The sequence below is a fragment of the Candidatus Accumulibacter similis genome, assembly GCA_013347225.1.
In the GTDB taxonomy this organism is placed as follows: Bacteria; Pseudomonadota; Gammaproteobacteria; order Burkholderiales; family Rhodocyclaceae; genus Accumulibacter; species Accumulibacter similis.
This window is the reverse complement of sequence record CP054595.1, coordinates 575,972-691,314: the sequence shown is the minus strand read 5'-3', so window position 1 is coordinate 691,314 and position 115,343 is coordinate 575,972. Positions and strand designations below refer to the sequence as shown.

Below are 115,343 nucleotides of genomic sequence, written 5' to 3'. Positions count from 1 at the left end.
CTTTCTCCGACCACGAAGCGGCTGAGATCAGTGTCGGGGTATAGATACTCATTCGTGAAATCCGCCGGGCTCCCGTGTACAAACAGCAGGTCCGTTCCGCCATGGGAGTGCCGACAGTGAGTCGGCCAGGACTGAATGAATGCTCTCTGTTCTCTGGTCAAGAGATCCCGGATGCGCTGATGCTGGTATGCCGGTTCGCGCTGCAGATCCGTGTCGCCGTTCAGCAGCATGCTCTCGTGGTTGCCGAGAAGGCATGTGACCGTTTTCCCCATTTCCTGCAGTTCGCTGATCACCCCGACGGTGGGAAGATATCCAATGGCGTCGCCAAGGAAGTAGAAGACTTGCGCGCCAAGGTCTCTGAGATGGCCGATGGCTGTACGAAAGGCAGCCGTGTTACCATGCGCGTCCGAAAGGATCCCGATCACAGGTAGGCCTTCATCCATGCTTCGACGTTGAGTAGCGACCAGATCAACAAACGCTGATTTTCCTCGCCCCGCATGTGCTGTTCGACCAGCGGCAGCAATGCCTTGCGATTGAGGACCTCGTAAATGCGGGCGTTCCTGTCCAGCAGGCTGCGTTTGACGAACTCGATGCTTTCGCCCTTGAACCAACTGGCGTCCGGGCCGGAGAAACCCTGTTTCAGGCCGCCGGTGATGGAGTGAGGAATGTGCCTGGCCATCACGTCCCTGAGAATCTGCTTGCCATCGCGGGTGCGTTCGAAATACTTCGAAGACTTGGCTCCAGGCTCGTTTTCGTTCATGCGCACGACTTCAGAGAGGTTGTTGAGCTTCAGTGAAACGGGACAGCGCATGGCAAAGTCCACCAGCTCGTTGTCGAGAAACGGTACGCGACTCTCAAGGCCGTGCGCCATGCTGAGTTTGTCTTCCACGACCAGCAACCCGTGCAGGAAGGTCTTGGCTTCGAAATACAGCGAGTGGTTGATGTAATCCGCGGGAGAATAGAGGCGGTCGGAATGATGCTTGAAGACGTCGCGAAAGATATCACGTGTCCAGACGTGTCTCACCTCGCCCCAGATCGGCGAGAAGACCTCGCGAAGCCTCTGATTCGGCATCAACCGCTGCCAGAACTGATAGTACTTGTCGATGTATCGGTCGAAATCATCATTGACCACGGCGCGGTAGTAACGCCAGGGATAACCACCAAAGAGCTCGTCGCCACCCGCCCCCGAGAGGACGACCCTGACGAACTTGGACGCCAACTGGGCAGCATAGTAGTTCGGGTAGCTCTGCCCGACACGCGGCTCTTCAAGATGCCAAGCGAGCTTGGGCAACACACGCTCCATGTCGCCGGCCTTCAATACCATTTCGTAGTGCTCGGTCTTGAAGCAATACGACATGTACTCGGCCTTGCTGCGCTCGTCGAACCCGAGTTCGAGACCGGACGCCGAATTGAGGTCGAACCCGCAGGTGAAAGTCTTCATGTACGGGTAGGACTGGGCTGCAACTGCAGTGATTGATCCCGAGTCCATGCCGCCGCTCAGGTAACTGCCGAGTTCCACATCCGTCACCAGTTGGCGATTGACCGCCTGCCGGAAGAGGCGATCCAGTTCGGCCTCGTAAGCCACCTTGTCCACCTTGCCCGATGGTTCGCGGAAATCGAAGTCCCAGTACTGAATGAAGTTCAGTTCGGGAGCCGGGCTGCCCAAGTCCAGCAATGCGTAGTGTCCTCCCGGACACAAGCTGACGTCCTGCAGCAAGGTCTTGTTGGTGAAGATGTTCTGGAAGGTGAAGTACTCGAACAAGGCCTCCTTGTCGAGTTGCCGGGAAAACCCGGGCTGGGCGATGATGGCCTTCTGCTCAGATGCGAACGCCAGGGTGTTTCCGACCAGCGCATAGTACAGAGGCTTCACCCCATAGCGGTCGCGTGCCAGCATGAGCCTTCGTTCATGCCGGTCCCACAACGCGAAAGCGAACATGCCGTTGAGGCTGGCGAAGGCCCTTGGTCCCCAAGCGGCCAGCGCATTCAGGAGGACCTCGGTATCCGACTGCGAACGAAAGCGAAAACCCTCCGCCTCGAGCTCGGCGCGCAGTTCCCGGTAGTTGTATATCTCGCCGTTGTAGGCAATGACGTAACGATGGTCCGCGGAGAGCATTGGCTGATGTGCCGCGGCCGAAAGATCGATGATTGCCAGCCGACGGTGTCCGAATCCGACGCAACCTTCGGCCCATTGCCCTTCGCCGTCAGGCCCTCGATGCACGATGGCATCGGTCATGCGTTTCAGGATGGCAGGGGAGACCGGGCGACCGTCCAGGTTAACGAGGCCGGCGATGCCGCACATTGCTCAGGCGATCCGATGCAGCGACTCGACGACATGCGCGTAATCTGCTTCCGTCATGCGGTTGTGGAGGGGAATCGCCATCGTCTGGTCGTTGCAGTCGCGAGCTGCCGGGAAGTCTTCGGGGCTCAGACCATAGCGGCTGGCGTAGTAGCCGAGCATATGCACGGCGTGCGTACCGGGTCGCGTGGAGATTCCAAGCGCCTGCAAGCGCTCCATGATCTCGTTGCGCGGTGCCGGTGCTCTGTCGGGATCGACGTAAAGAACGTAAGCCTGCCAGGCATGCTGACCGTCCGCCGGTATCGCTGGCGGCAGCAACCACTCGAGATCGGCGAGCGAACGGCTGTAGTAGGCGGCCCAAACGGCCCGCTCAGCGATGAAACGATCGAGTTTTGCCAACTGCACCAGTCCCACCGCCCCCTGCAGGTCGGTCATCCGGTAGTTGTAGCCGAGCAGGTTGAACTCGGGCAGAAGATAGGGGCGCGGACCCATGTGGCGCTGTTCTTCGGAGATGCTCGCGCCGTGGTTTCGCAGCATGTTGGCGGTCGCCGCCAGCGACGCATCGTTGGTGGTCACCATCCCACCCTCGCCGGTAGTGATCGACTTCCGCGGATGAAAGGAGAATGCCGCGGCCAGCCCGAGTGAGCCTGCGGGCTGGCCCTTGTAACTGGCACCGGCCGCACAGGCTGCATCTTCGATGATCGGGACATGCGCGGGTAATGCGGCGCGCAGGCGATCGATGTCGGCACACAGCCCGAAGAGGTGAACCGCAATCACCGCCTTTGTTCGCGGGGTGACCCGTTGCACGACATCGCCGACATCGAGGTTGTTGGTCCGGCGATCCACATCGGCGAATACCGGCGTTGCCCCACAGTGAACAACCACGTTGGCGGTCGCCACCCAGGTAAACGCCGGGACAATCACTTCATCGCCGGGCCCGATGCCAATGGCCGCCAGGATGAGATGGAGCCCGGTAGTGCAACTGGTGGTCGCCAGACCGTGTGCAACCGCGTGCCGCGCGGCAAACGCCCGTTCGAAAGCAGCGACCTTCGGCCCCTGCGTCAGCCAGCCGGTCAGCAGAGGCTCACGTGTCGCTTCCCACTCCTCGTCACCGGTACAAGGAAGGGAAATTGCGATCGATCGCGCAACCATCAGTAACTGCCCTTGTTGGCTTCCCGCCAGGCGATGAGCTTTTCGAGTCCTTCACGCAACCCGTAGCGGTACCTGAAGCCGAGATCGGCCTCGGCTTTCGCCGGACAACCGATGCGATTCTGCACCAACCGGCGCGCGTCATCGGCAGTGTAGGGTTTGTAGGTGACCTGCAGACTGGAGCGCTTCAGTTCCAGGATGAGGTCGCACAGTTCCTTGATGCTGGTCTGCACGCCGGAGCCCACATTGTAGAACTGGTCGTTGACCTCGGCTTGCAGGGCCAGCACGTTGCACCGGGCCACATCCTCGACGTCGATGAAATCGTAGGCCTGCGAGCCATCACCGTTGATCACCGGCGCTTCATTGGCGTCGATCTTGTTCAGCATGATCGGGATGACGCCGGTGTAGGCAGCCGTCTGATCCTGGTGGGGTCCATAAACGTTCATGTAGCGCAGCCCGACATAGGAAAGCCCGTAGCGATCGTGGAAGGCCCGACACATGGCCTCGCCTGCAATCTTGGAAGCGCCATAGAAATTCCGGTTCAGGAACGGATGAGCCTCCGTCATTGGCACCTCCACCGCATCTCCGTATACGGATGCGGACGACGAGTAGACCAAGCGCTTCACCCCATTTCTGACGCATGCCTCGAGGACGTTGAAGGTGCCCTCGATGTTGACGTGGAAGGCGGTGCGTGGAAAGTCCTTGCAGTGCAGGAGCCACATCGCCGCCAAATGAATGACGTAGTCACAACCACGCATGGCGTCGTCAAGCAGATCGACCTCGCGGATGTCCGCCCCGTTCTGGTAGAGACGACACCTCGGATCCGGAAGATGAGGCGCGAGATAGTTTCGCTTGCCGCGCGCGAAGTTGTCGTAGATCAGTACTTCGCCGACATCTGTCTTGAGCAGTTCTCCAACGACATGACTGCCGATGAAGCCGGCGCCGCCAATCAGCAACACTCTCGCATTGTCCAACGCGTTCATCTTTCGGTTTCCAGTTCTTCTAGCCCAACGGCGCGCAACAGGTCATGGACCTTCTCTCGTCAGGTCCTGTCGTCGGGAAATGTACGACCAATCCACAGCGCGTCCAGCCTGCTCGGTTGCCTGCTCGCGCGTGCCTGCCTCGCCACAGGGGTCCTGCTGTTCGGTCCGGCAGAACGGGGGGTCGCGCAGGATGTCATGCGCCCGCCTGCGTCATCAACTTGTCGTGCTTGGCAACGCTGCGCTCGATCACTTCGCGATTGGCCTTGGTCCATTCGACTGTGCGACGCAGCCCATCGCGGATGTCGACCTGCGCGCTGAAGCCCAACTCGCGGGCCGCCTTTTCGGTGGAGGCGAATCGCTTCCCGGAGCGATCCCAGTCGCGTGCAGGGCGCAGGTCGAGCGGCGTCGTGTTGCCGGTGTACTCGTTGATGATCGTTGCCAGATCCAGGATGCTCGTCTCGCAGCCGGTGGCAAGGTTATAGACACCGCCTGCGCATCCATGCTGCGCACAGGCCATCAGGCCACGCGCCATATCCTCGACGAAAATGAAATCGCGACTGGCGTTGCCGCCGTTGTCGAGCGGCAGCGCTTCCCCGTGCAGGGCGCGCCAGATGAACGTCGGCGTGACATTGCGCCAGACGGTGTGCACCGTACCACGCCACTGCCCGGCTCCGAGAATCTCGCGCGGCCCGTAGACGTTCGAGAAGCGGGCCTTGACCAAGGGCAGCCCGTAACGCTGGAAGTAGTAGTTGCCGTACAGTTCGCCGATGATCTTCGAGATCGAGTAGGGGCTGTCGTGGTAAAGGGTGACCGGCTGATCCTCGGTCGTTGCCGTCGGGGCGTCGTAGGTCTTCTCCGCGACAGCACAGGCCGCCGCCGCGTAAACGACCGTCTGCAGTCCCTTGATGTCCTTGAGGCGGTCGAAGAGCTTGAGCGAGGTATAGGTGTTGTTGTCGTGGTCAGCAAACGGGTCGGCAATCGAAGACTGGTTGCCGTGATAACAGGCGAGGTGGAAAACGTAGTCCAGATCCTCATCGAGCCCGGCCAGAATGCGGTCTTCGGTGATCGAACCGAAGACGAAGCGCACGCGCGCATCGGCCGGGATGTTGGCAACGTCCGCCGACAGGAGGTTGTCGACGACGATGATCTCGGCGGGGTCCTGGTCCAGGATCTGATGCACGAGGTTGCTGCCGACAAAACCGGCGCCGCCGACGACCAGCACCCGGGAACCTCTGAAGCCTTCACTACTCGTCATGATGAACCTCTTTCACTGGCCCTGTCCGGTGGCCTTGAGATGCGAAAAGACGTCGCTGACGCCGTACCGGTCGTACCACACCAACTGGCGCCGGATCGTCTCGGCGAAACCGACCTTTGCCCGCCACCCGAACGCCTCGATCGCCGCGCTGGGATCGAGTGAAACGACCGGCACATCGTCTCCTGCCGGCGGCACCACGGGCACCTCGATGACGCCGAGGCCAAGGTGTTCGGCGACCAGATCGAAAATCTCCTTGATCGAGTGCGCTTCGCCAGTGGACAGGTTGAAGACGCCGGTTGGCGCATCCCCTGCGATTGCCAGGTCCATGAAGGCAAGAAAGTCGGCCATGTCGAGAAAGTCGCGTGCGGTCGCAGAGCAGAAGCAGCTTTGGCCGGCGTGCAGACGCTTGTAAAAAGTCGGTATCGGCCCGATGGCGAGCCGCGGCCCCGTGACATTGGCGATGCGCAGCGACAGGGTGGGCACGCCGGAAAGCAGGAGGAACTGTTCACCTGCCGTCTTGGTGATCCCGTAACTGGTGAACGGCGCCGTCGGGTGACTCACCGGGATCGGTAGCTGTTGCGGTTGGCCGTAGCAGAGGGCCGTCTGGAAATTGACGAGGCGCCTGACCTTGCAGGTCTGCGCTGCCCTGGCGACGACGATGCTGCCGATGACGTTGGTGGTCGAGTCCTCGAGCCAGTCATCGGGATCCTTGTAGGCAGCCGCAGCGTGGATGACGACCTCGGGCCGGAAGAGGGAGAAGCATTCATCGACGAGGGACGCATCGGCAATGCTGCCCTCCCTGACGGTCAGTCCGGGAACCGCGGGGACGACTTCACGCTTGCCGGTGGCAAAGTTGTCGATGACGAGAATCTCGTGGCCCTTCGGCAACCAATGTTCGATGAGATTGGATCCGAGGCAGCCAGCGCCGCCCGTAATCAGGATACGCATGCCAGGCCTCTTCTAGTGCTTCTCTTGCAGGCGCAGGTGGGTGTACTCACCCAGAGTGCCGTGCTGACGATAGTAGTCCATGGCCGCGCCGACCGTTTCCTGCAGCGGCGTGAAGGCGATCTCGCCAAAATCCTGAAAGGTGCGGCTGGGGTCGAGGAGGATCGAGAAGACGTCGTCCGGCCCGAGTTCCTTGACCTCGGCCTGCGGTCTGCCCGGAACATCGAGGGCAGTGACTACCGCATCATAGAGTTCCTGGATGGCCACGTCTTTGCCCGACGAGAAATGGTAGGCACCGTGTCCCGTTCCGTCGACGGCCTTGAGGACGACGCGCGCGAGATCCTTGACGAAGACGAAATCCCGACGCGCCCTGGTGACGAAGCACTGCTTGCCATCCTTGAGGCGCTGGTAGAAGATCGGCAGCGGACCGGCAACGTTGCGCGGACCGACGACATTTGCCAGACGAAAGGTCACGTAATCGACACCCGAAAGCTCGAGGTAGTACTCATTGGTCGTCTTCGAGATGGCGTAGCTGCTGCCAACCGGGTTGCGCGGATGGTCGAGGCGAATCGGTTGCTGCAGCGGTCTGAGACCATAGCAGAGTGCCGTCTGAAAATAGATGAAGCGACTGACGCCGAACTTCCTCGCTGCGTCAACCATGTTCGAACCACCGACGCAGTTGGTGAGGGTGTCGTTGTACCAGTCATCCGGGTCCTTGTACGAGGCCGCGGTATGAACGATGGCGTCCGGCCTGAAATCACCGATCAACTGCTCCATCAGTGCCTTGTTGGCGACCGAGTCGATGACGATCGTCAGTGCCGGATGGTCGACGAGGTGCTCTCTGCGCCCGGTCGCGAGGTTGTCGACGGTGACCACCTGGTCGCCCCGGGCGAGCAGCATCTCGATGATGTGCGAGCCGATCTGTCCAAGCCCTCCGCTGACAAAGACCTTCATCATGCTTTCCTTGTAAAGAGTGAAATGTTGACACCGATGGGTGGACTGACCGCCATTCAGAGAAGACGGGAGACAATCGCTCTCGCCGCCGTGCCGTCGCCGTACGGGTTGCCCTGCGCAACCCCGATCCGACCGGCAAGCACCTCGCTGACGGCGGCGACGATCGCCGGAGAGGAGGCGCCCACCAGCCGATTCCAGCCAGTCTCGACGGTCTCGACCCACTCGGTCTCGTCGCGCATGGTGACGCAGGGAACACGGTAGAAGAAAGCCTCCTTCTGCACTCCGCCCGAATCGGTCAGGATCAGCCGTGCCGCCTGTTCGAGTGCGACCATGTCGAGAAAGGGCAAAGGTTCGGTGAGGGTGAGCGAATCCAGATGATGCAGCAGATCATGTTCCTCGACAAGCTTGCGTGTCCGCGGGTGGAGCGGCAGGACCACCGGCAACCCCTCCGCGACCCGAGCCAGCGCCGACAGGATGCCTCCGAGTCGTTGCGGATCGTCGGTGTTCTCGGCACGGTGGCAGGTGGCGAGGGCGAAATTCCCTGGCTTCAGCCGCAGTCGCTGCAACACCTCGCTGTGCTGCCGGGCCCGGTCACGATAGAACAGGGCAACGTCGTACATCACGTCGCCGACGTTCACGACGCCCTTCGCGATGCCTTCTGCCTGCAGGTTCTTGACCGCCGTTTCCGTTGGGCAGAAGAGCAGGCTGGAGACGCGGTCGGCAAGAATGCGGTTGATCTCTTCCGGCATGCGCATGTTGAACGAGCGCAGGCCTGCCTCGACGTGGGCCACCGGCACGTGCAGCTTGGCGGCGGCGAGCGCGCCCGCGAGCGTCGAGTTCGTGTCGCCGTAGATCAGTACCCAGTCGGGCTTCTCCCGCAATAGCACCGCTTCGATCGCCTCAAGCATGCGACCCGTCATGGCACCGTGCTGGCCACCGGAAATCTCGAGGTTGTAACGGGGCTGCGGGATGTCCAGTTCGTCGAAGAAGACGCGGGACATGTTCTCGTCGAAGTGCTGGCCCGTGTGAACGAGGATCTCGTCGATGTCCGCGGAAAAGTCATCGCGTATCGCTCGCGAGACCGCTGCAGCCTTGATGAACTGGGGCCGCGCGCCGACGACGGTCAGCAGCTTCATGCCGTTGCCTGCGCCAGCGCGGCAACGATCTGTTCCTGGGTCTGCCGCTCGAGGTAGGGATGCATCGGCAGACTGACAACGCGCGCCGCCACCGCATCGGCATGTTCCAGGCTCCCGGCGATGCGGCAGGACGCAGCGTATGCGGGCTGCCGGTGCAAGGGCACCGGGTAATGGACGGCGGTCGGAATGCCTGCCGCGGCAAGCTGTTGGAGAACGTGCTCGCGCCTGTCCACCTGCACGGTGAACTGGCCCCAGACGCAGGTCCGATCCGGACGAACGCTCAGCCGCTGCACGTTGGGCAGATCCCCCAGCATTTCCAGATAGCGCGCTCCGACCGCCAGGCGTTGTTCGATCTCCCGATCGAACTGCTCCAGCTTGGCGAGGACGATGGCGCACTGCAGCGTGTCCATGCGGCCGCCAACGCCAACCCGCGTGTGGAAATAGCGGCGTTCCTGACCGTGCACGCGAATCTCGCGCATCGCCTTGGCGAGACCATCGTCACTGGTGAATATCGCGCCGCCATCACCATAACAACCGAGTGGCTTGCTGGGAAAGAAACTCGTACAACCGATCGTCGACAGGTTGCAGCTCCTCGCTCCGCGGTAGGTGGCACCGAAGCTCTGCGCCGCATCCTCGATGACCGGGATGTCGCCGTGGCGGCGGGCGATCGACTGGATCTCCTCCATGTCGGCAACTTGGCCGTAGAGCGACACCGGCATGATCGCCCGGGTTCTTCCCGTGATCGCCGCGACAAGGCGGCTGGCGTCCATATTGCAGGTGTCCGGCTCGACATCGACAAAGACGGGAGTCGCACCTGCCAGGGCGATCACTTCCGCCGTCGCGACGAAGGTGAACGGCGTCGTGATCACTTCATCTCCTGGTCCGACACCAAGCGCCATCAACGAGATGAGCAGGGCCTCGGTTCCCGAGGCGGCGGTGATGCAGTGCGAACTGCCCGTGTAGCCCTCCAGCCGCTGTTCCAGTTCCCTGACTTCCGGGCCCATGATGTACTGGCCGTGATCGAGTACCCGCTGCATGCGCTCATGGATCGGGTCGCGGAGGGAGGCGTATTGCGCCTTGAGGTCGATGAATTGAATGCTCATGAGTATCCTGCTGACTTGCGGTTGAAGCGGGCGCCTGCCGCCGATCGCCCGCAGGCGGTCGCTTGCGGCATGCATCAATGGCCGGGCTGGCGGGCTTCTGACGCCCCTTCCGGGTCGCCATGGTCGTCTCGCACGCTAAGGACCTGCCCATCCCTGAGCAGGTAGCGGACCGCCGTCGCCGGGCAACGCGCCTCGCCTTCGCCACTGAGAGGCAGATCGAGGCGTTCGCCGTGCTGGCTGATCCAGCCGATCTGTCTCGCGGGAACGCCCGCCATCAACGCGTAGCCGGGTACGTCCCGGTTGACCACCGCGCCGGCGGCGACAAACGCATACTCGCCGATCGTGACGCCGCAGACGATGGTGCAGTTGGCGCCCAGAGTGGCGCCCCGTCTCACCAGCGTGTCGCGGTACTCATGCTTGCGCGAGACATGGCTGCGTGGGTTGTAGACGTTGGTGAAAACCATGCTCGGCCCGCAGAAGACATCGTCCTCGAGCGTCACGTTGTCATAGACCGAAACGTTGTTCTGGATCTTGACGTTGTTGCCGATGACCACCCTGTTGCCTATGAAGACGTTCTGACCCAGTGAGCAATCGCTGCCGATGCGTGCCTGAGCACAGACATGTACCCATTGCCAAATGCGGGTATTGTCTCCCACTACCGCACCGCTGTCGATGATCGCCGTCGAATCTGCCGTAAAACCGTTCATGATCCTCCCTGATTCAGTGAATGTGGTCGGAAACCTTTCTCGCGAGCGCCTGAGCGGTTGTCCACTTGCCGCCGAAAACGCTGATCAGTGCGCCGTCACGGTGCAAGGCGTACTCACGTGTCGCCTGCGCCGGATTGCTGGCCGAGTGGAGCAGCGGACGGACACCGGCAAAGGCCTCGAGCACCCGGCCGGGACCGCTCGCCGACGGGAAATAATGGCCGATGACCGTCAGCAGGTAATCCTGCTCGCTCGGATCGCAGACTGCCGGGGCGTCAAGCGCCTGCCGAACTTCCGTCGTGCCGACCAGCGTTCGTCCCTGCCAGGGAAGGACGAAAACGATTCTCGGCTCGCAAGGAACCTCGAGCACGTAGGCCTGCGGACAGGGAAGATCGAGGACCAGGTGACTGCCCCGCACGAGATCGAGGCGGTACGGGGAAGCGATTCCGCTCTGCTCGAGCAGGCGCTCGGCCCAGGGCCCACAGACGTTGATCAGGCGCTCATGGCGAGCCGACGTACCGTCGGCGAACTCGAGCCGGCCGCTGCGATCCACCCGTCGTACCTCGCAATGCTCGCGCAGCACGGCACCCGCTGCCTGCGCCTGCTCGGCGACCCACAAGCCCAGTGCCCGATCGTCCATCTGGCCATCGGAGAAGCTGTAGCCGCCGAGCAGTCCGTCGCGACGCAGTCGCGGATCGGCCTGCAGGATCTGTCCGGCCGTGCGCCAGCTCGCGGCCGGCAGTTCGCTTCTGCCCGCCAGCGCGTCGTAGAGGAACAGCCCGGCGCGAATCAGCCAGCGTGAACGACGACCGCCGCGGTAGATCGGCATCAGCAGCCGCAGCGGCCGGGTCAGGCCGGGCACCCGTGCGAGCCAACCGTCGCGCTCGCGCAATGCCTCGCGCACCAGCCGGAATTCGAGATTCTCGAGATAGCGCAGCCCGCCGTGCAGCAGTTTGGATGAGCGTGAACTCGTCTCCGCCATCAGTCGGTTGCGCTCGTACAGGCGCACTGCGTGACCGCGCTGCTGCAGCTGCCAGGCACAACACAGACCGTTGATGCCACCACCAACGATGCCGATGTCCATCAACCGGTCAGTATTCGAGTGGCAAGGCGATCTCGCGCCCGTCGCGGGCCGACAGGTAGGCCGCGATCAGAACTTCAAGCGACTTGAGGCCTTCACGCCCATCGACCTCGGGTTCGGCGTCGCCGCGCAGGACGTCGACGACGTTGCGGTAGTACAGCGGGTGACCGAAACCGTAAACCGACGTGGTCTCATAGTTGGCAGCCTTGATGTCGGCATCGTAGTCACGCTGATCTGCGAAGTCCCAGACCTGAATGTCGTTGACCGCGACGCCACCGATACGGACGGTTCCCTTTTCCCCGAGAATGGTGATCGAGCCTTCGAGGTTCCTCGGGTAGGTCAGCATGGTGACGCTCATCGAGCCGAGGGCCCCGCTGCGCCAGCGGATATTGAGAACGCCGGTGTCCTCGACCTGGATGTCCCGTGCCAGCGTGGCCGTCATCGCCGTGACGCTGGCGACCGGGCCAACCAGCCAGTCGACGAGGTCGACATAGTGGCTGGCCTGGTTCATGAAGGCGCCGCCGTCAAGTTCCCAGGTGCCGCGCCACTTGGCGGAATCGTAGTATTCCTGCGGTCGTGACCAGAACACGTTGATGCTGACCATATAGACCTTGCCGAAGCGCTTCTCGTCGAACGCACGTTTGAGCATCTGCAGGGTCGAGTTGCGACGGTTCTGCTTGACCACCAGTAGCCGCACGTTGGCTTGGTCGCAGGCGCGGACCATGCGCACGCCGTCCTGCCAGCGAGTCGCCATGGGCTTCTCGGTAACGACGTTTACGCCGTGGGTGGCAGCCAGGACGGCCTGGTCGGGATGCAGGCCGCTCGGCGTGCACAGCGCGACAACGTCAAGCGCTTCATGGCGCAACATCTCGTCCATGCGCGCGTAGCCCCTGACGGAGTACTTCTCGACGTGGGTTGCAAGAACGGCGCGGTCGTTGTCGCAGACGGCAGCCAGCTCGAGGTCATTGGCATGCGTCTCGATGGAACCGAAGTGATTTCTCGAGATGCGACCACATCCGACCACACCGACGCGGATGCGGCGCCCCTGAATCCTCTTGAACATCGACTGGCTTCCTTCATGGCGGGTATTTCGGAGTGCTGTAGCCCTGTCCGCAGGCCAAACGGTCCGTTTTGCGGAAAGTCTCGCATGATACCTTCAGCGGGTGACCGCTTCAAGGACGCCGCCAACAGGACGCCGTCGACAGGACGCTGTCGACGGACAGGGCTTCCAGCGGCTCCTGCCCACGGTGACGAACGACATGCCACGCCCTTCGCCGGTCATCGTTTGCCAGCCGCTGACGTCGTGGAACATCTCCAGCTCAGACCGCAACGCCCCGCCGCGTCAACGACGCGCGGTCGGCGAGCGCCGCCGCCGGACACTGGCAGGCAGCGTCAGAGCGGCCTTTCCCGCAGCAGGGCAAGCAAGTACTCACCGTAGCCGCTCTTGGTCAGCGGCTGCGCAAGCGCCTCGAGCTGATCGGCGGTGATCCAGTCATGGCGAAAAGCGATCTCCTCGGGGCAGGCCACCTTCAGCCCCTGCCGGTGCTCGATGGTGGCGATGAACTGCCCCGCCCCAAGCAGGCTTTCGTGCGTCCCGGTGTCCAGCCAGGCATAACCCCGCCCCATCAGCTCGACCTGAAGCTGCCCCTGCGCCAGGTAGAGGCGAGTCAGATCGATGATCTCCAGCTCGCCGCGAGCTGATGGCTTGAGTCCGCTCGCCAGTTCGGTCACCTGATTGTCGTAGAAATACAGACCGGTGACCGCGTAGTTGGACTTGGGTACCTGGGGTTTCTCCTCCAGGCTCAGCACCCTGCCTCCGCTGTCGAACTCCGCCACGCCGTAGCGCTGGGGGTCATGCACGTGGTACGCGAAGATCGTGCTGCCGACCTGGCGCTCGTTTGCCCGGGAAAGCAATTGCTGAAAACTATGGCCATAAAAGATGTTGTCGCCAAGAACCAGCGCCGATGGATCCTGCCCGAGAAAGTCGGCACCGATGATGAAGGCCTGCGGCAGGCCATCCGGGCTGTGTTGCACCGCATAGCTGAGATCGAGTCCCCAGCGTGAGCCATCGCCCAGCAGCTGTGCGAAGCGGGGCGTATCCTGGGGCGTCGAGATGATCAGAATCTCGCGGATTCCCGCCAGCATCAGCGTGCTCAGCGGATAGTAGATCATCGGCTTGTCGAAGACCGGCAGCAACTGCTTGCTGATGGCCAGCGTGGCGGGGTGAAGGCGAGTGCCGGAACCACCGGCCAGAATGATCCCTTTGCGCATCGTGAACAACCCTCGTGGTGACAGAAAGGGTGAGTTTAAGGCCTTTTCCGGCCGGGTCGCTCGCTGGAAAGATCAGGAAGCGTGCGCCCCCGGTCGCCATCAGCGCTGACCAGCCCCGCGCAAGGTGGAGTAACATCCCGCTCTGTTCGCATTCGGCGCCGGTGGTCGGCGAAGGTGATGGGCTGGCAGATGAGCTGGAATCCCGGGCAGTACCTCAGGTTCGCCGATGCCCGGTTGCGGCCGGCGCTCGATCTTCTCGCCAGGCTGGGCGAGGCGGAGGCGCGGCGCATCGTCGATCTCGGCTGCGGTGCCGGCAACGTCACCCGCTTGCTTGCCGAGCGCTGGCCGGCGGCGGCGATCATCGGCATCGACAGCGATGCGGCGATGCTCGCGCGCGCCGCCAGTACGCCGTCGGACATCGATTGGCAGCGGGCCGACGTCGCCACTTGGCGGGCCGGCTTCAGTCCCGACCTGCTGTTCTCGAATGCGGTTCTGCACTGGCTGCCGGATCACCACGGACTGCTGCCCACGCTTGTCGGGCAACTCTGCCCGGGCGGGATCCTGGCGGTTCAGATGCCGGCCAACTTTGGCGAACCGGCGCACCAGATCCTGCGCCAGCTCGCTGGCGAGCCGCACTGGAACGATGCGCTTGGCAGCGTGCGCATGGGCAGCATCCTGCCGCCCACAGACTACGAGCGCCTGCTGCGGCCACTCTGCCGTCAGATGGAGCTTTGGGAAACGACCTATTGGCACGTGCTGAGCGGCGAGGACCCGATCGTTGAATGGATGAAGGGGACGACGCTGCTGCCTTTCATGGAACGGCTCGATGGCGCCGCCGCCGAGCGTTTCCTCGCCGCCTATCGCGAGCGGCTGGCTGTCGTCTATCGCCGCAGCCCGGACGGAACGACGCTGTTTCCCTTCAAGCGCCTGTTCTTCGTCGCCCAGCGCTGAACAACGATGTACGGACTCGACCCGGTGCTGCTGGGCGGTCTGGCAGTGGCAGCCCTGCTTGCCGGCTTCATCGATGCCGTTGTCGGTGGCGGCGGCCTGATCCAGATCCCCGCGCTGTTCCAGGCGCTGCCGCGCGAGTTGCCGGCGACCCTGTTCGGGACAAACAAGTTTTCCAGCATCTTCGGCACGACCAGTGCCGCTTGGCGCTATGCCCGCCGCGTCGAGATGCCCTGGCGGACGACGCTGCCGGCAGCCGCGGCCGCGTTCGCCTGCTCCTACCTCGGTGCCATGGCGGTGGCCTGGCTGCCGCCGGCCGTGCTGCGGCCGCTGATCCTGCTGATGTTGATCGGTGCCGCCGGGTACACCTTCGCGCGCCCCGATTTCGGTGGCATTCACCGACCGCAACACACGGGGCGGCACGAGTTTGCCTACGCCCTCCTGCTGGGCGGAGCCATCGGCTTCTATGATGGCTTCTTTGGCCCGGGGACCGGCAGCTTCCTGATCTTCCTCTTCATCCGTTTCTTCGGTTTCGATTTCCTGCACGCGTCGGCGGCAGCGAAAGTGGTCAACGTGGCCACCAACCTGGCGGCGCTGGGCTTCTTCGTCCCGCACGGCCACCTGCTCCCCTTGCTGGCGATGATGATGGCGGCCTGCAACGTCGTCGGCTCGTTCGTCGGTAGTCAGCTCGCGCTGCGGCACGGCAGCGCCTTTGTCAGGAGGGCCTTCCTCTGCGTCGTCAGCGTCTTCATCCTCAAGTTTGCCCATGATACCTTCCGTTAGACTTGTCTCCCGCTGCCCGCGGCCGCACAATGGTCGCTTGCCGGCGCACGCTCGCTGGCGGCAGGGGATGCGGGCAACCACACGGGAGGAACCATGAGAATCAAGCTGCTGCAGGCCAGTCTGCTGGCGTTCCTGGGAATCGTTTGCGCTGCCGGCACACGGGCCGAAATCAACGTCGGCGTGACGCTGTCGGCGACCGGGCCTGCTGCTTCGCTCGGGATTCCGGAAAAGAATACCGTCGCACTGCTGCCGACGACCATCGCCGGCCAGAAGCTCAACTACATCGTTCTCGATGACGCTTCCGACACCACGACGGCGGTAAAGAATACGCGCAAGCTGCTCGCCGAAAACAGGGTTGATCTGGTGATCGGTTCCACGACCACCCCCAACTCGCTGGCGATGATCGACGTCGTTGCCGAGGGTGAAACGCCGATGATCTCGATGGCGGCCGGGGCGCGGATCATCGATCCGATGGACGGCAAGCGCGCCTGGGTCTTCAAGACACCGCAGAATGACGCCCAGATGGCCACTGCGATCGTCCAGCACATGCTCGACAACAAGGTCAGGACGGTCGCCTACATCGGCTTCGCCGACGCCTACGGCGAGGGCTGGTGGAACGAGTTCTCGAAGATTGCCGAGGCGCGCAAGATCCAGATCGTCGGCAACGAGCGTTTCAATCGCGCCGATACGTCGGTGACGGGGCAGGTACTGAAGATCCTTGCCGCCAGGCCGGATGCGGTCCTGGTGGGTGGCGCCGGGACACCGGCGGCCCTGCCGCAGAAGTCGCTCAAGGAAAAGGGCTACAAGGGTCTGATGTATCAGACGCACGGGGTCGCCAATGCAGACTTTCTGCGCGTCTGCGGCAAGGACTGCGAAGGCACCTTCCTGCCTGCCGGACCCGTTCTGGTGGCAGCCCAGCTGCCCGACAGCAACCCGATCAAGAAGGTGGCGCTCGACTATGTGACGAAGTACGAGGCCATGCACGGCAAGGGAACGGCCTCGACTTTCGGCGCGCATGCGTGGGATGCCAGCCTGCTGCTGGCCAATGCCGTGCCGGAAGCACTGAAGAAGGCGCAGCCGGGAACCCCCGGGTTTCGCCAGGCGCTGCGTCACGCGCTGGAGAAGACGACGAATCTCACGGGCGCGCACGGAGTGTTCAACATGAGCCCGCAGGACCATCTCGGTTTCGATCAGCGGGCACGGGTGATGGTCCGGATCGACAACGGTACCTGGAAGCTGGTGCAATAGCGCTGGCGATCACCGCGAGTTGCTCCACGGCAGTTGCTGGCGCTTCTCGGGTGTGCGACCGCCAGTCGGCGCGCACCCGGCGTGATGCCTTGCCGCCTGCGTGCGTGTAGCGCACGGCTGTCGTCAGCGGCAGACGCCGTGACTGGATGGTGTTGATGGATTTGCAGATTGCATTGCTGCTGGGCCAGGATGGCGTCACCAACGGCGCCATATACGCCCTGCTGGCGCTGGCGCTGGTTCTCGTTTTCGCGGTGACGCGGGTGATCTTCATCCCGCAGGGCGAGTTCGTCGCCTTCGGCGCACTGACGCTGGCCAGCCTGCAGGCGGGAAGACTGCCGGGAACGGTGTGGCTGCTGCTCGCGATGGGGACCGCGATTGCCCTCGTCGAAGGCGCGACGGCAGTCCGTGCGCACCGCTTCCGCCGCTTGCCGCTGATCCTGCTGCTCAATTGTGGCGCGCCGCTGCTCCTGGCCGCCAGCCTGGTGGCGGTCTCGCCGGCTGGGCTACCGTTGCTGGTGCAGGTGCTGCTGACCTTGATGCTGGTGGTCCCGCTCGCACCGATGCTGTACCGCCTGGCTTACCAGCCGATCGCCGAGGCATCGGTGCTGGCATTGCTGATCGTTTCGGTTGCGGTGCATGTAACCCTGACCGGCCTGGGGCTCGTGTTCTTCGGCGCCGAGGGCTCGCGGACCCCGCCCTTCACCGATGTCAGTTTCGAAGTCGGCGATGCCGTGCTGCATGGCCAGACGGTTCTCGTCATCGTTGCCAGCATCCTGCTGATCGCCGCGCTCTATTTCTTCTTTGAACGGACGCTGTACGGCAAGGCCCTGCGGGCGACGGCGATGAACCGGACGGGTGCCCGCCTGATGGGCATCTCGGGGGATCTCGCGGGACTGCTTTCGTTCACCCTCGCCGGAGCCATCGGCGCCTTCTCCGGCGTGCTGATTTCTCCGATCACCACGATCTACTACGATTCGGGTTTCCTGATCGGCCTCAAGGGCTTCGTCGGCGCGATCATCGGCGGGCTTGCGAGTTACCCGTTGGCGGCGGCGGGCGCGGTCCTGGTCGGCTTCCTCGAAGCATACTCATCATTCTGGGCGAGCGCGTTCAAGGAGGTGATCGTCTTCACGCTGATCATCCCCGTGCTGCTCTGGCGGTCACTCAAGACGCGCCATGTGGAGGAGGCATGAAACGCAGCCTGCACTCGACGATCCTCCTCCTCATTTTCGTCCTCGCCCTGCTGGCGGCACCTGCCCTGTTGCCCGAGTTCCATGTCACGCTGCTGAACTACATCGGCCTTTACGCCATCGTCACCCTCGGGCTGGTGATGCTGACCGGCGTCGGCGGCCTCACGTCCTTCGGACAGGCGGCCTTTGCCGGCCTCGGCGCCTATACATCCGCCTACCTGACGACGGCGCACGGTGTTTCGCCCTGGCTGACGCTGCCTGCCGGCCTGCTGGTGACGGCGATCGTCGCCCTGTCTCTGGGACTCGTGACCCTGCGACTGTCCGGCCACTTCCTGCCCCTGGGCACCATCGCCTGGGGCATCAGCCTGTACTACCTGTTCGGCAACCTGGAGGCGCTCGGCGGTCACACCGGCATTTCCGGCGTGCCGCCGCTGCACATTCTCGACGTCGAACTCAGGTCCGGCCGCGACTTCTTCTACCTGATCTGGGCCATCCTGCTCGGGCTGATCCTGGCCACGCGCAACCTGCTCGACTCACGCGAGGGCAGGGCAATACGTGCACTCAAGGGCGGCTCGGTGATGGCCGAGGCCATGGGCGTCAACACACCCCGTTCAAAGATCGTCGTCTTCGCTGTCGCCGCCCTCTATGCCTCCATCTCGGGATGGCTGTATGCCCACCTGCAGCGCTTCGTGAACCCCACCCCTTTTTCTCTCACGCAGGGGATCGAGTACCTGTTCATGGCCGTCGTTGGCGGCGTCTCGCACGTCTGGGGAGCGATTCTCGGCGCCGGTCTGATCACCGTCCTCAAGCAATGGCTGCAGGACTGGCTGCCCCGCCTGCTGGGCGAAAGCGGCAACTTCGAGATGATCGTTTTCGGTCTGCTGATGATCGTCGTCCTGCACCGGGCGCGCGACGGTGTGTGGCCGATGCTGCAACGCTTCTGGCCGCAGGAGGTGCGGCGCGCGCGCGCTGAAGGCGTGCCGCACCTGGCGAAACGGCCGCTTCCCGAGCCTGGCTCCGTACTCCTCGAGGTCACCGATGCGAGCAAGTGCTTTGGCGGCCTGGTGGCCAATGACCGCGTGAGTTTCCGGGTTCGCGCCGGTGAGATCATGGCCCTTATCGGTCCCAACGGCGCCGGCAAGAGCACGATGTTCAACGGCATCTCCGGCGTCGACCCGCTGAGCTCGGGTCGCGTCAGCTTTCGTGGCCAGCGTGTCGAGTCGCTGCCGGCACGCCGGATTGCCCGCCTGGGAATGAGCCGCACCTTTCAGCATGTGCGTCTGCTGCCCGCGATGAGCGTCATCGAGAATGTCGCCATCGGGGCCCATCTGCGTGGGCGCAAGGGTTTCGTTGCCGCAGCCTGCCGTACCGACCGCGACGAGGATGCGCGTCTGCTGCACGAGGCGGCAATGCAGATCGAGCGCTGTGGTCTGCGCGACCAGATGTACGAGCCTGCCGGAAACCTGCCTCTCGGCCGGCAGCGGCTGGTCGAGATTGCCCGGGCGCTGGCTGCCGACCCTTGTCTGTTGCTTCTCGACGAACCGGCGGCCGGTCTGCGCTACACCGAGAAACAGGCTCTTGCTGAATTGCTGCGACGACTGCGCGCGGAAGGGATGGGCATCCTGCTGGTCGAGCACGACATGGAATTCGTCATGGGTCTGGCCGACCGGGTGGTGGTCATGGAGTTCGGCCGCAAGCTGGCAGCAGGCTTGCCGGAAGAGATCCAGCGCAACCCGGCGGTGGTCGAAGCCTACCTCGGGGGGGTCGAATGAGTGTACCTCCGGCGACCGAAGAACGCAGCGTCGTGCTCGAGGTGCGCGACCTGTCCGTCCGCTATGGCAAGGTCGAAGCGTTGCACGGCCTGTCGCTGCGGGTGCATCGGGGCGAGATCGTGACCGTCATCGGCCCCAACGGCGCCGGCAAGACCACACTGCTGTCGGCGCTGATCGGTCTGCTGCCGCTACGTGGTGATCTGGTCTACCTTGGCGAAGTGCAGAGTGCCGGGCGCAGTGTCGAACAACTGGTGCGGCAGGGAATGACCCTGGTGCCGGAAAAGCGCGAACTGTTCGCGGAAATGAGCGTCGCTGACAACCTCCTGCTGGGGGCGTTCGATCGCTACCGTGCCGGCCATCGCGATGAACTGGAAACGATCGACCACGTCTTCGATATCTTCCCGCGACTGATGGAACGGCGCGAACAGGTGGCAGGCACCCTCTCGGGCGGCGAGCGGCAGATGCTCGCGATGGGCCGCGCGCTGATGGCCAAACCGCGGCTGCTGTTGCTCGACGAACCAAGCCTCGGCCTGGCACCGATCGTCACCAGGGAGATCTTTCGCACCATCGCCCATCTCAAGAGCATCGGGGTCGCCATGCTGCTGGTCGAGCAGAACGCCCGCGCCGCGTTGCAGGTGGCTGATTACGCATATGTTCTGGAAACCGGCACGATCTCCCTGGAAGGGCCCAGCGGATCACTGGCCAGCGATCCGCGGGTCATCGAGAGCTATCTCGGGCTGGGCGGCAGGCATTGAGCGCTCGCTGCCGCTCGGCAGACTCGTCGCGCACATGGCCGACGGTTCGTCACGACTTCAGGACAGCCAGGTCTGATCGATCTGCAACCGCGGTGACGACTGCTGCGCGGGACGCACCTGCGTTCGGGCCACGCGCTGCAGTTCCAGACCCCAGAGACTCATCGCTTCGGAGATGACGATTGCCTCGGCGCCGGTAAGACAGCCGTCGGCGTTGGTGATATCGACGATCGCGCCCAGAGCCTGCTGCTGCAGGTCCGGCGAACGGATGTCGTCGAGCAGTTGGTCGACCAGATCACGGTCGAGCTCGATCTGGCCGACGTTCGGCGCGCGCGCGCACTGCAGCAGGTCGTTGCAGAACTCGTGGATCACCCGATCGAGGGTGTCCGGGGAGATGCACAGCCGGTCACAGATTCCATGCCTGGCAAGCGACTCGATCTCCCGGTTGTCAAGCGCACCATCGGCGAGCAGGGCGAGGGCAACGACTCGTGACATGGCTTCAGCGCTGTCGGTGGTGTAATGACGCATTTGCTTCTCCTTGATTGGCAGGTTCGACGTCCATCCGCAGCAAGGCCGCGGACAGGGCAACTATGGGTTCTGGGATCCATAAAGTCCAATAAGATATAATTGGCAAGGTCATTTGTCTTGACTTATACATGTCGCGACGCCGGATCACTTTTCGCCAACTCGAGAGCTTTGTCGCCGTCGCACGCCAGCGGAGCTTTTCGAAGGCCGCCGAAGAACTCCATCTGACGCAGCCGGCGGTATCACTGCAGGTGAGACAGATCGCCGAGACCCTCGGTCTGCCGCTGTTCGAGCAGGTGGGTCGCACGCTCGTACTGACCGAGGCCGGCGAGGAAACGCTGCAGATGGCGCGCGCGCTGGATGACCTCTGGACGAACTTCGAGGCAACCATTGCCGATCTGAAGGGCCTCAAGCGTGGCCGCCTGCGAGTCGCACTGGTGACGACCGCAAAGTACTTCCTGCCGCGGCTGGTGGGTGACTTCTGTCGTCGCCATCCGGACGTGCATGTCGCGCTCGAGGTCGCCGATCGCGAGCACATCGTCGCCCGCATGCGGGCCGATCAGGATGACCTCTATGTCCTTCTCTATCCGCCGGAAGACCTGCAGGTGGAAAGCCATCCCCTGATCGACAACGAACTCGTGGTCATCGCGCCGCTCGGGCATTGGGCGGTGCAGCGACGCGTCGATCTGGCCGAACTTCGTGGGGAGCGCTTCATCCTCCGCGAAACGGGCTCGGGTTCGCGACGGACAATCGACAACCACCTGGCAAAGACCGGAATCCAGCTGGACATCAAACTGACCGTCAGCAGCAACGAGGCCATTCGCGAGCTGGTAGCCAGTGGCGCCGGGCTGGCGGTCCTTTCGCGACAGGCGTTGAGCGCGGATCCGGGGCAACAGGAAGTGTGCATCCTGGACGTCGGCGGATTTCCGTTGCGCCAGCCATGGCTGATCATGCACCGGCGTTCGAAGCTCCTGTCGTTGCCGGCGCGCGCCTTTCTCGACGAACTGCTGCGACGACCGCAAGCGCCTTGCTGACGGTCGGCGGCAGTGTACTTCGCCTACCGCACTGGTCGCCCTCCGGCAGCGGAAGCACCGGCTGTGGGCACCAGCGCTACGCCGTACTTGCGCGCCACACGCTGGTAAAGTTCGCGTGCCGAAATCACCCGCACGTTGCGCATGTCCTTCGCTTGCGCCAGTTGCAGGTAACGCAGGCCACGCCGCGCAAGATCGGCGTCCCAGCCCTTCTGGTCGAGAAGGGTGAATATCGCCTTCGTCGCGTTGACCAGGAACTGCAGATTGGGTACCCGTTCCGCAGCCTCGATCAGCAATTTCACCGAACCTTCGACGTCGCCATTGCGCGCGGCCAGAACGCCGCGATTGTTCAGTTCGACGATCGCCTTGCCGACTTCAGCCAGCAGCGCCTGCCCGTCCCCTTCCTTGCCCGCCTTGGTGTAGATGCTCTGCACCTTGGCGATCATGCTGCGGTCTTCATGATTTTCGGCAGCCACTTGGCGGAAGATCTCCCGCGCCTCCTCGTCCTTGCCGGTGGCAAGGCATGCCTGTGCCAAGTCGAGAGTCAGCGCCTGCGACAGCAGCGAGCCTTTGCCAGCCTCCTGCAGCGACTTGCCCAATTGGAGGGCCTGCTCAACGATCTCGCGGGCCTTGACCGCGTTGCCTTCCTGGCTGGCGCAGAGAGTCTCCATGACCAGTGCCGCCAGTTCGCCCTGCTTGCTGCCCCGCCAATCGCGCCGCAGTTGTGCGGTGATCTTGTGCGCACCGTCGGTCTGGCCCCTGTCGAGCAGAACCCGCGAGAGGTTCGTATAGTCGTCGACATTGCTCAGGGTAGAACCACGCCGACGATCCAGCACCTTGCCGTAGGCTTTCTCCGCCGTCTGCAAGTCATTGTTGCGCACCGCCAGGTCACCCACCAGCCGCTGTCGCGCCGCGTTGTTCGGCGACTTCGCTGCAGCCTGCAGCAACACCGACTGGGCTTCCGCCAGCTTGCCCATTTCTTCGCGGACCTCGGCGAGGAAATCATAGGCGGCGGTGAACTCCGGGAAATCCTCGACCAGCGAATGTCCCAGACTCTCGGCCTCGGCAAACTGCTGCTGATTGCGACAGGCGACGGCCAGGCCCATTCTCGCCCAAGGCAGCACGCGTTGCGCAAGCACCTGCTGGTATACCGCCTGCGCTTCGGCAGAACGTCCGAGCACGTTCAGAATCTCTCCCTTGCAACGCAGCAGGTCCATGAGGTAACCGCTGTCCTGTCCCAGGAGACGATCACAGGCCAACAGGGCCTGCGCGTAGGCCCCGTTGTCCAGATGATCGAAAACGGCGGCAAGAAACTGTTTCTTGTCGACGGCGCGCAGCAACCGTCCGCGTAGGTCGTCAGCCGTAAAAGGCTTGATCAGGTAATCGTCAGGAGCGAGTTCAGCCACCGAAACGACGTTGTGGTAGGTGCGCTCGCTGGTGACGATGATGAAGACGGTGGCCAGACGCACCAGGTGCTGTTGCCGCAACTCGTCCAGCAGCTGTTGACCGTCACGTCCGTCTTCGAGCTGGTAGTCGGAGAGAATGATGTCGAAACTGTTGGCCCTGACCTGCCGCAGGACCTCCGCTGAGGTGCCCGCGGCATGCACGGTCGTGACGCCGATCGTCGACAGCATCGTCCGCAGCGTGTTGCGCGCATTCGGGTAACGATCGATCAGCAGCGCGCGTTTGCGCACCAGATCCTTGCCCAGCTTGTGCAGGAGGTCAGCGGTGGTATCCGATGGGTTCATGACCGCACCTTACCCGACAGTCAGAAGCGTATCAAGCGTTCCCTGGACTCGTCGCTGAAGGCCATTGGCTGCGCCCTGCCAGTGGATGGGGAACACCGCCGACGAGCCGCGCGGCTGCCGCCAGTGGTAAGATATTGCGTTGCACAAGGAGCGGTGCACCGACGGTGGCGCGCCCGCTCCAGGATCGACGCTTTGACAGGAAGGCAATGGCCGAACAGCAGGCAGACAAGGGTTCAATCCAGGTCATCGAGCGGATGATGTCGCTGCTCGAAGTACTGGCGAGCCTGCCGGAACCAGCGAGCCTGAAGGCACTGGCGCAGACCACCGGCCTCCATCCCTCGACGGCGCATCGCATCCTGGCAGCAATGACCGGTTCGGCCCTCGTCGAGCGACACGAGAGTGGCACCTACACGCTCGGAATCCGGTTCCTCGAGCTAGGCAACATCGTCAAGTCGCGCATCAGCATCCGACAGGTGGCGCTGCCCTACATGCAGCAACTGCACGAGTCGATCGGCGAGGCTGTCAATCTCGGTGTCCGGCACGAGGACGAGATCATCTATGTCGAGAGGACATCGAGCGGTCGCTCGTTGTTGCGCGTGGTCTATCTCGTCGGCGGACGGGCGCCACTGCACCTGACTTCGGTCGGCAAACTGTTCCTCGCTGCCGACAGTCCGGCCGATGTGCGCGCGTATGCCCGGCGCACCGGCCTGCCCGGAAAGACGCCGCATTCACTGACCCGCCTTGATGCTCTGGAAAAGGAACTCGACTGGATACGCCGGCACGGCTTCGCCTCGGACGATGAGGAGGCGGAGATCGGCCTGCGCTGCATCGCGGCTCCGATCCGCAACGACGAGGGGCAGCTTGCCGCAGGGCTTTCGGTCTCGGCACCGAGCGAGCGCCATGATCCGGACTGGGTGGGGCCGATCAAGGCCACCGCGAGCAGGATCGAACAGGCCCTCGGCTATCGCCAACCGCTGCCGACGTGAGTTCCCCCTCCGGGCTGGGCAGCGGCGACAACCGTCTACCGCCAGCCAGAGCACACCGGCACGCGGGATGCTGACGAACTGCCTCGAGCCTGCCATGGCAGGGGATCGTTGCCATCAACCGCTGCTGCGCCACGGCGAATCGCCGCGCGTGCCCGGCAGCCGCCGCGCAGATGCTCTCACCGGACTGCGTCGCCACCCCGCGGTGGCGATGCTTGCTACACTCCTGCCGAGTTGCCACCAGGCCATGCCATGCGCCCCCCATCCTCGATGCTGCCATTCCTTTTCGTCTTCCTCTGGAGCACCGGTTTCATCGGCGCCAAGTTCGGCCTGCCCTACGCCGAACCGTTGACCTTCCTCCTCGTCCGCTATCTGCTCGTGCTCGCGCTGATGACCGCGCTCGCTCTGGCGACGGGCGCGCCGTGGCCAAGCGACGGACGCCAGGTTCTGCACATCGGCGTGTCCGGCCTCCTGGTACACGCGCTCTACCTCGGCGGCGTGTTCATGGCGATCAAGCACGGTCTGCCGGCTGGTGTCACGGCACTGGTCGTTGGCATGCAGCCGCTGTTGACGGCGGCCGGCGCCGGCTTTCTGCTCGGCGAACGGGTGTCGCCGCGGCAGTGGCTGGGGCTGGTTCTAGGTCTGGCCGGGGTGGCTCTGGTCGTCGCGAACAAACTCGGCGACCGGCCGCTGACCGGCATGCTGTTGCCAGCCATCACGGCGTTGCTCGGGATCACTCTCGGCACCCTGTACCAGAAACGTTTCTGCCCCCACTTCGACCTGCGCAGCGGATCGGTCATCCAGTTTCTGCCAACCGCCATCTGTACGGCGCTCGTCGCCTGGTCGACCGAAAGCATGCACATCGAGTGGACGACGGAGTTTGTTTTCGCCCTGCTCTGGCTGGTGCTGGTGCTTTCGTTTGGTGCCATCAGCCTGCTCAATCTGCTGATTCGCAGCGGCAGCGCCGTAAACGTCGCCAGTCTGTTCTACCTGACGCCGCCAAGTACGGCCCTGATCGCCTGGCTGGTTTTCGGCGAAACCCTTGGCGGCCTGGCTGTCGGCGGCATGGTGCTGGCCGTCGCCGGGGTCCATCTGGCACGCGTGCCGGCGCGATGAGGGGCGCTGCGTCACCAGCGCTGCGGATCCTGGGCGTTGACCCCGGTTTGCGCGTCACCGGCTTCGGTGTCATCGAGAAGGTCGGCAACCGGCTGCGCTACCTTGCCAGCGGCTGCATCCGGACGACGGTCGGAGATTCGCTGCCGGCCCGCCTGGGAACGATTCACGCCGGACTGTGCGAACTGGTGGCGACGCATCGACCGGATGAGGCGGCAACCGAGATCGTCTTCGTCAATGTCAACCCGCAATCCACCCTGCTGCTCGGGCAGGCGCGCGGTGCAGCGATCACCGCACTCGTCGCAAGCGGGCTGGATGTCGCCGAGTACACCGCGTTGCAGGTAAAGCAGGCGGTGGTCGGCAACGGTCACGCGGACAAGGTACAGGTGCAACACATGGTGCGCCACCTGTTATCCTTGCCGGCAAACCCTGGTGCCGATGCTGCCGATGCATTGGCGTGTGCGATCGCGCACGCACACGGCGGACACGGACTGGGAAGCCTGGGGACCGATGGCCTGCAGGTACGCGGCGGCCGCCTGATCCTCAGGAAGGCCGTCGGCAAATGAGGGGGAACACGCGATGATCGGCCGGCTGACCGGCGTCTTGCTGGAAAAGAATCCGCCGCAGGTGCTGCTCGACGTGCAGGGCGTCGGCTACGAACTCGACGTGCCGATGAGCACGTTCTACAACCTTCCGGCGAACGGCGACAGCCTGAGCCTGCTGACCCACTTCGTCGTGCGCGAGGACGGGCACTTTCTTTACGGTTTTGCCAGCGAAGGCGAGCGCTTTGCGTTTCGCCAGTTGCTCAAGATCTCGGGCGTCGGAGCGCGCCTCGCGCTGTCGGTGCTCTCGGGCCTCTCGGTGGGCGAACTCGCGGCGGTGGTGGCGCAGCAACAGGTCGACCGCCTCACGAAGATCCCCGGCATCGGCACCAAGACCGCCGAGCGTCTCCTGCTCGAACTGAAAGGGAAGCTCGCCGACGCGCTGCCAGGCAACACTGCCACTGTGGTCGACGCGCACAACGACATCCTCAATGCGCTGCTGGCGCTGGGCTACAATGAGCGCGAAGCGGCGACGGCGCTGAGGCAGTTGCCGCCCGGCATCACGACCTCGGATGGCATCCGGCAGGCGCTGAAGATGCTGTCGAGGGTCTGAATCGACGATGAATCCGAGCCACAAGCAACTTCTGCAGATCGCCCTCGTCGCCCTGCTGCTGACAGGCTGCATCGCCGTCCTGCTGCCCTTCACCGGCACCCTGCTTTTCGCCATCGTCATCTGCGTCGTCACGCGGCCGGTTCGCAACCGCTTGCTGACCCTCTGTCGCGGACGCAGCAACCTGGCGGCGCTGCTCGTCTCCATCCTGCTCCTGTTGCTCCTCGTCGCACCGGTAGCGCTGCTCTCCGGTTCGATTGCCGACGGCATCGAGCTCGCCATCCGCTATCTCAAGCCGCTGCTGGAAGATGGTCTGCCGGCGGAGCCGCCCGGCTGGCTCGCCAGGCTGCCCCTGGTCGGGCGCGATGCCGCCGACTACTGGCAGAAGCTCGTCGCCAGCCGTGAGGAAATGAACAACCTCCTGCACCAGTTCGTCGAGCCAACCCGCAACCTTGCCCTGGCGACCGCGGCCCTGCTGGCGCAGGGCCTGCTGCAACTGCTGCTGGTCATCTTCTTCGTCTTCTTTATCTTTCGCGATGCGCACCTCTACGCCGACGCGCTGCATGTCGGCAGCCGGACGCTCGCCGGCGACCTCGGCGAACGCATGCTGGCCCTGGTCGAGGGGACCGTCACCGGCGTCATGGTCGGCATAGTCGGCACCGCCGCGGCGCAGTCCGTGGTGGCGATGATCGGTTTCCTAATCGCCGGCGTTCCCGGCGTGCTCATCCTGACGGTCGCCATGTTCTTCCTGTCGATGGTGCCGGTGATCGGCGGCACCCTGATCTGGATGGGTGCCGCCATCTGGCTCTACAGTGAGGGGCAGACTGGCTGGGCAGTGTTCATGGTATTGTGGGGAATGTTCGGGATCAGCGGTGTCGACAACTTCATCAAACCCATCCTCATATCGCGCAGCTCGAGCCTGCCGTTGCTGCTGATCGTCGTCGGTGTCTTTGGTGGCGTGCTGGTCTTTGGCTTCATTGGACTGTTCCTCGGTCCGACCCTGCTGGCGCTTGGCCAGGTCCTGATTCGTGAATGGCTGGCGCACGCCGATGCGCGCTCGGGCGCGGCGGATGAGGGATTGCCGCCATGATCGAGACCGACGACTTCCCAGCGGCGCCGCTGTCCCGGGTGGTGTCGGCAGCCTCGACCTCGCCCCAGGAAGACGCCATCGAGCGGGCGCTGCGACCGAGACGCCTCGCCGACTACGTCGGCCAGGCGAAGATTCGCGAACAGCTGACGATCTTCATCGAAGCCGCGAGGAAGCGCAGCGACACGCTCGATCACGTCCTCCTCTTCGGCCCGCCGGGCCTCGGCAAAACGACGCTGGCACACATCATCGCCGCCGAGATGGGTGTCAACCTGCGCTCGACCTCCGGCCCGGTGCTTGAACGTGCCGGTGACTTGGCGGCCATCCTGACCAACCTCGAACCGCGCGACGTACTCTTCATCGACGAGATTCACCGCCTGTCGCCGGTTGTCGAGGAGATCCTCTATCCGGCACTGGAAGACTTCCAGATCGACATCATGATCGGCGAGGGCCCGGCGGCGCGCTCCGTCAAGCTCGACCTGCCGCCATTCACGCTGGTCGGCGCGACCACCCGCGCCGGCATGCTGACCAACCCGCTGCGCGACCGTTTCGGCATCGTCGCCAGGCTGGAGTTCTATACCCCCGACGAACTGAAGCTGATCGTCACCCGCTCGTCGCAACTGCTGAAGGTACCCGCCGACCCGGCCGGCGCGCTGGAAATCGCCCGGCGCTCACGCGGCACGCCACGGATCGCCAACCGTTTGTTGCGGCGGGTACGCGACTTCGCCGAGGTCCGGGCGGCGGGACACATCACGCACACGGTGGCGGACGCGGCGCTGCTGATGCTCGAAGTGGACCACGGCGGCCTCGACGTCATGGACCGCAAGCTGTTGTCAGCGGTCATCGACAAGTTCGCCGGCGGCCCGGTGGGGGTCGACAACCTGGCGGCGGCAATCGGCGAAGCGCGTGACACGATCGAGGATGTACTCGAACCCTTCCTGATCCAGCAGGGCTTCCTGCAACGGACGCCGCGCGGCCGCGTCGCCACGCCGGCAGTCTACCGACATCTCGGCCTGACGAGTCCTGGCGGGCAGCAACCCCAGGGCGAACTCTGGCAGGCACCCTGAGCGGGCCCGCATGCGGTCACAATCACTTACATTTGCCCACAGGGTGCTGCCTTAGAATCCGTGCCGGCCATGAACCACGAGCAGAAACCAACAACATTCGCCTGTCGCGTACGCATCTACTACGAAGATACCGATGCCGGCGGGGTCGTCTACTACGCGAGTTATCTCAAATTCCTGGAGCGCTGCCGAACCGAATGGCTGCGCTCGATCGGCTACCGCCAGACCGATCTGCTGCGTGATCCCGGCATCGCCTTCGTCGTCCGCGAGCTTACGATCGAGTATCTCAAGCCGGCACGACTGGACGACGAGCTGATCGTCGGCCTCGAAGTGGAACGTATCAGCCGCGCCCAGATCTTCTTTCGGCAGCACATCGGGTGCGCCAGAGAAGGCAGCGACGAGTCACGGCAGGAGTTGATCCGTGCCGCCGTGCACATCGTCTGCGTCAATGCGGCGCAGATGAAGGCCGTGTCGATCCCCGCAATCCTGCGCAACAAACTGGAAGCACTCCAATGAATGTCTCGCAAGACCTGTCGATCCTGCACCTGATCCTCAACGCCAGTGCCGTCGTGCAGGCCGTGATGCTGCTGCTCGCTGGCGTCTCGTTCATGTCCTGGTACTACATCTTCCGCAAATGGTTCACGGTCAAGGCGGCGCGGGCACAGACGGAGCAGTTCGAGCGCGATTTCTGGAGCGGCGGCGATCTCAACAGTCTCTACCAGAGCGCGATCAACGATCGCCACAGCACCGGCAGCATGGAGCGCATCTTCGAATCCGGTTTTCGTGAGTTCACCAAGTTGCGCAGCCAGAAGAACCTTGATCCGAAGGATGTGATCGACGGTTCGCGACGGGCGATGCGCGCCACCTACCAGCGCGAGATGGACAGCATCGACTCGCACCTCGCCTTTCTCGCCTCGGTCGGCTCGGTCAGTCCGTATGTCGGGCTGTTCGGTACCGTCTGGGGAATCATGCACTCCTTCCGCGGACTGTCGAACGTCGGCCAGGCGACGCTGGCGGCGGTCGCGCCGGGAATTGCCGAAGCGCTGGTGGCGACGGCCATCGGCCTGTTCGCCGCGATTCCGGCGGTCGTCGCCTACAACCGCTTTGCGCACGAGATCGACCGCCTGTCGTCGCGCTTCGAGTCGTTCATGGAGGAGTTCTCGAATATCCTGCAGCGGCAGATGAGGTAGAGCCATGCGTGCGCGTCGCCTGAAGAACGAGATCAACGTCGTCCCCTACATCGACGTCATGCTGGTGCTGCTGGTCATCTTCATGGTGACCGCGCCGATGATCACCACGGGCAGCATCGATGTGCCGTCGGTCGGCAAGGCTGCGCAGCCACCGGCCGAAGCGCTGCAGGTGATCGTCCGGGCCGACCGAACGCTGGCCTTGATGACTCCGGGAAGGAGTGAACCGCGTCCGCTGAGCCGCAGCGAAATGGTGCAGGAGATTGCCAGCGCGCAGCGCCGAAACCCCGAACAGGCGGTCCTCATCGCCGGCGACAAGAAGGTCAGGTACGAGGCCGTCCTTGAAGTGATGGACGATCTGCAGCGACAGCAGGTCAAGCGCATCGGCCTCCTCGTGCAGCCCTCCGACAAGTGAGTCGCTGAGCGGTGGAAGCGGTCCAGACCTTGCCGCCAACGCCGCCGGATGAGCCGGCGAAATGGCCATCGCTCGCCCTTTCAGCGACCGTGCACCTGTTGCTCCTCGGCGCGCTGTTTCTTGGCGTGCAGTGGAAGAGCAAACCGCCGGTGGCGGTCGAGATCGAGGTCTGGCGTGCCGCACCGGCGCCGCCGGTCGCCGCTCAGCCCGAACCGAAAACGGAACCCAGGCCCGCGGCGCCGAAGGTGGAACCCAGACCCGAACCCAGGCCGGAACCAAAACCGGAGCCCAAGACGGTAGCCAAACCGGAACCCAAACCGCAGGTGAGGCCTGAGCCAGCGCCGCAGCCGATCACCAAGCCCGAACCGAAAGCCGAGGCAAAGCCGCAAGTCAAGCCGGACATCGCAACGAAGAAGGAGGAGAAGAAGCCACCCAGGGAGCCGGTCAAGGAAGCGCCGCGGAAGGACGAAGCGAAGACCAAGGAAGTACCGCGCAAGGAGGAGCCGAAGACCCGCGAGCCGGCGCGCAAGGAGGAAGCGAAACCGAAGGAGCCGCCACGAAAGGAAGAGACAAAGCCGAAGGAGGAGCCAAGACCGAAGGAACCCGAACGCCGCCCGAGCTTCGATGAGGAACTGAAGCGGGAACAGAGGCAGCTGCAGCAGCAGAAGGCAGCGCAGGAACAACGGGCGCGGGCCGACGCCGAGGCGCGGCAACTCAGGCAGTTGCAGGCGGAGCAGGCGGCAGCCGAAACCAAGCGCGGACAGGCGGAGTACATCGAGAAGATCCGCGGCAAGATACGCGGCAACATCACGCTGCCACCCGGAATCCAGGGCAACCCACAGGCCGAGTTCGAGGTGACCCAGTTGCCGAGCGGTGAAGTGCTCGAGGTCAAGTTGCGCCGTTCGAGCGGCAATCCGGCCCTCGACGCCGCCGTCGAGAGGGCGATCCACAAGTCGTCGCCGCTGCCGAAACCTGCCAAGCCCGAATTGTTCGAGCGTGTTCTGAAGATCCCGTACAAGCCGCGCGACGACTGAAGAGGGGGCCGTGTCGGGCGTGCACCGGGCAGCCAGGAGCCGAAGTGACTAGTCATCAGCTGGACCTCTTTCTCGATTCACGCGAGGTGACGTTGGCCAACGATGTCGTTGCTGCCTTTCGGACGGGCGACTGCGGGCGCGTGCAGGACTCGCTCGCAGCCCTGCGCGCCGAGGCTCCGGCGCGGGCCGACCTGGCGGCTTTCGGCGTCCTGCTGGCCTTCCTCGAGAGGGATCGGGAGAGCGATTGCGCAAGCCTCGACAGCGACCGCCTCGAGCAGCTGGTCGGCGTGTTCGATACCGATGTGGCTCCTGCCTCCCGGGCTCTCGGCGGCGAGGCGCAGGGATTCCTCAACCGGACCTGCCGAAAGCTGGCAGCCGCCGCTGCCCGCCAGCCGTTCGACCGCGCGCGACCGCAGACCCACGCCGCCGCGTTGTACCTGCGGGCACAAGCTCATGCCGAAGCCGAGGCCGCGGCTGCGGCTGCGGCGAGCAGCTTCGCCGACGGCTGGCGTGACCCCGTGATCCTGCGCTGGCGCGCACTGGCCCGTTACCGCGTCGGTGGCCTGCAGGCAGCCCGCTGGCAGATCCTGTCGCTTGCCTGGTTCGCCGCCGACTCCTTCCCGGAGCTGCTGCGGGAACTCGCTGCGCCGCAGCTCGAGAGCGACTGGCGCCGCTTTCAAGCGGAGACCGAGATGCCGGACGCGACCTGGTTTCCGGCCTGGTGTCTGCTCACTCAACCCGAGCTGGCCGCTGCGCTCGCCGGCGAGATCTCGCCGCCGCTCAGGCAGGCTGCCGCGGGCATTCGGGGCTTGCTGGCCTTCGTTGTGCTGACGGGAATTCTCGCCATCGAGCCAGGCGGCTACAGCAAGGCGCTGATCGAGGAAAGAGCCAGGCTGCAGGCCATCGACGCCGGCTTCTTTGCCGCCTACATGCGCTCGCGGGCCGTCGGGCATCGCCAGCACGGCGAGCGCCGGCCCTGAAGCCGCTTGCCGGATCGGCTGCAGGATAACGTATCGTTACAAATCAGAAGCATCCATAGACGATATAATCGCGCCTTCTGTGATGGACATGCGCCATGTCTCGTTCTGCAATCAAGCTGCGTCTTCTGTACCTGCTGGCTCTCGCTGCCTTCGCGCTCCTGCTGACACCGGCGCACGGCCAACTGACAGTCGAGATCACCGGCGCCGGCGCCAACCGGATCCCGGTGGCGATCGCCGAATTTGGTGGCGACGCGGCTTCGTCGCGCATCGTCACTTCGGTCATTCGCGCCGATCTGGAACGAAGCGGTTTGTTCAGGATGGTCGACAGCAGCGGCGTCGCCATGACCGAGGCATCGAGTCCGGTCTTCGGCGACTGGAAGAGCCGCGGCGCCGATGCCCTGGCTGCCGGCAGCATCGGCGCGAGCGACAACGGCCGCCAGGAAGCACGCTTTCGCCTCTACGACGTCAACAAGCAGACGGCGCTCGGTGGCTCGGCCTTCGTGACATCGAAGACGATGTTGCGGGCAGCCGGGCATCGCATCGCCGACATCATCTACGAAAAACTGACCGGCGAGCCGGGCGTCTTCTCCACCCGCGTCGCCTACGTCGTCCGCGCCGGCGCGGCGCGCTACGAGCTGCACATCGCCGATGCCGATGGCCAGAATGCGCAGGTGGCGCTGATCTCACGCGAGCCGATCATCTCGCCTTCATGGTCGCCCGACGGCGGCCGTCTGGCGTACGTCTCCTTCGAGAACAAGAAGCCGGTGGTCTACGTTCACTCACTGGCTTCGGGCAAGCGGGTCGTCGTCGCGAACTTCAAGGGCTCGAATTCGGCGCCCGCCTGGTCCCCTGACGGTCGCCGGCTGGCGGTGGTTCTGAGCAAGGACGGCGGCTCGCAGATCTTCCTCGTCAATGCCGACGGCTCCGGCGCACAGCGACTGACGACCGACACGGCGATCAATACCGAGCCGAACTTCTCGCCCGACGGCCAGAATCTATATTTCACTTCCGATCGCGGGGGCAGCCCGCAAATCTACCGTATGAACATCGGCGGCGGCGACGTCCAGCGAGTCAGCTTCGAGGGCACCTATAACGTCAGCCCGCGCATTTCGCCCGATGGCAAGTCGATGGCTTTCATCAGCCGGCGCGATGGAGGCTTCCGGTTGTCGGTGATGGATCTGGCGAGTCGCCAGGTGCAGGTGCTCACCGACTCGAACAAGGATGAATCGCCGACTTTCTCGCCGAATGGCCGGATGGTCCTGATCGCCACCGAGATGGGTGGCCGCGGGGTGCTCTCGGCGGTTTCCCTTGATGGTCGCATCAAGCAGCGCCTGTCCATTTCCGCGGGCGACGTTCGCGAACCGGCATGGGGCCCTTTCAACCGCTGACAACGCACTCCGATGTCGAAAATAGCGCAGGAGAAACAATTCATGAAACGACTCGTCATCCCGGCCGCCCTGGCCCTTCTGATCGCCGCCTGCAGCTCGACGCCGGAGGGAGGCGATCAGTCTGGCGCGCCGGTCGAATCGCGCGCCGGCGGACCCTCGGTCGCCACCGTGACCACGGGGGGCGTCGATGGCGGCAGGTTGCCGGCGGTCCTCACCGATCCGAAAAGCATTCTCTCCAAACGCAGCGTCTATTTCGATTACGACAGCTATGAAGTGAAGGCGGAGTACAAGGATCTGGTGACCGCGCATGCCAAGTTCCTGACCGAGAACCGGCAGTTCAGGATGCTGATCCAGGGAAACACCGACGAGCGCGGCAGTCGCGAATACAACCTGGCCCTCGGCCAGAAGCGCGCCGACGCGATCAAGAAGATGATGGCCCTGCTCGGCGCCCGCGAAGACCAGCTCGAGGCGGTGAGCCTCGGCGAAGAGAAGCCGAAGAATGAAGGCCACGGAGAGGCCGCCTGGGCCGAGAACCGTCGTGGTGACATGCTGTACAGCGGCGAGTTCTAGAGTGTCGGCAGAGTTGCGACGTTCCCCTGCCGGGTGGGGAATGGCCGGTCTCCTGACGCGCATTGGCTTGTGCGCCGCCGTGCTCGCTGCCCAGCCGGCGCAGGCGGGCCTCTTCGACGATGACGAGGCGCGGCGACAGATCAAGGATCTGGCGATCAAGACCAACGAGCGCCTCGATACGGTCGCCAAGGGTCAGATCGAACTGGCCAATCAGATCCAGGCCCTGCGCGACGAGAATTCCCGCCTGCGTGGCCAGGTCGAGACATTGACTTACGAACTCGATGCGGCCCGCAAGCGGCAACAGGATTTCTACGTCGATCTCGACGGACGTCTGCGCAAGCTCGAACCGCTGTCCGCGGCAGGCAGCGATCCGAAACCGGCAGCGGACGACGGCAAGGCACCGGTCGACACGCCGAAAAAGACGGCCAGCGACCCGGCGACCGAAGCGCGTGAGTATGAGGCGGCGTTGAACCTCTTTCGCGCCAACAAGCTGAAGGAGGCGGCAACGGCCTTCGAGGCCTTTGCACGCGCGCACCCCGAGAGCAGCCTGACCCCCAACGCCTACTACTGGCTGGGCAATGCCCAGTACTCACAGCGCGACTGCAAGAAGGCGATCGACGCCCACCGCGTCGTCGCCAGCAAGTGGCCAGCCAATTCCCGGGCACCAGAAGCCTTGCTCAACATCGCCACGTGCCAGCAGGAGTTGGCGGACGCCAAGGGGGCGAAAGCGACGCTCGAGGCAATCGTGGCGAAGTATCCGGACAGCGCCGCCGCCACCACCGCCAAGCAGCGCCTGAAGAAGTAGGCAGGTGACGTCCTCGGCCGGACGGACTGCGTTGAAGGTCAGCGAGATCTTCCTCTCGCTGCAGGGCGAAAGCTCGCGCGTCGGCCTGCCAACCGTCTTCGTCCGCCTGACAGGATGCCCGCTGCGCTGCACCTGGTGTGACACGGCGTACGCCTTCCAGGGAGGGAGGAGCATGGCGCTGCCGGAAGTGCTGGCCGTGGTCGCGAGCTACGGCGTCAGCCGCGTCTGCGTCACGGGCGGCGAACCGTTGGCGCAGAGCGGCTGCCTGAGCCTGTTGCGCGAACTCGGCGACGCGGGTCATTCGGTCTCGCTCGAAACATCGGGTGCGCTCGATATCGCTGGCGTCGACCGGCGCGTGTCACGCATCGTCGACCTCAAGGCTCCCGGTTCGGGCGAATGTGCGCGCAACCGATGGCAGAATCTGGAGCACCTGACGCCAGCCGACGAAGTCAAGTTCGTCGTGCGTGACCGCGTCGATTATGATTGGGCTTGTCGCCAGATTTCCGAGCGCCGGCTTGCAGCGATCTGCCCGTTGCTTCTGTCTCCCGTGGCCGGAGACTTGGCGCCCACAACGCTCGCGGGGTGGATCGTCGAGGATCGCCTGCCGGTCCGATTCCAGCTGCAGCTGCACAAAGTGCTGTGGGGTGACGCGCGCAGCCGTTGAGCGACGATGAATCCCTGGTGGCCGGACAGCAGCTCCCAAGAGCAGGAAAGGCCGCCGGGTGTCAGGCTCGTCGGCATGAGCACGGGCGCGCTCCGTTCAGCGAGGCGCCAGCGCGTTCGCTGCCGCACTCGCCCCGCTGGCATGTGCGTCCGCACCGCGCAGCCATTGCTGCCAGGACTCATCCGGCGTGAATGCCAGGACCCGGCCGTCGTGCCGGTCAGCCACCAGCATGTCGCCGATGGAGAAGAGGGCGGTATCGGCAGTGGCGACGGCCACTGCGCAGGGTCGGTGCAGACCCGCACAACGTACCATTCCAATGGTTCGTCCGGCGCTGGAAACGAGGCGCAACGCGCCCGCCTGCAGGCCCGCGGTGCCACCGGATTCCGCGACGACAAAGCCCTGCGGGACGGCATCGAAATGGGCGAAAAGCCGCAGCCGCGCGATTTCGATGATCTCGGACGTACTGGCACTGCCATCGGGCTTGACCGGCACGCGGCCGAGTACGGCCGAACTGACGCCGTTTCCCGTGTAACAGAGCCCCTGCTCGAGCAGCTTCAGGCCATTTGGTTTGCAACCCGGTGGGCGGTGCCAAAGCGTGCAACGGTGGCTGTCGGCCGCGACGTCGGTCGCGATGCGGTAGATGGCGGAAGCGAGACCGGGAGCGCTGTTGGCGACATAGAGGACGGAGGTACACGGATCGACGGCAATGCCGTTGGCCAGAAAGTTGGTCGCGAGTCCGCCAGACTGGGAATCTGGCGGCAACAACGCCAGTTGCTCGGTGAACGCGAGCGGTGTCCGCCGCAGGTCGCAGCGCAGGACCCATGAGTCGACGCGAAAGGTGAACGCCACCATGTAGAGCTGCAGCAGGCCCTTGGCTACCTGCTCGACGTCGTTGAGGTCGTTGAGTATCGTTCTTACGAGCGGATTGTGGTTCTCGCGGACATGCGCGCAGGCGAGGTACAGGTAATTGCCATCGGTCGCGATCCCATTCTTCATGCAGTTGGCGGGCACGCCGTCCACAGCGATCGGGATGAGCTCCGTCCGGCAACGCCCATCAGCGTCCGCGAGCAGTTCGAATACACCATCGCGCCCGCTGGCGAACAGTCGCTGGTCGGGCGTCAAGACAAGGCTGTCGATGCCCGCGATCGGGCCGCAAAGGGTTCTGAGGGAACCATCCACGGTCGCGGGCTGCGAAACGAGGGATGCGTAAAAGGGAATCATTGGGAACCTCGCAAGCCGAACGCTGCCACCCTGGGCAGCCAATCCGGAACAGCCGCGAGGGGATTGACAGCCATCAGCATCGCGTCGCTTCGGGCGAAAGCGCGCACCGGTCAGCCGATTGTGCCCGTGCGGCAAGGTCGCCGCCAATAGTTTCTGTTTATCTGACTGTGGGGTTTTGCCGGTTGCAAGGCTGCGGTGACCACGGGTCGGGAGCGCGAGTCATCCAGGGCGAACACCCCTCCTGCCCCCGCCGCAGTGTCGCGGCGACGTCGGTACGGCGGCCGGAACGACAACGGGCGCGCCGCCAGCGGCGCGCCCGCAGATTGGTGGCAAGGCGACCAGCGCCTTGCGGACTAGCCTGGAAGGCGCCGACGCAGCGCGAGACCCGCAAGACCGAAGCCGAGCAGGGCCAGCGAGCCCGGTTCGGGTACGTCGCTGGTGTTGACGCTGATCAACAGCCTGTCGAGGCCGAAGGACTCGTCGGCTCCGCCTTGCCAGCCGGCGCCGCTGGCAAAAAACCGGATGTCGACGGAGGCAGCCGTGTGCGGGATGTTCAGCAGCGCGTTGCTGCCGGTGAAGTCGTAGGCGGAATCGTTCCACGAACTGAACCCGAGGTTCGATCCAAAGCTCAACAGGTTCGCCGTCGACGCGCTCTGGTCGTTCAGGTCGAAGTTGTCGAAGGTGCGCGCGAAGACCGACACGCCGTCGACCGTGATGTTGAAGATGTCGGGCGGGTTGCTGCCGCCGCGGCTGGTATCGCCATCCCAGCTGTCGATGACCGCGAGCAGGAAGCTGATGTTCAGGCTGGTGTGCGCCGGCAGGCCATTCGCCGATGCGGCCACGGCTCCGGCGGGATTGCCCGTGGCGTCGTTGAAGATCATTCCCGGCCGGAAGCCGACTCCCTGATAACCTGCCGGGGTCGCCGCGGTCAGGTCGCTGTTGCCGCTGAACGGCACGCCGATGGAACAACCGGACAGGCACGGACTGAACCCGGCGGGGTTCGACGTCCAGCCGAGGACGTCGATGGTCGCGGCGCCGACGGGAGCGGCGGCGCACAGAGTGGCTGCCAGGATGGCAGCGGTGATCGTTGCTGGCTTGCCGTTCATGGCGTTCTCCTAGCCTGAGTTATCATGAGGATTCAAAAGCAAAAACGATGCCAAAGATCCAAGCCAATGCTTTAATGCTTTTTGTTTTGACTCCATGTGTGTCGCTGTAAGATTCTTCGACACTTCGGGGCGAACTCGTGCAGACGGGCTGAGCGACGATGAGCCAGTCGGCATCCGGCAATGTCCGTGATCCTGGCGGCAACAGGTGCCGCAGCAGGCGGCCTGTAGTACGATGTGCGACCGGCACAGTCGTGAGCAGCCGAAGGAGGGACTTGGCCAGGCATCCGACCGGGGTCGCGGCATCCTGCGGGTGCGTCGTGCCAATGGCGCCTGCCGCCGGTGCTCCTTTCCGTGTGGAGTCTCATGTTTGCTGCGCGGCCGCTGATCCATCGGCGACCGGCACCCGGGCAACCGGCTGTCGGCGCTTGTTGGCGTGCATTCCTGGCGCCGACGGCGAGCGCGTCGGATGCCGCTCGGCATGATCCGCTCCGTCATGCCCGCTCAGGGTTCGAGGATGATCCCGCGCCCCGGCTGCGCAGCCGAAATCCTGTCCCAGGGAAGGAGCGGTCTCGCTCGACGCGCCGGCCACCGATGGGCGCGTGCACAGTGACTCCTCCTTCCAGTTTCCTGTCGCGGGGGCGTGCAGGCGATGCCTAAGCTGTTGCCGGAACGCCTGTCGAACGCCCTGATCGACCTGCCGCGCCGCAACAAGCAGGCACTGATGCTTGCCGGTGATGCCGTGCTGCTGATCGCTTCGCTATGGGCAGCCTATGCCCTTCGCTTCGGTGAATGGTTCCAGCCGAATCGCTCGCAGCTGCTGCTGATGGCCATCGCGCCCGTCCTGGCGATGCCCGTCTTCCTGAAGATGGGCCTGTATCGCTCGGTGATCCGGTACCTTGGCGAGCAGGCTCTGTGGTCGGTGGTCAAGGCGATGTCGCTGGCAGCCCTGCTCTGGGCGGCGCTGGCATTCATGACGCAGATGACGGGCGGCCAGGGGGTGCCACGCGCGGTGCCGCTGCTTTACTGGCTCATCGGCACGGTTCTCGTCGCCGGCTCGCGCTTCTCGGCCCGCTGGCTGCTGTGGTTTCCGGTTCGCAGCCGCTTCGCCGGGCGCCAGGTGCTCATCTACGGTGCCGGCGAGGCCGGGCGGCAGCTTGCCGCTTCGCTGCGTCGCGGCCGGCAGCTCTTTCCGGCCGGCTTTCTCGACGACGATGGCACATTGCAGGGCAAGGACATCGCCGGCTTGCGCGTCTATGCGCCCGAACAGCTCGAATCGCTGATCAACCGCTTCGACATCCACGATGTCATCGTCACCCTGCCTTCGGCGTCGAATGCCCGCCGCCGTGAGGTCGTGTCCGAACTGGAGCGGCATCCGGTGCGGGTACGCATCCTGCCCTCGCTGACGGACATCGCCAGCGGCAGGCATCTGGTCAACATGGTGCGCGAAGTCGACATCGGTGACCTGCTCGGGCGCGACCCGGTGGCGGCCGATCCCGCCCTGCTCGGCCGCTGCGTGCGCGACAAGGTGGTCCTCGTCCGGTGCCGGCGGTTCGATCGGCTCTGAACTGTGTCGGCAGATTGCGGCTCTGGCACCGGCGCGCCTCGTCCTGCTCGAAGCCAGCGAACATGCTTTGTACCAGATTGACCGCCTGCTGCGGTCAATCGGCGAGCAGGAGGTGGTGCCCACCCTCGGCTCGGTTGGCGATGCCGACCTGGTGGCACGACTGCTCGCCACGCACCGGGTCGATACCATCTATCACGCTGCCGCCCACAAGCACGTGCCGCTGGTCGAGGCCAACGTCCTGGAAGGAGCGCGCAACAATGTCCTTGGCACGCTGACCGTTGCCCAGGCCGCGTTCGACGCGGCAGTCGCGACCTTCGTCCTCATCTCGACCGACAAGGCGGTGCGCCCGACGAACGTCATGGGTGCGAGCAAGCGCCTCGCCGAACTGCTGGTGCAGGACTTTGCCCGTCGCGCCAGTGCTGGCGGAACAGGCCAGCGCTTCTGTGCCGTGCGCTTCGGCAACGTTCTCGGGTCGAGCGGTTCGGTCATTCCGTTGTTCAAGGAGCAGATCGCCCAAGGCGGGCCGGTGACCGTCACCCATCCGGAGGTGACACGCTACTTCATGTCGATCCATGAGGCGGTCGAACTGGTGATCCAGGCTGGCAGCCTGGCAGGTGGTGGCGAGATCTTCCTCCTGGACATGGGCGAGCCGGTACGGATCGTCGATCTGGCCCGCAACATGATCCGCCTGGCGGGGCAATCGGTGCGCGATGAGGCCAATCCCGACGGCGACATCGAGATCGTCATGAGCGGCCTGCGCCCAGGCGAGAAGCTCTATGAAGAACTGCTGATCGGCAGCAGCAACGCCGAGGGAACCTCGCACCCGAAGATCATGAAGGCAACCGAACCCGGGCTCGAAGCCGAGGCTCTGGCCGAACGGATCGATGCCCTGCGGGCGGCGATGGCGATCGGCGACAAAGCAGCAGTGCGGACCATGCTGATGCGGGTCGCCGACGATCGTCGCTGAGTGCCAGCGGCAGCTGCGCCCGCCAGTCATCCGGGCGCTGGACGGCGGGGCCGCTCACCGGAGTGACCGAACCGCCCTGCTCGCCCGATGCTGAGCCGAGGCGGGTTTTTCATCGTTTTGGTTGACTTGCGTCAGCACTACGGCCCCCGGGACCGGTAAGCTTGCGCAATGGATCGCGATTCGCGATGGTTGCCGGAGATGGTGGTGGCCGACGAGTGCTTCGATGCGACAGGTGTGGCAGCGCTGCTGCAACCCATCGTCGACCGTCATCGTCGCGAACCGGAGCGCTTGTTGCAGATTCTGCGCGAGGCGCAGGATGTTTTCGGCTACCTGCCGCGGATCGCACTGACTGCCATCGCCGACGCCGTCGAGTTGCCACGGGCGCGTGTCGAGGGAGTTGCCGGCTTCTACTCGTTTCTCCATCTGCAGCCAGTCGGACGCTATCGAATCCTCTTCTCCGACAACGTGACCGACCGCATGCTCGGCAGCATCGAACTGATGGATCGGCTCTGCAACCGGCTCTGGATCGAGCGTGGCAAGGTTTCGGAGGACGGACTGGTCAGCGTCGATACCACATCGTGCACCGGCATGTGCGATCAGGGGCCGGCGCTGCTGGTCAATGGACAACCGCTGACGGGCATCTCGGCCGAGCGCATCGACCGCATCAGCGAACTCGTCCGGTCACAGGTGGCGATGACCGACTGGCCGCGCGACTGGTTTCTCGTCGCCGACAACATCCGGCGCCGGGATGTTCTGCTCGCAACCCGCTGGTCGGCCGGCGAGGCGATGCGGGCAGCAGTTGCACGCGGACGCGAGCAACTGCTCGATGAGATCAGGCTGTCCAATCTGCGCGGGCGCGGCGGCGCCGGTTTCACGACGCACACCAAGTGGGAATCGGCACGCCGCGCGCCGTGCCGTGACCCACAAGGCAGCCGCTACGTCATCTGCAATGCCGACGAGGGAGAGCCCGGCACCTTCAAGGATCGCGTGTTGCTGGCCAGCCATGCCGATCTCGTCTTCGATGGCATGAGTGTGGCCGCCTTCGCCATCGGCGCCGAGAAGGGCCTGCTCTACCTGCGCGGCGAGTATGCCTGGCTGCTGCCGGCGCTGCACGGAAAGCTGGCGCAGCGGCGGCAGAACGGCCTGCTTGGCGTCGGCGTTTGCGGCCAGCGCGACTGGAACTTCGACATCGACATCCACCTCGGCGCTGGCGCCTACGTCTGCGGCGAGGAGACGGCGTTGCTCGAGTCGCTCGAAGGCCGCCGTGGCATACCCCGGATTCGCCCGCCCTATCCGGCGCAGCAGGGCTACCGCGGCCAGCCGACGGCGGTGAACAACGTCGAGACCCTGTGCAAGGCAGCGATGATCGCGCTCAGGGGTGGCGCCTGGTTTGCCGGTCTCGGCAGCAAGCAGTCGACCGGCACCAAGTTGCTGTCGATCGCCGGCGACGTCGAATCGCCCGGGGTCTATGAATACCCCTTTGGCGTCTCCGTCAACCAGGTGCTCGACGACTGTGGTGCCGGCAATGCGCAGGCGGTGCAGGTCGGCGGTCCATCGGGTACCTGCCTGGCGAGGCACGAATTCACTCGCCGCATCGCTTTCGAGGATGTGCCGACGGCGGGCGCGTTCACGGTTTTCGGCGCACACCGCGACATGTTCGAGGTCGCCCGCAACTTCGCCCATTTCTTCGCCCACGAGAGCTGCGGCTTCTGTACGCCCTGCCGGGTCGGTACGACGCTGGTCGCCAACTGCATGGACAAGATCGCCAATGGCAACGGCTCACAGTACGACATCAGCGAGATCTTCCGCATCCATCGCCTGCTGCATGCCACCAGCCACTGCGGACTCGGCCAGGCGGCGTGCAATCCGCTTTTCGACACTCTCAACAAGTTTCGCCCGGCCTACGAGCGGCGGCTGCGCTCGCTCGACTTCGCCCCGGCCTGCGATCTCGACGATGCGTTGTCGGTCGCCCGCCAGATGACCGGACGCGACGATCCAGCGGCGCATTTCAGCGTCGCCGCCGGGTTCCAGCGAGTCGACCGATGAACGCACCGAGCCTGTTGCTCGATGGCCTGCCGGTTCCCTTCAGCAGCGGGCAGACCATCATGGAAGCGGCAACCGTCGCCGGGATCTTCATCCCCCACCTCTGCCATCACCCCGAATTCAAGCCACAGGGGAGTTGCAAGTTGTGCACGGTCAAGGCCAATGGCCGCTACGTTTCGGCCTGCACGATGCCGGCGAAGGACGGGATGGAGGTCGAGAACAACTCGCCCGACCTCAACGACAAGCGGCGTACGCTGCTGCAGATGCTTTTCGTCGAGGGCAACCATTTCTGCCCGTCTTGCGAGAAGAGCGGCAATTGCCTGCTGCAGGCGCTTGCCTACGAACTCGAGATGCTGACACCACATTTCCCGCAGTTCTATCCCGACCGGCCGGTCGATGCCTCGCACCCCGACGTCCTGCTCGACTTCAACCGCTGCATCCTCTGCGAGCTGTGCGTTCGCGCCAGCCGCGATGTCGATCGCAAGAACGTCTTCGCGCTCTCCGGGCGCGGCATCGGCAAGCACCTGATCGTCAACGCCGAATCCGGCCGTCTGGCAGATACCGGCTTTTCGCTCGCCGACAAGGCAGCGCATGTCTGCCCGGTTGGCGTCATTCTCGAGAAGCGGCAGGGTTTCCTGCAGCCAATCGGCTGCCGGCGTTACGACCTGCAGCCAATCGGCATGCAGAGCGGGCGTCCGTCCGCCAGCGGCGGCAGCGAGCAGGTGATCTGAGATGAACCCGCCCACCGGGCCACGCAAGCGGCGCCTCGCCACGACTTCACTGGCCGGCTGCTTCGGCTGCCACATGTCGCTGCTCGACATCGACGAGCGCCTGTTCGAACTGCTCGACCGCGTCGATCTCGACCGCTCGCCGCTGACCGACACCAAGCACTGCGGCCCCTGCGACATCGGCCTCATCGAGGGCGGCATCTGCAACGCAGAGAACGTCCATGTCCTGCGCGAGTTCCGCCAGCAGTGCAAGGTGCTGATCGCCCTCGGCGCCTGCGCCGTCAACGGTGGCCTGCCGGCGCAGCGCAACCATCTCGACCTCGGGCAGTGCCTGCAGGAGGTGTACCGGACCGGACCGGGAATCGTTGGCGGTCAGGTGCCGAACGATCCCGAACTGCCGCTGCCACTCAACCAGGTGCATCCGGTTCACGAAGTCGTCCGTATCGACTATTTCATCCCCGGTTGCCCGCCGTCCGGCGATGCCATCTGGAAGTTCCTGACCGACCTGCTCGATGGCCGCACGCCGCGCCTCGGGCATCCCCTGCTGCATTTCGATTGAACGCGCACATGGCGACGACGGCTTTCCCCCTGGAAACCGCGCCCACCGACGGCGGCAGCCTGCGGCGGGTTGCCCTCGACCCGCTGTCGCGCGTCGAAGGGCACGGCAAGGTCACTCTGCTGCTCGACGACGCCGGCCAAGTGCAGCAGGCGCGGTTGCACATCGTCGAGTTCCGCGGCTTCGAGAAGTTCATCCAGGGGCGCCCCTACTGGGAGGTGCCGGTGATGGTGCAGCGCCTGTGTGGCATCTGCCCGGTGTCGCATCACCTGGCGGCGGCGAAGGCGCTTGACCACGTCGTCGGCGCCGACGATCTGCCGCCGACCGCCGAGAAGCTGCGTCGGCTGATGCACGCCGGACAGATCCTGCAGTCGCATGCGCTGCATTTCTTCCACCTCTCGTCGCCCGATCTGCTCTTCGGCTTCGCCAGCGACGCCGGTCGGCGCAACATCGTCGGCATCGCCGCCGCACATCCAGAAATCGCCCGCCAAGGGGTCCTGCTGCGCCGCTTCGGCCAGGAAGTCATCCGCCTCACCGCCGGCAAGCGCGTGCACGGTACCGGTGCCGTTCCCGGCGGCGTCAACCGCGCGCTGAGCCGCGCCGAGCGTACCGAGCTGCTGGGCGAGATCTACCAGATCATCGCTTGGAGCCGGCAGGCCGTGCAACTCGTCAAGCGGCTGCATGCCGCCGATCCGGGGCTCTACGACGAGTTCGGAACCTGTCGCTCGAATCTGCTCTCCATCGTCGGCGCCGGTGGTGTGCTCGATTTCTACGAGGGCCGCCTGCGGGCCCGTGACGCCGATGGTCGGCTGCTCGCCGACGCCGTCCACAGCCGCAGCTATGCCGAGCTGATCGGCGAGGAAGTGAAACCCTGGAGCTACATGAAGTTCCCGTTTCTCACCGCCATCGGACCGCAGGAAGGCTGGTACAAGGTCGGCCCGCTGGCCCGCATCCAGAACTGCGACGTGATCGCGACGCCACTGGCGGAAGCCGAGCGGCGCGAGTTCATCGCCCACGGCGGCGGCCGGATTGTCCACGCGCCGCTGGCCTACCACTGGGCGCGGATGATCGAGATGCTGCACGCCGCCGAAGCGATCAAGGATCTGCTGCACGATGACGACCTCTCGGGCGGCGAGCTGCGGAGCAGCGGGACACGTCACCACGAAGGTGTCGGCGTCATCGAGGCGCCGCGTGGCACGCTGATTCACCATTACCGGGTCGACGACGACGATCTGGTGACGATGTGCAACCTGATCGTTTCGACGACGCACAACAACCAGCCGATGAACGAGGCCGTGCGTCGGGTCGCGCAGCGCTACCTGAACGGCCACGAACTGACCGAAAGCCTGCTCAACCACATCGAGGTGGCGATCCGCTGTTTCGATCCCTGCCTGTCGTGCGCCACGCACGCGCTGGGCAGGATGCCTCTGCAGGTCGAGCTGCAGGATGCGTCCGGACGGGTGATCGGGCGACAGGCCGCTGCGCCGACCTGCCTGTCGTCCGCCGCCGGCGCTGCCTGAAGCGGAACCGCAGCGATGGTGACGCGCGCCCCGGTCGTCGTCCTCGCCTGCGGCAACCCGAGCCGTGGCGACGACGCGCTCGGGCCGCTGCTGCTCGAACGACTGCACGCCTGGCTGCTGGCGACCGGTCTGGACGGGCGCCATGAACTGATCGGCGATTTCCAGTGGCAGATCGAACACGCGCTCGATCTTGCCGGCCGCGAACTGGCCCTGTTCATCGACGCGGGCGCCATGACGCCGGCACCGTTCGTCTTCGAACCGGTGCAGGCGAACGGCCATGTCGGACCGGGCTCGCATGCGCTGTCGCCAGCGGCGCTGCTTTCGGTCCTCGCCCGCATCAGCAGCGATCCGCCACCCGCCGCCTTCGTTCTCGCCGTCCGCGGTGAGCGTTTCGAGCTGGGCGCGGCTCCGTGCTGCCGCGCGCTCGCGCACGCCGAGGCGGCCTTCGCGTTGCTGCAGAACCTGTGCGGCGCTGCCAGCGCCGCGCACTGGCAGACGCTCGTCCAACGCCACGCGCCGCAGTCGGCGGGCGCCGCCCGCTAAGCACGTCGCTGGATGGCGAGTGCCAGCAGCTCGAGTACGAGCCCGCAGTCACCGTCGATGTTGAGTGCGAGGAGGTGGTCGGCCCGCGTCACTCCGCGATTGATCGCCAGAACCGGCCTGCCCTGCCGATGCGCGTAGTCGGCGAGGCGGAACCCCGAGTAGACCATCAGCGATGAACCGACGACCAGCAATGCCTGCGCCGCGTCGATCGCCTGCGTCGCCGCGGCGAGTCGATCGCGAGGAACGCTGTCGCCAAAGAAGACGACGTCCGGCTTCAGTATGCCGCCGCAGTCCGGGCAGGCGGGCACCCGGAACGTTCTGACGAGGGGATCGGTCACCTGGGCGTCGCCGTGCGGCGCGGAGCGGTCGGCGGCGGATGCCGCCTCCGGGTTCGCCTCCTGAAGCCACTGCTGTACCGCGGCGCGCGCAAAATGCTGTCCGCAGGCGAGACACAGCACCCTGTCGATGCCGCCATGCAACTCGATCACCCGCCGGCTACCGGCCTTCTGATGCAGGCCATCGACATTCTGCGTGATGACCGAGGAGACGATCCCCCGCTGCTCCATCCCGCTCAGGACCCGATGCCCCACCGCCGGACTGGCCAGCCCGATGCGTGGCCAGCCGACGAAGCTGCGTGCCCAGTACCGCTGGCGCACCGACGCTGCCGTCAGGAAGTCCCGATGCTGGATCGGCGTGGGCTGCTGCCACTGCCCATGGCGGTCGCGATACGCCGGGATGCCACTGGCCGTGCTCAGGCCGGCGCCGGACAGCACGACGACCGGTACGCCTCGCACCTGCCCGGCGAGCCGGCCGATGGCCTGCCCGCCGGACTCCCAGCCGATGTCGGCGAAGCCATCCGGGACGCTGGTCGCTGGCGCTGCCGGCGCGCGCATCCGCCGAGCGGTGTCGACGCGCAGGTCAGCGCCCGACCCGACGTCGGCAACCGCTCCGCCAGGCAGCGTACTGCGCGGAATCGACGCCCGATCGCTGCCGACAAGCGGCCGCACGGCCGTGCTCTGGTCGTCGGTGGCGGCAGCGCCCGCACTGTTCATGAGCATGCTCCTGCAAGGTGCGCGCCCACTGCTGGCAGCGGACAACGATCGTCCGGCCGACAGCAGCGCACGGAGGGAGCCGGCTGTCCGGCGCCCCCTTTGCTGCCAGCGAAGCTGGCAGCAGCAGTTTCCCGCAAGCATTGTGCGACTTTTGTAACGGACTGTCAGCGGCAGTCGCCCAAAATGGCATCGTGAGCGTTGTTTGTCTCACCGGCAGATGTCCAGCCGGTGTACACGGAAGGAAGAGCCATGCTTCATCAACCGCACAATCGGCAGCGCTGCGGTCGCTCGCTGCTCCGCCCGCTTCTGTCGCTGCGGACCGTATGGCCGGCCGCCGCCGACCCCGTCGCACGGGTGGGCCGGATCGCCCGGACCGCCGGCCCGGTTTCCCTGTCGCGTGCCGCGGGCCGCGGGGCCGAGCCTGCGATCGGCAACTGGCCACTGCAGGGCGGCGATCTCCTGTCAACCGGCGCCGGCGGTAGCGCCGAGGTCGAGATTGGCTCCACCCTTCTGCAACTCGATGCCGACAGCGTTCTCGCGTTTGTCCGGCTCGACGACCAACAGATCGTCCTGCGCCTGCGGACGGGCAGCCTGATCGCCCGCTGCAGGTCGCTGGAGATGGCGAGACAGTTTGCGATCGAATGTGGCGGGCTGCGTGTCGGATTGTGCGAGGCCGGCAGCTACCGGTTCACTGTCGGCTGCGACAGCATCGCGGCAACCGCCAGCGAGGGAGTGCTGCGCTGTACCGCCGGCGACCGCTCGTGGTTCATTGCCGCCGGGAAGACGCTTTGCCTGCATGGCGATGGCGACGCCGAACACCAGAGCGTGGCGGCGATCAGTGACGAGTTCGCGCGCGGGAGTCTCGCTTGCGAAAGCTCGTCCCGGGCAACCGATGCGTTCCGCCATGTGTCGCCGCAACTGACCGGGGCAGGCGACCTCGCCAGGCACGGCGACTGGTACGAGACCCAGGCGTACGGCGCCGTGTGGTTCCCGCGCAACCTGCCCGCCGACTGGGCGCCTTACCGCTCCGGCAGCTGGGCATGGCTGGATCCGTGGGGCTGGACCTGGATCGGCCGTGAACCCTGGGCCTTCGCCCCCTTCCATTACGGGCGCTGGGCCTGCTTTCGCGGTGCCTGGGGCTGGCTGCCCGGGCACCCCGTGCAGCGGCCGGTCTACGCGCCGGCGCTGGTTGCCTGGAGCGACCCGGTCGAAGCTGGCAGGCCGCCGTGCAGCAGCCAGCCCGCTGCCGATTGGCGACCGCTGGAGCCCCACGAGGCGTATGCCCCGACCTACCGCTGCAGCGGCCGCTACCTGCGCCAGCTCAACGCGCCGCAAGCAAGCAGCAGCGAACAGCTGGGCAACGTCGGACGGGAGCTGCTGGCGATGGTGCGCACGCTGGCTCGTCAGCCGGTACGGTTGCGGGAGAACACCGTCGGGGGTTGACGCGCCGGACGCTGCCGCCAGCTACGCGTTTGCCATCGCCGAATCGGTCGCCGCCTAGCGTTGGCTCGTGCGCGCGGCGAAACCGGCGATCTTTGGGGCCGACGCCGAGAGGGAGTTCAGCCTGCTGGCTGGCACTGGCGCTTCAACCTTACCGGCGCCGACCAGCCAAACGGCGGACGGCAATTTCCGAACTGCAGCAGCTGCCGCCGGGATACGATCCGACGGCGCGGCGACGGTACGAGGATGCAACCAGCGCCGGTGAGGCGCGCGTCATCGTCACCAAGCCCTGCCAGGACGCGGCGTCGACACCGCTCGTGACCTTCGTCGCTTCGCTGGTGAGTGACGGCGGACAACCGCTCGGAGTCGTCGCCGACATCGAGCTGGAGCGCATCCGTCGTCAAGGGAATCCCGGCCATCCGCATCGACGGCAATGGCTTCGTGTTCCCGCTGCACCAGGATGGTACGATCCCTGTCCATCCGCTTCAGGTGCGCATCGGAGCCTGACGAAACGGTGGGCTGCTGCCAGGGCGTCACAATGGCGATGACGTCGGGCCGAGCAGCAGGGTGCGCACCGCGAGGCGACCGAGTCTTTGCTCCGTAGTGCGGGACACGGCGCCAGAGCTACTCCCAGTCCATCTTGCCCTCGACGACCGAAACGAACCCATCGGGATTGCACCCTGCCGGGTACAGACTTGCGCGCACGTGCCGATCAACGCGCGTGGTCTCGGCGGGCGGTTGCCCGAAGATCAGCCCTTCGGGATCGTTCAGCAGACTCCGGTCGTCGCGCAGCGCCACGATCATCCCCTCCAGCGACACCTTGAGGAAACCGTTGAAGCGCTCGTGATCTGACTCGATGGATGTATCCGCGATCCCTCCATGGCGCAGGCACGCAGGGGGTCCTGATCGAAACCCAGCGCCGTGCGGAGTTCGGCGTCCCTTCCCAGCAGCACTTTCGAGGCGTTTACCGTTCGCCCAAGCTGTAGACCCACCTTGCGCAGCGTCGTGGTCGTGCAACCGGCCCTCGTGTGTTGACCGCCTGACATAGGCCGACTTGACCTCGAAGACGAGCAGGTGGCCGTCGAGGCCTGCGATGACGTCGACTTCGCCGGCATCGCGTCGTGCATCCGGCGGCTGCCAGTTCAGCAGCAAGCTGAAGCCCCGGCTGTGCAGAAGCTTTGCAAGCTGGCTCGCGATCCGTCTCGTTTCTGAACGGAGCTTGGAACATGTTTGCCGACGCGCCGGTTGCGGTCGTCAGCACGTCACCCACACCGTAAACCTGGCGCAACCGAAACCGAGTGGCCAGGGCGCGGATGTACGCCCGCGTGTTCGCGCTTTCGTTCTCCGGCCTCCGATGCGGACACAGGCCAGATCGGACGCGGCGACCTTGTAGAGCGCCCGATGGAGCCAGTAACCCGGGCCGTCGTTGCAGCTTCTTCCCGTCCCGGAACCACTTCGCGCTGGCCGCGGTATCGATCTCCGACTGATGCTTGGAAGGCGCCAGTCGTCGCCGGTCGTGGATGACCCCGATCGCGGTTCACCGTCGCTGCCGAGCACCCCGAGTGCAACGTCACCACCCTCCTCGCCGTCTGCCACGGCAACCAAGTCGATTACCCGATCCGTCTCGTCTGCCAAGCCGGCCGCCCGTCGGCCAAGGACACGCCGGCAATTACGGCCACCACCACCACGACTTCTGGCACGAACAGCACCACCACGGCATCGCGCGGCCAGTCCGGCATGGCGGCGAACCCGGCAGGCAAACGCCGGGAATCGAAAACCCGGGCCAGCCTTCGCGGCTTGCCGCTGGTGCGGCTGACGCCGTCGCGCGTCGTCCAGTTGGCCAGCGCGGGCACGCGGGGCGGGTGCTGACCGTGAGCATCATGGTCGGCCTCGCCGTCGTCGCCTGCATGTGGGTGCCGATCATCGGGTGGCCACTGCATGCGCCGGAGAAGACTCGCGGCGCGTAGCCACCTCAGGGGACCAGCGGGGTACTGGCCGCGAGGGCATCGGCCCGTCACGTTGCCGTGCTCGACCCGGGAAGCATGGAGACGGTGCTGGCACCTCTGGACAAGCCGACCGACGCCCCCGGAACGGCGTCCGCGCCTTTCCAGGAAACGGCCAGGAAGAACGCTGCCGATTCGCTGGCGCAGGCGACGCCCGGATTCGCATGCGATCGGCGGATCCCGTGCGAGTCTGCCACTGCGCCAGTCGCGCGACGCTGGCGTTGCTCAGGCATCTGCGCTTACCCCGAGGCAGCGGTACGCTACCGGTAAGGAAGTGACCGCTCGTGCCGCGCCGAGTGCTGGATCTGGGCCAGTTGCAGCTGACCATTCCTGCCCGAAGACGGCATCGGCGAGAATAGTCGCGCCATGATCGCGGCCCGGTACAGACCGGCCTCAGCGGGCTGAGCGTGACGAACATCAGACCGACGATGAAGGCGATGAGACCAAGGCCGACGATGCCGGCGGCGGCGAACCAGCGGTCGGCGAAGCGATCGACGACCGCCCGCTCAGGCCGCAGCGGGTCATGACGGACGTCTACCCGCGTGCCTGTCGCCAGCGGTCGCGCCTAGCGGCCGGTATCTGACTCGCAGCGATGCTTGCGGCCGTCGTCGGCGTGCACTCGACCACCGGGAAAGCGTACGGGTTGCCGGGCGTCGGCGCGCGCACGGCCTGATCGACCACCGTACCCAGTGCCGTCCGCCAGCCCCGGTGGCGCCGCCAATGCCCCCAGGCGAGCACGCAGCCGGTCACCAGAAGAAGCAGCCCGGCCAGTTCGAGCCCCCAGCCGAGCATGCGGAATGCTGCATTGGACATGATCCTGCGCTCCTCGGGTTGCACCTGCCACCGCTCGCGACGCGCCCGCCTCCTCGTGCAGGGGCCGATCGTCGGTGCCTCCGGCTCGCTGCCCGGCGCGCAGCGCGCGGCTGATCGAATGGGTCGCTGGCAGCAGCGAAAGCGGCACGAGAGCAGGAGGCTTGGACTGCCGGCACGGCCATGCGATGATACGGCACCCGAGGAAATCGGCAAGGGTTCGATGCAATGATCACAGTCTTTGGCATCCGGAATTGCGACACCATGAAGAAGGCCTTCGCCTGGCTCGACGCCAATGGCGTCGCCTACGAGTTCTGCGATTACCGGCAGCCGGGGGTGGTGGCAGCAGGGCTGCCGGAGTGGAACCGCTGTGTCGGCTGGCAGGAATTGCTCAACACGCGCGGACTGACCTGGCGACGTCTGTCGCAGGACGAGCGCGCCGGGATCGACGAGGCGCGGGCACTGCAGCTGATGGTGGCGCATCCGACGCTGGTCCGCCGCCCGCTCGTCGCCGTGGACGGCCAGCTCCTGCTGGGATTCAGCCCCGAATGCTTCGCCCGGCTGCTCGACTGAAGGACCGCTGGCCAGGGGGTGCGCGGGCTGACGGTAGAGCAGCCGGCAGACGCTGACCCTGAGCGATGAAGGGGCGCTGGCGTCGTTGCCGACGGGTCGGCGGCGACGGCACCAACAAGGCCTGCGGACCGAGGGCAACCGCTGCGGCAGGACGGCACGCGCCGCCGCGGCCGGAAGAAGGGAAAAGCTCATGATCACCGTCGGTGTGGCGGCGGCGGGCAGCATCGGTGCCGGCCTCCCTCTGCACACCTCGCCGCCTGCCCGCAACCTGCGACTGAAGACCGTCCTCGTGAGTGACGCAGCCAAGCCGCGACCGGAGCTCCCCGCTGCAGTCCCGCTGACTGTCTGTCCGGCCGCGCTGACCGACGATCCGCAGAGCGATGTCGTCGTCGAGTTGCTGGGTGGCGTCGAGGAGCCGCTGCGCATCGTCAGCCGCGCGCTGGCGCAGGGGAAGGCTGTGGTCACGGCGAAAAAGAACCTCCTCGCCGAGCGCGGCCCGGAAATCTTTTCCCTGGCGGCGGAGCGCCGGTTGCCGGTGGGTTTCGAAGCCAGCGTCTGCACCGGCATGCCGATCATCCGGACGCTGCAGGAAGCCCTGCACGGCGACCGGATCACGGCCCTCGAAGGAATCGTCAATGGGACGAGCAACTACCTGCTGATGCGGATGAGCGAGGAGCGGGCAGCGTACGAGCAATGCCTGGCCGACGCGCAGCGGCCCGGTCTTGCCGAACCCGACCCCGGATACGACGTCTCGGGCCAGGATGCGGCCTGCGAGGCCGGCATCCTGGCGACCCTTGCCTTTGGCGCCTACGTCGACTTTCGCCGGCTGCCGACTTCGGGCATCGCCAGCCTGGCCCTCGAGGACGTCCGCCAGGCAGAGGCCATGGGCTACCGCATCAAGCTGGTCGCTGCCGTCCACCGCCCGGCCGATGGCTACGTCGATGGCGAGGTGGCAGCGGTTCTGCTGCCGTTGAATCATCCTCTGGCCTCGATCCGCATGGAGCGCAATGCGGTCCGTAGCGAAAGCAAAGGCCTCGGGGAGAAGCTTCTCGCCGGCAAGGGCGCCGGTCCGGAGCCGACGTCAGTGAGCCTGCTGGCCGACTTGCTGGACATCGGCGAGGGGCGGGCGCGGATTCCGACTTCGGGGCATCCCTTCCTCGCCGGGGTCGCCGAGTTCGCGGACCACCAGGCGGCCGCTTCCCGCTACTATCTGCGGCTGGCCGTTGCCGACCGGCCGGGCACCCTGGCGCAGGTGGCCGGTTGCTTCGCCAGCCAGGGCATCAGCATCGCGTCGGTGCTGCAGCCGGAAGTCCCGGATTTCGCCGGCGGCTCGCTCGTGCCGCTGATGCTGACTACCCACAGCACCGACCGCCGACGCCTCGACTTGGTGCTGGCGGCCCTTGCCGCTGCCGGCTGGGGGCGCAGCGGGGTCCTGCGCATCCGCGAGCACTGAGCTGCCGACAGTGTGCGCCCCGTTCAACGCTGCGGCCGAGCCCCGCCGGGTATGGCGGCACAGCGGGCGAAGATGAACGTCGCCCCGTTCGACGCGCTCGCCTGTCCCCTGGACGGCTCCCCGCTGCGACGCGAGGGCTCGACCTGGCGTTGTCCCGTCGGACACAGTCACGATATTGCGCGACAGGGCCATGTTCATCTGCTGCCGGTGCAGCAGAAGCGCTCGCGTGACCCCGGCGACAGCCGGGAGATGGTCGCTGCCCGGCGGCGTTTCCTGAATTCCGGCGCTTACGGCCCGATCGCGGCCGCCGTGAGCCGGGCAGCTCTGGCTGACGTGCCGGCAGCGACAGCCGTCAGTTGCCTCGATGCCGGTTGTGGTGAGGGCTACTACCTGCGGCGGCTGGCGGCCGCCGGCAGCGATGGACCGGGTCTGGCGCTCATCGGCATCGACATCTCGCGCTGGGCCGTGGCAGCGGCGGCAACACAGGACCGGCGGCCCAGATGGGTGGTGGCCAGCAACGCCAATCTGCCCGTGCAGTCGGGCACCCTCGACTGCGTCCTCTGTCTCTTCGGTTTTCCGGTCCATGCCGAGTTTGCGCGCGTCCTCAAGCCGGGCGGCCTGCTGCTGCAGGCCGATGCCGGCGACGACCATCTGCGCGAGTTGCGCGAGATCATCTACCCCAGCCTCAAACCGCGACGAGGCGCCGTCGCGGGAGCAGTCGAAGGCTTTGTCGCGCTGCCCGGCGAAACCGTCCGCTACTCTCTGGATCTGCGCGACAGCCAATCGATTGCCGATCTGCTGGCGATGACGCCGCATCTGTACCGGGCCAGCGCCACGCGCCGGGCGCAGGTCGGCCAGCTGGCGATGCTGTCGGTGACCGTTGATGTGCATCTGGCGCAACTGCGGCGGGAGACCTCTGGATGAGGGCGACAGCCATTTCCTGACCTGCCGGCGACGCTGTCGTGGCGATCGCGCCGACCGCGGGTGGCAATCGGCACGCAACGTGAAGTAGTTCCTGGTGCTTCTGCGGCCCGCCAACAGAGACTTTCGGCGTGGGCAATGGGATGCGCGCTGCCGTTCCGCGGCAGCCCTGTGGAACTGGTTCGGGCAGGGGGTGCGAAAACGATGATGCGGGTTCGGGGAAAGGAGATGGTCGCCGGCTTGGCACTGTTTCTGATCATGGCAATTGCCCGTACCGGGGCAGTGGCGCAGGCCGAAAGCTACGTCGAGGCGCCACGCGTGACGGCGGCACTGCAGCAGGGACACGCTGCCGAGTTCGGCATCGGCATCAGGCGCAACCCCTTGTTGGCAGTGGCCCTCTATTGTGAAGCGGGTACGATGGGCAGCCCGGAAGGCTTCTTCCGTGTCGGCCGCGTACTCGCCAGCGCGCCCCGCCCGCTGCGCAACCCGGCGATGGCCAACGCCTACCTGGCACTGGCTGCCCGCCTCGGACACCACCAGGCACTCCGGCTCTACGACTCACGGGTAGCCAGCGCGATCATCGGGGACGAGTGCGGCGTCTACGGAAGCAGCGCCGACGGTAGCCGCTTCGACCTCGATGGCTATCTGGCCGGACAGTCCCCGGCGAAGCAGCGGCTCGCCCTCCTCATCCGCAACGCGGCACGCCAGTACCAGGTCGATCCGCGCCTGGCGCTGGCAATCGCCATCGCCGAATCGAATCTCGATCCCGCTGCCGTGTCGCCACGCAATGCGCAAGGCGTGATGCAACTGATCCCGGCGACGCAGGAGAGGTTTGGCGTGACCCGTCCGTTCGACCCCGAGCACAACGTCAGGGGCGCACTCGCCTATCTGCGCTGGCTGGACAAGCGCTTCGCGGGCAACTGGCGGCTGATTGTCGCCGCCTACAACGCGGGTGAGGGAGCGGTCGATCGTTACAGCGGCGTGCCGCCCTTTGCCGAGACGCAACAGTACGTCCGCCGCGTCCTGCATTTCTCGGGTTTCGCGGCGAAGGAAAGGGGCTGAGGGTCCCCCGGCAGACACCGTTTCGTCGCCATGCGAACCACATGGAATTCAGTCCCGGGGGCGTGCAGGCGATGCAGCCCGCGTCGCTGCCGGGAGCGGTCCATGACGCGAGGCGGCGGGCGAGCGCATCCATCCGGCGCCTGCGCGTTGTTCTCCCGAGCCGAAAGTGGTCACGGCAGCGCCCGGGCGCGCCCGCCGTCGGCACAAAGCATATTTCTTGCGCTCCATGGCCTCTGTTTGTTGTACTCTTTGCGCCGTCTTCGCCCACCTGTCCATTATCGATGGACATGCGCGCCGCGAGGACGGTGCCGCATCGCCAGGGTCCGATCTTCATCAACAGGAGGTAACATGCGATTCATAGTCAGGTTGTTGAGTGCCGTCATTCCTCTCTCGCTGCTGCTTTGCGGTCCGGCGGTGGCGCGTGACTGGGATGCGATCAAACAGTCGGGAACCATCATCGTCGCCACCGAAGGGGGTTTCCAGCCGTTCAACTACTATGATGGGCCGAAGCTCACCGGTTTCGAGGTGGAGCTTGCCGAAGCGATCGCGAAGAAGCTCGGGCTCAAGCTCGAATGGCGTGTGGTTCCGTTCGACGGACAGATTGCCGCACTGAAGCAGGATCGTTTCGACTTTGCCATCGCTTCGCATGGCTATACGGCGGAGCGAGCGAAGTCGGTCGATTTCGCCAATCCGCACTACTGCACCGGCGGCCAGATCGCCGCGCACAAGGACGGCCCGCTGACCGTTGCGGCGCTGGACGGCAAGACCGTCGGCGTCCAGCTCGCCACCAGCTATGCCGACGCGGCGAAGAAGGTCAAGGGCATCAAGACGATCAAGACCTACAAGGGCGACCCCGAAGCCTTTGCGGCGCTGCGTGCGAAGAAGGTCGATGCCTGGATCTCGGACAAGTTCACCGTCAAGGCGACGCTCGACAAGAACGCCGATGCCGGTATCACCCCCGGCGAACTGGTGTTCGTCGAGCGCGTTTCGATGATCCTGCGCAAGAACAACAAGGCGCTTGCGGAGCAGCTCAATCAAGGGCTGGCCGAGGTGATGAAGGATGGCACCTACAAGGCCCTGTCGGAAAAGTACTTCAAGGAAGATATTTCCTGCCGTACCTGAGCCTGAGCTGAGTCGCGCGCGATGAACTGGACCAGGGAGCACCCGGGGTGGGCGATGTTCGCCGCCATGATCGGGCTGCTCCTCTTCCTCTGGGGGATGGCGCTGCCGCTCGCGGCAGCGCCGGCGCCCATCGGGCCGGCGGCCGAGCAGTTTGCCGACGGGGCGAGGATCACCGTCGGACTGACCTTGATCGCCGGCAGCGCCGGTGTCCTGATCGGCATCCTCGCCGGACTCGGCAAGCTGTCGCGCTTCTGGCCACTGCGCTGGCTCTGCGACAGCTACGTCTGGCTGATTCGTGGCACGCCCCTGTTGCTGCAGATTCTGTTCGTCTGGCTGGCCTTGCCGACGATCATGCCCGAAGGCGTGGAACTGTCCGATTTCGCCTGCGCGGCGATCGCCCTGTCCCTCAACATCGGTGCCTACAACACCGAGTGCGTGCGGGCGGGGATCCTTGCCGTTCCACACGGTCAGGTCGAGGCCGCGCGTGCCCTCGGACTGACGCCGCTGCAGACGTTCATGGACGTGATCCTGCCGCAGAGCATGCGCGTGGCGCTGCCGGCACTGGCCAACAACCTGGCCTCCCTGGTCAAGGATTCCTCTCTGGCCTACGCCATCAGCGTCGTTGAACTGACCATGGTCGGTTACCGGGTACAGGCCGAGAGCTATCAGCCCATCCCGGTGTTCGTGACCATTGCCGCCATCTACCTGATCCTGACCACGGCCTTCACGACCTTGACGGCCGCGCTCGAGGCGCAACTCGATGTTGGTCAGAAGCGCTAGCGGGAGTTGCCATGATCTCTGACGCCGTCCCTCGACCGATCATCGAGGCGCGCGCGATCGGCAAGCGCTTCGGTGCCTTCCACGCGCTCAGGGACGTCTCGGCGACGTTCCACGAGGGGCAGGTCACCGCCATCGTCGGGCCTTCGGGGTCCGGCAAGTCCACCTTCCTGCGCACCCTGAACCGCCTCGAAGCGCATGACTCGGGCGAGATCGTCATCGACGGCATCGTCCTCAGCGACGACATCAAGAACCTGAACGCCATCCGCCGCGAGGTCGGGATGGTCTTCCAGAGCTTCAACCTGTTCTCGCATCTCACGATCCTGCGCAATCTGACGCTGGCACCAATGCGTGTGCGCAGGATGGCGAGGGCGGCCGCCGAAGAGAAGGCCATGAACCTGCTCGAGCGGGTGGGCCTGAAAACGCAGGCCGGCAAGTATCCCGTACAACTGTCCGGCGGCCAGCAGCAGCGGGTGGCGATCGCTCGCGCCTTGGCAATGGACCCGAAGGTGCTGCTGTTTGACGAGCCCACCTCGGCGCTCGACCCGGAAATGGTCAACGAGGTGCTGGCGGTGATGCGCGAACTGGCCTACAGCGGCATCACCATGCTGGTGGTGACGCATGAGATGGGTTTCGCGCGCGAGGTGGCCGATCGCATCATATTCTTCGACGAAGGGGTCATTCTTGAAGACACGACTCCGGAGACCTTCTTTTCCAATCCCGGGCATGAGCGGGCCAGGGCCTTCCTGTCACAGGTCCGGCACGGCTTCTGAGCAGTCGCCGCGGCCCGTAGCCGGCAGAACCCAACCCGTAGTGACCGGCCCCCGCCTCGCCGCCAGCGGCCCGCAACGCGCCGAACCCAGGACGCGTTGTTCAGTCGGCGGCGGCGCTGGCTGAAGGCCCGATCCTCGAAGCCGGGTCCTGCCGGTAGAAGCGCGCCAGGTTGGCGTAGAGATCCGGAAACTCCGCACGCAGCCGCAGCGGCATCTCGAAGAACGCTTCGCTCATGACGGCAAAGAACTCGCCGGGGTTCTCGGCGGCGTAGGGGTCGAAGGCGGTTTCCTCACCACCGCCGTCGGCTCTGTCTACGGCGGCACAGAAGGCATCGTAGCTGGCAAGAAGAACCTGCTGCCATTCGGCGGCCGGCATGCCCGGCGGTAGTGGCGGCATGCCATCGGCTTCGCCGTTGCGCATGTCGAGCTTGTGCGCGAACTCGTGGATGACGACGTTGTAACCGTCACCCGCCATCTGCGCGTCGCGCCAGGAAATCAGCAGCGGACCGCCATCCCAGGCCTCGCCCGATGCCAGCTCCCGGTATTCGTGTACGACGCCGAACTCGTCCTCGATGCAGCGCGGGATGATGAACTGGTCGGCATAGATGATGATGCCGACCCAATCGCGATAGTGGCCGAGGCCGAGGTTGAGGATCGGCAAGCAGCCCTGGACGGCGATCGAGACGCAGATGGCGTCGTTCAGTTCGAGGCCGGCGACGGCGGTGAACTCCTTCTCGGTGAGGAACTCCTCGGCCAGCCGCCGCAGTCGCAGTCGCTCGTCGCTGTCGAGACAGGAGATGAAAGGCAGTTGCGAGCTGACGTCGAGCCACAGCGCCTCGGGGATGCGGGCAGGCTCGCGGCGGTTCCTCAGCCAGCCGAGCAGCTTGCCGATCATCTCGCTCGCGTCGCGCCGCTTGCGGCAGTGGTCATGTAGATGCCGGCGAAGATCAGCGCGATACCCAGGTAATGATGGGGTTGCGGAATCTCGGCGAGGAAGATGGCCGAGAGGATGGTGGCGAAGACCGGCATCAGGTGCAGAAAGAGGCTGGCCTTGCTGGCGCCGACCTCGCCGACGGCGCGATTGTAGAAGACGTAGCCGAGGAAACCGGGAAAGATGCCCGTGTAGGCGATTCCCGCCAGCGCGCCTGGCGAGACGCTGATCGTCCGCCCCTGCGAAAGCTCCCAGGCGTAGGCCGGCGCCAGCGCCAGCAGGCCAACGAACGTGAACGCGGCGAGCAACAGCATCGGGTCGACAGCAGCCGGTCGCCATTGCAGTCCGACGGTGTATAGCGCCCAGGTGAAGACTGCGACCAGCATCCACAGGTCGCCGACGTTGAAGCTCAGTTGTCCGAGGCTGGCGGGATCGCCACGACTGATGATGATGCTGACGCCGCTGAAGGAGATGAGCACGCCGAGCCAGTCGATAGTCCGCAGATGCTTGCCGAGGAAGGCCCAGGAGAGGGTGATGGTGGCGATCGGAATGAAGGAATTGAGCAGCGCGGCGTTGGTGGCCGGGGTGTATTGCAGTCCGATGTAGGCCAGCGTGTTGTAGCCGCCCACGCCCAGCAGGCCGAGCACGCTCACCGCTTTCCAACTCGCGCGCAACCGCGGCCATTGCGCCCGCAGCGGCGGCAGCGCCAGCGGCAGAACGAGCAGGAAGGCGATTGCCCAGCGCCAGAAGGCGAGCGACAGCGGCGGCACCTGCTCGCGCAGCGCGCGGCCGATGACCATGTTGCCGGACCAGAAGAGAACGGTCAGGACGAGCAGCAGGTAGGGGTTGTGCAGGCGATCGAGCATCGCTGGCGGGGAAGGGCAAAGAGCGCATTATGCATCAATGGCCGACAGCGCCCTTATAATGGACCCATGGTGTCCGTCGTTCACTCGCTCGCCGCGCACGGCGATCCCGCCCAGTCGCTGCAGGCGCTCGCCGACGGCCTCCCGGCGGTCGCCGCTGAGCGCCTCGGGCGGGCAGTCGAGAGCGCCCGCGCGCTCTATGCCGAGCGGCTGCTCGGCAGCGGTGAGGAGGTCTGGGGACACGCGTTGGGAACCGCACTGATCGTCGCCGGACTCAAGCTCGACGCCGATTCGCGGCTGGCGGCGCTGCTCTTTGCCGTGCCGGCGCTGCAGGAACGCGGCTTGGCACGGATCGAGGCGGACTTCGGCGGCGGCGTGGCACACCTGGTCGAGGGCATTTCGCGTCTCAACCGCATGCGACCAATCACGCGCAGTTTCGGCGCCCATTCGGCGGCGAGTGGCGAGAGCAAGCCACAGGAGATGAAGGCGCAGGTCGAGATCCTGCGCAAGATGCTCCTGGCGACGGTCGAGGACATTCGCGTCGTCCTCCTGCGCCTCGCTTCGCGGACGCAGACCTTGCGTCACTACGCCACGGAGCCGGACGGGTTGCGCTTGCCGGTGGCACGCGAAACACTCGATCTGTACGCACCACTGGCCAATCGCCTCGGCGTTTGGGAGCTGAAGTGGGAACTCGAAGACCTTTCGTTCCGCTTCCTGCACCCGGAAATCTACAAGGATATCGCGCGTCACCTCGACGAGAAGCGCGGCGAGCGCGAGCAGTTCATCGCCGCCGCGATCGTTCGCCTGAAAGACGAACTGCAGGCCGCCGGTGTCGGCAGCGCCGAGGTCTACGGTCGCCCGAAGCACATCTACAGCATCTGGAACAAGATGCGCAAGAAGGGGGTCGGCTTTTCCGAAGTCTACGACGTGCGCGCGCTGCGCGTCATCGTCGACGAGGTGCGTGACTGCTACACGGCGCTCGGCATCGTGCACCACATCTGGTCGCCGATCGCCAAGGAGTTCGACGACTACATCGCGCATCCGAAGGGCAACGACTATCGCTCGCTGCATACCGCGGTGCACTGCACCGATGGCCGCGCCCTCGAGGTGCAGATACGTACCCGCGACATGCACCGGCATGCCGAACTCGGCGTCGCCGCTCACTGGCGCTACAAGGAGGGCAGCAGGGCGACGCCCGAGGACCGCTACGACGAGAAGATCGCCTGGTTGCGCCAGTTGCTGACCTGGCGCGACGAGGTATCCGACTCATCGGACTGGGTCAGGCATTACAAGCAGGCGGCCTTCGACGAGACGGTGTATGTCCTGACGCCGCAGGGGCGCGTCGTCGACCTGCCGCGGGGTGCGACGCCGGTCGATTTCGCCTATCGCGTACATACCGACCTCGGGCATCGCTGCCGCGGCGCCAAGGTCAACGGCGCACTGGTGCCGTTGAATAGCCAACTGGCGACGGGGCAGCGCGTCGAGATCGTTCTTGCCAAGCATGGCGGACCGTCGCGCGACTGGCTCAATCCGGCGCTCGGCTATCTGTTCACCCATCGCTCGCGGGCCAAGGTCAGGCAGTGGTTCGCCGGCCTGGCACTCGAGGATACTCTGGCCGAGGGGCGGGCTCTGGTGCAGCGCGAACTGCAGCGGCTTGGACAACCGGGGCTGAACCTCAATCCTCGAAAGTTAGCCTATTGTCATTGTTACTTGTAAGCGTGGGAGAGGTGCGGTTTCGGCTGCGGTTTTCGAGGTTGGGAGCGATTGGGGACGAACTTCTGGAGGTTCAACGCGATCTCCTGGAGGATGGGCTTGAGGCGGCGAGTGGTGGCGGTTGCAGCCAGGAGCCAACGGCCGATCTGTCGTTTGATCTTGTCGAGTTCCAAGGTGCGGTTGATCTTGTAGGACGAACCGGGATCGAGGAGGGCATCGGTGGCGACATAGGCGGCCAGTGCATTGAGGTTGTCGAAGACCGCCTTGGCGCCGAAATCCTGGCGCGCCGCATGCCAAGACAAGCCGGAAGTATGCTCCAGTTGCAGCCGGTGCTTGATCCGTTTGAACGCCTCTTCGATTCGCCAACGGCCGTGGTACAGCTCGGCAAACGCGGCGGCCGGAAAGGTCACGGGATCGAGGAGCGATGTCATCACCACATGCACCCGTCCGTTCGGTGTCGCTACCCGCACCAAGCGAACCGTGGTCGGCGTGGCCGGGCATTCATAGTCCTTGGCATCACGGGCATTGGGCGCGCGCAAGACGACGACCTGCTCGCTTCGACCGGACTGCAGGAACTCGCGTACCACCTTGAATCCTCGCGACAAATCGCAGCGGATGCAGAAGGGGATGTGACGTGCCGTCAGCGCCGACACCAGCCAACGACAGGGAAAGCCGCGGTCCATCACGAGCACATCGTCGGAGCGCAGACAATCGATCGCCTCGAAGAACATCTGACGCTCATCGGACAAAGGCTCATGCAGGCGGAAGTTCAGAAACAGCTCGATGCCCGGCAGGTAGAGGCCGAAAGCCACGCCCGTGACGATCGACCGGACGTTGTCCTTCATCATCGTCAGGCGAACCGCGCTGCCATCCGCCGCGACCACCCGTAAACCTCTCCAGCGCGGGAGCGGCAAGTGTTCCTCCACCAGTTCCATGAGGTGCTGATTGACCTCGCCGAACACCAGCGCGTTGATCTTGTAACGTGCCTGGTAGAAGGCTTGAGCGGTGACCTCGCGAACCGAGTCGGCGCGATTGCGCAGGTTGGCGAAGAACTGATCGAGTTCCGACTGGACGGCGGCGTGAACGCTGGAGAGCAGAAAACTGAGGACCGTTGGCAGGGTGAGGGTTCGGCAGCGGGTGAAGTGTTTGGCGTCGAGGCGAGCCACTTGCAGTAACTCTTGTGAAAACAGATACTTGGAGAGTCTGCCAAGTATATTGGCATATTCAGGCCGTCATGCGATTCTCCTTTATAAACAATTGGTTACAGAGCTATTTTGCCGCAGGACTACGGCCGACACAAGGCTTCGCGCGAAATATGCGGATATGCTAACTTGTGAGGATTGGGCTGAACCTGGACGACCTCGCCGTCCGGCTCGGCCTGGCGCGCAGCGAGGACCTCTTCATCGCCATGGCGCGCGCGACGCTGAACCTGCGGCAGTTGCAGGCGGCGGTGCGTGCCAGCGAGGAGCAGGCCGAGGAACGCGTCGTCGACGAGTTGACGGTTCGCCGGCAGCGCGACAGCGACGTCGCGGAGAAGGGCATCCTGATCGTCGGCGTCGGCCGCCTGCTGACACAGCTCGCGGGCTGCTGCAAGCCGGCGCCACCCGACCCGATCGTCGGTTTCGTCACGCGTGGTCGCGGCGTTTCGGTACATCGCGCCGATTGCAGCAACTTCGTGCACCTGCGGGCGACGCACCCGGAGCGGGTGATCGAAACGACATGGGGCGGCAGCAGCGACGGCGTCTTCGCCGTGGACATCGTCATCGATGCCCATGACCGGCAGGGTCTGCTGCGCGATGTTTCGGACGTGCTTGCGCGCGAGAGGATCAATGTCATCGCGGTCAACACGCAGTCGCGCCAGGGCAACGCACACATGAGCTTTACCGCCGAGGTCGCCAGTGTGCCGCAACTCGAACGGACGCTCGCCCTGCTGCACGCCGTGCAGGGCGTCGTCGGCGCGCGCCGCGCCTGAGTGGCGCCGGCGCACGTGCAGCGACGGCGCCGGCCCCTACTAGGCCTTGAGCAGTTCGATCAGTTCGGCCTGCGACGCATGCGGGCTGGTGCGTGAGCTGCGCTTCTGGTGGTAGCTGCCATCCGGCCCGAGTTCCCAGGCCAGAGTGTTGTCGCCGAGATAGATCTGCAGTCCTTCGCTCATCACCCGCCGTTTCAGCTTGCGATCGAGGACGGGAAACGCCAGTTCGATGCGCCGAAAGAAGTTGCGTTCCATCCAGTCCGCGCTCGACAGATAGACCTTCTCCTCGCCGCCGGCGTAAAAGTAGAAGACGCGATGATGTTCGAGCTGGCGACCAATGATCGAGCGGACGCTGATGTTCTCCGACAGACCCTTTACTCCCGCCCGCAGCCCGCAGACACCGCGGACGATCAGGTCGATCTTGACGCCCGCCTGCGACGCCTCATAGAGGGTGGCGATCGTTTCCGGTTCGAGCAGCGAGTTCATCTTGGCGATGATCCGTGAACGCTTGCCGGCACGCGCCGCTTCCGCCTCGGCACGGATTCCCGCGATGACGTTGGGTTGCAAGGTGAAGGGCGCCTGCCACAGGTGTGTCAGCGTCTGTGCGCGGCCGAGGCCGGTGAGCTGCTTGAAGACCTCGTTGGTGTCGGAGCCGATTTCCTCGTTGCAGGTGAGCAGGCCGAAGTCGGAGTACAAGCGGGCGGTCTTCGGATGGTAATTGCCCGTTCCGAGGTGCACATAGCGGCGCAGGATGCTGCCGCCGCCGTTGCTTTCCTCACGACGGACGACCATCAGCATCTTGGCATGGACCTTGTAACCGAAGACGCCATAGACGACATGGGCGCCGACTTCTTCGAGCTTGGTCGCCCAGCCTATGTTCGCCTCCTCGTCGAAACGCGCCATCAGTTCAACGACGACGGTGACCTCCTTGCCGTTCTGCGCTGCCCGCAGCAATGACTGCATCAGGACCGAATCGGTACCCGTGCGGTATACCGTCATTTTGATCGCCACCACCTGCGGGTCGACCGCCGACTGTTCGAGCAGTTCGATCACCGGATTGAAGCTCTGGTAGGGGTGGTGCAGCAAGATGTCACCGCTGCGGATGCCGTCGAAGACGCTCTGGCTCTTCTGCAGGGCCTTCGGCAGGCCCGGGGTGAAGGGCTGGAACTTGAGATCGTGGCGCAGCACCCAGTCCGGAACCTGCATCAGGCGAACCAGGTTGACCGGACCGGCGACGCGATAGAGGTCGGTCTCGGTCAGATTGAACTGGCCGAGCAGGAACTGGGTCATCGCCTCCGAGCAACTGTTCGCTACTTCCAGGCGAACGGCGTCGCCGAAATGACGCTGTGGCAGTTCACCCTGGATCTTGGCGCGCAGGTTCTTGACCTCTTCCTCGTCGACGAAGAGATCGCTGTTGCGCGTGACACGGAACTGGTAACAGCCAAGCACCTTCATGCCGGCGAACAGTTCATGCACGAACTCGTGCAGGATCGACGACAGGAAGACGAACGAATACTCGCTTTCGCCGAGTTCGCGCGGCAGGCGGATGACTCGTGGCAGGACGCGCGGCGCCTGCACGATCGCCGCGCCGGAGCTGCGCCCGAAGGCATCGCGCCCTTCGAGCTCGACGGCGAAATTCAGACTCTTGTTGAGCACGCGCGGAAAGGGGTGCGATGGGTCGAGACCGATCGGCGTGATGACCGGCATTACCTCGCGGAAGAAGAAGTCCCTGATCCATTCACGCTGTTCGGCGTTCCAGTCTGCGCGCTTGAGGAAGCGGATGCCTTCGGCGGCAAGTTGCGGCAAGATTTCGTCGTTCAACAGGCCATACTGCTCCTTGACGATGGCATGAACCTCGTCGCTCACCAGCTGGTAGACTTCGCGCGCCGTCTTGCCGTCGGTGGTGATCGCCACCGAGTTCAGCTTGAGTTGTTCCTTGATGCCCGCCTCACGGATCTCGAAGAACTCGTCAAGGTTGCTGCTGACGATGCAGAGAAACCGCAGCCGCTCTAGCAAGGGTGTGCGCGGGTTCTTCGCCTGCCACAGGACCCGCCGATTGAACGCCAGCAAGCTCATCTCGCGATTCTGGAAGTACTCCGGGGGGAAGCCGGTGGGTGCCTGAAGGGGAGGAGTTTCGCTGGTCGTGGCAACTATGTTCATCGATTCGTTCCGTCAAGAAAGTGGCTCGGACAAGGGTTCATTTGCAGGCGGACATATTACAGCCATAGGCAGCGTGTGGGTCTGCATGGCTGCCATTTTCTTCCCTGGCCGCGATCCGTCGGCGAGCCGTCGCCTCTGCAAGCCGATTGCCAGGGGCGACAGCGGTGGCGCCGGGGGATGCTAGAATGCCCGGTCCAGGCAGATCGCCCTGCACGCAGGCGAACAAGAAAGGCCATGAGTTACGAACTGATTGCCGGGGTGGACCTCGGCTCCAACAGCTTCCGCGTCCAGGTCGGGCGGATCGTAGGCGACCAGATTCACCCGCTGGATACCCTGCGCGAGACGGTCCGGCTGGGTTCCGGTCTCACCCGCGAGAAGTTGCTCGATCATGCGTCGCAGCAGCGCGCGATCACGGCGCTGCGCCGTTTTGGCGAGCGCCTGCGCGGCTTTGCGCCGGACGCCGTGCGGGCGGTGACGACCGATGCCATGCGCGTCGCGCGGAATGCGCCGCTGGTGCTGTTGCAGGCTGAGGCAGCGCTTGGCTTTCCAATCGAGATCATTGGCGGTCGTGAGGAAGCACGGCTGATCTTCATCGGTGCCGCGAATGCGCTACCGGCAGCCAGCCATCGCCGGCTGGTGGTCGATATCGGTGGCGGTTCGACCGAGTTCATCATTGGCGAGGGCACCGTGCCGGTGTTGATGGAATCGTTGTTCATGGGCGGCATCAGCTATCGGCAACGCTTCTTTCCCGACGGCAAGGTGGACAAGAAGCGTCTCTACGCGGCCGAGGTGTCGGCGGCGCGCGAGGTCGAGGCCATCGTCGTCGACTACCAGCGTTGTGGCTGGGGCGAGGCGGTCGGCTCCTCAGGGTCGGCGCAGGAAATCGCGACCTTGCTCGAGATGAACGATCTCAACCCGCAGGGGGTCAGCGGCATCAGCCGGGAGGGACTGGCCAGACTGCGCCAGTTGCTGATTCGCGCCGGTTCGGCGGAAGCGCTGGACCTGAAGGGCATGCGTGCGGATCGCTGCCTGATCCTGCCCGGCGCCATCGCCATCATGTCAGCGGTGTTCGCCGAGCTTGGACTCGAGCGCATGACCTATTCCGACGGTGCGCTGCCGCTGGGTGTGCTCTACGATCTGCTCGGGCGCTTTGCTCATCACGATACGCGTGACGCGACGGTCATCCAGTTCATGCAGCGCTATCAGGTGGACGAGACCCAGGTCAGGCGGGTCGAGCGCACGGCCCTGCTCCTCCTTGGCCAGATGATCAAGCTCGACGCCGTCGCGCACGAGAACGACGTCCACTTCCTGCGCTGGGCCGTTTCGCTGCACGAGATCGGTGTCTCGGTGGCGCACAGCGCGTTCCACAAGCATGGCGCGTACATCCTCGGACACGCCGACATGTCGGGGTTCTCGAAACGTGATCAGGCACGGCTTGCCCTGTTGGTTCTCGGCCAGCGCGGCAAGCTGCAGAAGCTCGCGGCAATGCCGGCTGGCGATCCCAACTGGCGCCTCCTCTTCTGTCTGCGGCTGGCGGCGCTGTTGCACCGTGCGCGTGACGATCAGCCATTGCCCGAGATGTCGGTCAGGGAAGCGGCCGACGGCTTCGAACTCGATCTGCCGGCGCGCTGGCAGACGGGCAATCCGATCACCGCCACGGCGCTGGCGGATGAAGCACTCTTCTGGCGTCGCATCGGCATCACGCTGAAGATCGGCACGGTGCCTCGCGACAGGGTGCTGCAGTTGGAACTGTTGCAGAAATCATAGCAGGTGCGCGGGCGAAACTGGCTGCCCGCAGCAGACCTGGGAATCCCTCTCCCGAGCAAGGAGCGAGCGAGTGAACAGCACGTCGGCTCAGGCCGGCAGCACAGCCGTGGCCGGCGACTGATTCCTGCAATGGCTGCGGCAACGATAGATGTTGTCGAGAATGCGGGCGTCCGGAGGCTGGTGCTCGCCGGTGACTGGCGCCTGGCGACGATGCCGCAGCCGATCGCGGACTTTGAGTTGCAGCTGCAACGACTGGCGGCCGGCAGCCCCGCTTGGGAATTGCACTCGATCGCGCGTCTCGACAGCGCCGGAGCAACCGTGCTCTGGCGAGCCTGGGGCAGACAGTGGCCAGCCGCGCTGGCGCTGTCCGCAGAGCACAGGGCCCTGCTCGAACGGGTGGCGGCGACCTCCCGCGAGCCAGAGGTTGTGGCAGCGCGTGATCCACTGGCGTGGCTCGCAGCGCTCGGTCAGCTTTCGCTGGCGGCCCTGCGCCACTTGGCCGAGATCGTCTCCCTCATCGGGCAACTGGTCCTCGATCTGGGCTATCTCTGCCGGCATCCGCGAGAGATGCCCTGGCGGGAGTTCTCGGCCAACCTCTACAAGAGCGGCGCAATGGCCCTGCCGGTGATTGCACTGATCGGCTTCCTGATCGGCATCGTCCTTTCGTATCTGTCAGCACTGCAGTTGAAGACTTTCGGCGCCGACGTCTTCATCGTCAATCTGCTGGGCATCAGCATCGTTCGCGAACTCGGTCCGATGCTGGTCGCAGTGCTCGTCGCCGGACGCTCCGGTTCGGCGATGACCGCCCAGATCGGCGTCATGCGCGTCACGGAGGAGATCGATGCCCTGGCGACGATGGGGGTTTCGCGCAGTCAGCGCCTGCTGCTGCCGAAGGTTCTGGCGCTGGCCGTCGCGATGCCGCTGCTGGTGATCTGGTGTTCGGCCGCCGGCATCGTCGGCGGCATGATCGCCGCCAAGCTGCAGATGGGCCTCTCCTACGGTTTCTTCGTCGACACGCTGCCCCGCGTCGTGCCGGTGGCGAACGTCTGGATCGGCCTCTGCAAGGGGCTGGTATTCGGTGTGCTGATCGCGCTGATCGCCTGCCATTTTGGACTCCGGGTAAAGCCCAACACCGAGAGCCTGTCGGCGCTGACGACCAGTTCGGTGGTATGCTCGATCACCGTGGCGATACTCGTCGACGCCGTCTTCGCAGTCGCGACGCGCGGTCTGGGACTGCCGTAGTGAGCGCACCCCCCGCAGCCGGCCAGGCCCTGCCACCGGTGATCGAGATTCGCGGGCTGTACACGCAGTTCGGTGACCTCGTCGTTCACCGCGATATCGATCTCGACATCGAAGCGGGGCAAATGCTTGGCTTGGTCGGTGGCTCGGGCAGTGGCAAGACGACCCTGTTGCGCGAGATTGTCGGGCTGTTGGCACCAAGCAGAGGAACCGTGCGCCTGTTCGGCCAGTCGGTGCTCGATGCCGAGCCGCAGCGGCGGCGCGCACTGCGCCGGCGCTTCGGCATGCTCTTCCAGCAGGGAGCGCTGTTCTCGGCGCTGTCGGTCTTCGACAACATTGCTTTTCCCCTGCGGGAGTTGCACACTCTCGACGAAGGAATGGTGGCTGATCTGGTCTTTCTCAAGCTTGCCATGGTCGAACTGGAAGCGCGGCATGCGCGGCTGATGCCCGCCGAGTTGTCGGGTGGCATGGTCAAGCGCGTGGCGCTGGCGCGCGCCTTGTCGCTCGAACCCGAACTGCTGGTTCTCGACGAACCGACGGCCGGCCTCGATCCTGATCGCAGCGAGAGTTTCGTCAAGCTGTTGCGGATGTTGCAGAGGGAACTGGGTTTCACGGTGGTGATGGTGACGCACGACCCCGAGACGCTGGCCGGGCTGGCAACCCGCCTGGCGGTTCTCGCCGATCAGCGGATTGTCGCCTGTGGCACGGCAGCGGAGGTGGCGGCGGTCGAGCATCCCTTCGTGCGCAACTTCTTCGGTTCCGGTCGTGCGGCGGCGGCGATCCGGCAGCGGCAGGGCTGAACATGGAGAACCGAGCACATGCGCTGGTGGCGGGGCTGTTCACCCTGTTGCTTGGTCTGGCAGTGGTGCTGGCTGTCTGGTGGTTCGGCGGCAAGCACGAAGCGACGACGGACTATACGGTGGTCAGCCGGCACAATGTCACCGGCCTCAACCTGCAGGGGCAGGTGCGTTATCGAGGCATCCGGGTGGGCAAGGTGGAAGCGATCGAGCTCGACCCTGCAGAGGTACGCAACATCCTGATCCGGATCAGTGTCGACCGCAACGTTCCGGTCACCCGCAGCACCACCGCGCGCCTTGGTTATCAGGGGGTCACGGGTATCGCCCACATCCTGCTCGAGGACAACGGGAAAGACCAGACGCCGCTCGTCAGCGACGACGGCGGTCTGCCGCGCATCACGATGCAGTCCTCGCTGATCGAGGAACTGTCGGACGTCGGCGGCGCGACGCTGCGGCAGGCGCGGGACTTCCTCGAGCGGGCGAACCTCGTCCTCGACGACGACAACCGGCGGCACCTGGCGGGGATTCTCGGCAATCTCGAGGCGACGACGGGCACTGCCAACGAGGTGGCGCTGCAGTTGCGCAGGTTGCTGGCGGACGAGAACCTGCGCCTGCTGCACAGCACGCTGACGCGCGCCGATCAGGCCGCCGCCGAGGCGGCGCCACTGCTGCTCGAGTCGCGTCGCCTGGTCGGCAGCCTGCAGCCGGTTAGCGAACGACTGGGGCGGCTGATCGGCGAACCTTCGACCGGCGGGATCGCTGCCCTGGTGGCGCGCCTGGACGAGGTCAGCAGCGACCTGTCGGCGAACTCGCGGCAGCTCAACCGGGTGTTGCAGATGCTCGAGGAGTCGCCCCAGAGCATCGTCTTCGGCCCACCGCAGCATGCGCCCGGCCCCGGCGAGGCCGGTTTTGTCGCGCCGACGATGGCCGGGGAGAGTCGATGAACAGCTTTGCGAGCCTTCTTGCCGCGAGCCTGCTGGTGGCCTGCGGCGGCCTGCGCAGTACGCAGCCGACGGATTCCTACGATTTCGGACCACCGCCGGCACGGCTGGCCGACGGAAGCCGCTGGTCCGGAATTGCACTCGAGATCAGGATGCCGTACTGGTTCGATGCGCTGACGATCGAGTATCGCCTGCTCTACGACAACCCGCTCAAGTTGCGCAGCTACGCCGCGAGTCGTTGGGCCGCCGCGCCGGGCCAACTGCTCGCGCAGCGGCTACGGCAGCAGCTCGGCCTCAGCGGTGCCCGCGACCGGAACGCAGAGACCTGTCTGCTGCGCATCGAGCTGCAGGAGTTGTCGCAGCTCTTCGCCACACCGCAGCAGAGCAGCGCGCTGCTGCAGGGGCAGGCGACACTGCTCGACACCAGGCGGCGGACCATCGCCGGCAAAGCGCTCGCAATCGAACAACCGGCGGCCAGTGCCGACGCTCGCGGTGGCGTCAACGCGATGGCAGCAGCGAGCGCGGAACTCGGCAAGGAACTGCTGGCCTGGTTGAATGATGTCGAGAAACGTGGCAGGCTGAACGACTGCCGTGCCACGGCTGGGCAACATCAATAACACTCATTGTCAGAGAGGAGAAGCTGGGGATGTCGAATATCTACCGGGTGGGGCTTGACAAGAATCCTGCCAACTACACGCCACTGACGCCGCTGACCTTCCTCGCGCGCAGCGCCTATGTCTATCCCGAACGTGTCGCGGTGATTCATGGGCAACGGCGGCAGAGCTGGCTGCAGACCTTCACTCGCTGCCGGCAGCTCGCCTCCGCGCTCGTCGCGCACGGCGTCGGCGAAGGCGATACGGTGGCGGCGATGCTCAACAACACGCCGGAAATGATCGAGTGCCACTTCGGTGTTCCGGTCACCGGGGCTGTGCTCAACACGCTCAATACCCGGCTCGACGCCGAAACGATCGCCTTCATGCTCGAGCACGGCGAGGCCAAGGTGCTGCTCACCGACCGTGAGTATTCGTCGACCGTACGCAAGGCGCTGGCCGCATGCCGGCGCGAGATCCTGGTGATCGATGTCGACGATCCCGAGTACGGCGGCCCCGGCGACCGGCTGGGAACGCGCGAGTACGAAGAGTTCATCGCCGGTGGCAGCCCCGACTTCCCCTGGAATGGTCCGGCTGATGAGTGGGACGCGATTTCGCTCAATTACACATCCGGTACCACCGGCAACCCGAAGGGCGTGGTGTACCACCATCGCGGGGCTTACCTCAATTCGATGAGCAACATCGTCAGCTGGGGCATGCCGCCGCACGCGGTTTACCTGTGGACGCTGCCGATGTTTCACTGCAACGGCTGGTGCTTCGTGTGGACCATGGCTGCCAACGCGGGTACCAATGTCTGCCTGCGCCGCGTGGACCCGAAACTGATCTTCGATGCCATGCGTGAGCACGGGGTGACCCACTACTGCGGAGCGCCGATCGTGCATAGCCTGATGGCCAATTCTCCGCCCGAGCTGCGTACCGGAATCAGCCAGAAGGTCTGCGGACTGATTGCGGCCGCACCGCCCCCGGCGGCCGTGATCGAGGCGATGGCCAACATCGGTATCGACCTGACGCACGTCTACGGGCTCACCGAAACCTACGGACCGGCAGCCGTCTGCGCCAAGCACAGCGACTGGAGCAGCCGTCCGCTGGCCGAACAGGTCGAACTCAATGGCCGGCAGGGGGTGCGCTACCATGCGCAGGAAGCGATCACGGTTCTCGACCCGGTCAGCATGGCGGCCGTGCCGTGGGACCGCGAAACGATGGGCGAGATCATGTTCCGCGGCAACCTGGTGATGAAAGGCTACCTGAAGAATCCGAAGGCGACCGACGAGTCGTTTGCCGGCGGCTGGTACCACACGGGCGACTTGGCCGTCATGCACCAGGATGGCTACGTCAAGATCAAGGATCGCTCCAAGGACGTGATCATCTCGGGCGGCGAGAACATCTCGTCGATCGAGGTCGAGGACGTGCTCTACAAGCACCCGGCCGTTATCGCCGCGGCGGTCGTCGCAACCCCCGACCCGACTTGGGGAGAGGTGCCCTGCGCGTTCCTCGAGTTGCGTGAGGGCTGCACGGTCAGCGAGCAGGAAGTGATCGAGTTCTGTCGGCAGCACATGGCGCGCTTCAAGGTACCGAAGCGGGTTGTCATCTGCACGCTGCCGAAGACCTCGACCGGCAAGATCCAGAAGTACGTCCTGCGCGAGCAGGCGAAATCCTCTGCCGCCATCGAGTGAGCAGCTGCCGTTTGCCGGCCAGCGGCTGCCTGCAGCTGCCGGCCGGCGGTTTCGCTTCCCCGCACCGGCGCGGCAGCGATCAATGATGAGGAGAGAAGGATGAACGCATCGACCCCGGCTGAGCCCTACGTCCTGCGCGTCGATGCGCGGGGCGTCAGCACGCTGACGCTGAACCGCGGCAACCAGTTCAATGCCCTGTCGAGGGCGATGATCGGAGCCTTGCAAACGGAGCTGGACGCGATCGCGGCGGACCCTGCCCTGCGCGTCGTGGTCATTGCCGGAGCCGGCAAGGCCTTCTGTGCCGGTCACGATCTGAAGGAAATGCGGGCGAATCATGACCAGGCCTTCATGCAGGATCTGTTCCGCAGCTGCGGCCGAATGATGATGAGCCTCACGCAGATGCCGCAGCCGGTGATCGCGCGCGTCCACGGCATTGCCACGGCGGCCGGCTGCCAGCTCGTTTCGATGTGCGACCTGGCAGTTGCCGCCGAGAGTGCGCGCTTCGCCACGTCGGGGATCAACGTCGGCCTTTTCTGTGCCACGCCGGCCGTTGGCTTGTCGCGCAACCTGGGCCGCAAGCAGGCTCTCGAGATGCTCCTCACCGGCGATTTCATCGATGCCCCGACTGCGCTGCAGCAAGGGCTGGTCAACCGCGTCGTCGCCAGCGACGCTCTCGATGCCGAAGTCGGACTTCTCGCGCAGGCGATCCTGGCGAAGTCTTCGGTAGCCATCGGCATGGGCAAGAAGATGTTCTACCGGCAGCTTGAGATGGGGCTCGAGGCAGCCTATCAGTACGCGTCGGAAGTGATGGCCTGCAACATGATGACCGAGGATGCGGCCGCAGGCATCGACGCCTTCATCGGCAAACGTCAGGTGGAATGGAAGGGACGTTAGACGCAGTGCCCCGTGTTGTCAGACGTTCAGCGACTGCAGCGCGACCCTGCTACCGCCGCCCGGTGGTAGCAGGGTCCGGGCTCGGCTCACTCGTCGATCGTGCCGCGACGACGCGATCATGGCCGGCCGCAGCGGCGGACTGCAGTGCCTGCGCGGCGCGCTTGAGCAGATCGTCGGTCGAGCGGTCGCTGGCCGTGGCTTCACTGGCGCCGACGCTGACGCTGAAGCGGACGATGCCGTCCTCCGTCGGAATGGCGATTTCGCCAATCAGCGCACGGATACGGTCGGCAACCAGCAGCGCCTCGGCGATCTCGGTATCCGGCAGCAGAACGGCAAACTGGCCACCACCAAAGCGGGCCAGCAGGTCCCGCTGACGCAGTGCGCCTTTGGCCGCCTGGGCGACCGCCAGCAGGACCTGGTCACCGACAGCGTGGCCATAACCGTCGTTGATGCGGCGAAAGAAATCGATGTCGAGGAGCATGACCGCGAGCGGCAAGTGTCGGCGCTGCCGCAACGCGAGCTCATCGGCTAGCGTGGCGACGAAGTGCTGTCGGCTGCTGACGCCGGTAAGCTGGTCCGAGATCGCAAGCTCCTGCAGCTGTACGCTGTGCTCGGCGAGCGTGCGCAGCAGGCGCAACGATCGCCAGGCAACCACGGTCAGCGGGATCGTCACCCCCAGGGCCAGCAGAATGGTCCACAAGCCCTGTCGTTGCCAGCCTGCGAGCGCGACATCGTAGTCCTCGAGAACGATGACGACGAGCGGGAAGTCGGGCAGCGAAGAGTAGCTCGCCAACAGCCGCGGATGCTTGCCGGCGCGTTCGTCGAGAACCACGAACGCGCGCGACCGCTGCGGCAGGTGTCGGCTGAACAGATGCCCGCCGGCGAGCGAATGGACAAGCTGCCGGTCTTCCGCCGCCTGCGCCAGAACCGTGCCGTCAGGGGAGAGCAGCGCAATCGCGCCGCCCGGCCGCAGTCGCTCGGCGTCGTAGCCGTGGCTCAGCGCTTGTAGGTCGACCATCGCCACCATTTGGAGACCGTTCGCATGCCGATTGTTCACCGGCCGGACGACCGGCAGATGAACCCGGGCCGTCGCCGGGTCAGTGGTCGGCCGCCCGAACGCCAGCCGGGAGCCGCCCGGCTGGCGCTCAGAGCGGTCGCTGCCAGCGGGCGACGCCTGCAGCGCGGGGTCCGTGCCGGCTGCCAGAAGTCGGATGTCGAAGAAGTCGCCGCTGCTGTCCCGCAGACTGTCGACCAACCGGCGCAGGCCGGAATCGCGGTGCGGGTCGCCCGCCGGATGGTCCTGCAGCCAGTTTTCGCTTGCGGCGAGAACCGTGTCGAGCAGACGAAACTGTTGCCGCGTCTGCTGCTCGAGCGCGTGCGTCAGACGCTGCAGCGAGATGCCGGCGGCAGCGATGCTGTCGTCGCGGGCAAAGACCAGCGAAGCGATGACTACCGCCCACAGTGCGGCGAGGAGCAACAGCGTCAGCAACACGACGGTTCGCGGCCTGGCCCACTCCTCGACGTGCCTGATGTTCTCTCTTTGCATCGCAGCCCCCTCCACTGCGGATTCAGGGACTGGATTCTAGCAGCCTGCCGGCAACGTCCGGCGAGAATCCTCGCCCCGGGACAGGCGCTCAGGGTCGTTGCCGAGGCACACGGGCAGTCGCCGCCCCGTAGGTCCGGTCTCACTCCGTCTCCGTCTCGCTGTCGACATCGATGACGTCGGTGAACAGTTCGATGGCCGTTTCGGCAACCTGCGCCGTGTCATAGTAGGCGTAGGCACCGGCACCGATGGCACCGACAACGGGAATCCAGCGCGAAACACCCCGTCCGAGCAGGCGCTGCGAGATGTGCAACGCGATCTTGAGGACGATGGCATTGATTTCCGGCCGCGACGCGTGCTGGACGACGAAGCGCTTGCCCACCCTGGCGACCAGATTGGCGACCGCGCGGGTATCGGTGTGCCGGAAGAGGCAGTAGAGCATCTCCTCACGCCCAAGGCCGGCGGTCTTTCCGTGGCAGGCGGCAATATCGGCCACCATCTGCGTCTGCAGCTTCCACAGCAAGCGCAGTTCTGGCAGCAGGGTGAGCCAGCCAAGAGACCCTGGAGGCAGGGAAAGGCTGCCGGCTGTCATCACCGCGCTGCGGGTGGCCTTGCGGACGATGACACGCGCCCGCTGCTGCGGGCTGGCGGCCCGCTGTTCGCTGCTGGACGGCGTGTCACCGACGTAATCCAGAATCGCTTCGGCGATCCTCTGGCTGGGTTGCAGGCGCGTTGCGCGTCGCGAAAAGTGCTTGCCGGGCATGCTGCGGTTTTCCGATGCGGTGGCCACAAGTGTGCGCCAAAGTTGCCGATCTTGCCATCGGCGCGTGCTCTTGCTGGTGGACAAGGAGCAACAAATGTGCGAGGCTCGCGCGCCGTGCCGATACGGTACGGCATGTTGCCTGTTCGCTGCCTGACGGTCAGCTTGTCGCAGCAGTACGCCCGTTTGCCAAGGGAGGGTGTCGTTTCGTTGCCCATCTTCGATAGTCCATTGGCCACACGCCGCCGGGCGCGTCGGCTGCGCCGCCTGCGCGAGTCGGACCTGCGGATCAGCATGCAGTTGCAGAGGATCGTCGTCCGCATTGTCTGGGCCGCCGTTGCCGTTCTGGCTCTCGTAGGGATCGGCACCGTCGGTTTCTTCCATATTGGCGGCGACCACAGCGACTGGTCTGATGCCCTGTACATGACACTGATCACCATCTCGACGGTTGGCTACGGCGAGATCGTTCCGCTGCCGGCGCTCAGCGACCGCGTCTTCGCTGGCTTCATCGCCATCTCCGGTGCCGGTGCATTGACCTTCCTCTTCACCAGCCTGTCCGTGTTCTTCCTCGAGAAGGATCTAGACCATTCCCTGCGGAGACGACGAATGGAGAAACGCATCCAGAAACTGCGCCAGCATTTCATCATCTGCGGTTTCGGCAGGGTTGGCCGCAGCGTTGGCGGCGAGTTGCAGAACACGGGTCGGCACTTCGTCGCCATTGACACCGAGGAAGCGCGCTTCGAGGACAATCTCGACAAGTTCCCGGGACTGCTCTGCCTGCAGGGTGATGCCTCCGACGACGACCTCCTCGAGGCAGCCGACATCCTCGACGCCAGGGGCCTGTTTGCCGTGACCGGCGATGATTCGCGCAACCTGATGATCATCATCACCGCTCGCCAGCTCAATCCCGATCTGCGGATCGTGGCGCGGGCGCAGGAAGCGCGCAATGTCGAGAAGATGCGCAAGGTTGGCGCCGATGCGGTTATCTCGCCGGATTTCACCGGTGGCATCCGCCTGGCGTCAGCCATGGTGCGGCCGCACGTGGTCAGTTTCCTCGACGAGATGGTTCGTTCCGACAAGAACGTGCGGCTCGAGGAAGTCCACGTTCCAGCGGGCTTTCCTGCCACCCGCGTCGGCGACCTGCGCCTGCGCAGTCCGGACTACATCCTGCTTGCCTTGCGTGAAGAGGATGGAAGCTGGGTCTTCAACCCGCGGGTCGATGAAGTCGTCAGCGTCGGTACCACCATCATCGCACTCGCCAATCCGTCGGGGCGGGCGCAGCTCAAGGCACACCTGATCGAAAGGATTGCCTAGCCGGGAGAGCGGGAACGCCGCTGCTGCGCTGCTCGATCGGCGGTGTCGACCGGCTGCTTCGGATGCTTGAAACGTGCCCTGCCGGCGCGCCGGAGGCCGTGGATCAGCCAGCCGTAGCAAGCGACATTGATGGCGACGAGTGCGCCCGCCAGTAGCAGTTGAGTGTCGCGCGTCAAGCCAGGCGGATAGATGATCGGCAACAGGTAATGCGCGACGAAGCTGCCGGAATAGCCTGCCTCGCCAGCCGCCAGACGCAGTTCGTTCTCGAGGGGGGTCAATGGACAGATGCCGCCGCTGATCTCGATGAGTACGCCCCAGCAGGCGGCCGGAACGTGCGCGAATGCGAGCCTCGGCCAGCGCAGGCTCAGGGCGCCACCAGCCACGACAAAGAAGATGAAGAGAAAATGGACGACCACGATGCCGTCGGCGAGCAACCCCTCGCTCATCGGGTTGCCGGCAGCATGGGCCGGGATCGCGGAATCGCTCCCGGGTCCGCGCGAGAATTCCGGAACTGCGGCAGTTGCGTAGCCCTGATTCTCATTCCCTGTCGGTAAAGTTCCTGATCAGTCTGCCGGCCTTCTTGGTTGGTCGCCCGCCAAGCTCGCGGGCGGGTTCCGGTACCAGTCTCCGGGCGGCCTCCTGCGCAGTTCGCCGCTCGCTGCTCGCGAGGGATTCGTGGTACAGCTGCCGGGCTTCGCTGGCGGAGCGGCGCTGCTGCGCGAGAGCAATGACGCAGATCGTCCACCTGAGGTCACCGAGGTTGACTTCGAGTTCATCGCCGCAGCGCAGGATGTGTGCGGCTTTCACCGCATTTCCCGCGAGCCGCACACGACCCGCGGCAACGGCCTGTGCAGCGAGGGCGCGCGTGCGATAGAAACGCGCCGCCCAGAGCCACTTGTCGATGCGCATCGCTGCCAGTAGCAGCGGTTCGGCGGGCATGGCTATTCTCGCGACGGGTGTTTGCCAAGCTTGCGCTGCAGCGTCCGGCGGTGCATCTTCAGGGCTCTGGCAGTCGCCGATATGTTGCCATTCTGTTCGGCGAGGACGCGCTGGATATGCTCCCATTCGAGCCGGTCGACCGACAGCGGCGAGCCGGCGATCGCGATCGCCGAATCACCGTCACTACTCTTGTTGAGTGCCGCCACAACCTGATCGGCGTCACAGGGCTTGGCCAGGTAGTGGATGGCGCCAAGCTTGATCGCCTCGACCGCCGTGGCGATGCTGGCATAGCCGGTGAGCATCACGACGCGCGTGTTCGGGTCCAGCTCGATCAGCTTCTCAATCAGGACCAACCCGGATTCGCCGGGCATCTTCAGGTCGACGACGGCGTACTCCGGAGCCAGAGCCTGCGCTTTCGTCAGTGCCGCCGACACGCTGCTGGCGACCGTCACGGCGAAGCCCCGCCGCTCGAGCGCCCGTGCCAGGACGCGGCGGAAGGCCTCGTCGTCATCCACGAGCAGCAGGGTCGAACGCTCGTCATCCACGGGGGGTTGGCTATCGGGCATGGTCGCTCAGACTTTCAGACGTTTGAGTGGCAGCGTGACACGAGTGCAGGCACCGCCGTGCGGATCATCACGATTGAACAGCTCGACCTTGCCGCCGAAGCGCTCGATGGTGGCGTTGCTCAGGAAGAGACCGATGCCAAGGCCGAGCGGACGGCCTCCGGGATCGTTCTTGGTGCTGAAGAAGGCCTTGCCAAGGCGATTCCTGCTGCTCTCGTCGACACCTGGCCCGCGGTCCAGGATTTCGATCCGACAACTGTCGGCATCCCAGTCGGCGGCGAAGCGAAGCGCATCCGGGTGACCAGCGTTGGCATCGGCAGCGTTGTCGAGCAGATTCAGCAGCGCCTGCTCGAAGGTCCGCTCGGCGACGATCTGCGGTGCCGGCTGCGGCCCGTGCAGGGTCACGCAGAGCTGCGCGTGCGGGCGGATGGTCTGCCAGTCGTCCAGCAGGCGGTGCAGGCACGCATCCAGTGGCAGCGACTGCAGGCTGTCGCCGCGTCGCTGCCCCGTCGAAGCGAGGATCTGCGAGATGGTCTGCTTGCAGCGATCCACCTGCTCGCGCAACAGAAGGATGTCGTCCCGCAGCGCGGTATCGTCACCATGACTGAGTTCGAGTTCGCGCAGCACCACCGCCATGGTTCCGAGCGGCGTACCGAGCTGGTGTGCAGCACCAGCGGCAAGCGTACCGAGTGAGAGGATCTGCTCGTTGCGCAGCGCCTCTTCGCGCGTCGCCGACAGCTCGCGTTCGCGCGCCTCGAGGGCAGCAGCCATGCGTGTGACGAAGAAGGCGACGACGCCGACACTGATGAGGAAGTTCAGCCACATGCCGAGTACGTGCAAGGCGAAGCTGCTGCCGTGGGCAGCGTGCTCGCCGGCACCGCCAGTGGCGCGCGCGAGCAGCTGGTCGAAACGGGCGAGGTCCCCCTGCGGCTGTGGCAACGGCAGGTTCCAGAACATGAGGAACGTGTAGGCGACGAGGGTGACGCCGGCCATTGTCCAGGCATGGCGTGCCGGCAACATCGCGGCAGCCAGCGTTGCCGGCAAGAGGAACAGCGAGATGAAGGGATTGGCCGAACCGCCGGCAAAGTACAGCAGCAAGCTCAGGATGACGGTGTCGATGAGCAGGTGCGCAAAGACTTCGCCGTCGCCAGCCCGGTGCCCCCGCTCGAGTCGCCACTGGGTGGCCAGATTGATCGCTGCAAGCAGGGCAATGATGGCCGCCATGGGCACGATGTCGAGCGGCATCCTGAGCCACGCCACGGCCAGGATGAGCACGACGACCTGCGTCAGCACCTCGACGCGGCGCAGCGCGACGAGGCGCCGCAGTGGGTTCTCGGTCCCCGTCAATGAAGTCAATCCCACAGTCTGAGCGTTACGCAGCATCGATCGGCCGACTCCTGGCAGCGAGCGGAGCGATGGATTCTACGCTGCGCGGCCAGCCGATGGCTGGCGGTGTGGCAATCTGTCGCAGCTCGGCGCGACGCGAGGTGCATCGGACGAGATGCCCCGACGCTGCTGCCGCCCGGACTGGCTTGTGCGGTGGCAACGCCGCTCAGAGCAGGGAAACGGGTTCGCCGGCCTGCGTCGAGACGAGATCAGAGAGTGACGACAGCAACTCCAAACCACTGCGCGTATCGCGCCAGCAGCCTTCCTGCCAACGGTAGTGAAAACCACCAGAGCGGGCCGCGACCCAGATCTCCTGGGCTGCGTCGTGGCGGTTGACGATGATCCTGCTGCCGTCGGCAAAGTCGATCTGCAGCACCTGGTCGGCCACACGTTCGAAATCGAGATCGGCGCCGCTGCGCTCAAGAGCGGCTTCAATCCGGGACAGGACGGCCTCGGCGCGGGCGTTGAAATCGTGCTCTGCCATCTGTGCTACCATTGGCGTCTTTTGCTGTGGCGCATTATGTGCTCATTCCTTGTGCCGGCCACGCTGGCCCTCAGCTTGCTCGCCGGCTGTGGCAATCGTGGCGGCTTGGTCCTGCCACCGAAGCCGCCGGCAGTGACGACGACCGTCGTATCGGGCATTTCCTCGCCGGCCTCCGACACCGACCGCAGTGCGGCAGGAATCCCGACACGCCCAGATTCTAGCACGCCTGCCGCAGAGACCCAGCGATGAGTGCCTTTGTCCGCCGCGAAGGCATCCTGCACGCGGAAGGGGTCTCCCTTGCCGAGATTGCCGAGCGCTTTGGTACACCGTGCTGGGTCTATTCGCGGCACGCGCTGGAAGAGGCGCTCGACGAGTTCCATAGTGAACTGGTCGGTATCGAGGCGCTCGTCTGTTATGCGGTCAAAGCCAACTCGAACCTCGCCGTCCTCGACGTCCTCGCGCGGCGTGGTGCGGGTTTCGACATCGTTTCCGGCGGCGAACTCCGGCGCGTTCTCGCTGCCGGTGCCGATCCACGGCGGATCGTCTTCTCGGGGGTCGGCAAGAGCGCGGGCGAAATGGAACTGGCGCTGCGCGTCGGCATCCTCTGCTTCAACGTCGAGTCCGCTGCGGAACTCGACCGCCTCGATGCCGTTGCCTGCGAGGTCGGCAGGGTAGCACCGATCAGCCTGCGAGTGAATCCCGACGTCGATGCGCGGACTCACCCGTACGTGTCGACCGGCCTCAAGGAGAACAAGTTCGGCGTCGCCTATGAGGATGCACTGCCGCTGTATCGGCGCGCTTCGAGCCTTGCCAACCTGCGCGTCAGCGGCATCGACTGCCACATCGGCTCGCAACTGCTCGAGTCCGCGCCCTTTGTCGAGGCGCTCGACAAGATCCTCCTGCTGGTCGACCGACTCGCCGCCGAAGGTATTGTCCTTGAGCATATCGATCTCGGCGGCGGGCTCGGCATCCGCTATCGCGACGAGGCTCCGCCGACCGTCAGGGATTACCTGGGGCCGATTCTGGCGAGACTTCGCGGACGAAGGTTGCACGTTCTGCTCGAACCCGGGCGACGCCTGGTCGGCAACGCGGGTGTGCTGCTGACTCGTGTCGAATACCTGAAACCGGGCGACGTGAAGAACTTTGCCATCGTAGACGCGGCGATGAACGATCTCGCGCGGCCGGCGTTGTATGGCTCGTGGCACGACATCGTTCCCGTCGTTCGACGCCAGGGTCCCCTGCTGCCTTGGGAGATCGTTGGTCCGGTCTGCGAATCGGGCGATTTTCTCGGGCGTGGCCGCGACTTGGCACTCGCCGCCGGTGATCTGCTGGCGATCATGTCGGCCGGTGCCTACAGCATGTCGATGAGCTCGAACTACAACTCCCGCCCGCGGGCCGCTGAGCTGATGGTCGACGGCAACCAGGCACACCTGGTTCGTCGCCGTGAGACGGTCGAGGAATTGTACGCACTCGAGAATCGCTTGCCCTGAGCGGCGACGGCGAAGTAGGCACGAGCATTGCGGGAGGCTGGGCGCGAGCGAGCGCGCAACGAGACCGATCAGGATCAGGTCCGTCGGCGAGAACACTCTCGCGGAGCTGCCAGCCCCGGCGTGTGCAAGGCCGCGCGCGAGAGGCAAAGATTGGGCCACCTCGCTGCCGCGCCGCGCGGTACATCCAATCGCAACCGCTGCGCTCAATCTTCGGCGCGCACGTCGTCGCCTGGCGGTTCCGGTTCGATCTGCTGGGGAACGTTTTCCCGGTAGAACATTTCCTGTGCCGGACCCTTGCCGCTGTCCGGCGTGGCTACCGAAACGATGCCTTCCGGCATCGGCAGGAAGGACTCGGGCGTGTTGCTCAAAGCCTTTGCCATGTAGCCGATCCATGCTGGCAAGGCCGCGGTGCCGCCGGTCTCGCCTTTGCCAAGGTTGCGCGGCTGGTCGAAGCCGATCCACGAGCAAGCGACGACCGTCTGCTGGTAGCCGCAGAACCACGCGTCCACGTGTTCGTTGGTGGTACCCGTCTTGCCAGCCAGATCCTTGCGCTTCAACGTTGCCGAAGCGCGCGCGGCGGTGCCGTAGATCGTCACGTCACGCAACATGCTGTCCATCAGGTAGGCGTTGCGTGGGTCGATGGCCCGCAGGGTCTCGTCACCGGCGGTAACCGGCTCGGCCTGCGCCAGTACCTGCTTCCGGTCGTCAAGAATCTCGCGCACGACGTATGGCCGGATACGGTAGCCGCCGTTGGCGAACACCGCGTAGGCGGTGACCATCTCCCACGGCGTCACCGAGCCCGCGCCGAGCGCCATGGTCAGATAGGGCGGGTGCTTTCTGGCGTCGAAACCGAAACGGGTGATGTAGTCCTGAATGTAGCGAACACCACTGGCCTGCAGCAGGCGGATCGAAACCATGTTCTTCGACTTGGCCAGCGCCGTGCGAAGTCGTATCGGACCCTCATACCGCCCGTCGTAGTTCTTCGGTTCCCAGGCCTGGCTGCCGGTAACCGTCGCCGGGAAGCTGATCGGCTCGTCATTGACGATCGAGGCCGGAGTGAAGCCACGTTCCAGCGCGCCGGAGTAAATGAAGGGCTTGAAGCTCGATCCCGGCTGGCGCCAGGCCTGCGTCACGTGGTTGAACTTGTTGCGCTGGAAGTCGAAACCCCCAACCAGTGCGCGAATCGCCCCGTCGTGCGGATCAGCCGCCAGGAAGGCCCCTTCGACTTCCGGCAGTTGAGCGATTCGCCAGTTGCCCTTGTCGTCGGTCTGCACGCGGATGATCGCGCCGCGGCGCAGGCGCTTGTTTGGCGGCGCCTTGTCGTCCATCATGCCCGCCGCAAGCTTCAATCCTTCACCGGTAATGCTGATCACGTCGCCACCACGGCGGAACGCCCGCAGCTTCCTGGCATCGGCCTGCAGGACGATGGCCGGTTGCAGGTCCTCGGCCTCCTGATAGTCGGGCAGCAACTCGTCGAGCGCCTCGTCGGTGTCCGACTTTATGCCCGCGAGGTCCACGTAGGCTTCGGCACCGCGATATCCGTGCCGGCGATCGTAATCGAGAATGTTCCGGCGCAGACTGGTATAGGCAGCTTCCTGGTCGTCCTTGCGGATGGTCGTATAGACGCGCAGGCCGCGCGTGTATACGTCGTCGGGGAACCTCTCGGCAGCGATCTGGCGCGCCATTTCAGTGACAAACTCGGCGTGAATCGGCGTCGCGTTGCTCTCGCGCCGAAGCACCAGCGCCTGCGCCAGGGCAGCGTCGTGTTGCGCGTCGCTGATGAAACCAAGTTCGCGCATCCGGCGCAGCACATACTCCTGCCGAATGCGGGCGCGCCGCGGATTGACGATCGGGTTATAGGCGGAGGGCGCTTTCGGCAGACCGGCCAGCATCGCGGCTTCGGCAACAGTCAGTTCTCCCAGACCCTTGCCGAAATAGATGTGTGCAGCGGCGGCAAAGCCGTAGGCACGCTGCCCGAGGAAGATCTGGTTCAGGTAGAGCTCGAAGATCTGGTCCTTGCTCAGGTTGTTCTCGATCTTGAACGACAGCAGCGCTTCGTAGAGTTTGCGCGTGTAGGTCTTCTCCGACGACAGGAAGAAGTTCCTGGCGACCTGCTGGGTAATCGTCGAGGCGCCCTGGCGTTTGCCGCCACCTACCAGATTCGCGTGCAGCGCGCGCAGTACGCTCAGGGTATCGACTCCTCCGTGCTGATAGAAACGCTCGTCCTCGGCCGCGAGTATGGCCTTCTTCAGGACATCCGGGACGTCCTGAATGCTGACCACGGCACGCCGCTCCTCACCGAACTCGCCGAGCAGATGACCCTCGGCCGTGAACACCCGCAACGGGATCTTCGGTCGATAGTCGGTCAGAATTTCAAGTGACGGCAGATTCGGGTAAGCCAGGCTCAGGACGACGACCACCAGTGCAAGTGCAATTGCGGCAAGTCCGAGAACCACGACCAGGGGATACAGCAGCCAGCGAAGAGCGGTAGGCAAGAGAGAGTCCGGCAGGGGTTTTCCACAGGCCGCCATTATATTGGAAGGCAGCCGCCACGAGGCGGCCGCCATGCATTCCGCTCGCCGGCGCCCGTCGAAAGCTGCGGTTGCGGGCGCGGTGCGCCTGCTCGGAAATGCGGTGTCGTCAGGGATGGAGCCCGAGAGGCGTTGAGCCCGGCTGCATCGCGCCGTGTCCTGCCGGCTTGTTGCGCGAGCGATGTCGACAACACCCGCCGTCTTCGCCGCCCATCAGCAGGAGGACAACCAGTCGTTGTCGATCTGCGACAAGCCGGGATGCCGGCGGAGAAATCGCTTTACACTCTGCAGTGTTGTTGTTAGCATCTAAAGTAGAATATCTATAAGTACGCTAACTCTAAATTATTCAAAGGTTTTTTGGGCAAGGGGTACGGTTTTGCAGCTTGATCTTTCGATCTTCAATCCGAAGGCTCGCTCGCTGATCGGACTGGACATCAGTTCGTCATCGGTAAAGATGGTCGAGCTGGCGAGTGACGGCAAGGGGGGATACCGCGTCGAGCGCTATGCGATCGAGATCCTGCCGCGGGATGTGGTCTCCGACGGGAACATCGTGAACCTCGAGGCAGCGGCCGAGTCCGTCCGGCGAGCGTGGAAGAAGCTGGCCACATCGACGAGGCAGGTGGCGATTGCCCTGCCCGCTTCGCATGTCATCACCAAGAAGATCATCGTCGCCGCCGGCCAGCGCGAAGCGGAACTCGAGTTGCTCGTCGAGTCGGAGGCGAACCAGTACATTCCCTTCGCACTCGAGGAGGTCAACCTCGATTTCCAGGTAATCGGCCCGGCACCGTCTTCACCGGACGAGATCGAGGTTCTGATCGCCGCATCACGCAAGGAGAAAGTCGAAGATCGTGTCGCCGTGGCCGAATCCGCCGGCCTGAAGCCGCGCGTTCTCGACGTCGAATCTTACGCCGTCCTCTCCGCCTTTCAGCTGGTCGAGGCAACGCTTCCCGAGGGCGGCAAGGGACAGATCATCGCGCTCGTCGATGTCGGAGCGAACGTCATGAATCTGACCGTGCTGCGCAACGACCAGCAAATCTACGCGCGCGAGCAAGCGTTCGGCGGCAATCAACTGACGCAGGACATCGCGCGCATGTTCAACATGACTTTCGAGGAGGCCGAAGCCGAGAAACGTCGCAATAGCCTGCCGGAAAAGTATGAGACCGAACTCCTGCGACCATTCCTCGAGGCGCTGGCGCTGGAACTGTCGCGCGCGCTGCAGTTTTTCTTCACGTCGACGCAGTTCAATCAGGTCAACCACATCGTCCTCGCGGGCGGCTGCGCGGTCATTCACGGTATCGATCAGGTGGTTGCATCGCGGACGCAGATCAACACCGTCATTGCCAATCCGTTTGCCGGCATGCTGCTTTCCGACCGCATCCGCGAGAAGAGCCTGCTGGCCGATGCCTCGTCGCTGATGGTGGCATGCGGTCTGGCGCTGCGGAGATTCGACGAATGATACGCATCAATCTCCTGCCTCACCGGGAAGAAAAGAGGCGGGCACGGCGTCAGCAGTTCTACGGGTTGCTGGGCCTCGTGACGGTCCTGTCCGTGCTGATCGTCGTTCTCGTCTACTCGATAATCGCTGGCTACATCGCCAGTCAGGAGGCCAAGAACGACTTCCTCAAGAAGGAGATCGCAGTTCTCGACAAGGAGATCGACCAGATCAAGCGGCTCAAGCAACAGACCGAGGCGCTGCTCAAACGCAAGGAAACCATTGAGGCACTGCAGCGCGACCGGGCCGAAGCAGTGCGCCTGTTGACCGAGTTGGCCAAGCAGATGCCCGAGGGGGTCTATCTGAAATCGATGAAGCAGGAAGGGCAGCGCATCCAGATGGTTGGCTTTGCCCAGTCCAGCGCTCGCGTGTCGACGCTGATGCGAAACATAGAGGCGTCGCCCTGGCTCGAGAAGCCTGAACTCCTGGAAGTCAAGGCCGTGACCATCGACAAGCGACGGCTCAACGAGTTCAGCATGAACGCGTCGCTGAAGCGCACTCCGGTGGACAAAAAGGGAGCGAAGTGATGGCGAGGCCTCTTGCGAACATCGATTTCCGGGGCATCATCGGTGATTTCCAGAATCTGAATCCGCGCGACGTTGGTGCCTGGCCGGTCGCACCCCGTGCCACCGTGCTCGTCGTCCTCTGCCTGTTGATTCTGCTCGCCGGCTGGTGGTTCTATTGGGATGACCAGCTGGTGTCCCTGCGTGAGAAGCAGGAGGCCGAGTTGCGACTGCGCGACGAGTACATCCGCAAGAAGGCGCAGGCGGTCAATCTCGATCTCTACGTGCAGCGCCTGAGCGACATCGATCTGGCGTTCGGGGCGTTGCTGAAACAGTTGCCCAACAAGGCCGAAGTCGAGTCGCTGCTGGTCGAAATCAACCAGGCCGGCATGGGCAGGGGGCTGCAGTTCGATCTCTTCAAACCGGGACCCGAACAGGTCCGCGATTTCTACGCCGAGCTGCCGATAACCGTTCGCCTGACCGGCACCTACCACGATTTCGGCGCGTTTGCCGGCGACATCGGCAAATTGTCCCGCATCGTCACTCTGAACAACATCTCGATCAATACCAATCAGCAGAGCAAGGATGGCAGTCTGGTGATGGACGCGACGACGAAGACCTTCCGCTATCTGGATGAAGAGGAAGTGGCGGCGAACCGCAAGAGAGCGGCCGAGGCGGCGAAGGGCGGCAAATGATGCGCATACTGCTCATGCTTCTGTTCAGTTCCCTGATCGTTGCCGGCTGCGCCGACAACGATCAGGAGGAACTGCGCGAGTGGATGAAGACGGCAGCCGCTGGTGTCAAACCGAACATTCCGCCGTTGCCTGTGGTGCAGCCCTACGAACCCGTTCCCTATGATGTGGCCAACCTGACCGATCCTTTCGCTGCTGCCAAGATGGGCGTGGCAGACAAGAAAACGGGCGGCGGTTTCCGGCCGGATCTCGATCGGCCGAAAGAACCACTGGAACTCTATCCTCTCGAGTCACTCAAGTACGTTGGCGTGATCACCAGGAACAAGGTGTCGTTCGCGATCGTGCAGGTCGAAGGAGCGTTGCATCAGGTGAAGATCGGCAACTACATGGGTCAGAATTTCGGCGTCGTCGTCGGCGTGACCGAGTCCGAAATAACGCTGCGCGAACTCGTTCAGGATTCAGCCGGTGACTGGATCGAGCGGACGAGCACCTTGATGCTGCAGGAAAAGGGAGCAAGGTAGATGAAACGGATCAAACATTGGCTGCCCGCCCTGATGGGTGCCCTGTCGCTGCTCGTCGGCGCCGCCACTGCCCAAGAAGAGGCAGCGCCAAACGCGATCGAGTCGATGAACGTCATACAGCAGGGCCCGGTGGTCAACGTCAAGCTGACCTTCAAGGAACCCCTGCAGGCGCTTCCCGCTTCGTTCAGCGTTGCCAAACCGGCCCGCATCGCGCTCGACTTCCCGAATACGGTCAATGCACTGGGCAAATCCAGCCAGACCTACAACGAAGGCGACCTGAAGAGCGCCAATATCGTCCAGGCCGAGGGCCGCACCCGGGTCGTCCTCAACCTCAACAAGGCGATGTCCTACGAGGCGAGCATCGACGGCAAGAGCCTGCTGCTGGCGATGGTCCCAGCTGCCAAGCCGGACAGCACGCAGGCGGTCGAACATTTCGCCAAGGCACACGCCAGCGAGGTCGGCAACAGCATTCGCGACGTCACGTTCCGCCGTGGGAAGGATGGCGAGGGCCGCATCACCGTTGACCTCACCGATGCCAACGCCGGCATCGACATCCGGCACGAGGGCAAGAATCTCGTCGTCGATTTTGTCCGCGTCAATGTTCCGCCAGCACTGCGCAGGAAACTCGATGTCACCGACTTTGCCACCCCGGTGTTGGCGGTGAACACGGTCCAGAAGGGCGGCGATGCGCGCATGACGATCACGCCGCGCGGGCTCTGGGAGCACAACGCCTACCAGAGCGACACGCAGTTCGTCATCGAAGTGAAACCGATCATCGAGGATCCGAACAAGCTGGTACAGGGCTCGCGCGGCGGCTACCGCGGCGAGAAGCTGTCGCTGAACTTCCAGAACGTCGAGGTCCGCCGCCTGCTGCAGGTGATCGGCGAGTTCACTGGCATGAACATGGTGATCAGCGATTCCGTCGGCGGTTCGATCACCCTGATCCTCAAGGACGTGCCCTGGGACCAGGCGCTCGACATCATCATGCAGCAGAAGGGCCTGGACATGCGCAAGAACGGCAACGTTATCCTGATTGCGCCGCGCGAAGAGATTGCGACCAGGGAGAAGCTCGAGTTCGAATCGCAGGCACAGATCGGCGATCTCGAGCCGCTGCAGACCGAGAGCTTCCAGATGAACTACATCAAGGCGGAAGCCGTGCAGAAGCTGCTGCTCGATCCGAAGCAGACGCTGCTGTCCAAGCGTGGCAGTGCGCTGCTCGACGAGCGCTCGAACATGATGTTCGTCAAGGACGCCCCAGGCAGGCTGGCCGAGGTGCGGGCCATGATCGCCAAGGTCGACGTGCCGACGCGACAGGTCATGATCGAGGCGCGGATCGTCGAGGCCGGCGACAGTTTTGCAAAGAACCTCGGGGTGCGACTTGGTTTCACACAAGTCTTCCCGGATGGTGCGGTCCGGATCGGCGGCGACCAGACGGCGATCCGAGGTAACCTGAACACTGAGGCGGCGGTCAACCTGCCCGCGACGCCACGCTCCGGTACCGCAGGCACCTTCTCATTCCTGCTCTTCAACAACGCCCTGACCCAGTTCCTCTCCACCGAGATCTCCGCCCTCGAGTCCGATGGTCGCGGCCGCGTCATCTCCAGCCCGCGCGTGATGACCGCCAACGGGGTCGAGGCGCTCATCGAACAGGGTCAGGAGATTCCCTACCAGCAGAAGACGAGTTCCGGAGCCACCAGCGTTTCCTTCCGCAAGGCGGTCCTTTCGCTGAAGGTCAAGCCGCACATCACGCCGGACGGGAAGATCGCCATGGAACTGGACGTCAACAAGGACACGCCGAACACCCGCCTGTCGACGGGTGCCGGTGTGGCGATCGACACCAAGCACGTGAAGACCGAGGTGCTGGTCGAGAATGGCGGCACGGTCGTCATCGGTGGCATTTTCGAGCAGGTGACGCGCAACAACGTGCAGCGCATACCCTTCCTGGGCGACCTGCCTTACATTGGCTTCCTGTTCAAGAACCGCGAGATCATCGACGACAAGACCGAACTGCTGGTCTTCATCACGCCGCGGATCATTACCGAACACCTGTCGTTGCGCTGACCTTTCCTTGCACGAAGAAGGAGGCCGGCGCCAGCCGGCCCTTTTTCGCCAAGAGCAGCACCGGGCGCTTGCGTTAGAATGCTGCGGTGAGATTCCAGGAACAAACCCGCAACGTCTATCTGGTCGGCCTGATGGGAGCCGGCAAGACAACCGTCGGCAGGGCACTCGCCAGGCGCCTGGGCTACCGCTTTCTGGACTCCGACCATGAAGTCGAGCTGCGCACTGGCGTCAGTCTGGCAACTATCTTCGAGATCGAAGGCGAGGACGGTTTCCGCAGACGCGAAGCGCAGCTCATCGCCGAGTTGGCTGAACTCAGGCGGCACGTCGTCGCCACCGGCGGCGGTTCCGTCCTGCGACCGGAGAACCGGCTGGTGCTGCGCTCCTCCGGCACGGTCGTCTATCTCGACGTGCCGCTCAACACGCTCTACGAACGGACACGACATGACCGCAAGCGGCCGCTGTTGCAGGTCAGCGATCCGCGCCAGAAGCTGCGCGAACTGCTGGCGCAGCGTGACCCGCTCTACCGCGAGGTGGCGGATGTGACCATTTCGGGCAGCCACATCACCGCACAGGCGATTCTCAATCTGCTGCTCCGGGAAGAGGGTGAGGCATGGAAACGCTGACGCTTGCGCTGGGAGATCGTTCCTACCCGATCCACGTCGGTCGTTCGCTGCTCGAACGGGCCGACCTGCTGCTGCCCTCGCTGCGCCAGATGAAAGTGGCGATCGTCAGCAACACCACGGTGGCGCCGCTGTATCTGCGAAGACTGGCGGATCCGCTGCTGCAGGCCGGCGTCGAGGTGGTCGAGGTCGTCCTGCCAGATGGCGAGGAGTTCAAGGAGTGGCGAACCCTGAACTCGGTCTTCGACGCGCTCATAGCCGGTCGGTGCGAGCGTTCGACGACCCTGATCGCTCTCGGTGGCGGGGTGCTCGGCGACCTCGGCGGCTTTGCTGCTGCCTGCTTCCAGCGCGGCATGCCGTTCATCCAGGTGCCGACGACCCTGCTGGCGCAGGTGGATTCATCGGTTGGCGGCAAGACGGCGATCAATCATCCGCATGGAAAGAACCTGATTGGCGCCTTCTATCAGCCGCGACTGGTGCTCGCCGACACCGACACCCTGACGACCCTGTGCGACCGCCAGCTTTGCGCCGGCCTGGCCGAGGTCATCAAGTACGGGCTGATCCGGGATCTGCCGTTCCTCGAATGGCTCGAGCGCAACCTAGAGCGCCTGCTGGCGCGTGACCCGGCAGCTCTGGCGGAGGCGGTGTGTCGCTCGTGCCGCAACAAGGCCGAGGTGGTGGCAGCGGATGAGCGCGAAGCCGGGGACCGCGCGCTGTTGAACCTTGGTCACACCTTCGGGCATGCGATCGAGGCCGGTGTCGGTTATGGCGAGTGGCTGCACGGCGAAGCGGTCGCCGCAGGGACGATGATGGCGGCGCAACTGTCGCATCTGCTCGGCTGCATCGACCGCCACGACCTGAGCCGCGTCGAGCGCCTCCTGCAGCGCGCCGGTCTGCCGGTGAACGGGCCCATGCTGAGCGTCGAGCGCTACCTGGAACTCATGCAGCACGACAAGAAGGTGCAGGATGGCAGGTTGCGGCTGGTGCTTCTGCAGCAGCTCGGGCAGGCCGTGCTGACGGACGAGGCGCCTGTGGCGCAGGTGCGGCAGGCGATCGCCGAACGTACGGCGCATGCCTGAACTCGCCCCCTACGCGGTCAGCGAGGCAAACTCGCGGGGCCGGCAGCATGCGGACTCGCAGCCGGTCCAGCGCACCGAATTCCAGCGCGACCGCGATCGCATCGTGCATTCGACCGCGTTTCGGCGTCTCGAGTACAAGACGCAGGTGTTCGTGAACCACGAGGGCGATCTGTTTCGGACCCGCTTGACCCACAGCCTCGAAGTGGCACAGATCGCCCGCGGCATCGCGCGCGCGCTGCGGCTCAATGAAGACCTGGCCGAAGCGATATCTCTGGCCCACGATCTCGGTCACACCCCATTCGGTCATGCCGGGCAGGAGGCCCTCAACGCATGCATGCGCGACCACGGGGGCTTCGAACACAATCTGCAGAGCCTGCGGACGGTAGACCTGCTCGAGGAGCGCTACGCGGCGTTCGACGGTCTCAACCTGTGTTTCGAGACGCGCGAGGGGATCGTCAAGCATTGCTCGCTGGCCGAAGCGCGCCGTCTCGGCGATGTCGGCGAGCGCTTCCTCAATCGCACCCAGCCGTCGCTCGAGGCGCAAGTCTGCAACTTGGCCGACGAAATCGCCTACAACAACCACGACCTCGATGACGGACTGCGCGCCGGGCTGCTCACCCTCGAGCAACTGGACGAGGTGCCACTCTTCGCCGAGCACGCTGCCGACGTCCGCGCCCAACATCCGGCGATCGGCGGGCGCCGCCTGATCCACGAGACGATCCGGCGAATGATCAATGCCCTGGTCTGTGATCTGATCACAACCACCGCCAGCAATATCGCCCGACAAGAGCCGGAGGACATCTGCGCCGTGCGCCGTGCACCAGCGCTGGTCGCCTTTTCCGAAAACCTTGGTGAAGCGCAGCGGACCATGAAGCGCTTTCTGCGCGCGCAGCTCTACGAGCATTACCAGGTCCGGCGGATGGCCAACAAGGCGCGACGCATCGTCAGCGAGCTTTTCGACGCCTTCACTGCCGACGTCCGCCTGCTGCCGCCGCAATACCAAGCCCCGGCGGATGCCGACCGGTCACGCAGGGTCGCCGACTACATTGCCGGGATGACCGATCGCTACGCCATCCGCGAACACCGGCGACTGTTTGCCGTCGGCGAAGGTTGATCCCGCCGGGCGCCGGCCCGGTAGCCCTGCGCGCTCGCCACGCTGCCGGCCGCGGGATCGCCTCTCAAGGCGCGGGCCAGTCCTTGATGTAGGCCTTGAGCAGCTTGTTCTCCATGTTCCTCTCTTCGAGCACCGCCTTTGCGACGTCGTGAAAGGAGACGATGCCGACGATGGTGTCTTCCTCCATCACCGGCACGTAGCGCGTGTGTGTATCGACCATCATGCGCCGCAGTTCGTCGACGTCCATGTCCGGGTGCGCCGTCGGTGGATTGTGGTCCATCGCCTCGACGACGAGGATCTCGGCGATCGGCGGCGTCGGCCCGACCCGGCGCTCGGTCTGACGCTTGGCGAGAATCACGAGCACTTCGCGGAAGGTCAGCATGCCAGCCAGCTTGCCACCTTCCATGACGATCACCGAGCCGATGTCGTTGTCGGCCATCATGATGACTGCTTCGGAAAGTGGCGAGTCCGGATGCACGGCAAAAAGAGCGGAATCCTTGACCTGCAGAACTTCTTTTACCTCCATGATACCCCCTCGAAAAAGGATGGCTGTTTGCGGCGCCAGTTCATGTCCCAGTCCATTCTAACAGATGTCAAACGACATCCGGCAAACCGCGATCGTTGTCTGGATTGCAGCCGCGGCAGCCGCGGCGGGCGGTTAGCCGAGCGCGCAAGCCGGCAGCCCTGCCGCCGCGCTCGCACCGACGCTGCCCGGCAGGTCGAGCACGCCACAGGAACAACGCCCGCGGCAGCGGGCGTTGTTCCTGTGCGTCACCGACGCGGACGAGTGGGCTCAGGTCTTCAGTGACGCCAGAACTTCATCCAGCATCTTCTTCGCATCGCCGAAGAGCATGCGGTTGTTCTCCTTGTAGAAGAGCGGGTTGTCGACACCGGCATAGCCGGAAGCCATGCTGCGCTTCATGACGATCGACGTCTTGGCCTTCCAGACCTCGAGGACCGGCATGCCGGCGATCGGACTGTTCGGGTCGTCCTGGGCCGCCGGGTTGACGATGTCGTTGGCGCCGATGATCATCGCGACGTCGGTCTGCGGGAAATCGTCGTTGAGCTCGTCCATTTCCTGAACGATGTCATAGGGCACCTTGGCCTCGGCCAGCAGCACGTTCATGTGTCCTGGCATGCGGCCCGCCACTGGGTGAATGCCGAAGCGGACGTTGACCCCCTTTTCCCGCAGCAGCCTGGTGATCTCGTATACCGTGTGCTGCGCCTGCGCCACTGCCATGCCGTAACCGGGAACGATGATGACGTTCTTGGCTTCGCGCAGCAGTTCAGCCGTATCGGGGGCGTTGATCGCCACCACTTCACCGGCCGGCTGCGCTCCGGCTGCCGCGGGCGTACCACCGGTCGTGCCGAAGCCGCCTGCGATGACGCTGATGAAGTGGCGGTTCATTGCCGCACACATGATGTACGAAAGGATGGCGCCGCTTGAACCGACGAGAGCACCTGTGACGATCAGCAGATCGTTGGAGAGCATGAAACCGGTAGCCGCGGCAGCCCAGCCGGAGTAGCTGTTGAGCATCGAGACGACGACCGGCATGTCGGCACCGCCGATTGCCATCACCATGTGGATGCCGAAGAGCAGCGCGATGACGGTCATCACCACCAGCGGCAGCATGCCGTCGCTGACCGAGTGGGCGTTGATGAACTCGCGCCCGAACCAGATCACAACCAGCAGGCCGAGCAGGTTGATCCAGTGGCGCGCCGGCAGCAGCAGCGGGTTTCCGGAGATCTTGCCGGACAGCTTGCCAAAGGCGACCACCGAGCCGGAGAAGGTGACGGCGCCGATCAGGATGCCGACGTAGATCTCGATTTCGTGGATGGTCTTCTCGGCGCCACTCATCTGCGCCGAGGCGGCCGGGTCGATGTAGTTGGCGAAGCCGACCAGCATCGCTGCCAAGCCAACCAGGCTGTGCATCAGCGCGACCAGCTCCGGCATCTGCGTCATCTGTACCGTGCGTGCCGCATAGACGCCGACGCTGGCGCCGACCACCATGGCGGCGATGATCCAGGCGTAGCCAGCAGCACCGACGCGTGGACCGAAGACCGTCGCCAGCACCGCAATGGTCATGCCGATGATGCCGTAGAGATTGCCGCGCCGAGACGTTTCGGGGTGACTCAGGCCACCGAGGCAGAGGATGAAGAGGATGGTTGCACCGAGATAGGAAACGGTTGCCAGACTTTCGGACATGATCATCGTCTCCTATTTGCGGAACATGGCCAGCATGCGCTGGGTCACGGCGAAGCCGCCGAACATGTTGATCGTCGCGAGAACGATGGCGCCGACCGCGAGCCAGCGAATCCACGCCTCGGGACGTGCGACCCCTTCTGCCAGCGGTGGTGCGATCTGCACCAAAGCGCCAATCGCGATGATGCTGCTGATCGCGTTGGTGACGCTCATCAGCGGCGTGTGCAACGCGGGCGTGACGTTCCAGACCACCATGTAGCCGACGAAGCAGGCGAGGACGAAGACCGTGAAGTGGCCGAGGAAGGCCGCGGGGGCGCCCGCACCGATGCCCCAGAAGATCAGCGCGCCGGCAGCGAAGAGCAACCCAACGGCCGTGCTCGAGGCCGACGATCCACCCTTGCCATGACCATGCGACTTGGCGGCGGGCTTGACGGCGGCAGCAGCAGGTGCAGCTGCCGGAGTCATGGACAGCGTCGGCGCCGGCGGCGGCCAGGTGATCTTGCCCTCCTTGACGACCGTCGTGCCGCGAATGACTTCATCATCCATGTTGACGTCGATCACGCCATCCTTGCTCTTGCACAGTTCCTCAGTCAGGCGGAAGAGGTTGGTGGCGTAGAGGGTGCTCGACTGCTTCGACAGACGACTCGGCAAGTCAGAGTAACCGATGATCGTCACGCCGTGCCTGACGACCACCTGGCCCGGCTCGGTGAGTTCGCAGTTGCCGCCCTGCTCGGCCGCCATGTCGACGATGATGCTGCCCGGCTTCATCGACTGCACCATTTCGGCGGTGATCAGCCGCGGCGCCGGCTTGCCCGGGATCAGCGCCGTCGTGATGATGATGTCCACCTCCTTCGCCTGCTTGGCGAAGGTTTCACGCTGCGCCTTCTGGAAGCCTTCGCTCATCACCTTGGCGTAGCCGCCAACGCCGGAACCTTCCTCCTGATAGTCGACGGCAACGAACTCACCGCCCATTGACTTGACCTGATCCGCCACTTCCGGGCGGGTGTCGTTGGCGCGGACGATGGCGCCCAGGCCCGAGGCGGCACCAATTGCCGCCAAGCCGGCGACACCGGCACCGATGACGAACACCTTGGCGGGCGGCACCTTGCCGGCGGCAGTGATCTGGCCCGTGAAGAAGCGGCCGAAATGATGGGCCGCCTCGATCACCGCCCGGTAACCGGCGATGTTGGCCATCGAACTGAGGGCATCGAGTTTCTGCGCCCGCGAGATGCGCGGCACGCTGTCCATCGCCAGCACGGTCGCCTTGCGCGCCGCCAACTGCTGAAGCAGTTCGGGGTTCTGCGCCGGCCAGATGAAACTGACCAGCGTGCCGCCTTCACGCAACAGCCCGACCTCTTCGGTCGAGGGACCGCGGACCTTGAAGACGATGTCTGACGACGACCAGAGGCTGGCCGCATCGGCGACGATTTCCGCACCGGCGGCGCGATAGGCCTCGTCGGAAATGTTCGCCAAGTCCCCGGCGCCGGATTCGACGGCAACGGTGAAACCCAGCTTGATCAGTTTCTCGACCACTTCGGGTACGGTTGCGACCCGTTTTTCCCCCGGTGCCGTTTCCCTCGGCACCCCGATTTTCATTGGCATTCAGTCCTCCATTGCTCGTCACTCGTTCTGCGAGTCCTCGTGTTCAACAAGACCAGTCCGCAGCATGCCCGCCTGGCCCCCCAAAAAAGCCACTTCTTGCCTGTCGAGAACTGCCCCGGCTCGACACCCCACCCTGTTCCTGGCACTGGCCGCGACTGCCGGCCCGCTGCCCTCGCCTGTCGCGAGCACGGCGACCTGACTTCGGCGTGCGCGTGCCAGCTTACCACAAGCGTAAACGGGAATTCATCCTGGCACCCACGGCAGATAACCGGGTTCTCCCGTCGACCGCAGCCATCGCCGCTCGTGCCGCGGTCGGGCCACTCCGTGCAGGCGCGCGCGATACCCCGAACCGGGCAGCGATTGAGCGGCCGCACTTGCCTCCCGGCCAGCCTTCGGCTGTTGCGAGTCGAACTTCTCGGGCGACGAACGGGCTGCCGGTGTCGAGCCGAACGAAGATGCGGCACGCATCTTGCTTCATCTGGCTACCGGCTGCCCGGATGACCCGGTTCGCCGCTGACACCGTGGCGAACGCCCCGTCCCGGTGCAGACACGGCACCAGCTTGCACCCTGTTGGTGCGGTGCAGCATCTTGTCTCGGCATGGCTTTCCGGGTATAGTCGCGGGTCGCGCGGCGTGGCCCGGACGGCCGCGTCGTAACCGAGATGACGGCAATTGCGAGCACGCTCGTTTTCGCGTGCCGTCCAAGTTTTGTGAGGATTCGAGAGTGATGGATTCCGCCATACCTGAAGGGCAGGGTCTTTACGACCCGGCCAACGAGCACGATGCTTGCGGCGTCGGTTTCGTCGCGCATATTCGGGGCAAGAGAAGTCACTCGATCATCGAGCAAGGCCTGTTGATCCTGAAGAACCTGGATCACCGTGGCGCCGTCGGGGCCGATCCGTTGATGGGCGACGGTGCGGGCATTCTGATCCAGATTCCGGATGCCTTCTTCCGCGAGGAGATGGCAAAGCAGGGAATCCAGCTGCCGCCACTCGGCGAATATGGTGTCGGGATGGTCTTTCTGCCCAAGGAATCGGCCTCGCGCCTCGCCTGTCAGGAAGAGATCGAGCGCGCCGTCCGCAAGGAGCACCAGGTCGTTCTCGGCTGGCGCGATGTGCCGGTCGACCATGCCTTGCCGATGTCGCCGACGGTACGGGCGAGAGAACCGATGATCCGCCAGATCTTCATCGGCCGCGGCCCGGACACCATGGTCACCGACGCCCTCGAACGCAAGCTTTACGTCATTCGCCGCAGCGCGGCGAATGCGATTCAGGCGCTCGGACTCAAGCACAGCAAGGAGTTCTACCAGCCATCGATGTCGGCGCGGACGGTCGTCTACAAGGGCTTGCTGCTCGCTGACCAGGTTGGCCAGTACTACACGGACCTCAAGGATCCCCGCTGTGTCTCCGCCATGGCGCTGGTCCACCAGCGCTTTTCGACCAACACCTTCCCGACCTGGCAACTGGCGCACCCTTTCCGGCTGATCGCCCACAATGGCGAGATCAATACGCTGCGCGGCAACTACAACTGGATGCGCGCGCGCGAGAAGGGAACGTGGTCGCCACTGCTGGGCGCCGACCTGGAAAAGATCTGGCCGCTGATCTACGCTGGCCAGTCCGATTCGGCGTCGTTCGACAACGCGCTCGAGTTGTTGGTCATGGGTGGCTACTCGCTGGCGCACGCGATGATGATGCTGATTCCCGAAGCCTGGGAGTCGCATACCCTGATGGACGAGCAGCGAGGCGCCTTTTACAAGTATCACGCGGCGATGATCGAGCCGTGGGACGGACCAGCGGCGGTCGCGTTCACCGATGGTCGCCAGATCGGTGCCACGCTGGATCGCAACGGCCTGCGTCCGGCGCGCTATCTGGTGACTGACGACGATCTCGTGGTGATGGCATCGGAAGCGGGAGTACTGCCGATACCCGAGGAGCGGATCGTCCGCAAGTGGCGGCTGCAACCGGGCAAGATGTTCCTGATCGATCTCGAGCAGGGAAGGATCATCGACGACGCCGAACTCAAGGACACCCTCGCCCGTGCCCGGCCCTACCAGGACTGGCTCAGCCGGATCAACATCAAGCTCGACGAACTGCCGTCACCGCACGCCGCCCAGCCCGGCGCCTATCCGGCGTCGCTGCTCGATCGCCAACAGGCCTTCGGCTACACGCAGGAGGACCTCAGGTTCATTCTCGAGCCGATGGCCGGCTCGGGCGAGGAAGCGACCGGCTCGATGGGCAACGACTCGCCGCTGGCAGTCCTCTCGAATCGCAGCAAACCGCTGTTCAACTACTTCCGGCAACTCTTCGCGCAAGTGACCAATCCGCCGATCGACCCGATCCGCGAACAACTGGTGATGTCGCTCGTTTCCTTCATCGGCCCAAAACCGAACCTGCTCGGCATCAACGAGATCAATCCGCCTTACCGTCTCGAGGTGTCGCAGCCGGTGCTCGATGTCGACCACATGACGAAGCTGCGGCGGATCGCCACCTACACGGACAACAAGTTCCACTCGGCCGAACTCGACATCTGCTATCCGCTGGTGTGGGGACGGCAGGGCGTCGAAGCGCGTCTGGCATCGCTGTGCGCCGAGGCCGAAGATCATGTGCACAAGGGTTCGAGCATCCTCATCGTTTCCGATCGCCGGCTCGATGCCGAGCATGTAGCCATCCCGGCCCTGCTGGCCACATCGGCGGTGCATCAGCACCTGGTGACCAAGGGGCTGCGGACGCGGGTGGGACTCGTCGTCGAAACCGGCGCCGCGCGCGAGACGCACCATTTCGCCGTTCTCGCCGGTTATGGGGCGGAGGCCGTGCATCCCTACCTGGCACTCGAAACGCTGCAGCACATGGCGGGCAACGATCCGGAGAAGGGCGACAAGGCGATCAAGCATTTCATCAAGGGCGTTGGCAAGGGTCTCCTGAAAGTGATGTCCAAGATGGGGATCTCGACCTACATGTCCTACACCGGAGCGCAGATTTTCGAAGCCGTCGGACTGCAGAAGAGGATGGTGGACAAGTACTTCACCGGGACCTCGACGCAGGTAGAGGGCATCGACGTTTTCGACGTCATGGAGGAGGCGATCCGCCTGCACAAGCAGGCCTTCGGCGACGATCCGGTGCTGTCGACGATGCTCGACGCCGGCGGCGAGTATGCATACCGGGTGCGCGGCGAAGAGCACATGTGGACCCCGGAGGCGATCGCCAAGCTGCAGCATTCGACGCGCAGCGGCAGCTACGACACCTACAAGCAGTACGCGCGGCTGATCAACGAGCAGACGGAACGGCACATGACGCTGCGTGGCCTGTTCGCCCTGAAGCCGGTCGGGCCGGCGCTGCCGCTGGCGGAGGTCGAAGAGGCGAAGGAGATCGTCAAGCGCTTCACCACCGGTGCCATGTCGCTCGGCTCGATTTCGACCGAAGCACACAGCACGCTGGCGATCGCCATGAATCGTCTGGGTGGCAAGTCGAACACCGGCGAAGGTGGCGAGGATCCAGCGCGCTTCAGGGTCCTTCAGGGCGGCGAGATGCTGTCCGAGGTCCTCGGCAACTCGCGCATCGAACGCGATTACCAGCTGCAGCCTGGCGACAGCCTGCGCTCGGCAATCAAGCAGGTGGCGTCGGGACGCTTCGGCGTCACTGCCGAATACCTGGTCAACGCCGACCAGCTGCAGATCAAGATGGCCCAGGGGGCAAAGCCCGGTGAGGGCGGCCAGCTGCCGGGACACAAGGTCTCCGAGTACATCGGCTTCCTCCGCCATTCGGTGCCCGGGGTGGGTCTGATTTCGCCCCCGCCACACCACGACATCTACTCGATCGAGGATCTGGCGCAACTGATTCACGACCTCAAGAATGCCAACCCGAAGGCGTCGATCAGCGTCAAGCTGGTCTCCGAAGTCGGGGTCGGCACGGTGGCCGCGGGAGTCACCAAGGCCAAGGCCGATCACCTGGTGATTGCCGGTCATGACGGCGGAACCGGCGCCAGTCCGCAATCTTCGATCAAGCACGCGGGTTCGCCGTGGGAACTCGGTCTCGCCGAGACGCAGCAGACGCTGGTGCTGAACGGCTTGCGCGGTCGCGTTCGGGTGCAGGTCGACGGGCAGGTCAAGACGGGCAGGGATGTCGTCATCGGTGCGCTGCTGGGAGCGGATGAATTTGGTTTCGCGACCGCACCGCTCGTCGTCGAGGGCTGCATCATGATGCGCAAGTGTCATCTGAACACCTGCCCGGTAGGGGTCGCGACGCAGGATCCCGTGCTGCGCCGCCGTTTCTCGGGGCAGCCCGAGCACGTGGTCAACTTCTTCTTCTTCGTCGCCGAGGAAGTCCGCGAGCTGATGGCACAGCTCGGCATCCGCCGTTTCAATGACCTCATTGGCCGCTGTGACCTGCTCGACATGCAACAGGGAATCAACCACTGGAAGGCGCAAGGGCTCGACTACAGCCGCATCTTCCATCGGCCGGCAAACCCGGGCGGCGTCGCGGTCTTCCATTGCGAGGCGCAGGATCACGGGCTGGCAAAGGCGCTCGACAGGGAACTGATCGAACTGGCGCGGCCGGCGCTCGACAGCGGCGAGCCGGTCAAGCTCGAACTGCCGCTGCGCAACATCAACCGCACCGTCGGCGCCATGCTTTCCGGACGCATCGCCGAGCGTTACGGGCGAGCGGGTCTGCCTGACGGGACGATCGACATTCAATTTCGGGGAACTGCCGGGCAGGCTTTTGGTGCCTTCCTGGCACGCGGCGTCACCCTGGACCTGATCGGCGAAGCCAACGACTACGTCGGCAAGGGCCTGTCGGGCGGACGCATCATCGTTCGTCCGAGTGCCGGCTTCCGTGGCGAGAGCCGCAGCAACATCATCGTCGGCAACACGGTCCTCTACGGTGCGACCGAGGGCGAGGTCTTCTTCGCCGGTGTCGCCGGCGAGCGCTTTGCCGTCCGCAATTCCGGTGCGACAGCGGTCGTCGAAGGCGTTGGCGACCACGGTTGCGAGTACATGACCGGTGGCACGGTAGTCGTTCTCGGCATGACCGGACGCAACTTCGCTGCCGGCATGTCGGGCGGCGTCGCCTACGTCTTCGACGAGGAAGGAACCTTTGCCTCGCGTTGCAACATGGCGCAGGTATCGCTTGAACCGGTCGAGGAGGAGTTCTTGGCACGTCAGGGCAGCGACGCGGGCGACGACCTGGAAAGCCACGGCAAGGTCGATGTGCGGCACTTGGGCGAGATCGACGAAGTCCTGCTCAAGGGGCTGATCGACAGGCACTATCGCTACACGAGCAGCCGCCAGGCTCTGCGCGTGCTCAACGATTGGGAGCGTTATCGCCGGCGCTTCGTCAAGGTGATGCCACATGAGTACCGCCGCGCGCTCAGCGAGCTGGCGAAGAAGGAACTGGAGACCGCATAGAAATGGGCAAGCCGACAGGATTCATCGAGTACCAGCGTCTGGCGGAAGCCTCCGAGCCGGTCGCTTCGCGCCTCAAGCACTACCGCGAGTTCGTCCTCACGCTGCCGGACGAGCAAGCCAGCCTGCAGGGTGCGCGCTGCATGGACTGCGGCATTCCGTTCTGCAACTCCGGCTGTCCGGTCAACAACATCATTCCCGACTGGAACGATCTCGTGTACCGCGGCAACTGGCAGCAGGCTCTGGCGGTTCTGCATTCGACCAACAACTTCCCCGAATTCACCGGCCGCATCTGCCCGGCGCCGTGTGAAGCGGCGTGCACGCTGAACATCAATACGGATCCGGTCGGGATCAAGTCCATCGAACACGCGATCGCCGACAAGGGCTGGCAACAGGGGTGGATCGTGCCGCAGCCGCCAGCGCAGAAGACCGGCAGGACGGTCGCCATCGTCGGCTCCGGTCCGGCCGGACTCGCAGCGGCGCAGCAGCTGGCGCGCGCTGGCCATGCCGTCGTCGTGTTCGAGAAGAGCGACCGCATCGGCGGCCTGCTGCGCTATGGCATCCCCGATTTCAAGCTGGAGAAGTCGCACATCGACCGCCGCGTGGAACAGATGCAGGCTGAGGGCGTCGAGTTTCGCGTCAGCCAGGAGGTTGGCGGCAGCGGGCCGGGCGCCGTGCCGGCAACGCGGCTGCTGGCCGACTTCGATGCCGTCATCGTCGCCGGCGGCGCCGAGTCACCGCGTGACCTTCCGGTACCGGGGCGCGAGCTGGACGGCGTGCACTTCGCGATGGAGTTCCTGCCGCAGCAGAACAGGGTGAACGCCGGCGATCGCCTGCCGACGCAGATCACCGCCACCGGCAAGCGGGTCGTCGTCATTGGCGGTGGCGATACCGGCTCCGACTGCGTTGGTACCAGCAATCGTCAGGGCGCCCTGTCGGTCACCCAGTTCGAAGTGATGCCGCAGCCCCCCGAGCAGGAAGACAAGAGCCTGACTTGGCCCTATTGGCCGATGAAGCTGCGCACGTCGTCGTCGCACGAGGAAGGCTGCGCGCGCGACTTCGCCGTGTCGACCAAGCAGTTCCTTGGCGAGGGCGGCAGGCTCAGGGCGCTGCGAGTGGCTCGCGTCGAATGGAGCGGCGGGCGAATGGCCGAGATCCCGGGCAGCGAGAGCGAGATCGCCGCCGACCTCGTCCTGCTCGCCATGGGTTTCGTATCGCCGGTGCGGCAGGGATTGCTGGAAGAACTGGCGGTGGAACTCGATGCGCGCGGCAACGTCCGCGCCACCACCGACGGCGCGGGCTGCTATGCGACCAGCGTCGCCAAGGTGTTTGCGGCGGGCGACATGCGCCGTGGACAGTCGCTGGTCGTCTGGGCGATCCGCGAGGGCCGGCAGTGCGCACGCGAGGTCGATGCCTTCCTGATGGGGCGTTCGGACCTGCCGCGCTGAAGCCCTTTGGCGCACCGCATGGACGCGTCGCTGGCCGTGAAGGCAGCTTCCGGCGTATACTGTGCGCCCTCTCGCGCGCATGACGGGCGTCGCGTTCCCTGCGCGCAGCGCTCGGCGCCACCCACGGCCGAGTGTGACATTGTTGTGACAAGCTCGCGACAGAATCTGCGACAATGCGTCGCAACACCGTGATCACTGGTATCGACACCCGTCTCGCGTGCTGCCGGGCGCTCGGCGTCGGCGAGCCGTTGCCGCCGGCCGGACTGGCGGCAAGCGCAACAAGGACCCATCGTAGCGTCTGATCAGGCTTCAGCAAAATGAACATCGTCATTCTCGCCGCCGGGCAGGGCAAGCGGATGCATTCCAATCTGCCGAAGGTACTGCATCCAGTGGCCGGCAAGGCGCTTCTGTCACACGTCATCGACACCGCGCGCAGCCTTTCTCCCGAGAGGCTCTGCATCGTGCATGGCCACGGCGGCGAGGCCGTGCGGACCGCCACCGCCGCACCCGATCTGCTCTGGGTGCTGCAGGAGCCGCAGTTGGGAACCGGCCACGCGCTGATGCAGGCGCTGCCGCACCTGGCGCCTGCCGGAACGACACTGGTGCTCTATGGCGACGTGCCGCTGACCCGGGCGGAAACGCTGCAAAGGCTTCTGCATGCGGCAAGTGACTCGCTGGCAGTGCTCACCGTCGAACTGGCCGACCCGGCCGGCTATGGCCGGATCATCCGCAACGCTGCCGGCGATGTGACGCGCATCGTCGAACAGAAGGATGCCTCGCCGGAGGAGCGCGCAATCCGCGAGATCAACACCGGCATCATGGCCCTGCCGACCGAGCGCCTCGCCGAGTGGCTGGGCCGCCTGTCGAACGACAATGCGCAACAGGAATACTACCTGACCGACATTGTCGGCATGGCGGTTGCCGACGGTCTGCCCGTGCGTACCGCCCACCCGCAATCGGCAACCGAGGTGCTCGGGGTGAACAGCAAGGTGCAACTCGCCGAACTCGAGCGCGCCGCACAGCGGCGAATCGCCGATCAGCTGCTCGAGCAGGGAGTCCGCCTGGCTGACCCGGCGCGAATCGATGTTCGCGGCGAGCTCATCTGCGGCCGCGACGTGTTCATCGACGTGAACTGCGTTTTCGAGGGCCGGGTCGTACTGGACGAAGCCGTCGAAGTCGGCCCCTCCTGCGTTCTGAAGAATGCGCGCATCGGTTCGGGGGCACGCCTCGCGGCCTTCAGCCACATCGAGGAAGCGGTCGTCGGGCCCGACGGGGTGATCGGGCCGTTCGCCCGCCTGCGCCCCGGAACGGAGCTTGGCCCCGGCGTCCATGTCGGCAATTTCGTCGAACTGAAGAACAGCCGTTTTGCCGCCCAGTCGAAGGCCAACCACCTTGCCTACGTGGGCGACGCCGTCGTCGGCAGTCGCGTCAACATCGGTGCCGGCACCATCACCTGCAACTACGACGGCGCCAACAAGTTCCAGACGGTGATCGAGGACGACGCCTTCATCGGTTCCGACACGCAACTGGTGGCGCCAGTGACGGTTGGTCGTGGCGCCACGCTCGGCGCCGGAACGACTCTGACCCGCGATGCCCCGCCGGACACGCTGACCCTCTCGCGCGCCCGGCAAACCTCCATAGCGGGCTGGAAACGGCCCCAGAAAATCAAGAAGTGAACTGACCATGTGTGGCATCGTTGCCGCGGTCGCTGACCGCAATATCGTTCCCGTTCTGCTCGAAGGTCTGCGCAAGCTCGAATATCGCGGCTACGACTCGGCCGGGCTCGCCCTGATCAACGACGGCGGCCTGCACCGGCTGCGCGCGGTCGGCCGGGTTGCCGAACTGACGGCGCAGGTCGAGGAGACACACGCTGCGGGCCGCACCGGCATTGCGCATACGCGCTGGGCAACGCATGGCGTGCCATGCGAACGAAACGCCCATCCGCACATCTCCGGCGGGTTGGCCGTGGTCCACAACGGGATCATCGAAAACCACGAAACGCTGCGTGCTCGCCTCCAGGCTCTCGCGTACGTGTTCACGTCCGACACCGATACCGAAGTGGTCGCGCATCTGATTGCGCATGAGTTGAAGACCGACAGCGATCTGCTCGCTGCCGTCCGCCGGGCGGTTGCGCAACTGCAGGGCGCCTATGCGATCGCCGTCCTGCGCGAAGCCGACCCAAGCCGCCTGGTCGTTGCGCGTGAAGGGGCGCCGCTCCTGCTTGGTCTGGGCGAAGACGGATTCTACGCTGCCTCCGATGCCTCGGCGCTGGTGCAGGTCACGCGCCGGATGGTCTACCTCGAGAACGGCGACTGTGCCGAACTGAGGCGCGATGGCTACCGCATTGCCCGCGTTGACGGCACCCCGGTTGAGCGGCCGGAAAGCGAATCGAACCTGTCGGCAGAGGCGATCGAGCTGGGCAACTACCGGCACTACATGCAGAAGGAAATCTTCGAGCAGCCGGTGGCGCTGGCAAACACCCTCGAGATGCTCGGCGCGGCGCGAAGCATCCAACCGGGCATCTTCGGCGCCGAGAGTGAAGACCTGCTGCGGGGTGTGCGGCAGGTGCTGATCATCGCCTGCGGCACCAGCTACCATGCCGGCCTCGTGGCGCGCTACTGGCTGGAATCCATCGCCGGCGTTGCCTGCTCGGTCGAGGTGGCGAGCGAGTACCGCTATCGCGACTCGGTGCCCGACCCGCACACCCTTGTCGTCACCATTTCACAATCGGGTGAAACCGCCGACACGCTGGCCGCGCTGCAGCACGCCAAGTCGCTGGGCATGAGCCGTACGCTGTGCATATGCAACGTGCCCGAGTCATCACTGGTGCGAGAGAACAGCCTGCGTTTCATCACGCGTGCCGGTCCGGAGATTGGCGTTGCGTCGACCAAGGCCTTCACCACCCAGCTCGCGGCCCTTTATCTGCTGACGCTCGTGCTCGCCAAGGTTCGCGACCGGCTCGACGCCGAGCAGGAGGCAAGCGAACTGCTCGCCATGCGACACCTGCCGATGGCCGTCAGCATGATCCTCGAACTGGAGCCGCAAATCCGCGACTGGGCCGAGTGTTTTTCGATGAAGCACCATGCCCTGTTCCTCGGCCGCGGCCGGCATTATCCGATCGCCATGGAAGGTGCGCTGAAACTGAAGGAAATCTCCTACATCCATGCCGAAGCCTATCCCGCCGGCGAACTGAAGCATGGTCCACTGGCACTGGTCGATCGCGACATGCCGGTGATTGCCGTGGCGCCCAACGACGCCCTGCTGGAGAAGCTCAAGTCGAACCTGCAGGAAGTGCGGGCCCGAGGTGGCGAACTCTGGGTGTTCGCCGATGCCGACAGCGAAATGAAGGAGTCGGACGGGATTCACGTGCTGCACCTGCCGGAGCATTACGGAGCGTTGTCGGCACTGCTGCACGTCGTGCCGCTGCAACTCCTCGCCTATCATGTCGCGCTGGTGCGCGGCACGGACGTCGACAAGCCGCGCAATCTGGCGAAGTCGGTGACGGTCGAGTGAATCGCCGATCGCGGGGCCACGCCATCGGCAGCAACCCTCAGTACTTCACGCGCGCGAAATAGCTCTTCTCCGACGCCTCGAGGGCCTGCCGCAGGGTGACGATTCCCATCTGTGCCAGCAGCGGCAGCATCCTGAGGAAGACCTCGGCCGTGGCACAGGCGTCCCCGAGCGCGCTGTGGCGACCTTCGATCACCACGCCGAGGCGCTCGGCGATGTGGTCGAGCTGGTGCGAGTCCTGATTGGCGTGCAGCACTCCGGAAAGCAGCAGCGTGTCGAGGACTGGCTGACTGAACACCACGCCTGTCGAATCCTCCTTCAACTGCAGAAAGCGCATGTCGAAGGCCGCGTTGTGGGCAACGAGCACGGTGTCGTTGCAGAAATCATGGAAGGCGGGCAGAACGATGTCGATCTGGGGCTGCCCGCGCACCATGTCGTCGGTGATGCCGTGAATGCGAACACCCTCGGGTCGCAGGAAGCGTTGCGGGTCGACGAGATGGTCAAAGTTCTCGTGCCGCAGGAGGCGGCCGTTGACGATGCGCACGGCACCGATCTGGATGATCTCGTCCCCGGCAGCGGGTTCGAGCCCGGTGGTTTCGGTATCGAAGACGGTGTACGCCAGGTCGCTCAATCGCCGGTCGAGATCGATGCTCTGATCGCGGAAGTGAAAGAGGTCAAAATCGTAGTACTCCGGGCGTACGCTCGGTTCGTCGCCGACCGGCTGCGCCTGCAGGCTGTCCGGCAGAGCAACCGGCAGGACGAAGCGAAAGAAGCAGCGCTGCTGGCTGGCCTTTTCGCGTTCGTACCAGATTTCACCCCCATGGCGGTCGATCACGTCGCGCAGCGACAGCGGTGAGCTTTCGCTGCCCAGTTGCATGGGCTCGTTTTCCCAGGTCGCGAACGTCTCCGACGAGATGGCATGGTCAGCCCAGATGATGTCGAGGTAGACGAGCCGGCCGCAAGGCAGCAAGCGGAAGCGCAGGTCCGGGATCCGATGCTGGGCGACCAGTCTCGCAGCCAGAAAACAGATCGAAAAGACCAGGGAAAAGCTCTCGGCCCGCAGCCAGACCGATTCATCGATCTCCTCGCTGCTGGTTGCCAGCTGCAGTTCCTGCTCGATGCGACGCTGTGCGGCGGTGACCAGATCCAGCCCCTGGACCTCTTCGAGCGGCCAGCGTGTCTTCAGCGAATCGGCGAACTCGCTCATCGTCCGGTCGAGGCGCTGGCTCATGCGGACGACCTCGTCGCTGATGATGCCAATGAAGCGCTCGCGGATTTCCGGTTCGATGTCGGGGTAGTCCAGCAGGTTGCCCACGGCGACGCGGATGTTCGCCAGGCTGCCGCGGGTACCGTCCGTCAGTGACTGCAGGACCTGATCGCGGCGGGATTCCTGTTCCAGGCTGCGGGTGATGTTCTCCACCGTCAGCACGTAACCGGTCATCTCGCGCTGTCGCGGCGCGTCATCGGTTGCCAGCACCGGCACCAGCTGGACGCGCAGGAGCTGGCCACCGCGCGCCGCCGTGATGAAGGTGGCGATTGCCGTGGCCGCGCCCTTGTGCAGTCGCTGACGTACGACGTCGAGGGCGTGATCGATCTGACTGCGCTCGAGTATCGAGAAAATCGACCTGCCGAGCCCGATCAGTGCACCGCCGGCGACCGCCGTGCTGCCGAGAGCGAGTGCCCGGAACTGCAGCCGGGCGCGGCTGTTGTAGAGCAGGATCCGCCCCTCGCGGTTGCACACCACGACCGCCTGGGCCAGCTCCGACATCAGCGCCGCCAGCCGGTTCTTTTCCTCCTCCACCGACGACTTGGCTGCGGCAATCTGCGCCGCGACATCATCCATCAGACCGTCGCGCTGCTGCGCAAGGTCGTTCGTCGCCGCGGCCAGCAGGCGGACCTCCGGTGGTCCCTCCGGTGTGACCCGGAAGTTGCGGTTCGCCGCCAGCATCAGACGCAGGTTCTCGGCCATCTTCAGCAGACCCTGCACATACTCCCGGAAGAGATAGCGAATGACCAGGAGACCGACGAAGAAGCCAAAGGCGGTCATCATCGTACCCAGCGAGAGGTGCGGTGCGATCAGGCGGACGAGCGCCGCGCGCTCGTCCGCCTGGGCATCCGCCCACACCAACGCCGCCGTGATCAGGAAGGGGCCGGTCACCAGCAGGAAGAGGATGATGACCGAGATGGCCAGACGGAGGCGCGCGTTCATGGTTCGATGGTCGGCAAGGGTTGGTGGGCAACGGCTGGAAGTCTCGGGCATGTACCCGGCCGCTGCGCACCAATTCTACCGGCTAACGTTCGCCCCGGCGCCAGGTGTCTGGCCGAAGATGGGGAATTCCCGGCGCCGCCATGGCGTGCGGGAGCCAGGCCGCCAATTGGGTGCGTCTACCTGCACCTGCACGACAAAGGCCTGTATCGTGAACGCCGTTGCAACTGCCTGGAGAAACGGCCATGACCCTCTGCCCGATTGCCATCGTTGCCGGCTGCAAGAAGTGCCCGGCGTTTTCCATCTGCCCGCTGAAGACTGTCCTCGGCGATGCACCGAAGCCCGGCGAAACTCCGGACAGGCAGGCTCCGGCAGAGAAGAAGTAGCCTCGCTCGCCAGCCCCGCGACCCGCCCGGGAGGCGTTGCCACGCCAGTCTGCCGTGCACCCCGGGCGGCGCGAGCCGGCAGGGGGTCCACAGGCGGCCGGCTTCGCGGCTGCCTGCCGGCATGACGTGCTCCTTCAGAAAGCCGCGATGCCGGTCTGCGCCCGGCCGAGAATCAGCGCATGCACGTCGTGCGTTCCCTCGTAGGTGTTGACCACCTCCAGGTTGAGCATGTGGCGGACGACGCCGAATTCGTCCGAAATGCCGTTGGCACCAAGCATGTCGCGCGCCGTGCGGGCGATCGCGAGCGCCTTGCCGCAGGAGTTGCGCTTCATGATCGAAGTGATTTCCGGCGTCGCCGTACCGTCGTCCTTCATGCGCCCCAGTCGCAGGCATCCCTGCAGCCCGAGCGCGATTTCCGTCTGCATGTCGGCGAGTTTCTTCTGCACCAGTTGATTCGCCGCCAGCGGCCGCCCGAACTGCCGCCGGTCGAGCGTGTACTGACGAGCCGTGTGCCAACAGGACTCGGCGGCACCGAGAGCACCCCAGGCAATCCCATAGCGCGCCGAGTCGAGGCAGGTGAAGGGTCCCTTCAAGCCGCGGATTTCGGGAAAGACGTTCTCCTCGGGAACGAAGACGTCGTCCATGACGATCTCGCCGGTGATCGAGGTGCGCAGCCCGAACTTGCCGTGGATCGGCGGGGCGCTGAGGCCGCGCATTCCGCGGTCAAGCACGAAACCGCGGATGGCGGCCGCATCGTCCTTCGCCCAGACGATGAAGACGTCGGCGATGGGTGAGTTCGTGATCCATGTCTTGCTGCCGGAGAGGCGAAAACCTCCGCCGACGGCGCGCGCCCGCGTCTCCATGCTGCCGGGGTCGGAGCCGTGATTGGGCTCGGTCAGCCCAAAGCAGCCGATCAGTTCGCCGCTTGCCAGTTGCGGCAGGTAACGACATCGCTGCTCCTCGCTGCCGAAGCGAAGAATCGGCAGCATCACCAGTGACGATTGGACGCTCATCATCGAGCGGTAGCCGGAATCCACCCGTTCGACCTCGCGCGCGATCAGCCCATAGCTGACGTGCCCGAGACCGGCGCCACCGTATTCGGATGGAATCGTCGGGCCGAGGAGACCCATCGCGCCCATTTCGCGGTAGATCGTGGTGTCGCTTCGCTCGTGGCGGAACGATTCCAGCACGCGCGGCAGAAGCCTGCCCTGGCAGTAATCCTGCGCCGCATCGCGCAGCCGGCGCTCGTCGTCGTCGAGCTGCGCATCGAGGAGCAGCGGGTCCTGCCAGCAAAATCGGGGCCGGGCTCGCGTCGCCATCATCGTCTCCCTGTCAAGTCGCCGCCGGCGCGTCCCGCGGGGCGTGCAATTCGCCCTGCGGCAGCGGGCCACATGGCGGATGCAACCCGGATTGTACGCACTGCGGGCCTGACCGGAGGTTGACTTTCGCTCACCGTCACCACCCGTCGGCAGGCGTCGGCTGCGGATCCCGCCGCGTCTGGCGAGCGACGGCCAACGCGGGTTGCCGAGCTGGTGAGGCACGGCGGCCGATTGACTCGCGGCAGCAAGGCCCGGATACTCGCGACGTTGCCGGCGAGATTCCGGCGATGCAAGGCAAGGGACGCCGGTCCGCGCTGCCGTCGGGCAGCCATTTGCCGGTACCGCCGTTTCACTCCTGACTGGGAGGTTCCTCCATGGGTCTGCGGCTGAAATTCAATCTCGTTCTGCTTGCCGTCTTCCTTGCCGGCTTTGCCGTCACCGGCTACGTTTCCCGGACTCTGCTTGACCGGCACGCACGCGAGCAGGTGCTGGGCGAGGCGCGCCTGGTCATGGAGGCGGCGCTGGCAGTGCGCGCATATACGGTCGACCAGGTGCGACCGCATCTCGTCGGGCAGATGGACAAGGTCTTCCTGCCGCAGACGGTGCCGGCGTTTGCCGCCACCGAAGCCCTCAACCATTTGCGGCGAAAGTACGTCAACTACGCCTACAAGGAGGCGACGCTCAATCCGACGAACCTGCGCGACCGGCCTGCCGACTGGGAAGCCGACCTGATCCACAGCTTCCGGAACCGTGCCGACCAGAGGGAAATCAGTGGTGAGCGCGACACGCCCACCGGTCGCCTGCTCTACGTCGCGCATCCGATCCGAATCGAGTCGCCGGCGTGTCTCCAATGCCACAGCACACCCGATGTCGCGCCGCCGTCGATGCTCCGCATCTACGGCCCGGCAAACGGATTCGGCTGGAAGCTCGATGAGGTCGTCGGGGCGCAGGTCGTTTCGGTGCCGATGTCGGTGCCGCTGGAGAACGCCGCACTGGCCTTCCGCACCTTCATGCTTTCCCTGGCAGCGGTGTTCGTGGTCGTCTTCATCGTCCTCAACCTGCTCCTGTCGTGGCTGATCATCCGGCCGGTGACTCGCCTGTCGGCGGTAGCCGACAAGGTCAGCACCGGCGACTTCGAGCAGCCGGAGTTTGCCGAGGAGGGCGGCGACGAGGTTGCGATTCTGGCCAGTTCGTTCAACCGCATGCGTCGCAGTCTCGAGAAGGCGATGCAGATGATCGATGGCTGAGCGCGCGATGGGCGGGAGCGGCAACGAAGAAACCGGCCACGCCGATTCTCGTTCGGCAGCTGCCGACAGCGACCTGCTGGCGCTGCCGGCGGGCTACGCGGTGCACGAATACCGGATCGACCGCGTTCTCGGCAGCGGTGGCTTCGGCATCACCTACCTCGCACACGATACCCATCTCGACTGCCCGGTGGCAATCAAGGAGTATCTGCCGCGCGACACCGCCGGGCGCGGGCCTGATCTCTCCGTGCGGCCGCACTCGACTGCCGGCGCCAGGTCCTTCGCCTGGGGTCTCGATCGCTTCCTGCACGAATGCCGTGCACTCGCCAGCTTTCACCACCCGGGGATCGTCCGCGTGCTGCGCTATTTTGCCGCCAACGACACGGCCTACATGGTCATGGAATACGAAAGCGGCGAACCACTCGACAGGTGGCTGGCCGGTCGGGAGCCGATCGACGCCGCAACCCTGCAACGCATCGTGCGGCCGTTGCTGGACGGGCTCGAGACCATCCACAACGCCGGCTTCCTGCATCGCGACATCAAGCCGCGCAACATCTACATGCGGGCCGACGGTTCGCCGGTACTGCTCGACTTCGGCTCCGCCCGCCGTGTCGGTGTACCGGGGCAGGAGCAGTTGTTGACCGCCGTCGTGACGCCTGGCTTCGCGCCAGCCGAGCAGTACCAGCCCGACGGCAGGCAGGGCCCGTGGAGCGACCTCTACTCGCTCGCCGGGGTGATGTACTGGCTGGTCACCGGTCACCTGCCAACCGAAAGCCTGGCGCGATTGCGCGAGGACCCGATGCCGGCGGCAGCCGTGATCGGCAGGGCCGACCTCTACGGCAAGGCGATGCTGCGGGCGATCGACTGGGCACTGACGCCCGACGAGAACCTGCGCCCCCGACGGGTGGCGGATTTTCGCCGCGCCTGTCTGCCGCCAGCCGGACAACCTGCGGCGGAAGCGGCGGACTCGCCGGCGGTGCTGCCGGCGCCCGGCAGTTCCTTCAGCGAAGGCTGCAGCTTCATCGGCGCGGTCCTCTTCAGCGACGTGCCGGGCGCATCGACGCCAGCCGATGCGGCTGCCGAGGCGGCGCTCAAGGAACGTCGCCAGCTGCTGGCGACACTGGTCAGCCGGGCGGTTGCCGGAGTGCCGGCGGGCAGCCGCCTGGCGGCGAACACGCGCGAGGGCTGCGCCGTCTGCTACGTCGGCGATCCCGAGGATGCACTGCGCACCGCCAGCCTGCTGGGGGCGGCGGCGAGTGAACAGGGGCTTGCTCTGCACATCGGCATCAACCTCGGGCCGGTACGGGTGCAGCCCGACCCCGGTGGCCGCTCGCGCCTGCTCGGCGACGGCGTCGCCACCGCCTTCCGCGTCATGCGCTTCACCGAGCCGGGACAGGTGCTGGTCAGCGCCGCCTATGTCGATCTCATTGGGCAGCTGCGACGCAGTGCGGCGGCCTGTTTCACCGCATTCGGCCAGCGGCGGGACGCGCACGACCGGGTGCACGACCTCTACCTTTACGTCGGGACTGCGCACGCACTGGCTTCGCATCCGATCACGGCCAATGCCGCCGCAACGCAGGCGAGCGACCTGACGCCGGCGGTCGTCGAGGACGCCGAGCGCCTATTGACCAGGCACATTGGACCAATGGCACGCATCCTGGTGCGCAAGACGCTGCCGCGCGTCGGCGGGCGCGACGAGTTGCACCGCCTGTTGGCTGAAATGATTCCGGACCCGGCCGCCCGATCTGCCTTTCTGACCGCCGCCACGCACAGGTGGCAGCAGCCATCGACGAGCCGGAAACCGGACAGCACCCCGCACCCCGGCTCCCCCTCGCCGGCAGCTGTGGCAGCGCCGTTGCCCGTCACTGCTGCCGACCCGGTAACGGGCAGCGGTATTGGCGATGCCGACCGCGAACGAATTGGCCGCATCCTGGCGCGCCATATCGGACCGCTGGCGAAGGTCCTGCTGCGTCGTGAAGCCGCCAGGGCGGCCGACGTGGATTCTTTGTGCCGCGCATTGGCCAGCCAGATCGACAGTCCGGAGCAGCGCGAGCACTTCCTCAGGGAGGCCGGCCTCGTTGGGGGGCAGGGCTCGTAGTTCCCTACCGGCTGGCGACTGTGGACGAAGCTGACGCGCCCTCGCGTCAGGCCGGGCGCAAACCTCAGTCGCGGCCGCAGCATGGCGGGCGAAGCTGCGATTTACGGCAACGGGTCTTGGCGGAACGAACTACTGCAGCAGTCCTGCCCGCAACAGGGCGTCGATCATCAGCTGCGTCAGTTCAGCGACCTGCCCAGCCTGTGCACCCGATGGCGGCGCCGTGGCGCTGCCCGACCAGAAGACGGCGCCGCTGGCAGCATCCAGCATGGCAACGCTGCACGTCATCCCCTGCGCCGCCGTCGGCCAGCCGATCGGAAACGACAGACCGAGGCCGCCGGCGCTGAAACCGCCGTTGCGGTAGCCGCCGCTGCCACCGCCGACACCGATGCCCACCTGCGGCGCCGGATTGACCACCGCCAGGTCGTCCGGCGACAGTTGCACGCTGGCTACGGCGAACGCTCCGGCACGTACGGCGGCAGACCGGATCTCCTCGTTGCCGGCCATGCCGTCGGCCGGCAACTGCGACACGGCGTAGCTCTGGATTCCCGCCACTCCCGTCCGCTGCAGCCGCATCTTCCACTGGTCCTCGCAGATGCGACGCAGCGAATGGTCGCGACTCTGGCAGACCACCAGCACCTGCTGGCCCTTGAGCACGGCACCGGCGACGTTCGCGTCACGCCACTCGCTTGTCATTTTGGTCGATGCACAACCGGCAAGCGCCAAGCCGACC

The 115,343-nt window shown here is 64.9% G+C and carries 99 protein-coding genes and 2 pseudogenes (2 of these 101 running past the window's edge); 62 read left to right on the top strand and 39 right to left on the bottom strand.

Features of this window, described 5'->3' with window-relative positions; translation table 11 throughout:
• From HT579_03045 to rfbA, 13 genes are all read right to left on the bottom strand, one after another.
• Positions 1–443, bottom strand: partial view of a metallophosphoesterase family protein gene (locus tag HT579_03045; GenBank protein QKS28018.1) — the 5' portion only. Its footprint begins 298 nt before the window's first position; 443 of the gene's 741 nt are visible here — the first part of the coding sequence; the start codon lies at positions 441–443; the stop codon falls past the left edge of the window.
• Complete coding sequence (gene asnB, locus HT579_03040; protein ID QKS28017.1) at positions 422–2,299, bottom strand: asparagine synthase (glutamine-hydrolyzing); 1,878 nt, start codon at positions 2,297–2,299, stop codon at positions 422–424. The genes HT579_03045 and asnB overlap by 22 nt, the downstream gene beginning before the upstream one ends.
• A 3-nt stretch (positions 2,300–2,302) precedes the next feature.
• Positions 2,303–3,448, bottom strand: a complete 1,146-nt coding sequence (locus HT579_03035) for a DegT/DnrJ/EryC1/StrS family aminotransferase (GenBank protein ID QKS28016.1) — start codon at positions 3,446–3,448, stop codon at positions 2,303–2,305.
• The gene (locus HT579_03030) at positions 3,448–4,428 is read right to left on the bottom strand and encodes an NAD-dependent epimerase/dehydratase family protein (GenBank protein ID QKS28015.1); all 981 of its coding nucleotides are present in this window, start codon (positions 4,426–4,428) and stop codon (positions 3,448–3,450) included. The genes HT579_03035 and HT579_03030 overlap by 1 nt, the downstream gene beginning before the upstream one ends.
• Before the next feature lie 193 nt (positions 4,429–4,621).
• On the bottom strand, positions 4,622–5,683 hold the full coding sequence (locus tag HT579_03025; GenBank protein QKS28014.1) for an NAD-dependent epimerase/dehydratase family protein: 1,062 nt from the start codon (positions 5,681–5,683) through the stop codon (positions 4,622–4,624).
• A gap of 12 nt (positions 5,684–5,695) precedes the next feature.
• On the bottom strand, positions 5,696–6,631 hold the full coding sequence (locus HT579_03020; protein QKS28013.1) for an NAD-dependent epimerase/dehydratase family protein: 936 nt from the start codon (positions 6,629–6,631) through the stop codon (positions 5,696–5,698).
• Positions 6,632–6,643: 12 nt separating this feature from the next.
• A complete protein-coding gene (locus tag HT579_03015; protein ID QKS28012.1) occupies positions 6,644–7,585 on the bottom strand; it encodes an NAD-dependent epimerase/dehydratase family protein in 942 nt (313 codons plus the stop codon).
• A gap of 53 nt (positions 7,586–7,638) precedes the next feature.
• The gene (gene wecB, locus HT579_03010) at positions 7,639–8,718 is read right to left on the bottom strand and encodes a UDP-N-acetylglucosamine 2-epimerase (non-hydrolyzing) (GenBank protein QKS28011.1); all 1,080 of its coding nucleotides are present in this window, start codon (positions 8,716–8,718) and stop codon (positions 7,639–7,641) included.
• Entirely contained in the window at positions 8,715–9,815 is a 1,101-nt protein-coding gene (locus tag HT579_03005) for a DegT/DnrJ/EryC1/StrS family aminotransferase (protein QKS31464.1), read from the bottom strand. Before HT579_03005 ends, wecB begins: the two co-directional genes overlap by 4 nt.
• An 80-nt stretch (positions 9,816–9,895) precedes the next feature.
• A complete protein-coding gene (locus HT579_03000; protein QKS28010.1) occupies positions 9,896–10,528 on the bottom strand; it encodes an N-acetyltransferase in 633 nt (210 codons plus the stop codon).
• Between the two features lie 13 nt (positions 10,529–10,541).
• Positions 10,542–11,609, bottom strand: coding sequence for an FAD-dependent oxidoreductase (locus HT579_02995; GenBank protein QKS28009.1), 1,068 nt, complete (start codon positions 11,607–11,609; stop codon positions 10,542–10,544).
• Positions 11,610–11,616: 7 nt separating this feature from the next.
• Positions 11,617–12,669, bottom strand: a complete 1,053-nt coding sequence (locus HT579_02990; protein QKS28008.1) for a Gfo/Idh/MocA family oxidoreductase — start codon at positions 12,667–12,669, stop codon at positions 11,617–11,619.
• A 329-nt stretch (positions 12,670–12,998) separates the two neighbouring features.
• Entirely contained in the window at positions 12,999–13,877 is an 879-nt protein-coding gene (gene rfbA / locus HT579_02985; protein ID QKS28007.1) for a glucose-1-phosphate thymidylyltransferase RfbA, read from the bottom strand.
• 189 nt (positions 13,878–14,066) lie between these two features.
• On the opposite strand from rfbA, the gene HT579_02980 reads away from it, so the two are divergent.
• The 6 genes from HT579_02980 (at position 14,067) to HT579_02955 (ending at position 20,570) form a co-directional block, all read left to right on the top strand.
• Positions 14,067–14,828 carry a methyltransferase domain-containing protein gene (locus tag HT579_02980; protein ID QKS28006.1) on the top strand — a complete coding sequence of 254 codons (762 nt, stop codon included), beginning with the start codon at positions 14,067–14,069 and terminating at the stop codon, positions 14,826–14,828.
• 6 nt (positions 14,829–14,834) lie between these two features.
• Positions 14,835–15,608, top strand: coding sequence for a TSUP family transporter (locus HT579_02975; GenBank protein QKS28005.1), 774 nt, complete (start codon positions 14,835–14,837; stop codon positions 15,606–15,608).
• A 93-nt stretch (positions 15,609–15,701) separates the two neighbouring features.
• On the top strand, positions 15,702–16,856 hold the full coding sequence (locus HT579_02970) for an ABC transporter substrate-binding protein (GenBank protein QKS28004.1): 1,155 nt from the start codon (positions 15,702–15,704) through the stop codon (positions 16,854–16,856).
• A gap of 155 nt (positions 16,857–17,011) precedes the next feature.
• Positions 17,012–18,046 (top strand): branched-chain amino acid ABC transporter permease, encoded by a 1,035-nt coding sequence (locus tag HT579_02965; GenBank protein ID QKS28003.1) that lies wholly within the window; start codon positions 17,012–17,014, stop codon positions 18,044–18,046.
• Entirely contained in the window at positions 18,043–19,815 is a 1,773-nt protein-coding gene (locus HT579_02960) for a branched-chain amino acid ABC transporter ATP-binding protein/permease (GenBank protein ID QKS28002.1), read from the top strand. The genes HT579_02965 and HT579_02960 overlap by 4 nt, the downstream gene beginning before the upstream one ends.
• A complete protein-coding gene (locus tag HT579_02955; GenBank protein QKS28001.1) occupies positions 19,812–20,570 on the top strand; it encodes an ABC transporter ATP-binding protein in 759 nt (252 codons plus the stop codon). Before HT579_02960 ends, HT579_02955 begins: the two co-directional genes overlap by 4 nt.
• Positions 20,571–20,627: 57 nt before the next feature.
• Here HT579_02955 and HT579_02950 read toward each other — a convergent pair whose 3' ends face one another.
• Positions 20,628–21,095, bottom strand: coding sequence for a hypothetical protein (locus HT579_02950; GenBank protein ID QKS28000.1), 468 nt, complete (start codon positions 21,093–21,095; stop codon positions 20,628–20,630).
• A 128-nt stretch (positions 21,096–21,223) separates the two neighbouring features.
• Between HT579_02950 and HT579_02945 the strand changes: the two genes are divergently transcribed.
• Complete coding sequence (locus tag HT579_02945; protein QKS27999.1) at positions 21,224–22,126, top strand: LysR family transcriptional regulator; 903 nt, start codon at positions 21,224–21,226, stop codon at positions 22,124–22,126.
• Between the two features lie 23 nt (positions 22,127–22,149).
• Here HT579_02945 and HT579_02940 read toward each other — a convergent pair whose 3' ends face one another.
• Positions 22,150–23,871 carry a response regulator gene (locus HT579_02940; GenBank protein QKS27998.1) on the bottom strand — a complete coding sequence of 574 codons (1,722 nt, stop codon included), beginning with the start codon at positions 23,869–23,871 and terminating at the stop codon, positions 22,150–22,152.
• A gap of 206 nt (positions 23,872–24,077) precedes the next feature.
• Between HT579_02940 and HT579_02935 the strand changes: the two genes are divergently transcribed.
• The 15 genes from HT579_02935 to queE all read left to right on the top strand — a co-directional run bounded on the left by HT579_02935 (position 24,078) and on the right by queE (position 36,313).
• On the top strand, positions 24,078–24,857 hold the full coding sequence (locus tag HT579_02935) for an IclR family transcriptional regulator (GenBank protein QKS27997.1): 780 nt from the start codon (positions 24,078–24,080) through the stop codon (positions 24,855–24,857).
• A gap of 249 nt (positions 24,858–25,106) precedes the next feature.
• The gene (locus tag HT579_02930; GenBank protein QKS27996.1) at positions 25,107–25,970 is read left to right on the top strand and encodes a DMT family transporter; all 864 of its coding nucleotides are present in this window, start codon (positions 25,107–25,109) and stop codon (positions 25,968–25,970) included.
• The gene (gene ruvC / locus HT579_02925) at positions 25,967–26,533 is read left to right on the top strand and encodes a crossover junction endodeoxyribonuclease RuvC (GenBank protein QKS27995.1); all 567 of its coding nucleotides are present in this window, start codon (positions 25,967–25,969) and stop codon (positions 26,531–26,533) included. The genes HT579_02930 and ruvC overlap by 4 nt, the downstream gene beginning before the upstream one ends.
• 13 nt (positions 26,534–26,546) lie before the next feature.
• Positions 26,547–27,122 carry a Holliday junction branch migration protein RuvA gene (gene ruvA, locus HT579_02920; protein ID QKS27994.1) on the top strand — a complete coding sequence of 192 codons (576 nt, stop codon included), beginning with the start codon at positions 26,547–26,549 and terminating at the stop codon, positions 27,120–27,122.
• Between the two features lie 7 nt (positions 27,123–27,129).
• Entirely contained in the window at positions 27,130–28,209 is a 1,080-nt protein-coding gene (locus tag HT579_02915) for an AI-2E family transporter (protein QKS27993.1), read from the top strand.
• Positions 28,206–29,273: a Holliday junction branch migration DNA helicase RuvB gene (ruvB, locus tag HT579_02910; GenBank protein ID QKS27992.1), complete on the top strand. Its 1,068-nt coding sequence runs from the start codon at positions 28,206–28,208 to the stop codon at positions 29,271–29,273. The genes HT579_02915 and ruvB overlap by 4 nt, the downstream gene beginning before the upstream one ends.
• A 69-nt stretch (positions 29,274–29,342) precedes the next feature.
• Positions 29,343–29,786 (top strand): tol-pal system-associated acyl-CoA thioesterase, encoded by a 444-nt coding sequence (ybgC, locus tag HT579_02905; GenBank protein ID QKS27991.1) that lies wholly within the window; start codon positions 29,343–29,345, stop codon positions 29,784–29,786.
• Positions 29,783–30,460: a protein TolQ gene (gene tolQ, locus HT579_02900; GenBank protein QKS27990.1), complete on the top strand. Its 678-nt coding sequence runs from the start codon at positions 29,783–29,785 to the stop codon at positions 30,458–30,460. The genes ybgC and tolQ overlap by 4 nt, the downstream gene beginning before the upstream one ends.
• 4 nt (positions 30,461–30,464) lie before the next feature.
• Positions 30,465–30,872, top strand: a complete 408-nt coding sequence (gene tolR, locus HT579_02895; protein QKS27989.1) for a protein TolR — start codon at positions 30,465–30,467, stop codon at positions 30,870–30,872.
• An 11-nt stretch (positions 30,873–30,883) separates the two neighbouring features.
• The gene (gene tolA, locus HT579_02890) at positions 30,884–31,906 is read left to right on the top strand and encodes a cell envelope integrity protein TolA (GenBank protein ID QKS27988.1); all 1,023 of its coding nucleotides are present in this window, start codon (positions 30,884–30,886) and stop codon (positions 31,904–31,906) included.
• 44 nt (positions 31,907–31,950) lie between these two features.
• Positions 31,951–32,886, top strand: a complete 936-nt coding sequence (locus tag HT579_02885) for a hypothetical protein (GenBank protein QKS27987.1) — start codon at positions 31,951–31,953, stop codon at positions 32,884–32,886.
• A gap of 95 nt (positions 32,887–32,981) precedes the next feature.
• The gene (gene tolB, locus HT579_02880) at positions 32,982–34,274 is read left to right on the top strand and encodes a Tol-Pal system protein TolB (GenBank protein ID QKS27986.1); all 1,293 of its coding nucleotides are present in this window, start codon (positions 32,982–32,984) and stop codon (positions 34,272–34,274) included.
• Positions 34,275–34,316: 42 nt separating this feature from the next.
• Positions 34,317–34,844, top strand: coding sequence for a peptidoglycan-associated lipoprotein Pal (pal, locus tag HT579_02875; GenBank protein ID QKS27985.1), 528 nt, complete (start codon positions 34,317–34,319; stop codon positions 34,842–34,844).
• Positions 34,845–34,884: 40 nt separating this feature from the next.
• Positions 34,885–35,649, top strand: coding sequence for a tol-pal system protein YbgF (gene ybgF, locus HT579_02870; protein QKS27984.1), 765 nt, complete (start codon positions 34,885–34,887; stop codon positions 35,647–35,649).
• 4 nt (positions 35,650–35,653) lie between these two features.
• Positions 35,654–36,313: a 7-carboxy-7-deazaguanine synthase QueE gene (gene queE / locus HT579_02865; GenBank protein ID QKS27983.1), complete on the top strand. Its 660-nt coding sequence runs from the start codon at positions 35,654–35,656 to the stop codon at positions 36,311–36,313.
• Between the two features lie 96 nt (positions 36,314–36,409).
• Here queE and HT579_02860 read toward each other — a convergent pair whose 3' ends face one another.
• Positions 36,410–37,309, bottom strand: coding sequence for a hypothetical protein (locus HT579_02860; protein QKS27982.1), 900 nt, complete (start codon positions 37,307–37,309; stop codon positions 36,410–36,412).
• 578 nt (positions 37,310–37,887) lie between these two features.
• Positions 37,888–38,640, bottom strand: coding sequence for a PEP-CTERM sorting domain-containing protein (locus tag HT579_02855; protein ID QKS27981.1), 753 nt, complete (start codon positions 38,638–38,640; stop codon positions 37,888–37,890).
• A gap of 649 nt (positions 38,641–39,289) precedes the next feature.
• On the opposite strand from HT579_02855, the pseudogene HT579_02850 reads away from it, so the two are divergent.
• The 6 genes and pseudogenes from HT579_02850 to HT579_02825 all read left to right on the top strand — a co-directional run bounded on the left by HT579_02850 (position 39,290) and on the right by HT579_02825 (position 46,561).
• A pseudogene (locus HT579_02850) lies at positions 39,290–41,171 on the top strand (polysaccharide biosynthesis protein).
• A 198-nt stretch (positions 41,172–41,369) separates the two neighbouring features.
• On the top strand, positions 41,370–43,217 hold the full coding sequence (locus HT579_02845; GenBank protein ID QKS31463.1) for an NAD(P)H-dependent oxidoreductase subunit E: 1,848 nt from the start codon (positions 41,370–41,372) through the stop codon (positions 43,215–43,217).
• The gene (locus tag HT579_02840; GenBank protein QKS27980.1) at positions 43,214–43,945 is read left to right on the top strand and encodes a (2Fe-2S)-binding protein; all 732 of its coding nucleotides are present in this window, start codon (positions 43,214–43,216) and stop codon (positions 43,943–43,945) included. The genes HT579_02845 and HT579_02840 overlap by 4 nt, the downstream gene beginning before the upstream one ends.
• A gap of 1 nt (position 43,946) precedes the next feature.
• Positions 43,947–44,501: an NADP oxidoreductase gene (locus HT579_02835; GenBank protein QKS27979.1), complete on the top strand. Its 555-nt coding sequence runs from the start codon at positions 43,947–43,949 to the stop codon at positions 44,499–44,501.
• Between the two features lie 8 nt (positions 44,502–44,509).
• Complete coding sequence (locus HT579_02830) at positions 44,510–46,018, top strand: Ni/Fe hydrogenase subunit alpha (protein ID QKS27978.1); 1,509 nt, start codon at positions 44,510–44,512, stop codon at positions 46,016–46,018.
• Positions 46,019–46,033: 15 nt separating this feature from the next.
• Positions 46,034–46,561 carry a homospermidine synthase gene (locus HT579_02825; protein QKS27977.1) on the top strand — a complete coding sequence of 176 codons (528 nt, stop codon included), beginning with the start codon at positions 46,034–46,036 and terminating at the stop codon, positions 46,559–46,561.
• Here the strand turns inward: HT579_02825 and HT579_02820 are convergent.
• Entirely contained in the window at positions 46,558–47,613 is a 1,056-nt protein-coding gene (locus tag HT579_02820; protein ID QKS27976.1) for an NAD-dependent protein deacetylase, read from the bottom strand. The genes HT579_02825 and HT579_02820 overlap by 4 nt on opposite strands.
• A 249-nt stretch (positions 47,614–47,862) precedes the next feature.
• Between HT579_02820 and HT579_02815 the strand changes: the two genes are divergently transcribed.
• Positions 47,863–49,056 carry a hypothetical protein gene (locus HT579_02815; GenBank protein ID QKS27975.1) on the top strand — a complete coding sequence of 398 codons (1,194 nt, stop codon included), beginning with the start codon at positions 47,863–47,865 and terminating at the stop codon, positions 49,054–49,056.
• A gap of 621 nt (positions 49,057–49,677) precedes the next feature.
• Here the strand turns inward: HT579_02815 and HT579_02810 are convergent.
• The 3 genes from HT579_02810 to HT579_02800 form a co-directional block, all read right to left on the bottom strand.
• Positions 49,678–50,205 (bottom strand): hypothetical protein, encoded by a 528-nt coding sequence (locus HT579_02810; GenBank protein QKS27974.1) that lies wholly within the window; start codon positions 50,203–50,205, stop codon positions 49,678–49,680.
• Between the two features lie 458 nt (positions 50,206–50,663).
• Complete coding sequence (locus HT579_02805) at positions 50,664–50,906, bottom strand: hypothetical protein (protein QKS27973.1); 243 nt, start codon at positions 50,904–50,906, stop codon at positions 50,664–50,666.
• Positions 50,907–51,590: 684 nt separating this feature from the next.
• Positions 51,591–51,869 (bottom strand): hypothetical protein, encoded by a 279-nt coding sequence (locus HT579_02800; GenBank protein QKS27972.1) that lies wholly within the window; start codon positions 51,867–51,869, stop codon positions 51,591–51,593.
• A gap of 225 nt (positions 51,870–52,094) precedes the next feature.
• Here HT579_02800 and HT579_02795 point away from each other — a divergent pair, with 225 nt between their 5' ends.
• The 7 genes from HT579_02795 (at position 52,095) to HT579_02765 (ending at position 58,547) form a co-directional block, all read left to right on the top strand.
• The gene (locus HT579_02795; protein ID QKS27971.1) at positions 52,095–52,439 is read left to right on the top strand and encodes an arsenate reductase; all 345 of its coding nucleotides are present in this window, start codon (positions 52,095–52,097) and stop codon (positions 52,437–52,439) included.
• Between the two features lie 190 nt (positions 52,440–52,629).
• Positions 52,630–53,892, top strand: coding sequence for a homoserine dehydrogenase (locus tag HT579_02790; GenBank protein ID QKS27970.1), 1,263 nt, complete (start codon positions 52,630–52,632; stop codon positions 53,890–53,892).
• 72 nt (positions 53,893–53,964) lie between these two features.
• Positions 53,965–54,816, top strand: a complete 852-nt coding sequence (locus HT579_02785) for a methyltransferase domain-containing protein (protein QKS27969.1) — start codon at positions 53,965–53,967, stop codon at positions 54,814–54,816.
• A 225-nt stretch (positions 54,817–55,041) separates the two neighbouring features.
• Positions 55,042–55,875, top strand: coding sequence for a lytic transglycosylase domain-containing protein (locus HT579_02780; GenBank protein ID QKS31462.1), 834 nt, complete (start codon positions 55,042–55,044; stop codon positions 55,873–55,875).
• A 348-nt stretch (positions 55,876–56,223) separates the two neighbouring features.
• Positions 56,224–56,997, top strand: coding sequence for an amino acid ABC transporter substrate-binding protein (locus HT579_02775; protein ID QKS27968.1), 774 nt, complete (start codon positions 56,224–56,226; stop codon positions 56,995–56,997).
• Positions 56,998–57,018: 21 nt separating this feature from the next.
• Entirely contained in the window at positions 57,019–57,777 is a 759-nt protein-coding gene (locus HT579_02770; protein QKS27967.1) for an amino acid ABC transporter permease, read from the top strand.
• 11 nt (positions 57,778–57,788) lie between these two features.
• Positions 57,789–58,547, top strand: a complete 759-nt coding sequence (locus HT579_02765; protein ID QKS27966.1) for an amino acid ABC transporter ATP-binding protein — start codon at positions 57,789–57,791, stop codon at positions 58,545–58,547.
• A gap of 100 nt (positions 58,548–58,647) precedes the next feature.
• Here HT579_02765 and HT579_02760 read toward each other — a convergent pair whose 3' ends face one another.
• Positions 58,648–59,442 (bottom strand): zinc-dependent peptidase, encoded by a 795-nt coding sequence (locus HT579_02760; protein QKS27965.1) that lies wholly within the window; start codon positions 59,440–59,442, stop codon positions 58,648–58,650.
• Complete coding sequence (locus tag HT579_02755) at positions 59,439–60,344, bottom strand: DMT family transporter (protein ID QKS27964.1); 906 nt, start codon at positions 60,342–60,344, stop codon at positions 59,439–59,441. Before HT579_02755 ends, HT579_02760 begins: the two co-directional genes overlap by 4 nt.
• A 66-nt stretch (positions 60,345–60,410) precedes the next feature.
• Here HT579_02755 and HT579_02750 point away from each other — a divergent pair.
• Positions 60,411–62,018 (top strand): annotated as a pseudogene (locus HT579_02750) (bifunctional (p)ppGpp synthetase/guanosine-3',5'-bis(diphosphate) 3'-pyrophosphohydrolase).
• A 29-nt stretch (positions 62,019–62,047) separates the two neighbouring features.
• Here the strand turns inward: HT579_02750 and HT579_02745 are convergent.
• A complete protein-coding gene (locus tag HT579_02745; protein ID QKS31461.1) occupies positions 62,048–63,244 on the bottom strand; it encodes an IS4 family transposase in 1,197 nt (398 codons plus the stop codon).
• A gap of 218 nt (positions 63,245–63,462) precedes the next feature.
• Here HT579_02745 and HT579_02740 point away from each other — a divergent pair, with 218 nt between their 5' ends.
• Positions 63,463–64,026: a bifunctional (p)ppGpp synthetase/guanosine-3',5'-bis(diphosphate) 3'-pyrophosphohydrolase gene (locus HT579_02740; protein QKS31460.1), complete on the top strand. Its 564-nt coding sequence runs from the start codon at positions 63,463–63,465 to the stop codon at positions 64,024–64,026.
• Positions 64,027–64,065: 39 nt separating this feature from the next.
• Here HT579_02740 and ppk1 read toward each other — a convergent pair whose 3' ends face one another.
• Positions 64,066–66,186, bottom strand: a complete 2,121-nt coding sequence (gene ppk1 / locus HT579_02735; GenBank protein ID QKS27963.1) for a polyphosphate kinase 1 — start codon at positions 66,184–66,186, stop codon at positions 64,066–64,068.
• A gap of 234 nt (positions 66,187–66,420) precedes the next feature.
• Between ppk1 and HT579_02730 the strand changes: the two genes are divergently transcribed.
• The 7 genes from HT579_02730 to HT579_02700 all read left to right on the top strand — a co-directional run bounded on the left by HT579_02730 (position 66,421) and on the right by HT579_02700 (position 74,108).
• Positions 66,421–67,953: a Ppx/GppA family phosphatase gene (locus HT579_02730; protein QKS27962.1), complete on the top strand. Its 1,533-nt coding sequence runs from the start codon at positions 66,421–66,423 to the stop codon at positions 67,951–67,953.
• Positions 67,954–68,082: 129 nt separating this feature from the next.
• On the top strand, positions 68,083–69,195 hold the full coding sequence (locus HT579_02725) for an ABC transporter permease (protein ID QKS27961.1): 1,113 nt from the start codon (positions 68,083–68,085) through the stop codon (positions 69,193–69,195).
• Positions 69,123–69,992: an ATP-binding cassette domain-containing protein gene (locus HT579_02720; protein QKS27960.1), complete on the top strand. Its 870-nt coding sequence runs from the start codon at positions 69,123–69,125 to the stop codon at positions 69,990–69,992. Before HT579_02725 ends, HT579_02720 begins: the two co-directional genes overlap by 73 nt.
• 2 nt (positions 69,993–69,994) lie before the next feature.
• A complete protein-coding gene (locus tag HT579_02715) occupies positions 69,995–70,933 on the top strand; it encodes an MCE family protein (protein QKS27959.1) in 939 nt (312 codons plus the stop codon).
• Positions 70,930–71,547: a membrane integrity-associated transporter subunit PqiC gene (locus tag HT579_02710; protein QKS27958.1), complete on the top strand. Its 618-nt coding sequence runs from the start codon at positions 70,930–70,932 to the stop codon at positions 71,545–71,547. Before HT579_02715 ends, HT579_02710 begins: the two co-directional genes overlap by 4 nt.
• A gap of 29 nt (positions 71,548–71,576) precedes the next feature.
• Positions 71,577–73,214 (top strand): acyl-CoA synthetase, encoded by a 1,638-nt coding sequence (locus HT579_02705; GenBank protein ID QKS27957.1) that lies wholly within the window; start codon positions 71,577–71,579, stop codon positions 73,212–73,214.
• Positions 73,215–73,313: 99 nt separating this feature from the next.
• Positions 73,314–74,108, top strand: a complete 795-nt coding sequence (locus HT579_02700) for an enoyl-CoA hydratase (GenBank protein ID QKS27956.1) — start codon at positions 73,314–73,316, stop codon at positions 74,106–74,108.
• Between the two features lie 49 nt (positions 74,109–74,157).
• Here HT579_02700 and HT579_02695 read toward each other — a convergent pair whose 3' ends face one another.
• Both HT579_02695 and HT579_02690 read right to left on the bottom strand, forming a co-directional pair.
• Positions 74,158–75,654: a diguanylate cyclase gene (locus HT579_02695; GenBank protein QKS27955.1), complete on the bottom strand. Its 1,497-nt coding sequence runs from the start codon at positions 75,652–75,654 to the stop codon at positions 74,158–74,160.
• A 139-nt stretch (positions 75,655–75,793) separates the two neighbouring features.
• Positions 75,794–76,414, bottom strand: a complete 621-nt coding sequence (locus HT579_02690) for a hypothetical protein (GenBank protein ID QKS27954.1) — start codon at positions 76,412–76,414, stop codon at positions 75,794–75,796.
• 291 nt (positions 76,415–76,705) lie between these two features.
• On the opposite strand from HT579_02690, the gene HT579_02685 reads away from it, so the two are divergent.
• On the top strand, positions 76,706–77,725 hold the full coding sequence (locus HT579_02685) for an NAD-binding protein (GenBank protein ID QKS31459.1): 1,020 nt from the start codon (positions 76,706–76,708) through the stop codon (positions 77,723–77,725).
• On the opposite strand, the gene HT579_02680 is transcribed toward HT579_02685, so the two are convergent.
• The 5 genes from HT579_02680 to cyaY form a co-directional block, all read right to left on the bottom strand.
• On the bottom strand, positions 77,722–78,171 hold the full coding sequence (locus HT579_02680; GenBank protein QKS27953.1) for a DUF2784 domain-containing protein: 450 nt from the start codon (positions 78,169–78,171) through the stop codon (positions 77,722–77,724). The genes HT579_02685 and HT579_02680 overlap by 4 nt on opposite strands.
• Before the next feature lie 91 nt (positions 78,172–78,262).
• The gene (locus HT579_02675) at positions 78,263–78,664 is read right to left on the bottom strand and encodes an RNA-binding S4 domain-containing protein (GenBank protein QKS27952.1); all 402 of its coding nucleotides are present in this window, start codon (positions 78,662–78,664) and stop codon (positions 78,263–78,265) included.
• Between the two features lie 2 nt (positions 78,665–78,666).
• Positions 78,667–79,230: a response regulator transcription factor gene (locus HT579_02670; protein QKS27951.1), complete on the bottom strand. Its 564-nt coding sequence runs from the start codon at positions 79,228–79,230 to the stop codon at positions 78,667–78,669.
• 6 nt (positions 79,231–79,236) lie between these two features.
• A complete protein-coding gene (locus HT579_02665) occupies positions 79,237–80,610 on the bottom strand; it encodes a HAMP domain-containing histidine kinase (protein QKS27950.1) in 1,374 nt (457 codons plus the stop codon).
• A gap of 169 nt (positions 80,611–80,779) precedes the next feature.
• The gene (cyaY, locus tag HT579_02660; GenBank protein QKS27949.1) at positions 80,780–81,097 is read right to left on the bottom strand and encodes an iron donor protein CyaY; all 318 of its coding nucleotides are present in this window, start codon (positions 81,095–81,097) and stop codon (positions 80,780–80,782) included.
• A gap of 245 nt (positions 81,098–81,342) precedes the next feature.
• Between cyaY and lysA the strand changes: the two genes are divergently transcribed.
• Positions 81,343–82,587, top strand: coding sequence for a diaminopimelate decarboxylase (gene lysA / locus HT579_02655; GenBank protein QKS27948.1), 1,245 nt, complete (start codon positions 81,343–81,345; stop codon positions 82,585–82,587).
• Positions 82,588–82,790: 203 nt separating this feature from the next.
• On the opposite strand, the gene HT579_02650 is transcribed toward lysA, so the two are convergent.
• Positions 82,791–85,118: a penicillin-binding protein 1A gene (locus tag HT579_02650; protein ID QKS31458.1), complete on the bottom strand. Its 2,328-nt coding sequence runs from the start codon at positions 85,116–85,118 to the stop codon at positions 82,791–82,793.
• A gap of 421 nt (positions 85,119–85,539) precedes the next feature.
• On the opposite strand from HT579_02650, the gene HT579_02645 reads away from it, so the two are divergent.
• From HT579_02645 to HT579_02610, 8 genes are all read left to right on the top strand, one after another.
• Positions 85,540–86,574, top strand: coding sequence for a pilus assembly protein PilM (locus HT579_02645; protein QKS31457.1), 1,035 nt, complete (start codon positions 85,540–85,542; stop codon positions 86,572–86,574).
• On the top strand, positions 86,571–87,137 hold the full coding sequence (locus HT579_02640) for a PilN domain-containing protein (GenBank protein ID QKS27947.1): 567 nt from the start codon (positions 86,571–86,573) through the stop codon (positions 87,135–87,137). The genes HT579_02645 and HT579_02640 overlap by 4 nt, the downstream gene beginning before the upstream one ends.
• Positions 87,137–87,808, top strand: a complete 672-nt coding sequence (locus tag HT579_02635; GenBank protein QKS27946.1) for a type 4a pilus biogenesis protein PilO — start codon at positions 87,137–87,139, stop codon at positions 87,806–87,808. The genes HT579_02640 and HT579_02635 overlap by 1 nt, the downstream gene beginning before the upstream one ends.
• Positions 87,808–88,326: a pilus assembly protein PilP gene (locus HT579_02630; protein QKS31456.1), complete on the top strand. Its 519-nt coding sequence runs from the start codon at positions 87,808–87,810 to the stop codon at positions 88,324–88,326. Before HT579_02635 ends, HT579_02630 begins: the two co-directional genes overlap by 1 nt.
• Entirely contained in the window at positions 88,327–90,387 is a 2,061-nt protein-coding gene (locus HT579_02625) for a type IV pilus secretin PilQ (GenBank protein ID QKS27945.1), read from the top strand.
• A gap of 131 nt (positions 90,388–90,518) precedes the next feature.
• Positions 90,519–91,010, top strand: coding sequence for a shikimate kinase (locus HT579_02620; GenBank protein ID QKS31455.1), 492 nt, complete (start codon positions 90,519–90,521; stop codon positions 91,008–91,010).
• The gene (aroB, locus tag HT579_02615) at positions 90,998–92,086 is read left to right on the top strand and encodes a 3-dehydroquinate synthase (GenBank protein QKS27944.1); all 1,089 of its coding nucleotides are present in this window, start codon (positions 90,998–91,000) and stop codon (positions 92,084–92,086) included. Before HT579_02620 ends, aroB begins: the two co-directional genes overlap by 13 nt.
• Complete coding sequence (locus HT579_02610; GenBank protein ID QKS27943.1) at positions 92,079–93,200, top strand: deoxyguanosinetriphosphate triphosphohydrolase; 1,122 nt, start codon at positions 92,079–92,081, stop codon at positions 93,198–93,200. The genes aroB and HT579_02610 overlap by 8 nt, the downstream gene beginning before the upstream one ends.
• Positions 93,201–93,264: 64 nt before the next feature.
• On the opposite strand, the gene HT579_02605 is transcribed toward HT579_02610, so the two are convergent.
• The 3 genes from HT579_02605 to HT579_02595 form a co-directional block, all read right to left on the bottom strand.
• Positions 93,265–93,726: a CBS domain-containing protein gene (locus tag HT579_02605; GenBank protein QKS27942.1), complete on the bottom strand. Its 462-nt coding sequence runs from the start codon at positions 93,724–93,726 to the stop codon at positions 93,265–93,267.
• Positions 93,727–93,993: 267 nt separating this feature from the next.
• Positions 93,994–95,406, bottom strand: coding sequence for a Re/Si-specific NAD(P)(+) transhydrogenase subunit beta (pntB, locus tag HT579_02600; GenBank protein ID QKS27941.1), 1,413 nt, complete (start codon positions 95,404–95,406; stop codon positions 93,994–93,996).
• Positions 95,407–95,418: 12 nt separating this feature from the next.
• A complete protein-coding gene (locus HT579_02595; GenBank protein QKS27940.1) occupies positions 95,419–97,005 on the bottom strand; it encodes a Re/Si-specific NAD(P)(+) transhydrogenase subunit alpha in 1,587 nt (528 codons plus the stop codon).
• Between the two features lie 726 nt (positions 97,006–97,731).
• Here HT579_02595 and HT579_02590 point away from each other — a divergent pair.
• The 4 genes from HT579_02590 to glmS all read left to right on the top strand — a co-directional run bounded on the left by HT579_02590 (position 97,732) and on the right by glmS (position 107,363).
• Positions 97,732–102,405 carry a glutamate synthase subunit alpha gene (locus HT579_02590; protein ID QKS27939.1) on the top strand — a complete coding sequence of 1,558 codons (4,674 nt, stop codon included), beginning with the start codon at positions 97,732–97,734 and terminating at the stop codon, positions 102,403–102,405.
• A gap of 2 nt (positions 102,406–102,407) precedes the next feature.
• Positions 102,408–103,850 carry a glutamate synthase subunit beta gene (locus HT579_02585; protein QKS27938.1) on the top strand — a complete coding sequence of 481 codons (1,443 nt, stop codon included), beginning with the start codon at positions 102,408–102,410 and terminating at the stop codon, positions 103,848–103,850.
• Positions 103,851–104,167: 317 nt separating this feature from the next.
• Positions 104,168–105,526 carry a bifunctional UDP-N-acetylglucosamine diphosphorylase/glucosamine-1-phosphate N-acetyltransferase GlmU gene (gene glmU, locus HT579_02580; GenBank protein QKS27937.1) on the top strand — a complete coding sequence of 453 codons (1,359 nt, stop codon included), beginning with the start codon at positions 104,168–104,170 and terminating at the stop codon, positions 105,524–105,526.
• Between the two features lie 7 nt (positions 105,527–105,533).
• Positions 105,534–107,363 (top strand): glutamine--fructose-6-phosphate transaminase (isomerizing), encoded by a 1,830-nt coding sequence (gene glmS, locus HT579_02575; GenBank protein ID QKS27936.1) that lies wholly within the window; start codon positions 105,534–105,536, stop codon positions 107,361–107,363.
• A gap of 37 nt (positions 107,364–107,400) precedes the next feature.
• Here glmS and HT579_02570 read toward each other — a convergent pair whose 3' ends face one another.
• Positions 107,401–109,569 (bottom strand): DNA polymerase III subunit epsilon, encoded by a 2,169-nt coding sequence (locus HT579_02570; GenBank protein ID QKS27935.1) that lies wholly within the window; start codon positions 109,567–109,569, stop codon positions 107,401–107,403.
• Between the two features lie 242 nt (positions 109,570–109,811).
• On the opposite strand from HT579_02570, the gene HT579_02565 reads away from it, so the two are divergent.
• Entirely contained in the window at positions 109,812–109,952 is a 141-nt protein-coding gene (locus HT579_02565) for a hypothetical protein (protein ID QKS27934.1), read from the top strand.
• Between the two features lie 134 nt (positions 109,953–110,086).
• Here the strand turns inward: HT579_02565 and HT579_02560 are convergent, their stop codons facing one another.
• Positions 110,087–111,274 (bottom strand): acyl-CoA dehydrogenase, encoded by a 1,188-nt coding sequence (locus HT579_02560; GenBank protein ID QKS27933.1) that lies wholly within the window; start codon positions 111,272–111,274, stop codon positions 110,087–110,089.
• A gap of 371 nt (positions 111,275–111,645) precedes the next feature.
• Here HT579_02560 and HT579_02555 point away from each other — a divergent pair, with 371 nt between their 5' ends.
• Both HT579_02555 and HT579_02550 read left to right on the top strand, forming a co-directional pair.
• Positions 111,646–112,518: a DUF3365 domain-containing protein gene (locus HT579_02555; GenBank protein QKS27932.1), complete on the top strand. Its 873-nt coding sequence runs from the start codon at positions 111,646–111,648 to the stop codon at positions 112,516–112,518.
• Positions 112,511–114,613 carry a protein kinase gene (locus tag HT579_02550; GenBank protein QKS27931.1) on the top strand — a complete coding sequence of 701 codons (2,103 nt, stop codon included), beginning with the start codon at positions 112,511–112,513 and terminating at the stop codon, positions 114,611–114,613. The genes HT579_02555 and HT579_02550 overlap by 8 nt, the downstream gene beginning before the upstream one ends.
• Positions 114,614–114,742: 129 nt before the next feature.
• Here HT579_02550 and HT579_02545 read toward each other — a convergent pair whose 3' ends face one another.
• Positions 114,743–115,343, bottom strand: partial view of a hypothetical protein gene (locus HT579_02545; GenBank protein QKS27930.1) — the 3' portion only. The gene runs 47 nt beyond the window's last position; the window shows 601 of its 648 coding nt (coding positions 48–648); the start codon falls outside the window, past its right edge; the stop codon is at positions 114,743–114,745.

What these genes read in the sequence shown, in the direction of transcription:
- asnB (QKS28017.1), bottom strand. Translation starts at nt 2,299, where the DNA reads ATGTGCGGCATCGCCGGCCTCGTTAACCTGGACGGTCGCCCGGTCTCC.
- HT579_03035 (QKS28016.1), bottom strand. Translation starts at nt 3,448, where the DNA reads ATGGTTGCGCGATCGATCGCAATTTCCCTTCCTTGTACCGGTGACGAG.
- HT579_03030 (QKS28015.1), bottom strand. Translation starts at nt 4,428, where the DNA reads ATGAACGCGTTGGACAATGCGAGAGTGTTGCTGATTGGCGGCGCCGGC.
- HT579_03025 (QKS28014.1), bottom strand. Translation starts at nt 5,683, where the DNA reads ATGACGAGTAGTGAAGGCTTCAGAGGTTCCCGGGTGCTGGTCGTCGGC.
- HT579_03020 (QKS28013.1), bottom strand. Translation starts at nt 6,631, where the DNA reads ATGCGTATCCTGATTACGGGCGGCGCTGGCTGCCTCGGATCCAATCTC.
- HT579_03015 (QKS28012.1), bottom strand. Translation starts at nt 7,585, where the DNA reads ATGATGAAGGTCTTTGTCAGCGGAGGGCTTGGACAGATCGGCTCGCAC.
- wecB (QKS28011.1), bottom strand. Translation starts at nt 8,718, where the DNA reads ATGAAGCTGCTGACCGTCGTCGGCGCGCGGCCCCAGTTCATCAAGGCT.
- HT579_03000 (QKS28010.1), bottom strand. Translation starts at nt 10,528, where the DNA reads ATGAACGGTTTTACGGCAGATTCGACGGCGATCATCGACAGCGGTGCG.
- HT579_02995 (QKS28009.1), bottom strand. Translation starts at nt 11,609, where the DNA reads ATGGACATCGGCATCGTTGGTGGTGGCATCAACGGTCTGTGTTGTGCC.
- HT579_02990 (QKS28008.1), bottom strand. Translation starts at nt 12,669, where the DNA reads ATGTTCAAGAGGATTCAGGGGCGCCGCATCCGCGTCGGTGTGGTCGGA.
- rfbA (QKS28007.1), bottom strand. Translation starts at nt 13,877, where the DNA reads ATGCGCAAAGGGATCATTCTGGCCGGTGGTTCCGGCACTCGCCTTCAC.
- HT579_02980 (QKS28006.1), top strand. Translation starts at nt 14,067, where the DNA reads ATGAGCTGGAATCCCGGGCAGTACCTCAGGTTCGCCGATGCCCGGTTG.
- HT579_02975 (QKS28005.1), top strand. Translation starts at nt 14,835, where the DNA reads ATGTACGGACTCGACCCGGTGCTGCTGGGCGGTCTGGCAGTGGCAGCC.
- HT579_02970 (QKS28004.1), top strand. Translation starts at nt 15,702, where the DNA reads ATGAGAATCAAGCTGCTGCAGGCCAGTCTGCTGGCGTTCCTGGGAATC.
- HT579_02965 (QKS28003.1), top strand. Translation starts at nt 17,012, where the DNA reads ATGGATTTGCAGATTGCATTGCTGCTGGGCCAGGATGGCGTCACCAAC.
- HT579_02960 (QKS28002.1), top strand. Translation starts at nt 18,043, where the DNA reads ATGAAACGCAGCCTGCACTCGACGATCCTCCTCCTCATTTTCGTCCTC.
- HT579_02955 (QKS28001.1), top strand. Translation starts at nt 19,812, where the DNA reads ATGAGTGTACCTCCGGCGACCGAAGAACGCAGCGTCGTGCTCGAGGTG.
- HT579_02950 (QKS28000.1), bottom strand. Translation starts at nt 21,095, where the DNA reads ATGCGTCATTACACCACCGACAGCGCTGAAGCCATGTCACGAGTCGTT.
- HT579_02945 (QKS27999.1), top strand. Translation starts at nt 21,224, where the DNA reads ATGTCGCGACGCCGGATCACTTTTCGCCAACTCGAGAGCTTTGTCGCC.
- HT579_02940 (QKS27998.1), bottom strand. Translation starts at nt 23,871, where the DNA reads ATGAACCCATCGGATACCACCGCTGACCTCCTGCACAAGCTGGGCAAG.
- HT579_02935 (QKS27997.1), top strand. Translation starts at nt 24,078, where the DNA reads ATGGCCGAACAGCAGGCAGACAAGGGTTCAATCCAGGTCATCGAGCGG.
- HT579_02930 (QKS27996.1), top strand. Translation starts at nt 25,107, where the DNA reads ATGCGCCCCCCATCCTCGATGCTGCCATTCCTTTTCGTCTTCCTCTGG.
- ruvC (QKS27995.1), top strand. Translation starts at nt 25,967, where the DNA reads ATGAGGGGCGCTGCGTCACCAGCGCTGCGGATCCTGGGCGTTGACCCC.
- ruvA (QKS27994.1), top strand. Translation starts at nt 26,547, where the DNA reads ATGATCGGCCGGCTGACCGGCGTCTTGCTGGAAAAGAATCCGCCGCAG.
- HT579_02915 (QKS27993.1), top strand. Translation starts at nt 27,130, where the DNA reads ATGAATCCGAGCCACAAGCAACTTCTGCAGATCGCCCTCGTCGCCCTG.
- ruvB (QKS27992.1), top strand. Translation starts at nt 28,206, where the DNA reads ATGATCGAGACCGACGACTTCCCAGCGGCGCCGCTGTCCCGGGTGGTG.
- ybgC (QKS27991.1), top strand. Translation starts at nt 29,343, where the DNA reads ATGAACCACGAGCAGAAACCAACAACATTCGCCTGTCGCGTACGCATC.
- tolQ (QKS27990.1), top strand. Translation starts at nt 29,783, where the DNA reads ATGAATGTCTCGCAAGACCTGTCGATCCTGCACCTGATCCTCAACGCC.
- tolR (QKS27989.1), top strand. Translation starts at nt 30,465, where the DNA reads ATGCGTGCGCGTCGCCTGAAGAACGAGATCAACGTCGTCCCCTACATC.
- tolB (QKS27986.1), top strand. Translation starts at nt 32,982, where the DNA reads ATGTCTCGTTCTGCAATCAAGCTGCGTCTTCTGTACCTGCTGGCTCTC.
- pal (QKS27985.1), top strand. Translation starts at nt 34,317, where the DNA reads ATGAAACGACTCGTCATCCCGGCCGCCCTGGCCCTTCTGATCGCCGCC.
- ybgF (QKS27984.1), top strand. Translation starts at nt 34,885, where the DNA reads ATGGCCGGTCTCCTGACGCGCATTGGCTTGTGCGCCGCCGTGCTCGCT.
- HT579_02860 (QKS27982.1), bottom strand. Translation starts at nt 37,309, where the DNA reads ATGAAGAATGGGATCGCGACCGATGGCAATTACCTGTACCTCGCCTGC.
- HT579_02855 (QKS27981.1), bottom strand. Translation starts at nt 38,640, where the DNA reads ATGAACGGCAAGCCAGCAACGATCACCGCTGCCATCCTGGCAGCCACT.
- HT579_02845 (QKS31463.1), top strand. Translation starts at nt 41,370, where the DNA reads ATGGTGGTGGCCGACGAGTGCTTCGATGCGACAGGTGTGGCAGCGCTG.
- HT579_02840 (QKS27980.1), top strand. Translation starts at nt 43,214, where the DNA reads ATGAACGCACCGAGCCTGTTGCTCGATGGCCTGCCGGTTCCCTTCAGC.
- HT579_02835 (QKS27979.1), top strand. Translation starts at nt 43,947, where the DNA reads ATGAACCCGCCCACCGGGCCACGCAAGCGGCGCCTCGCCACGACTTCA.
- HT579_02830 (QKS27978.1), top strand. Translation starts at nt 44,510, where the DNA reads ATGGCGACGACGGCTTTCCCCCTGGAAACCGCGCCCACCGACGGCGGC.
- HT579_02825 (QKS27977.1), top strand. Translation starts at nt 46,034, where the DNA reads ATGGTGACGCGCGCCCCGGTCGTCGTCCTCGCCTGCGGCAACCCGAGC.
- HT579_02820 (QKS27976.1), bottom strand. Translation starts at nt 47,613, where the DNA reads ATGAACAGTGCGGGCGCTGCCGCCACCGACGACCAGAGCACGGCCGTG.
- HT579_02815 (QKS27975.1), top strand. Translation starts at nt 47,863, where the DNA reads ATGCTTCATCAACCGCACAATCGGCAGCGCTGCGGTCGCTCGCTGCTC.
- HT579_02800 (QKS27972.1), bottom strand. Translation starts at nt 51,869, where the DNA reads ATGTCCAATGCAGCATTCCGCATGCTCGGCTGGGGGCTCGAACTGGCC.
- HT579_02795 (QKS27971.1), top strand. Translation starts at nt 52,095, where the DNA reads ATGATCACAGTCTTTGGCATCCGGAATTGCGACACCATGAAGAAGGCC.
- HT579_02790 (QKS27970.1), top strand. Translation starts at nt 52,630, where the DNA reads ATGATCACCGTCGGTGTGGCGGCGGCGGGCAGCATCGGTGCCGGCCTC.
- HT579_02785 (QKS27969.1), top strand. Translation starts at nt 53,965, where the DNA reads ATGAACGTCGCCCCGTTCGACGCGCTCGCCTGTCCCCTGGACGGCTCC.
- HT579_02780 (QKS31462.1), top strand. Translation starts at nt 55,042, where the DNA reads ATGGTCGCCGGCTTGGCACTGTTTCTGATCATGGCAATTGCCCGTACC.
- HT579_02775 (QKS27968.1), top strand. Translation starts at nt 56,224, where the DNA reads ATGCGATTCATAGTCAGGTTGTTGAGTGCCGTCATTCCTCTCTCGCTG.
- HT579_02770 (QKS27967.1), top strand. Translation starts at nt 57,019, where the DNA reads ATGAACTGGACCAGGGAGCACCCGGGGTGGGCGATGTTCGCCGCCATG.
- HT579_02765 (QKS27966.1), top strand. Translation starts at nt 57,789, where the DNA reads ATGATCTCTGACGCCGTCCCTCGACCGATCATCGAGGCGCGCGCGATC.
- HT579_02760 (QKS27965.1), bottom strand. Translation starts at nt 59,442, where the DNA reads ATGATCGGCAAGCTGCTCGGCTGGCTGAGGAACCGCCGCGAGCCTGCC.
- HT579_02755 (QKS27964.1), bottom strand. Translation starts at nt 60,344, where the DNA reads ATGCTCGATCGCCTGCACAACCCCTACCTGCTGCTCGTCCTGACCGTT.
- HT579_02740 (QKS31460.1), top strand. Translation starts at nt 63,463, where the DNA reads ATGGCGCGCGCGACGCTGAACCTGCGGCAGTTGCAGGCGGCGGTGCGT.
- ppk1 (QKS27963.1), bottom strand. Translation starts at nt 66,186, where the DNA reads ATGAACATAGTTGCCACGACCAGCGAAACTCCTCCCCTTCAGGCACCC.
- HT579_02730 (QKS27962.1), top strand. Translation starts at nt 66,421, where the DNA reads ATGAGTTACGAACTGATTGCCGGGGTGGACCTCGGCTCCAACAGCTTC.
- HT579_02725 (QKS27961.1), top strand. Translation starts at nt 68,083, where the DNA reads ATGGCTGCGGCAACGATAGATGTTGTCGAGAATGCGGGCGTCCGGAGG.
- HT579_02720 (QKS27960.1), top strand. Translation starts at nt 69,123, where the DNA reads ATGCTCGATCACCGTGGCGATACTCGTCGACGCCGTCTTCGCAGTCGC.
- HT579_02715 (QKS27959.1), top strand. Translation starts at nt 69,995, where the DNA reads ATGGAGAACCGAGCACATGCGCTGGTGGCGGGGCTGTTCACCCTGTTG.
- HT579_02710 (QKS27958.1), top strand. Translation starts at nt 70,930, where the DNA reads ATGAACAGCTTTGCGAGCCTTCTTGCCGCGAGCCTGCTGGTGGCCTGC.
- HT579_02705 (QKS27957.1), top strand. Translation starts at nt 71,577, where the DNA reads ATGTCGAATATCTACCGGGTGGGGCTTGACAAGAATCCTGCCAACTAC.
- HT579_02700 (QKS27956.1), top strand. Translation starts at nt 73,314, where the DNA reads ATGAACGCATCGACCCCGGCTGAGCCCTACGTCCTGCGCGTCGATGCG.
- HT579_02695 (QKS27955.1), bottom strand. Translation starts at nt 75,654, where the DNA reads ATGCAAAGAGAGAACATCAGGCACGTCGAGGAGTGGGCCAGGCCGCGA.
- HT579_02690 (QKS27954.1), bottom strand. Translation starts at nt 76,414, where the DNA reads ATGCCCGGCAAGCACTTTTCGCGACGCGCAACGCGCCTGCAACCCAGC.
- HT579_02685 (QKS31459.1), top strand. Translation starts at nt 76,706, where the DNA reads ATGCAGTTGCAGAGGATCGTCGTCCGCATTGTCTGGGCCGCCGTTGCC.
- HT579_02680 (QKS27953.1), bottom strand. Translation starts at nt 78,171, where the DNA reads ATGAGCGAGGGGTTGCTCGCCGACGGCATCGTGGTCGTCCATTTTCTC.
- HT579_02675 (QKS27952.1), bottom strand. Translation starts at nt 78,664, where the DNA reads ATGCCCGCCGAACCGCTGCTACTGGCAGCGATGCGCATCGACAAGTGG.
- HT579_02670 (QKS27951.1), bottom strand. Translation starts at nt 79,230, where the DNA reads ATGCCCGATAGCCAACCCCCCGTGGATGACGAGCGTTCGACCCTGCTG.
- HT579_02665 (QKS27950.1), bottom strand. Translation starts at nt 80,610, where the DNA reads ATGCTGCGTAACGCTCAGACTGTGGGATTGACTTCATTGACGGGGACC.
- cyaY (QKS27949.1), bottom strand. Translation starts at nt 81,097, where the DNA reads ATGGCAGAGCACGATTTCAACGCCCGCGCCGAGGCCGTCCTGTCCCGG.
- lysA (QKS27948.1), top strand. Translation starts at nt 81,343, where the DNA reads ATGAGTGCCTTTGTCCGCCGCGAAGGCATCCTGCACGCGGAAGGGGTC.
- HT579_02650 (QKS31458.1), bottom strand. Translation starts at nt 85,118, where the DNA reads ATGGCGGCCTGTGGAAAACCCCTGCCGGACTCTCTCTTGCCTACCGCT.
- HT579_02640 (QKS27947.1), top strand. Translation starts at nt 86,571, where the DNA reads ATGATACGCATCAATCTCCTGCCTCACCGGGAAGAAAAGAGGCGGGCA.
- HT579_02635 (QKS27946.1), top strand. Translation starts at nt 87,137, where the DNA reads ATGGCGAGGCCTCTTGCGAACATCGATTTCCGGGGCATCATCGGTGAT.
- HT579_02630 (QKS31456.1), top strand. Translation starts at nt 87,808, where the DNA reads ATGCGCATACTGCTCATGCTTCTGTTCAGTTCCCTGATCGTTGCCGGC.
- HT579_02625 (QKS27945.1), top strand. Translation starts at nt 88,327, where the DNA reads ATGAAACGGATCAAACATTGGCTGCCCGCCCTGATGGGTGCCCTGTCG.
- HT579_02620 (QKS31455.1), top strand. Translation starts at nt 90,519, where the DNA reads ATGGGAGCCGGCAAGACAACCGTCGGCAGGGCACTCGCCAGGCGCCTG.
- aroB (QKS27944.1), top strand. Translation starts at nt 90,998, where the DNA reads ATGGAAACGCTGACGCTTGCGCTGGGAGATCGTTCCTACCCGATCCAC.
- HT579_02610 (QKS27943.1), top strand. Translation starts at nt 92,079, where the DNA reads ATGCCTGAACTCGCCCCCTACGCGGTCAGCGAGGCAAACTCGCGGGGC.
- HT579_02605 (QKS27942.1), bottom strand. Translation starts at nt 93,726, where the DNA reads ATGGAGGTAAAAGAAGTTCTGCAGGTCAAGGATTCCGCTCTTTTTGCC.
- pntB (QKS27941.1), bottom strand. Translation starts at nt 95,406, where the DNA reads ATGTCCGAAAGTCTGGCAACCGTTTCCTATCTCGGTGCAACCATCCTC.
- HT579_02595 (QKS27940.1), bottom strand. Translation starts at nt 97,005, where the DNA reads ATGCCAATGAAAATCGGGGTGCCGAGGGAAACGGCACCGGGGGAAAAA.
- HT579_02590 (QKS27939.1), top strand. Translation starts at nt 97,732, where the DNA reads ATGGATTCCGCCATACCTGAAGGGCAGGGTCTTTACGACCCGGCCAAC.
- HT579_02585 (QKS27938.1), top strand. Translation starts at nt 102,408, where the DNA reads ATGGGCAAGCCGACAGGATTCATCGAGTACCAGCGTCTGGCGGAAGCC.
- glmU (QKS27937.1), top strand. Translation starts at nt 104,168, where the DNA reads ATGAACATCGTCATTCTCGCCGCCGGGCAGGGCAAGCGGATGCATTCC.
- glmS (QKS27936.1), top strand. Translation starts at nt 105,534, where the DNA reads ATGTGTGGCATCGTTGCCGCGGTCGCTGACCGCAATATCGTTCCCGTT.
- HT579_02570 (QKS27935.1), bottom strand. Translation starts at nt 109,569, where the DNA reads ATGAACGCGCGCCTCCGTCTGGCCATCTCGGTCATCATCCTCTTCCTG.
- HT579_02565 (QKS27934.1), top strand. Translation starts at nt 109,812, where the DNA reads ATGACCCTCTGCCCGATTGCCATCGTTGCCGGCTGCAAGAAGTGCCCG.
- HT579_02560 (QKS27933.1), bottom strand. Translation starts at nt 111,274, where the DNA reads ATGATGGCGACGCGAGCCCGGCCCCGATTTTGCTGGCAGGACCCGCTG.
- HT579_02555 (QKS27932.1), top strand. Translation starts at nt 111,646, where the DNA reads ATGGGTCTGCGGCTGAAATTCAATCTCGTTCTGCTTGCCGTCTTCCTT.
- HT579_02550 (QKS27931.1), top strand. Translation starts at nt 112,511, where the DNA reads ATGGCTGAGCGCGCGATGGGCGGGAGCGGCAACGAAGAAACCGGCCAC.